The sequence below is a fragment of the Francisella persica ATCC VR-331 genome, assembly GCF_001653955.1.
Classification (GTDB): Bacteria; Pseudomonadota; Gammaproteobacteria; order Francisellales; family Francisellaceae; genus Francisella; species Francisella persica.
On record NZ_CP013022.1, the window covers coordinates 1,153,430 to 1,268,772 of the forward strand.

Sequence of the window (115,343 nt, forward strand, 5' to 3'; positions counted from 1 at the left end):
AGAGTCCATTCTTTGTCCCACCTAATTGGATATTTGCACCAGTATGGGCGATCTTATATATTATGATTTCCATATCTGGTTGGTTAATATTTCAACAAGGGCAATTCAAGGAAAAAGCTTTTATAGTCTATGTAATGCAGTTAGGACTTAATTTTTTATGGAGCTTTGTATTTTCTGCTGGCATAATATTGATTTAGCGCTATTAGAGATGTCAATATTATGGATATTTGTTGCCTGGAATATTATAGTATTTAGATAAATAGATAATCTAGCTGGATATTTACTCATACCTTATCTGTTATGGGTAAGCTTTGCTTGGATATTTAACTTTAGTTACGCTGTACTTAATTGATCAATCTTTATCAGCTACTACTAAATGTAAATAATGCAGATGTTTATCATACTGATTGACTATATCAATAATTACCTACTCATTTGAGTAGCCAATAATATCATAATATTAACTACCTTGACCTAATAAAACTTTTACCCTATTATAAGAATCGATATCTGCTTTTGTTTGATACTAAGCATAACACTATAAACAAAGTCATCGCCGGATTTGATACTTATAATCAACTGGACATAATTATCACCTTTAGTAACTTCGCGCATTTATAGCAGTTTTTTTGCATTTTATTAGTGACCTCTAGCACTGCTGGAGTTACTGTCTATTATTGAAAATCAATATCTTGTGTTTTTGAGAGTTTAGCAGCTATAGCTACTAAGTGTTTATCTGCTTTGAAATATAAACAACTGTAGAGTGTGTTTGGATACTTTTTGATTCTTAGGTAATCTAATCTTAGTGCCTTTGTCAATGAAATAGCTATCAAAAATAAGATAAACAGAAGCGGAAGGGCACTAATAATAGTTGCTGATTGCTATCAATAACTAATGCTTGGCAGAAATTTATCAAATCTTGACCATTCAATCGTAACAATTTACAGTCATCCATAACAATGTAAAACCTACTGGTATAAACAAAATACCTATTATTAAATAGGCGTATTGTCATATCTTTAGAAACTTTGGCTATAAATATTCCGACAAATGGTGATCAAGCTATACACCAGCACCAATAAAATAGTGTCCACTTTTTCAACCATTGTTGGTTGTTTTGATTATAGGCATATAGATTAAAAGTCTGATTAACAATAGTGCTTTAGATAATAGCCAATATTTTAGATATAATCATGTATTAGTCCAGCTTTAATATTAACAGAAATAAGATAAAAGCTAACAGCAAAATAGCTAGTAAAATATTTAAAATTACTTAAAGCTTTGATATCTCATTAAGGTCCTAAAGCTACAAATATAGTCGCAAGTGCGACAATTATTATGATATACAGAACTTGGATGTTTTGTGTATCAGCAAATACCGTTAAAAAACTTATACCAGAACTTACTTATATACGCACTAAAACCTGATGAGGTCCGCAAAACCCAAAATAGGGTACCCAATATCGCAAATATATCAATAGCATGACCAATTACACCATAGATTTTATCACTTAAAATTTGATAAAGTACCGAGCGTGGTAATAGTGATTCATGTCTATATGCAAAATATGCCAAAGATAAGCCAACTACAGCATATACAGACCAAGAGCTTCTATCCCTCAATGGAAGAAAGTTATATTCGTCACCTGTTTTACCATTTCTAAATTATCTCTTGAAAGATTAGGTGGAGTTAGAAAATAATTAGTGGCTTAGCAACACACCATAAAACATCAAACTAATTTTCATATCTGCAGAAATAGCATCGCAAACTATGGATATTTATATACTCTGGTAGTTCATGATCTTGACCGAGATTGATATCTCCAAAACAACTAAACATCAAAACCAAACATAAGTAAACAAAGATACTCATTGCCAAAATTATATACCCAACCAAACTTTTCTAGGATTAAACTTTAGATAACTTGAGTATTATTGGCAAAAGCCAATAGGCACTAAGATTCCCAATAATGATAATATACTTGCTAAAACAATAGCAGGATAAAATACCTATGCTGTATAGGCATCTTTTTCTCTTTACATAATATACTCTAGAAATTTTTTAGTAATATATCTACCTTAACATTTCTGACTAGTTATAGCAAAAATACACATTAAATCTATTTAAAAACACTCAGCTAAAAATCATACAATAACTAGCAAAATTGTTAGCTAATCAATTTAATTAAAAATATTAGCCAAAAAATCTATAAAGAAATAAAAAAACTTCATAGTTTTCAGGGACGAAAAAATCACAATATTATGTCGTTGAAGGACTTAGATGTGCTCAAGAAACACTCAAAAAACTAGTGCAACAACCTATCGCGATCTTAGTAACTGAGAAAGCTAATAGTCCAAGTTATGCCCTAGATAAAAAGTATACTGTTACCAAGAAAGATTTTGAAGTACTATATCAAACACAAAATCCACACCAAATTTCAAGAGCTTAGATTTAATGATGATTTTTCCTAGTACTCGATAGGCTCCAAGATTCTGGTAATATCGGTACAATTCTACGAACTGTTATAGCTGTAGGCTTTAAAGAAGTAACTTTAATTTAACCCTAAAGCAATCAGAGCTGGTATGGGGGCACAATTTAGCCTCAAATTTGGATATCTTGAAAATCTTGTTGAGCTAAAAAACATAGTAAAAATACAGCAGCGCAAGCTATGGCTGACTACGCCACATCAGGGTATATAATGTTATGCTAAGGAATTTAAACTTGCTAATAGCATTTTAGTTTTTGGTGAGGAAGCTAATGGTATCCAAGATTTTATGTAGTTAAAAAAACTATGATACCAACACTTAGTAATATAAAATTGCTAAATGTAGCTCAAGCTGCAACGGTCTATATATTTTAGTGTTTAAGACAAAAACTAATAAATTAGCTTTATTTTTAGTTATATTATTTTTTTGCAATAATTTTCAGCAAAAATAGGCTTTATAATTTTTTATTAAATTAAAGAACTAATATCATCAATCTCAAAACTGTTATATTTATCAAAAATTTCGACTAGCTCTGTAGGTATTTTGGTAGGTTTACCCTTTTGAGCATTTACCATAACCCATAGTGTATCTGCTTTGCATAATAATGCTTTGTCTGATTTTCTATAGATATGATATTTTCTAAATGTAGAAGTCTTAGTAATACTTTCTACCCATGTAACCGCTGCGATATCATCACCTAAGAAACCTTGTGATAGATACTCTATAGTATGCTTTCTAACAAACCATGTAAGTCCTTGAGACTTTGTCAGTTCAAAGATACCATTAGCCTTTACATGCGCGATAGCTACATTCTGCATCCATTGTAGATAGACAATATTATTTAGATGCTTGTTTAGATCTATATGCTCAGGCAATACTTGAGTAGACAGGACAAAGTATTTTAACTGCTGATTCATTTCTCACCTAAAAAATCAAGCAAGTTACTATAATCACCTATCTGTCGACCATCTATGAAAATTAATAGTGTATGTAAATTATATTTTGCTTTGAAGGCATCTGTCTCAGCACGAGTTTTTAGATGATTATCTTCAAAACTCCAGCATTTTTGTTCAAAAAGCGCCTCCGCCTTTAGACCATACGGACAAATTTTCTCTGGTTTAACCATGTGATATAAGACTATATTTTCAAATTGATTTGTCATTTTTTTATAAATCTAAATACTGTATATTTGATAATGTTAAGTATACCACCTAGAAATATGAACTCATATACAAAAAAAAATAAGCCATGTGTACAAGTATTTATAAATAAAAATTGATTATAAAATAGAGGTAAGATCTATAGATTTCTCTATTAATATTGCTTTTGAAAATGGTTGTGATTGTGTAGGAGTTGAGAATACTACAAATGTTATTATTGTATGCAGACTAGATTCCTACATAGCAACTTGGTACATCTATAGCTAGGATATATTTTGAGTTTTGATTTATAGTTTTAACAACTCTAAGACATCACCACTTAAATCTCTATCCAGACCAATATCAAATATGCCATCTATAACGACATCATAATTACTAATGTTAATTTCTTGTAGATGATTTTTTAGATTTGAGAATTTAGTATAGTAATTTTTATTACTTTGATTAGTTAAAATCCTATAAATATCAATGTTATAGCCTTTATTGTAGAGTTTGATAGCTGCAGCAATACCATTGTTTTCTATACCAAACTACCACTAAAATTTTATTTTGCCTACTAAATTTTGAAAATAAGCTTAACAATCTCATCAGAGGCATTTTTGATTAGATTTAAACCTTGGGAAATAGCATACTCTTCAATTTGGCGATTTTGTTTAAATGTCAGAAAGTCCATGATAATTCAACCTATACCACTAAATGTATCTCTATAATAAATAAACAATATTTACTCTCAACATAAATCAACTATAAACAACCATATTTATATAAGTTAAACTTATATATTATTATAAAACTAATGCAATAATAGTCACATAAACTTAAAAACTAAAAAATTCAAAAGGTTCTTTCTATATTTTTATTTTGCACTATTTATCGTAAAAATAGATACTACTTCAGCGATGATCACCTTTAGGCAATATTCAGCCAAAAAATTAAATTGTGAATGCTTGTTGCCAGCAATTAGACCAACTTGAATCCTAGCTGCAACTTTATTACAAATCTCAAGGTAAATCATCAGTTACTTTTAGTTATTTATTTAGTTTTAGTATCTTGGAATAAAATGGAATTAATTCTATCTCCAAACTCAACAAATTTTGAGCCTGTAAATGGTGTCGCTATAAATATATTTATCAATATTTTCAAACTGTAACTTATCCTGTACACTTACAAACCAATATACCACCAAACTATGCGATATAAATGTTCTTGGGGATATTTTGTACAGCTTGGCAAAGTTTATTGTAACTGCGACATCAATAGTTACAAAAGTAGTTGGTAAATCCACAACTATATATATTATTAATAATCCTGTTTTAAAAAACTTGCGCATATCTTTGCCATTTTTGATAGAATTATGCGCTAAAACTATAACTTTATCTTTGTTTTATATATATATTTTATAAATAAAACCATTATATCCTTTAAGATAATTATTCGTCTCTGTTAAAGTCTTACACTAGTTTTGACTTTGATGGCTGTTTAGCTTCAACTCCATTTTGAAACTAATCGAGTCTGTTAAAAGTATATAACCCATTTGGAGCAGTTAATGCCTGCTTGACAGCAACAATATTACCAGTACCACCAATCCAACTAGCTGATAATGCCGAGAAACCTTCCTAAGCATCTGTTGATATATATTCCAATAGTTTAGATACATTATCACAAATGCGATCATAATACTTATGCTTGCACCAAAAATGTAATAAAGTAGCTTGTGTGTATATAAGCCTAATCACCATGCATGCAGATATCATAGCGAATTAGCATCAAAAATAGCTATAATCGGTAATATTAAATTTTGTAGTTGTGATCTTGTCTGAATTATCTCGGTCGATTTAGTATCCCAAAAACCACAAGTTGATAACAATACAATTACAAAATAAATAATCGCAATAGTTGGAAAAATATTCAAATAATTTTGACTTAGATTTATTGAAATCAATACAATTACACTACATAGCAAAAGTATGATGAAATATAAGATAGCTAAGTAGTTAATCATAGTTATAATTCTTTGGTAGAAAAAGGCAGTTATTTGATTATAATTGTATATTAATTTTAGTCTTTTAGAAAATTATCAATATCTGGGATTAAATCTTCTGGAATAGTTTTAGGTGCATATCTTACGACAGTTTCACCATCTTTTGATATTAAAAACTTAGTGAAATTCCATTTGATCCTTTCTGTACCAAGCACGCCTTTTGCTCTTTCTTTGAGATACTCAAATAATGGCTCAGCATCTTTACCATTTACTTTAGTTTTTTTCATAATTGGAAATGTGACATTATAGTTAGTTTCACAAAAGTTTTTAATATCTTCATCACTACCAGGTTCTTGACCACCAAATGAATTACAAGGAAATGCAACAATCTCTAAATCTGGATATATTTTATGCAGATGTTGTAAACCACGATACTGCTTAGTAAAGCCACACTTACTTGCAACATTAACTATCAAAAGCACTTTATCTTTTGGTAGATGATATTCTGAACCATCATTCGCAGTTAACTTAAAATCATAAATAGACATGTTAATTTTACCTCTTATATACTTTTTATTAAAAACTTTGATATGTTGGTTGTAAATTTTTGCTATTTAGAATATCAAAAATCTCAGCAACTAACTTTAGAGAAACATTATACTGTATCGCAAACGATGTGCGTGGATTTGCTAGTGATTGATCTTTAATTAGATCATAATTTGGTAAATTTTGATTTTTCTCAAGCTTTAACATTTTATCTCTCAAGCCATGACGCTCAGCAATTAGTTGTATAATTTGCTCTGATCAGCATTCATAATTTTAGCCTTATGTAGCTCTATTGAAGATTTAGTGGCATTATTTTGTGCCATTGCAAATGCTGAACTATAAAAAGCAAGGCAAAGTGCCATTATAAGGTATTTTTTCATATATTCAGTTTTTAAGCTCTAGTTTAAATAATATAATGTTTTATAAAAATTTTTAAAACCCATAATAGTATAATAAATCTTACTATATTGTTTAAAACAAAAAAGCTACTTTACATATTCAAATTCGAAAATAATAACCAATATACCACTAGCTCTATCATCAAACCTAAGCTTTGGAAATTATTTAACTGGTTAATATTTTGTGCTTTTAGTATTAGTTTTAAACTCTTATCTAAATGCGCAAATATTTTTATTAGCTTTTATTTTGTGATTTTAGTTGCCTTAGCTATCAAGCTGTATCTAATGAATAAACTATCACCATTAAACTTTACAACTTATATTGTAGTTTTTCTACTAATTTTTATCTTATGTGAATATAATCTCTTAGAGATTGTCTTATTTAAAATCATTTTAAATAAGCAATATAAACTATCAGCATTTACTTACAACACCAGTGATTTTTATTGGTGCATTTATGCAATATTGTCTTTACTACAAAAATCCAAGTTGCTCCACAACTGTTCTTTAGTGAAGATTTTATTCAATAGGTTGCTAACTACATTGACAAAACACCACAAAAAGCTCTTATTATTATCTTGGTGGCTTATATTTTGTAATATTTGGCTATGTGTGTCCGTACCAGTAATTATTAATTTTATCTATGCGATGGCTAATAGGTGTAATAGCTGTAAGAATCACAGTTTATAATAAAATCATAGTACTTCAGCTCTAGCAAAAGATTTTAGTTTTGCTATTTTTTTGTTTGTTATTATCTTAAAATAAAAGCAGCTTTTGCAGCATTTAAATTCATAATAACTATATTTGCAAAAGAGAGATTATTTTTAGATAAGCTTTTATATTATTAATAATATAAAGCTCGCCACTATGAGCAGTAATTGGTATCGAAAAAATCTTATCTTTCACTGTATTTCTCTCCTTTTAAATTTTAAAATGACTATTGACACTTTGTTTGAGTTTGATAGCTGATTCAAGCTTGTAGCTGCTAATATGCTTTACTGAGCTCTGCTTGGCTTCTGACTAAACCAACATTATCCCACATTAGTTGGCGTGTCTGATTTAGTTGTTGTAAATAATCACTACTTGAGTTAAATAATTCTAGTCTAAGAATGTATTATCTCACTAATACCGCCCACAACTATAGTGTGTAGCTTGGAGATACTGGGATTCCATTAAGCTGGATTGATTATTAATTATCTCATAAATTAAATGGAAATTTTTGCTACCATTGATTGTATTTAGACGTGTAGCATTAAACTAGCCTGCATATGTCTAGCTAGCAACAATATTTCTAGGATATGATAAATCTTTTGGCTGATGAACTGACTTCATAATTCTGATACCTTTTCTAGTCTCTAGAACAGCACCACTGCCACTGATAGCTTTTGAGATCAAAAGAGATACTACATTTTGAGCAAAAAAATAAGTATGATAAAATTAAGTAAACTCTAGATTATCAAGCTGGTAACCAATATCATATGCCATAACGTCGCACTGCCACTATCAGCTGCAGCATTAGTCACATACTTTATATAATCCTGAGGCATCACCTGAAGCGAATATTACTTTCTTAAAATAATTATTTAGTAACTTGACATTTTACTATCATAGATATACAGACCAATACTTTTGTTATCTTTTTTTATTAGCTCTATAACATTATTTTCGGCATGAAGTTATCAAGGTTCTTATATGAGCTTGTAGTAACTGCTCTACCGGCATAGTCTTATCCTCGCTTGCGAATACACTCCTTCAAGATGGGAGCACTTGAGTAATACTCTCAAAGCTTTGAAGCTTACCACTAGCAATATATGTGTCATTAATATGATCCTCAACGCTATATCACTAAAAACTATGGCGGCAATGCCACCTTGAGCATATGCACTATAGCACAGTGATTAATTTTTGATCATAGATAATCGCCATATCTAAATATATTACTAACTTTATAACGGCATCTATCCAATGTTAAACCACCACCTACTATAGCTACATCATGCTTTTTTTATAATCATATCTACAACTGAATCTGCAGCGATAAATCTATTGCTTTTATATGTTTAGTAATTATCCCAACAGAAATAAAATCAACATCAGTTTTAGCAATAGCAATTATAGATTTACTGTCTATATCTCCAGAGACTTCTAATGCTACTTTGCCTCTAGCGACGCTCACGGCTGTATCAATATCTGCACTGCTAAAATTATCAAGCATTACAATATCTGCTCTAGCAGCTATCGCTTGATTTAATTCATCTAAGTTTGTAACTTCGACTTCAACAATTTTACTACTATCTGATTTTTTTGCCTTAGCAACAGCTTTGGCAATACCACCAGCTGAGCGAATATGATTTTCTTTGATTAAATAAGCATCAAATAAACCAATACGATGATTAAAACCACCACCACACCTAACCGCATATTTTTGTGCTAAGCGAAATCCTGGGATAGTCTTGCGTGTATCAAGTAGCTTTGTCTTATACTGAGAAATTAATTTGACTAGTTTATTTGTCGCTGTAGCAGTAGCAGAAAGCATTTGTACAAAATTTAACATCGTTCTTTCTGCTGTTAAGATGCTTCGAGCATTACCCTTAAGTTCAAAAATTTTTGCATTAGCTGGTACTCTTTGAGCATCGTTATATAACCAAGTTATCTGTATACTTTTATCAAGCTGATTAATTACTTCATTAGCAAAATCTTGACCACATAAGATCATGTCTTCTCTAGTTATACAAAATGCTACAGTATCAACATTTTCAGCTAGCTGTGCTGTTATATCTCCAGTTGCTACATCTTCTGCTAAAGCCTCTCTAACTAACCTTGTGATAACAATATCTGAAACTCTACTAATTTGATTAGTATTTAGCATCACATCAGACATACTATTTCCTAAAAATTTATCATTCTATTTAATGGGGTAAGCGCCTTTTGTCGCACCTCTTTATCAATAAATATCTCATTAGTCTGATTGATTAAGCATTCTTTTAAATTTTTAAGTTGATTTAGCTTCATCCATGGACATTTCGCACATGATTGACAAGTTGCGCCACGACCAGCAGTAGGTGCTGGAATAAACTCTTTATGTGGAGATAGCTGTTTCATTTTATAGAATACACCAGTATCTGTAGCAACAATAAATTTTGCATTGTTAAGCTTTTGGCTTGCTGCTATTAATTGAGATGTTGAACCAACTACGTCAGCTCTGTTGATAATCTCTGCCGGAGATTCAGGATGTACTAAAACTGCAGCATCTTGATGCTCAAGCATTAAATCATCTAGAGCTTGAACTTTAAACTCTTCATGCACAATACAACTACCATTATATAGTACCATATCTGCACCAGTTTGCTTAGCAATCCAATCACCAAAAAATCTATCTGGCCCCCAAAGAATTTTTTTACCTTGCTTATGCAAATAAGAACAAATATCCAAAGCATTTGAAGAAGTAACAGTCCAATCAGCTAAGGCTTTAATCTCTGCGGAAGTATTGACATATACAACAACTTCTCTATCAGGGTAAGCTGCTAGAAATCTTTCAAATTCACCATTATTACAACTTAAATCTAATGAGCATTCAGCTTCTAAAGTTGGCATTAGTACTTTTTTTTCAGGACTAAGAACCTTTGCAGAATCACCCATAAACCTAACACCTGCAACTACTAGAGTATCACGGTTACTTTCTAAACCAAACTTAGCCATAGCAAGTGAATCACCGACAAATCCATCAGTTTTCTCAGCTAGTTCTTGAATTTCTGCATCAACATAATAATGTACTACTAAACAAGCATTATTCTGTTCTAATAACTCTTGAATTTCCTGCATATATTTTTGTTTTTCAGTATCTTTTATTTTCAAACTAGGTAAATTTTGTCTAGCTTGTGATATTTTATCTTTTATAAGTTTTTGATTTAACATCCAAATGTTCTCCTTAGCTTTTAATTTTGGATATTTTCTTCGAAATATTTACATAATTGCTCTAATGACTTACTAAAATCATCATTAACCAACTGATAATCATATCTATCAGCATGAGAAACTTCTGATTGTGCTTGCTTCATACGATAATCTATAGTTTCTTTAGAATCTGTATTTCTTTTTTCTAGGCGTTTTTTTAACTCATCTAATGATGGTGGTAATATAAACATACTCTTAGCTCTATCACCATAAATAGCGCGTGTCTGTTGCGCACCTTGCCAGTCAATCTCAAGGATAATATTCTTACCAGCTACAAGCAATCTATCAATCTCAGCCTTTGATGTACCATAATAGTTTTTGAAAACTTTAGCATATTCGATAAAGCCATCTTGACTAAGCAGTTGTTCAAATTCAGCAATTGTCACAAAGTGATACTCTCTACCATTAACCTCGCCAGCACGAGGCTCTCTAGTAGTATGAGATATTGCTACAGCGAAGTTGTCTTTGCCTACTTCAGTTGCTAAAAAAGCTTTTAATAAAGAACTTTTACCAGCACCAGATGGTGCAGAAACTATAAAGATATAATTATTCATTTGTAAAATTATAATTAAATAGTTAATTCGATGAATTATACAACTTTAGAGTGGTAAATAAAATAATTTCCTAGAAATTAACTATTTGGAAAAAATTTAATAAGCTTATTGTACAGTAAGATTTAATTTTTTACCTGCAACCCAGACCTTTTTAAGGTGATTTATCACTTTTGGTGAAAGGTTAGATGGTAAATCAACTAATGTATAATCTTTTTGAATAGAGATATTACAGATATGCTTACTATCAATATTACCTTCATTAGCTATAGCTCCGACGATATTTCTAGGTTGAACATCATTATCACGACCAACATCTAACTTATAAGTAGTTAAGTCAATATTTAAAGTATGATACGGTTTTCTATCTGCTCTAGCAAAACTTCTAGCTCTATTACCTTGCTCATTTCTACGTTCAAATCTTTCACTTTTTCTACCATCTCTAGAATTTCTATTATCACGGGATGGCTTTTCTTCTTTAGCTTGAATCTCTTTTGGGAAGAAAGTTTTCTTACCTTGCGCTAATAGCGCAAGTACAGCCAAAAGCTCATTTGAATCAAGCTCTAACTGCTCACGAATCTCAGTAATAATTTCTTTATATTTATCTAAAGATTTATTTTTATCTAATGCTGAGATTATTCTAGCTTTAAAGTGTTCTACCCTACTTTGGGCTAAATCTTTGGCACTTGGCATAAATACTTCTTGGATTGGCGAGCCTGTAAATCTCTCAAGAGTACGCAAGAATCTCATTTCTTTGAGTGGCACTAAAGAAATTGATGTACCTTCACGCCCTGCTCTACCTGTACGCCCAATTCTATGTACATAAGTATCTGTATCATTAGGCATATCATAGTTAATCACATGGCTAATACGCTCAAGATCTATACCTCTAGCTACTACATCTGTAGCAACGAGGATATCTGATTTAGCACTTCTAAATTGATCAACAATATATTCACGCTGTGATTGTTGCATATCACCATTTATAGCGGCTACTTTGTAGCCAAGCACCTTTAAGTTATCCGCAACTTCGATAGTGCTATTTTTAGTTTTAACAAATATAATAACACCATCAGTTTCTTCTGTCTCAAGCAATCTATCTAAAGCATCTATCTTTCTAAAGCCTTTGATAACGATAAATTTTTGTGTCACTGTGTTGGCAGTTTTTGTCTTAGCCTTTACTTGTATCTTACAAGGATTTCTTAGGTACTCTTCAATAATGTTAGCAATATCAGTTGGGATTGTTGCTGAGAAAAGTAATCTTTGGCACTGATCAGAAATATGACTTAAGACAAATCTAACATCATTAATAAAGCCCATTCTAAGCATTTCATCAGCTTCATCTAAAACTAGTGCTCTTAGGTTATCAAGCTCTAGCGTACCTTTTTCAATATGATCCATGACACGCCCTGTAGTACCCACCACTACTTTTACCCCTCTTTTAAGTGCTCTAATTTGTGAACCATATTCTTGGCCACCATAGATACAAGCAACATCTAAATTTGGTACATTTTCTGCAAATGCTTCAAATTGCTCTGCAACTTGAATAGCTAACTCTCTAGTAGGAGCTAACACCAAAACTTGTGGCGATTTATCTTTAGATTTTAAATCAATTTTATTTATCAATGGTAATGCAAATGCTGCAGTTTTACCTGTACCCGTTTGTGCTTGTCCTAGCACATCTCTACCCGATAATATATATGGAATAGCATACTGTTGAATTGGTGTAGGATTTTCATATCCTAATTTAATAACAGTATCTACAATATCTTTACTCAGCCCAAGCTGATTAAAATCTTTTTTAGTCTCAGAATTCATTTTTGTCCGTAAAATTTTGTATGATAAACTTATTCAATTAATTTGAAAACTAGAGGAATTAAAATTATCCTCTAGATGTAATTTCTAATAGGTGGTAACCAAATTGAGTCTGTACTGGGCCATGAACTTTATGTAATTCATTGTTGAACACAACTCTATCAAACTCAGGAACCATTTTTCCTTGAGAGAAAGTCCCTAGATCACCGCCTCTAGCTCCAGATGGACACAGAGAATACTTTTTAGCTGCTTCTTCAAAAGTTATTTTACCTTCAGTTATATCTTTTTTGATTTGTTGACATTCAGATTCTGATTGTACTAGCAAATGTCTAGCTGAAGCTTTCATAACTATAGTTCCTTATTTTTTTAACTTAACTATTACGCTATTAATGTTACATTATTTAGTAGAAATATACAACTTTTTTAAAGAGTGGCTATTTGCCTAAATTACGCAATTTTTTACCTGAGATAAGGTTATCTTCTATTTTCTCTAAGCTAACACCTTTTGTTTCAGGAACAAAAAGATTTAAGAATATTATTGCAGTGATACAGAAAAGAGCATAACTAACAAATATCATAGGTTTACCCCAAATTCCTGCTCTCATTATCACATTTGAGTATGCTACAACTATCCATACGAATGTCCAGTTAACAATAGTTGTAATAGTCATACCAAATTCACGCACATTTTGTGGAAATATCTCAGAACATAAAATCCAAGCAACCGGCCCCCATGAGCATGCAAAACCAAAAATATATAATAGGCATGCAATCAATAATACATACTTAGGTAATTTTGAGCTTACACCAACTACGTCAATCGCATAGAAGCATATGGCTACAACTAAAAGAGCCATTGCCATGATTATAGCTCCAACAGTTAGGAGCTTTTTTCTACCCCATTTCTCAACCCAACGAATTGCTGGGAATGTAGATAAAAAGTTAACAAAAAATACTGCTAAACCAGCTAAGATAATATTTAAACCAGCTCCTTCTAAAAAGCTTGGTGCATAATATATCATCGCATTGATACCAACTAATTGTTGGAACATCTGAATTACTACACCGACTATAAGTATTTTCCAGAAAAAGCCCTTGCTTAATATTTGTTTAACAGAGTGTGATTTTTGATGATTTAATTGACTTATTTTTTGTATTTCTTTGTCAATTTGGTCTCGATTTCTTAATCTTTTAAATACTTCTCTAGCCTCACCTTCTCTATCTTTCATCATCAACCATCTTGGACTCTTAGGTAAAAAGAAACAACAAATAAACATCAATGCTGCAAAGATAGTAATAACACTAAACATCAAAGTCAATGATACTTTAGTATGACCAGCTAACTCAACTATGGCAACATTTACCAAACAAATTAAAAATATACCAAACGTAATCATTAACTGGAATAATGAAGACATTGATCCTCTTATTTCTTTTGGAGCTGTCTCTGCTAGATATAATGGTGTTGCAAATGAAGCTAAGCCAACTCCAAAGCCAAGAATAAACCTACATGCTGTAAGTATATTTAGTGGTGGTAAAAGTGAAGAAACTAATGCTCCAATAAGGAATGAGAACCCTGCTATTAATAGAGTATTTTTTCTACCAAAATAACGGGTGAAAAAACCACTACAAATTGTACCTAAAATACCGCCATAAGCTAAGATAGCGTTAAATTTACCTTCTGTAATACTCCCTGGAGCAATATTATAAATATGATCAAGTGTTTTACCTGCATTTGCAATAAATCCTTGATCTAGTCCAAATAGCAAACCACCTAATGCTGCTATTGTAGCAATTAAATATACTATTATTTTATATTCTTTTTGTGCTTCCATATTCTCCCACCATTTATTTATAGATTAGTTAATTAGCGACCGATTTTTGCTAAAGATTTGCCAGCGATGAGGTTGTTTCAATTTCCTCTAATGAAACATCCTTAGTTTCAGGAACAAAAAACTTAACAAATAATATACAAACTATACAAGGTATAGCAAAACCAAAGGTAAATAACAAACAAAATATCAAAGCAGTCCATTGTAATGTTTGTGATAAAACCATTAATTGGTCATAAACAAAGTATGTCTTAAAGATAAAGCTAACAACGATACATGAGGTTATCACTAAGCTTAATCCAAAGTACAAAATTGGCTTGCGCCAAAATTTATCGACATACTTAATCGCCAAAATGGTTGTCAGCATATTAATTAAACCAATCACTATTGTTGATGTCAAATGATTAGTATGAAGCAATCCCTATCGCAATACCTAAAATAAATCTTGTAATAAAAATTTGATATTTGGGTGCCAAAATTCCCACTTTTCTAAAAATAGGAAAAGTAGCTGCTGTAATTAAAAGTACTTTTATACATCCATACTGCTTTGATAAAAACCCACTAAATAACGCTATACAAGCAGCTCCAAGCAGCAATACACATGAGACATGACCACTTTGCTCAATACTTAAATCAAATGTTTCTGATATGAAATGCAGAGAGCCGTTAACATAACCAATATCCATACCAAAAAGTAACCAAGCAAGTGCTACTATTATAGCCACGCGAATGACTACAATTTTTTTTTTATTTTGCATACAAAAACTCCCACATTAATTTAGCTAATAGTTCCAGCATTCATGATATACTATACTCAAAATACAAAACAACTATTTTTGATTTTAAATGAATGTTTAAGCTATAATATTACAGTTCAAATTCTTGCATTGTCATGAGAATATTTTGAATAATGAGTGGTTTTTGGTATCATCTCATAGGCTTAATAGACCATGGCAAGGTCAGTCTAAAGAGACTTTAAAAATACTCTCCCAGAGTACGATAACAAGTGTTATATTTATCAGACTAATACTCCATCTAATGGAGAAATTAATCATGAATTTAAAGAAACTTTTTTATTTGAGAATGATTTTTCTGCTTTATCTAAAGAAAATAGACAAAAACCTTGAGATAAATGATGATTTATTTCAGCTATATCAATGTGTACAAGTTTTTGAGAATAAAGGCTTTATTATGAGTTGTTCCAACCATCATGGGTATCTTGGTTTGTGATTTCTTACCAACAGAAGCTCAAAAATAACATCAAATATAATTGGAATACTTTCAAAAACATAAATCAATTATACTGCTTGATTATGTAAATCGCTAGATTATTGAGGAAGATAGAATTCACAATTATGATTGGTTAATTGTTATACCGTTTTGGCAACATGTCCTTATGAGGCTTTTATTGCTTCTAAAATTTAAGTGCTTATATTAAGTATTGTTAGTAAAATAATATAAACTCTTTGATACTTCTTATTCCATACTCTATGGGCTGGTATGGCTCAATAAAACATAGTGCGACTATACTAGCAACTTCATGCATACTTCTATCCGCTCTCTACTCCAGTTCAGCAACAGTTAAGAAATTTATGGTTAGTTTTGATATGCTTGGAGAATGCAAAGAGATATTATTCCAGAATTAGAGCACCATTTAAAAGAGAGTTATAATTATGATGGACTATATCAAAGACAATTTAACCAATCGTTTTACTATACTTTATAACAAAACTCCTGAGGTATTTTTTCGCCAGGTCGAGTCAATATAATTGGTGAGCACACCACCGACTATAACAATTTTTTTGTAATGCCATTTGCTATCAATAAAGGTACTTTTATATCTATAGCAACTAGGGATAATAACATTATCAATGTATATAGTGAAAATCTTGATGATTATGCATCTTTTGATATAAATGAAATTATGCAAGGACTAGCTAATACTTGGCAAAACTATATAAAAAGGAACTATATCATCAAGCAAGATTTCTGTAGTTATATTAAAGGAGCAGATATTTATATTTTGAGTGATTTGTCTTTTGATATTGATCTTTCATAATATGCTTCACTAAATACTGCTCTAGCTTATGCTTATAATGAAATCTATCAACTAAACATCTCTAAGCTTGATCTTGCTAAGATTGCTCAAAAGTAGAGCATCAATACATTGGCAAAAAATGTGGGCTTATGGATCATATCTTGTTTGTTTTCACAGCAAAATGCTGCATGATTGATACATCCCTTTTGAGCTTGATAATCTATCAGTGCTAATTTGTGATACTAATATTAAGCATAATTTAGCATACTATACTTACAATAAGCGCCGCCAAATTTGTGAAAATATTGCTAATATTTCATAAGATAAAATCTCTGCATGAGCTGGATATACAAAAATTAGAGCATACAAAAAAGTCAACTTCTCTGAAGAAGATTATAATATTAAGTATACATCTATTTATAGAAAATCAAAGGGTTAAAGAAGCTACTAAAGTAATGGTAGTTAAAGATTGACAAAAGCAATAAGCTATATATCAGTTGCATAATTCACTAAAAAATTGATTATAAGGTCAGCTGTGATGTAGTTAAGTTATCTCAAAACTTTGATGGAGTTTATGGTACTAGAATGACTGGTGGTTTTGGTGGTTCGACAATACATCGTTTACCTACCAAGCTTCTAAAAGACTACACTAGCTACTTACAGAAAGAATATTTTGAAAAGTTAAATATAAAACAAGTATTTTATATTTCAAAAGCTTGTCAAGGTACTCATATAATTTAAAATATTTTTCTAACTTTTTTAGTAGATTATTTTTTTTTCTTGCTGTGTAAATGGTTTATATTAATATTCCCCGATACAAGAGCTGGCCAAGGTGGATCATTTTCGAAACGCAATACTACATGTAGGTGCATTTGTTTAACAACATTACCTATAGTAGCTATATTTAATTTATCGACATTGTATTCTTTAAATATAAATCTAGATAGTTTATTGATAATAGTATTTTTGTATTGGACATGATCATCAATCTGACACTACTCTGTTTTATCTGTAAAAGGTACAACTATAAACCAACGTACGATAAAGTTATTCATTACTAGAATTTTACAGTCTAGGTGTTTACCAAACTTCAAAAGTATCAGCTACTAAGCGAGGATCTAATTTAAACATTAAAAAATCTCCTTATTTTTTCTAAATCTTGCGGTGTATCAACACCTGCTGGGGTTGATTTAGATGATTGAGCTATTGCAATCTTATAGCCATTATATATAACTCTAAGTTGCTCTAATGATTCGTATTTCTCAATTGGTGAAACTGTAAGTTCAGCATAATGCTTTAGAAAAGCCACTCGATATGTATATATACCAATATGTCTAAAAAACTCTGAAGTATTAACTTGCTGATTCTCGGAAAAACCCCTCTCAAAAGGAATAGATGCTCTACTAAAATATAAAGCATAATTATTCTTATCAAAAACTACTTTAACATTGTTAGGATTATAAATATCTTCTACATCAGTGATTTTTTCACACAATGTCGAGACTACTGCTTCTGGTTTATCTATCAATAACTGTGCTGCCTGCTCGATATTCTCAAAAGGTATCAAAGGCTCGTCACCTTGGACATTTACAACAATATCTTCATCAGCAAAACCTAATTTACTAACGGCTTCTACTATTCTATCTGTACCTGTCTCATGATTAGCTCTTGTCAAAACTACTTTTGCACCAAAGCTCTCAGCTACATCTTTTATTTCTTGTGAATCTGTAGCTATTATTATACTATCAAATTTTGATTTGGCTACTTGTTCATAAACTCTCTGGATCATTGGCTTACCAGCAATATTAGCTAGCGTCTTATTTGGTAGACGAGTTGATTTAAGCCTTGCTGGAATTACAATATGGATATTAGCCATATTTTTTCACCTCTTCAAGAGTTAGCTTTTTGGCTTCTTCAACTAACATTACTGGAATATTCTCGCGAATTGGATAAGCTAATTTATCCGCTTTACATACTAAAACTTGATTCTCTTTATCATAATGTAAATTTGATTTGCAAATTGGACAAACCAAAACATTTAAAACTGAATGATCCACTATATCACCTCTATTATAAATTCATATTTATCTGCTACTTGCTCTGCTTTGACAAGTATATAATCATTTACCTTACACCATTGGTGGTGTCATGCATAGTACCATGATCAATACAAACTACTTTTAATTGCTTCCATGGCTGCATAGCTCTCAGAGCATTCTATGTTTTGATAACAGGTATCCGACAAAAAAAAAGCCTTTCTAAGTTTATCTGCTGTATTTAGTGTATATAGCACTTCTCTAAAATCTCATCAGCTGGCATAGGCTTGACAGTAACTTCTTTTCTTGTACTATCTTAGATAGATAAAAATATCATAGTTACATTATCAGCATTTTTGCTTTGTGTAAATATACCTAAGACTTGTGCTGTGTATTGCTCATCATTTTTGTCAAAATCACCATCTATCAAGGTTAAAGTACCTATATGTGATAAGTAATAGACATTGATAAATTTTTGTAACCATTTAAATAAATTATTTTTACTATCTCATGGCCAATTATAAGTTTATACGCAGGCTTATAATATATATTATTAATAAACATAATATCATCAAACTCATGCTCTTTTAAATTACGTGCTTGCCATAAAAATACTATTTATTAGTAAGGAAACAACAATCCACAGCAGGAGAAGCATAATCTTTTATTATTAGCTTAGATCTATCAACTCAGCCTTCTCTTTCTGGTTTTATTTCTGGTATGTTTTTATGCACTTAAAAGTCTAAGAAGTAAATCATCAATACCATATTGTTTTGGATTATAGGCAAATAAACTCACCAGTAATTATAAAATCAAAACCGTTTTCACTAGACTATTCTTTAGCTTTTCCATAAAAACCTTACATATAAATATAGATTCATATTTGTGCCATAGCTGTTTAGGATTTGTTAGCAACCTTTATATTCTTTGATTACATTGATAATATGGAATTTATGCCTAATTGCTCAGAAACCCCAAAGATCACTATTAAGCTTTTGTTTTTCTTTATTATGCTTTCTTATTACATTTATATGCCCTTCCACAGAAACCATTAAAAAAATTACTTCCTCAATATGAATGCCCAAGCATCATTTTTGTTGCTAACATTGAATCAAGACCACCAGAAATAAGTGATACTGCTTTAATTTGTCTTTTTTCCACTGCACTATTTTGCATAAAATATAAATATCTGTAACTATTTTAACATAACCAATAGTTTATAACTATACTTTTGTTAAAACTATAGGTTTTAAACATTAACTCTTTTGTTGATATGTCAAAGCAGTGCAGTAACTAATGATTGAGCCGAGCATTGCTCCAGCAATTAGATCACTAGTAAAGTGAAAATATTGCAATAGTTGTGTAATTAGCAATAAAAATACTAATAAAGCCCAAAGCAACCTATATTTAGGAAATAAAATCCACATACTAACGCTAAATGAAAATAATAAATGTAGCATGACCAGAAGGAAAAGAAGAATAATCACCATTAAACTTAAACCAGTTAAAGCTATAAAGAATTTATCTCTAACTAATGAAGGATTATGATTCCTAAATGTTTCTGGCCAATACATACCAAAAATACCTTTTAATATTTCTTTGATAAATTGACCTATAAATACAGCATTCGTACTAACAAAAACTTTTGCGTCAAAAGTAGATACCTTTTTGTATAAAAGTTCAATAAAATAATATATGTAAAATACAAGAAAATGACATGTTAAAGAAGAAAATATATCATCAGAAAAAAATCTGAAGAATGTGTATTGCCTTAAATTATGCTCGTACAAAAACCATATTATGTGTCTATCAACAAAGAAGTAGCAAAAGAATATTTAGAATAATAAAATAATAAATAATAAGCTTTTTTAGTTATTTTTAGACTTTATATTTTTTGAAATACTAAAATTATACAGTATTAATTAGCTATAATTTATTTTTTAATGGAAACATTCCCAAATTTCTTGGGCTAACTTTTTACTAATTCCTTTAACTTTGGCAATCTCATCAACAGATGCTCTGGATAACTCTTGCCAACCACCGAAATACATCATTAAAGCTTTACGGCGTTTTGGTCCAACTCCTTCAATTTCCTCTATAATTGATGACTGTCTATTTGAGCTTACTTTTTTACGCTGACCTTTGATAGCATGATCATGGGCAGAGTCTCTAATTTGGCGTAACAATAGAAATCCTGGATGATGCTCATCTAATGTATATTCAGTATCATCAAAACCTTTATAGATTTTTTCTTTACCACTTATACGCTCTACACCCTTACCTAAACTGACAAGCTGAACTTTATCTTTTATTCCAAATTCTCTAAAAACTGCTTCTGCTTGATGAATTTGACCTTTACCACCATCAATTATCATTACATCTGGTAGATTATTTGCCTCTAATCCAGAACTAACACGACGAAATACTGACTGATGAGTCGCTGCATAATCATCACCAGCTTTGATATCTTTGATATTATATCTACGATGAGATTTACGATCTTCACCTTCATCTGTATATACTACACATGATGCTACTGTTGCTTCACCTTGAAAATGAGAAATATCAAAACATTCAATACGCTTAATATCTTTTTCTAGTTTAAAAAATTCTTTTAAAGATTCCAAACGTTTTTTATATTGTGATTTTAAATTTGTATAGGTATTTAGCTTTTGTCGGGCATTTACCTCGGCTAACTTCAGCCACTTGAGATTATTAGCTGCTGGGACGACTATCCAATTTATGGTTTGACCATTTTTTTGCGAAATACTATTCATAATATCTGTAATATCAGCAAAATCTACTTTTGATAGAATTATATTCTTAGGCCAAATATTATGGATTTCATTACCTAAATAAAAATGTGATAAAAAAGCATGCATTATTGAGGTTTTATCTTGACCTTTTGCATCTATACTCCAGTGTCTATCTGCAACGACATCGCCATTTTGAATCTGTAATAAAGCTATACTTGCATAGTTATCATGCATATATATACCAATTACATCAAAAGTTTTATCTGCTTGAATATCAACTATTTGTTGCTGTTGTAATTTACGCAATACCACTAATTGATCACGATAAACTTTAGCTTTCTCGTACTCCAGGTTTTCAGAAGCTTGATACATCTTTTCAGAGATTTCTTCTAAAACAGTGCTAAACTTACCAGCTAAAAACTTTTTTAGTATCACTAACTGTTCATCATATTGCTGTTGAGAAACCAAACCTACACATGGTGCTAAGCAGCGTTTGATTTGGTATTGTAAACATGGTCTAACCCTAGACTTATAATATGAATTTTTGCACTGACGTACTGGAAAGATTTTTTGGATAATATTTAGTGTATTTTTAACTGATGATATCGAAACATAAGGTCCAAAACATTGTCCTTTTTTATATGCAGATTTACCACGAGAAAAAAATACACGAGGAAACTTATCACGAGAAATCACTAAATATGGATAGCTTTTATCATCCTTAAAAAGGATATTATACTTAGGGCGATGTTGTTTGATTAGACTATTTTCTAACAAATATGATTCATAGTCGCTAGGGGTAATAGTTATCTCAATTCGAGCTACCTGCTCTACCATCATTAGAGTTTTACTATCTTTAGCGCCTTTAGAGAAATAACTATTGACGCGATTTTTAAGATTTTTTGCTTTACCAACGTAGATTATCTCGCCATGCTTATCAATCATCCGATAAACACCAGAATGCGTAGTTAAGTTAGCTAAAAAGCTTTTTAAATCAAAATCTTTAGAATTATATAAAATCATATAATTTTATTAAACACTAAGTTTATGAAAAATGTTAACATATATAAACTTTTATACTAACTTATAAGTTTAAATTTCTCTAAGTATTTTACCTAAACTATGATAATTAATACAAATAAGCAATTAAATGCTTTGTTTAGTACAGATATCAACTGAAAATGAAATATTCATAATAGATGCACTTAAAGAGCTAGACTTTAGTAATTTAAAGGACATTTTTATGGATAAGGATATCCAAAAAAATAATCCACTCGGCAACTAATGATATTTTTATTTCAAAAAGTTCTTTAACTGTGAAGTAAATAATATTTTTGATGCACAACTTGCAGCTGCCTTTCTTGGTTTTCAAACACAATTGTCTCTAAAAACTCTTCTAAGAGAAATTTTAGATATTGAAATGGAAAAAGAATATCAGTTTTCAAATTGGAACAATAGACCACTAACGCCAAAGCAAATTGACTATGCCTATGCTATCAAAGATGTTGAATAATTTCATACAATTAAAAGAGTATTTGCAGCAACAACTAGCTAAAAGTCAATATCAAGATTTTTTTGAGCAAGAATTAATTGAAGTACAAAAAGCACAGTTTAACTCTATTGAAGGTATCCATACCAAAATAGGTAATATTCAAAAAATTGTTGAAAAACCTTTTAAAAAAACTCTATTTTAATAGCACAATGGCGTGAAATGATCGCTCAAGAAAAAAAATATTCCTGTAAGGTTTATTTTAGTAATAAAATATTTATATACTATAGCTCATATAAACCATAAATCTCTTAGCTCTTTTGACCACGATGAGCTAAAAAGATTAAAACATTGGATTTTTAAAGGTGTTATTACAGCACTTAGCTCAACTAAAAACTTAGATCAAGTAACCCTAGAACAAAATAGTGGTGTTAAATTATCTACAAAATTAAATGATAAGATAGTTGATTTTTGATTGATACACATACTAAACAACTTAAGTTTGATTCTACGTATAATTGCCTCAAAAAAAGATATTCGCTCGCTATCATATAATCTAAGTATTGATACTAACTACAAAAATAACAAACTCCTTACTGGTTGGAGATACGAAATAGTTAGCAAAAAATTAAAAGAGTATATGCTTGATAGCACAAAATAAAATATTAAAACTACAATTTTAGATCTACGAAACTTATAACTAGAAATTCTAAACTATATTTCTTAATAACTTTGGTATGATTTGCTGCTTTACTACCTCTAGCTGTAAACATCTATGCGCCAGAGATTTCCTTAATATTTGGTGATTTTGATTTCATTAATAGTATAGTTCTGACAATTTTTGTAATCTACTCTATTATCTTCTCTTTTAGTAAGCTGTTCTGGAAGCTATATCTGATAAATATGGTCGCAAGAAAGTTATAATTATTGGGAGTATTATTTACATTATAAGTACTGTGCTGTGCTCTTATAGCTATAACTTTAAGATCCTTGTGATTATGCATCTACTTCAAGGTTTATTTGACTCTATATATGCTGTAATTGCTTTTTCAATTGTGCGTGATTGCTACAAAGGAGCTAAACTTACCAGCTTACTTGCATCTATTATCATACATTACTAATTGCTCCTATTGTAGTAGCACCAATAATTGATTACTATCTTAACTGAGATAATTTACACGTGGCAAAAGTACATTTCATTTTCTCATTATTTATGGTGTGGTTATGCTTATCTGTGCGTGCTTAATTGAAGAAACTCTAGAATACAAAGATAGAAAATCAAATCTACTAAAACTAATCCCTATAACTACTTCCAACATCTTACTAATCATAGTTTTATGTTAGCAACTGTTGCTAATGGTACTATTTTTGCAACATTATGGTTTTGTGTTAATTCATCAAGAGCTGATTGATGGGTTGATTCAAGCTCAACATCTGGAGCAACACCTATTTTGATATGCTTCTAACCATTGCAGAGTACACAAACACCATTTATCTCCAGGTTTAAGATCAGGAAAATTAAAAAAGGATTCGGTGTTGTGTCATTATTGCACATACGACATGATAATTATGATCATGATTATCTGTACGGTAAAGCCATCACTATAAAAGCCAGTCTTTGGCTCTAAACAATACGATTTTAACACCACTGCTCCTAAAACATTTTTTTGCTCTGACATATTTCATAAATAAATGATTCTAAATATAACAATAAAAGTAAGATAGTTATGAAATAAATATTTTTAGATTAAAGTTTAGAGATATCAGCAGCTCCAATAAACATCTTACGCAAATTTGTAAGTAATGCAATTCTATTTTCTCTTATCTTGATATCTTCATCAATTACCATTACATTTTCAAAAAACTCACTAATTACTTTATCAAGACAAGTTAATAACTCTAAAGCATAAACATATTCTCGATTATTCAGATACTTCTCAAGATCAGGAACAACTTCTTCGATACTATAAGCAAGTGCTAACTCATATTCATTACCTACTGCTTTAGCAAGTTCAATATCATAATAGTAAGCTTTATATGTAGCATTCTTACTAAGAATATTAGTTACACGCTTATTTGAAGCTATTAGACTCTGAGCTTTATCTGAATTATAGAACTTAGTTACAGCTTGCACCCTCGCAGCAAAATCCTTAATTGAACCATATTTAGTATTATTAATAGCTTCAAAAATATCTACAGAAATACCCTCATCTTTATAGAGATTTTTTAGTCTATCTATACAGAAAGATATTACCTCTGTTTTTACATCAGCTTTAAATTCTAAATTATCAACTTTTTTATAACTTTCTAGAGTTATATCAATAACCTTTTCTAGAGATATATCAACACTTGTATCTCTTAATATACGCAAGATACCTATTGCTGATCTTCTTAGCGCAAATGGATCTTTGTTACCTGTTGGTTTTTGACCAATTCCAAATATACTAACTAAGGTATCTAATTTCTCAGCTAAAGCGACACATGCAGCAACATCAGTTTTTGGTAACTCTGCTCCAGAATACTTTGGCCAATATTGTTGCTCTATTGCCTCTGCTACTGTATCTGTTTCACCATGAGCTTTTGCATAGTATTTACCGATAATTCCTTGTAAATCTGTAAATTCAAACACCATATTTGAAATTAGGTCAGCCTTTGCTAAAAGCCCAGCTCTATATGCTTTTTGTGAATCAAAATTACTTAGCTTTGCTAACTTTTGTGCTGTATTAGCTATTCTTTGAGCTTTTTGATACATATTGCCAAGTTTACTTTGGAAAGTTACATGCTTAAGTTTAGGTAGTAGCTGTTCTAAAGGTGTCTTCAAATCAGTATCATAGAAAAATGCAGCATCTGCTAGCCTAGAATTCATTACCTTTTGATTACCTGATGTTACCAGTTCCGGTTTTTTACTTTGGATATTTGAAATTGTAATAAAATTAGAGACTAAATCACCATGTTTATCTAAAAGAGCAAAACATTTTTGATGCTCTTCCATAGAAGATATTAAAGCTTCTTGTGGAACTCTTAAGAAATTTTTATTAAAACTGCATAGCATTGCATTTGGATACTCAACTATAGCACAAACTTCTTCGACTAAATCATCATCTAAAACTACCTGATAATTATTTTCTTTGGCAATATCTTTAGCTTGCTTAATCAGCATTTGCTTACGCTGATCCCAATCTACAAGCACCATGACATCAGCTAGTAGTTTGACATAATCACTAATATTATTAATTACTATAGCTTGTGGATGATGGAATCTATGTCCATAAGTAATATTAGCAGCTTTATGCCCTAAAATTTCGATATCAACAATATCATTACCATATAGTGCTAAGACCCAATGCACTGGTCTTACAAACTCAACAACAGAATTTCCCCAACGCATCATCTTTGGAATTGGTAATTGTTTAAGTGCTTTGATGATAATTTCTTGTAATAGAGAAACTGTTAATTGACCAGATTGCGTAGTTTTATAGAAAAGCCTATCACCTTTTGGAGTTTCAATTCTATCTAATTGATCAAGATTAACTCCACAAGAATTTGCAAAGCCTAAACCTACTTGAGTAGGTTTACCATCATTATAGGCAATACTTACTAATGGTCCTTGCTTTTCAATTACCATATCTTCTTGAGACTCTACTAAATCTTTGACTATAAAAGACAGTCTTCTTGGTGAAGCAAACCATTTAGTATCACCAAAACTAACTTTTGCCTCTTTTAGCTGACTTTCTACATTGACTAATAAAGACTGAGCTAAATTTCTTAGTGCTTTTGGTGGTAGTTCTTCTGTACCCAACTCAAATAAAAAATCTTTTGTAACTTTGCTCATTTTAAAACCTTATAGATAAATGTTTATTTTCTTGTTAATACTCTCTCAACATTAAGCTGAGTTTATTCCAAAATCTCACAATAAATATAGATTATATTGAGATCCTGTACTTCAGCTATATTCACTTAATAAGTAAGTTCAGGATGACGAAAAGTATTATTCTTATAAATATTGGGCTATATTATAACTTAATAACCTAAAGAATTTAATTATACATCGATGTTTATTGATATGCATTATCACTTAGATTTTGATATTTTTAATAAAATTCGTCAAAACTACTACAAAACTGTAACGAGCTAAGTATTAACTATTTTATAAATCCTGCTATACTAAAACAACAAATTTACAATACTAGCTTAGAATTTATATATAAAAAATGTATATATCTAACTTACTCTTACAAAATTTTAGAAATATACTTTTTAAAAGTTTTGAATTTAAAAATAGTATAAATTTTATAGTTGGTAAAAATGGCTCAGGTAAAACATCAATCCTTGAATCGATATACTTTTTATCACATAGTCGCTCATTTCGTAGCTCACAGTTAAATAGAATAATAAATCATAATTGTGATGAGTTTATACTCTACACAAAAGCTTATAACCTAGATGAAATAACCATATCTTTATCACGCAAAAGAAATAGTAATAATATTTCGAAACTAAATTCAGAGATACAAAAAAATCATACTGAAATAACGCGTAATCTTCCTATACAATTAATAAACCCTGAAAGTTTTAATATTATCAACTCTAGAGCACAACAAAGATGTAAAGTACTCGACTGGGGAGCTTTTTATCTTGATAAAACCTTCTTAAAAATATGGCAACAAAGCAAATTTCTCGTAAAACAAAGAAACTCCGCTTTAAAACAGAACTATCCATATAACTATATACTCAGTATAGATAAAAAACTCTGTGAATTTTCTGAAATACTTGACTATAAAAGACAAACATATTTTGCTAAACTCAAGCCTAAAGTCTATGAAATTCTAGCTGAGTTTAATTCCGAGCTAAAGCTAGATATAGAATATTTTAGAGGCTGGAATTTACATAAAGATCTATCTCAAGTGCTAGAAGAATCTTTTAATTATGACAATAAATATAAAGTCACTAATCATGGTCCACATAAAGCTGATATAGTTCTAACTGTAGATCATAAACCTATCCAAGATATTTTCTCGCGTGGACAACAAAAATTACTTATTTGTGCACTAAAATTAGCACAAGGAGAAATTCATAACTCTAAAAATGATAATAAATGTATTTATCTGATAGATGATATAACTTCTGAACTTGATAATACTCATACACAAACATTATTTAACTATCTTAAAAAACTTAACTCCCAAGTTTTTATAACAACTACAGAAAAAAATAAAATTGATGAATTTATTGATTCAGATAGCTATATATTAGAAATATAAATCTTTTAATAAATTAAAAACCATGAAAAAACAAATGCTTACAATTTTCGTGACCTTCAATATTCTAGTATTTGTAAATAAAGTTTGTTATGGCAATACTTATCAAATAAATGTCACAAATGCAAATATATGATACAAAACCAAAACTAAATGATGTATAAAACATGATATTAAAAATTTCAATAAAATATCGTAATAGTCTTTGTTTCTAATATTAGTCCAATTTATAAAGGCGGTACTTATCAATATATCAAATATGGTAATCGTATAACCTCTCCTGATAAATGGTTTTTAAAATAAAAATAAAAGATTCTATAATACTTATAGCTACTGTATACAACTTACTCCAAAAACCTGCAATATCCTTACTCCTTACCACGCGAATAACTATCACACATTGCAGAATCTTGACCAACCTAAGCGATAAATAATTTTTTATTAACAAAATCTTGAGAATTGATACAACTTCGGTATTAGTTTGATTTTCTAACCTTTTTGAACCATTTCTTTGAATATAAATATAAATCAATATCAGTTTCATTTATTATATCATATTCATTACCATCACTAAAATGGTTCTTTAAGTTACTCTTTGATTAATCTCATCTAAAAGCCAACAGTAAGTTACCATTATCACCTGTTAAACATCCCTTGCTTCCATCTGGAAGAACTGATCCCGTTGCGGGCCTTGGACCTGAACATAAAATACCATAATACATTTCCAGTTGTCGTAATTTCTATCATAGGATGATTAGATGTAGTAGATGGTAATAAAGAAGATACAGCTGTTGAAGCATCTTGTTCATATAGAAATACATGGAATCATATTGATAGGAATATTTCATGCTGTTTTATTTATTTCAAGTGTTACAGGCATTTTAAAAAGTAAGTACTTAGAAAAACACTCATATTAAAACTGATACTTTTAAAGTATTCACTAAATTTATACTCCTAAATTAAAACACTTAATCAGTCAGCCTTAAAATTATACTGATGTTATGGATCCATAACATCAGGTACCAAATTTGTTTCAACATAAACTTTGACAGTTACATTCTGTGCATCAACTCCTCTCTTTATAATACTTGTATAATGTTGTCTTTATTCTATTTCTACACATCCAATAAGCTCAGAACCTGCATCAGTAAATTTATAATGAGTAATTATCATTAATATAACTTCGAGCTGTAATATCTGCTCTAGAAAGTTTTGCGATAACTTAATAATTTGAATACATCAGTATAGCTATAACAGAAATTATAGCAATTACAGCTATCACCACCATTAACTCTACTAATGAAAATCCACTATCATTCACAAAATTAGTCATATAAAATAAGAAATTTATTTAGACTATTAACTTTAGTTATAAGTACATAGTAAAAATTAATAGATGCAGTTTTAAATAGTAAGCAAAATGGCAATTAGATCTCTATTGTTTGATTTAATCTGATAGAATATACTTTGGTTAGTTTATTAATACATCATTTCAATTATGCTAAAAAAAAAATCATAATTCTATATAATATAGCTATTATACTAACAAGTTGTGCTGACTCTTATGAAAAAAATTTATGGAATAAATATCATGGAAAAATATCAACAAGATCTAATCTACACTCAAAGCTAGTTAAAGTACATAATCGTGACAGTTTAGCTTTTACATATTCACCTTATAGGGCAGATTTTCGTAATAAACTATAAAATTAATTATTAGACTTGTGATTAACTGCAGCATTAGTGACGTAAACACCCAAAAATACTACACCACCAAATAGCAAAGATAAGGTTGAAATAGTTTCACCATAAAAAAGAAAACCAATAAGAATAACTAAAAATGGTAGAGTATTTTGGAATACTGCTGTCTTATATACGCCAATTTCTTCAAGAGCCCCTAAGTACCATACATATGCTACTACAGTTGCAAAAGCCGCTATATAAAGCATACTTCCCCAGAATTTAAAATCGGTATGTGCTAATTGCGAAAAATCTGCTTTAAATAAACTTACAATAGCAAACATTATCATACCAACTATAGCACCATAAGTATTTATCGTAATCATGTGTACACCTTCTCTAACACAACATTTACCTAAGATTGCATAAGATGCAAAACATACTACAGCTAAGACACTTAATACTTCACCTAAGTTAATCTGAACACCATTTAAGCGTTCTGCTACACCATTAGAGAATAAAACGACGCCAATAGTACCAATCAATGCGACAAATATACCTATTTTACCCTGTTGATTTACTTTCATCTTAAAAATATAGCTAGAAAAAATCGTTATCAGACAAGGGGTAAAAGCATAGATAATAGCAACAATATTGCCAGAGATTAGTTTCTCAGCCCATAGGAATGTTACGTTATATAAAAAAACACCAAAAAAACCTACAGCAATAACATATGTCCACTGTTTTAGATTTAACCGTGGAAAAAATGTCTTTGTAAAATAGTAGTGTACTACAATAAAAATCAACGACGCAAAGGCATAGCGAACCAAACCAACTAGGTATATATCGACATAACTAAGTGGTAAAGGAGCTATATGGTATAAGCTTGCCCAAAACACCAAAGCTAAAACTATCTTAGCGTAGCCTTTTAATAATGAGTAATTCATGATTTATAGTTACTTGTTTTTTTATCAGATACTCTACTATATCTGAATTTAATAGTGTATAGATATCGCCAAAATTTTCGAAATCTTTTGCAGCTATTTTTCTTAAGATTCGATGCATGATTTTACACTGAACGAGTTTTTGGTAATTTTGAAGTAAATTGGATAACTTCTTGAGTCTTAATTTAACCTATTTCTTGTCTTATGTATTTAACCAAAGATTTTCTAACTTCATCTAGCCAAAGAAAGGTTTAGAAGTCGAGCCAGGCTTAATTTTATGTGCACCAGGTATAGTAGTTCTCAGTTTGCTACCATTTATCTACAAGTGGAGCTTGATTGTTACCAGCTTTTTCAACAACAAACTAATTCCAAGCTTATGGTTTTATTGGTTCGTTAACTGAGCCTAATACCATTAGAGAATTTCTACGAGTATTAGCTAAAAATTTATCACCAACCTTTAGCAAAAATCAAAGTTGATGCAGTATATAAGGTGCTTACATTATGTTGATCAACTTCCTGTAATAATCTTAAAGCATCTGGATACGTAGGTACACCCTCAATATTACTGATGTTGAGCCATTTGCAAAAGGCCCATAGACAACATATGTGTGTTCTGTAACCAATATTTACAGTACACCAGTAGACATCATAATCTTTATAATTAAAAATAAGTTTATAGTCATACTTGCATAAACTAAATATCCAGCTGAAGAATGAACTAAACCTTTAGGAACACCTGTAGAGCCAGATGTATAGAGCATAAATAAAGGTGTCTCACTAGGAAACGCTTGTGGCAGATGCTCATTTGAAACTTTTTTAGCTCTTGTGTTATAGCAAATATCTTTAATATCATTCCAGCTAAGCTAATGTTATCTGTGCCAGTATTATGCACAGCTAAGGCCTTTCTAATAAAATTAATTCATCAACAACTTTATCAATAGCTGCTGTCATATAGATATTATTTTGCTTGATTTGATAGCATAACCAACTTGTTATAACAAAATCACTCTTAGCATTGATAATATGTTGTTTTAGCGACTCTGATGAAAATCCACCAAAACTACAAAATGAATTACACAATACATGCACATGCTAGCATATATATGACTCTAGCACTAGAGGCATATAGATACAACATCACCTTTTTTGACTCCATTAGCCTTAAGTATGTTAGTCATTTAACAAACACGATGATATAAGACTCTCGGTAGGTTATTTTCTTAGATTTTTTCGGATTGTCAGCTTGCCATAATATAAAAGCTACTTGGTTTGCTTTATCTGGTAAGTGCCTGTCAACACAGTTATAGCATAATTCTCATCTTCAAACCGCTTGATATCAACCAGAGTAAAACTATTATAGGCTTTAGTAAAAGGTTTATGCCAATGTATATGTAGACTGTTCGCTTGTTGAGCCCCTCCAGAACTGCTCTAGGTTTTCTAGAGATTATTTATAGAGTTTTGCATATAGCTTGAAATTAATATGTGCTTGATTAATAAAACCTGAGGTACTTGAAACTTTGAGTACGACATACGCTTTGTCTTTAAATTTTATACTAAATCTGATATATAGAGTATTTAGCTCAAATTGTTTTAAATAATAGATTGTTAATATTTAACAACAATTATTAATATTTAATAAGTACTATCTATTTTGTAGATATTCTTTGAATTTATGACCTAATTCTTTATGCTGTAAGGCTATCTCATAATTAGCAATTAGAAAACCTAATTTACTACCACAATCATAACGTGTGCCTTTAAATTCATAAGATAAAATTTTCTCATCCTGATCTAATAATTTAGCGATTGCATCAGTTAGTTGAATTTCACCACCTGCACCCTCTGAGGTTGATTCTAAACACCTAAAAATCTTATTTGGTAATAAATATCTGCCTACAACCGCATTTGTTGATGGTGCTTTTTTTGGAACTGGCTTCTCAACAATTGCTTTTATAAGGTTATTATTATCTTTTGCAACTATACCATACGAATTTGTTTCTTCCTTCTTGACTTGTTGGGTTGCAACACAGCCTCTAATGTCAGTGCCCTCAACAGCTTTAATCATTTGACTTAACGTACCAGTACTACATTCATAATTATAAATTAAATCATCAGGCAGTATAACGGCAAAATCTTCAATTCCAACTAGCGGTTTTGCACATAAAACTGCATGGCCTAACCCTAAAGCTTCTGGCTGACGCACAAAGAAAAAACTTACATCTTTGGGAATTATATTTTTCACTAAGTCTAATAATTCATACTTTTGCTTTTTTTCCAAAGAATATTCTAACTCAAAGTTTCTATCAAAATGATCTTCTAGGGACTTTTTATTTGAGCTAGTAACAAATATTATCTCTTTACAACCTGCTTCTATAGCCTCTTCAACAGCATATTGGATTAGAGGTTTATCAACTACTGTTAGCATTTCTTTAGGACATGATTTGGTCGCTGGCAAGAACCTAGTTCCCCATCCAGCTACAGGAAAAATTGCTTTTCTTATTTTCATTTTAGCTCCTTTTAGATTAGCTATTAGCTAGATTACAGTATAGTGAGACACAAATATTATAACCGTTGTATGAAAGTTTACTCAATGCTTCTGAAAGCCTTTTTAAATCATTAGATCTTTTTACATATAGATCTACCAAAATCTCATCATCAAAATAATATACCGACATTTTTTTATCTAAAATAACATTTTCATCGATATTATTTTCAACAAAAAACTCTTTTATTTTAGTTAATATTTCAATATGAGATGGCTCAAAATTCTCTTGCTTAATAACTCCACTTTCATGGTTTGTAACATCGACATGTACCGTTATGTCTTTTATGTTATCAATATTATGGTAAATATTACTTTTAACTACCTCTGCGATATAATGTCCCTCAGAGGCCGTACTGAACTTATCTACTAAAATATGTACATCTAGTACAATTTTTCCTGCCATTTTTCTAGTACGAAGATAATGAAAGTCTTCAACACCTTGAGTTTTTGTTATTATTACTTTGATATCTTGACGTGTTTGGTCATCAACCCCTTCATCTATAAGTTCGGCAACAGCAGAGTATCCCCATTTTATCCCCATTTTGACAATCATACAGCACACAATAAACGCTGCTATAGTATCCATCCAAGCAAAACCTAAAAAAGCTCCAACTAAACCGACTAATACAACTACCGAAGACCACATATCAGAGCGACTATGCCAAGCATTAGCTCTTAACATATCAGAGTCAATCTTATTTGCAGCTCTCATTGTATATTGGTATATAAATTCATTACCCAAAATCGAGAAAATAGCCGCATAAACAGTAAATTTATCTGGTATAACATACTCACCGTTAAGTAAGCTTCCTAGAGAATGATAAATGATCATAAAACCAATAGTTATCAGCAGACCTGATAATACTAGTGTTGCTAAAGTTTCTAGGCGCTCATGCCCATATGGATGATTATGATCTTTGCCTTTATTTGCATACTTAGCCGCAAATAAAACCATGAAATCACTTAAAAGATCAGAAAATGAATGTATACCATCGGCAAATAAAGCTGGTGAACGTCCTATTACACCTATTAAAGTTTTAGATATAGTTAGCAAAGCATTGATTAACATGCCAATAAGAGTAACTTTTTTGGTAATTTGATATCTGTTATCTGACATTTTCAACCTCGTATCAAGTTATCGATTAATTTTTAATAAGATGATAATGCTTAGAGTAACTAAAGTCTATTGGTAATAGTAAATATATAACTAATCTTAATCTCTAGACATTACTAAGTTAAATATTAGGATATGAGCAACTATTAAGAATATGATAGCACCTAACCACCATACTATATGATTATCTAAACCATGAGCTGTAACATAATATGCTACAAATATAGATATTATAAACTAGCCGTTACTAAGTCATGATTACAACTTTTACGCTTAAAGCCATCAGCTATATGTTTCATATAATTAATAATACTAAAATTATAATCAACAAACCAAAACCTAAATCAATAAAACTCAAGGCATCAAAAATCGCAAATGTTAGCCACACCATAAGTATATTTATCCAAAAGATTTTAAAATCAGTTAATTTTTCCTGTCCTTCTGGTAGTGCATAACTACACGATTCATAATTTTTTTAAACCACTAAACATAGTACTCCTCTGGCTGATGGAATAAATACAAAGGAATATTAATCAATCTCCAAAAATGTGGATCACACACAGAAAAATTCGTAAATAATAAATATTGAAAATACTACCCCTGGCCATGGTGCTATTTTTACCCAATTTTGATTTCTTGCAAAATAATCTATCATCATATATCATCCCTAAGATACCTTCATATTGTAGGTATACTATCCTTGATCAAAGATACTAAAAAATCTTTAAATATCTTTGATTTTTTAACAAAATTTACTTTGCAAAGCTTATAAATATTTGTATAATGTACTTCGTCAGCTTGGAGAAATGGCTGAGTGGTCGAAAGCGGCGGTCTTGAAAACCGTTGACTGTAATAGGTCCGGGGGTTCGAATCCCTCTTTCTCCGCCATCTTGAAAGCCCTTAGAAATAAAGGTTTTTTTGTGTCCGATGGTTTTTTTTATATTTTTAAAACCTAATATTTTCTGAGATACTACAGAAATATTTTTTTTGATTATCTATTTCTCTTAAAATTCTCCGCTTGCTCAAATATATATTTGAAAACCTAATCTTTTGTAATTGGTGGATAATTATGCTTTGCTAAAAGCATTATCAGGACAACCTTAAGTTCTACCTTGATATCTTCTCTAATATTACATAATCAGTGTATTTTGATTTATCATCAACCACTTTTAAAACGTCTTTAGCTAAGGCTATAAGATTATCTTGTGGATAATCAAACTCATATCTAATTGCTATATACTTTAAAAATATCATAAAAGCTTTCTCTTCAAAGTTGATACCTACCATTTTCTTTATTTAAAGCATGATATAAATCAACAATCTCATCTGTGAAGTCGTTTAAAACATCACTAACCAATACATTTTGCTCTTTTCTCTCATTGTATTTTTCCACAAGATAATTAATTTTTAGAAAAATCTAAAGCTTTGACTTTATTTACTTTCTTATTCTTAAAGTCTTCTAAAGCCTTTGCTAGTAACTGTTGTAGAAGCTTAATTGTTAGTATTTGGAAATTTTACTTTATCAATCTTATTAGATAATTTTTATCAAAAATATGAATCTTTGATTCATCATTACTATCAAGTTTAAATATTTCTTCAACTTTTTCATTTTTGATTGCATTTTCTATCATATTGGCTACCCTTCTATTCATCTGAGCGGTATCTTGAGCCTTTCCTTTAGTTGGCTTAACGACAATAGAGCGGATAACTAAATAGAAATGGATAAGATCTTTCTCATGATCATTAAAAGCATCTGCAACAACAAATATCATAATCTGCTTTTAACTTCTTAACGATATACATAAATCTAATTTCTAATTTTTTGTGGATATATTCACTAGCAAAATTTAAGCAATTTAATTGTTCAATTGGTGAACTAGCAAAGTATCTACTATTATCAAACTTATGAAACAACTTAGCTAATAAATCTAGCTGATCTTTAACAATAACTATAGGATACCTACATATCCTCAAAGTTTTGGCTATCAACACTAGAAAAACTATTTAATAGCTTTTTTCATTGCTGTTTTCATACCGATATAGTTAACTATAAGCTATTTATTTTTACCTATATATTTTTTATTTACTCGAGAAATAGTTTAGATAAGTTATGCTGTTGGATTGGCTTATCAATATAAGATGGTATCTGAGAGAGGTACATCAAAATCTGTAAGCCACATATCAACTACTATAGCTATTTTGAAATTAGGTTTTTCATTTTTAAACTAGCGTATCTAGATTTTTGTACTCTTTTAAGCCAAGTAAATCATATAACCCTTTTTTATCATCTTGATTACTAGTCATATATCTATTTCTTTTCTTTGTCTATAAGCTCGGTGGTATCTTCACAAGCTTTTTTGATATTACACTCTGATCATAAGGCTATGATTTCTTTGAATAAGGTATAAGCTATCTATCTACTATTAGAGACAAACATCGCTTTGCTTTTTAGAGTTGCCCCCTGAAACTCTACGCTCATAATACTCGAAAAATCTTTAGCAATCGCAATATTACAAAGTATGACACTCATGTTTGTCATAGCTTTCTTACTTTCTTCTATCTGGTGCTCATTTGCTCCAGCTTCGGCACATTCTTGATAATATTTTTAAATCTCTTGAAGTTTTGAACTATCCATTTACCGTATAAGATACTATTGTTATAGCTGGCTATATATGCGATATGAATTTGAGATTTGTAGTTTGTTGTCATTTTTTTTGTATTCACTATTACTAACAACTTGAAGGACAGCCAATTACAAAACATAGAAAATCTTGGTGGAACTTACCAGGCAAAACATTGATTTTCTATGGTATTGGCAAACTGTTTTGGTGTATTACTTAACAAAAGGTGTTAGTCAAAAAATACAAATGGAGATCTTATTTTAGTCATTACATTAGCTAAAGTAATAAAGTAATTATCTTGGTATTTATAGATGCAAACCAAGATGTTTTTAGAAGTTAGAAATACTGATTTTAGCAGTAGCTATGCTAGTGCTAGGCTAGATATATTTTGTGGTTTGTTAGAGTATGAAAGTGACTATTTCTAGTGATTGATATATATGGATAGCTTTTGGAAGGTTATTGTAAAGTGTTGATAGTAAAAATGATAAATTACTGTAAGATGTTTTTACTCTTTGAAGTTTAGCTGACTAAATAGTTTTTCCTGCTAGTAACAGCAAAATCATACCTATCATTTTATCTTTATCTGCTGGTTGAGATTCTGCTATTAAAATTGTTAAAGTAGCTAATGCTTCTGGGGTTATTCTATGACTGTAGTTAAATTTCTTTAATAACCAAATAAAAGTAAAAGCACCTGTGCGTTTATTACCATCATTAAATAGATGGTTTTTAACAGTGAAATATAATAAATGTGCTGCTTTTTCTTCAATACTTTGATAAAGCTCTTGTCCAAACACATTCTGGAACACATTTTTTATAATACTTTCTAAGCTACCCTTTGACTTTTCTTGAGCAAAAAGAGTTGTTGCCTCATTTTTGTTCATAAGATTTTCTTTTAGTTTTTGTATATCTTTATAAAGTTGTTGTACTGATATTTCTATATCAGTAGATGTATTAGTTTTTGGAAACTTCTGCTCATCATAACTTTGTAAAGAAAACCAAGTGTATGAAAATGTTTTTATTAATTCTAATATATCATCATTATTAATCTGTTTTTGTGCCGAAGCTTGTAGTTTAGATATAATATCAACCAAAAGATTTGGATCATTTTCAATTCTTAACTGATTAATTGTATAGCATTGTGTTATATGCTGTTTTAAGATTTGTGTTGCCCACTTTCTAAACTTTATTGCCTTTACTGAGTTGGTCTTATAGCCAATAGCTAATATTACATCTAAAGAATAAAAAACTACTGGCTTATTAGAATTTGCAATATGCATTTTTTGCATATTGCTTTTTTCATCAACTTCACCTTCCTTAAATATATTCCTAATATGCCTAGAGATCACAGACTGATCTTTGCCATATAAAGAAACAATATCTTTTTGACTAGCCCAAATAGTTTCACTATTAAAGTCAGCTTTTAATTCTAAAGCACCATTTTCAAGCTGGTATATTACTAAATCTTTCTCTTTATTCATTACTTAAAGCTTCAAAATCTAGGATTATATTTTCAATACTATATCAATGTTTATATAGATACAAACTCAAACCATTGGCTAAACATCATCTGTTAGATTGAATTGTCTCTTTTGTCCATTAGTTGAAATAGTAACTGACTTTATAAATTCAATAGCTTTTAAAACTATTTGAGTTTTAGTTTGATCTGGCATTACATATCTAACTTTGTTAATTTGATTGGCTTTTATCATTTTCAGATATTGAACTATTACCTGCTGATAGTGATATTTACTCTTTATCGTTCGCCAACCTTCTATAGCTATTTTTTGATAATCTCGTGTAATGATAATCTGTATTAAGTCATTTTATTATTAAAGCTTAGCTTTTTCAGATAAAATAACAGATTTCTCTATATTTGGATTATTTTATCATTAATAACATCCTTATAAACTTATAAGAAAGTTGCATATATTTATAAACTATGCCACCCAAAGACTTTTCTACATCTTGTATGCCATCAACTATAGATCCTGTTCCTCTAGTTACAAATGTTGTACTTAAACCTATTATTAACTTCTGTTACAATAAGATTAGAATAACCATCTTGACCTAAATATTCATATTTTATTTGTTGACCATTTTTACCAACTATTGTATGCGTCGTACTAATTTATATTTTGATAATGTAGACTAATAATATTCTCTATTATTAACCTAAAGCTTCATGTAGTTGGTTGACATTTCCATTAGAATTAAACTCTATAATAATCTCTATATTTAGTTTATCTCCATTAAAGAATATTTAAGATAATGATTTACCTCAACTTGATATATATATCATAAAACTTTTCTATATAATCTAACTCACTTATATTGCTGCATCTTTAGTTGTTAATTTACTCATAATATCTCCCCTTTATTTATTTTATGATAATGTTTTTTACTGGTTGATAATATTCTGTTTTTTATCGGAATTATGATATTTATTTTTGAGTTTGTTATAGAGGTGTAGTTATTAATATACTAAAGTTAGTAAACATAATATCATTATTGTAATACTTTTGTATTACTACCACGGAATAATGTAACAGAAGTGTTAACTCTTCCATGTTTTCTATTAGTTCATTAAAATTATTAACTTTTCCATATGTATATAAACTTATAACTTTGAATTTCATGTGTTTCTATTAAATTATATAAATAATTATTTATATAAGTTTTAGCTATATTTTTAGCTGATTTAGGTACATTAAAATACTTACCCCTTATACTATTTACTTTACTAACCATTCTTTGGCACTTAGTTTCCAATACACATTAGAATTAATAAATACCTTCACATTTAGATAAAATACAAGTTCTTCTCTTTATCTGTACATCTCAAAGATCCTCCCATTGAAACATTATTTTTATCATAAAATTTATTAAGAGTGTTATTTTGAATATAATTCAGTTATTTTAAGTACGTAGTATCATTATCCACAATCATCAGATTTTATAATTTCAAATTTCTTATTTGAAAGTAAGCTTTCTCCAATTACCATTACCTTTATAGTAAGTACCGCCAGGTTTAAACATATCTCCATATTTTTCATTTATATATTAAATTGCTAGAGTTTCTGCCTGATTGCTTTTCTGGTGTGTTTTAACTACATCAACAAAAAAGTAGCCTTTCTACATCTAGATAATATAACTAACAAGAGAATTATTTATTTTTTCAATTTTATTATAAGACTCTATTTTCAGTATTTATTAACTAAGAAACTTCACGACTCTAGAATGCAGAATCTTCATCTCTTTTGAAATAAGTTTTGAGAAATTGATAAAGCCATGTATCAAGAGCTATCAAAATGATAGTGCTGTATCTCAACATCATGCCTAATAAGTCTTTCAGTAAATAGTAATCCTTCATCTCTCAAAGGATCATAACCAGCTGTCATAACTAAAGTTCGTGGCATATTATCTAATTCTTTGATGTAAAAAGGAGAAACCTCAGGAGAGCATTTATAAATATTTTCAGGAACATATAGCTCAGAGTACCACATAGTTTTTGCTTTAGTTAATATATAACCACTAGCAAAATCTTCTAGTGATTTTGTAGGCATATGAGATAGATCTACTGATGGATATAGGATAATATTATTAGCGATTTTTACACTACTTTTTTTCAGTAAATTATATGTTGCTAAGACTGTCAGATTAGCTCCTGCACTATCACCCATCATCGTAAATTTATTTTTAGAAACTCCAAATTTCTTTGAATGTTGGAAAATATGCTCAGTAACATACTCGACATCATTTAGACCTGCTGGAAACTTATGCTCAGTAGCTAGGCGATAATCAACAGAGAAAACAACCCTATTCGTAGTTAGCGCAAGTTTGCGACAAAAAGCATCAAATGAGTCTAAAGTTCCAGAAACAAAACCTCCACCATGAGAGAATATTATTACTTTTAATTTCTCATTAACTTTAGGGTTATATACTCTAACTGGGATATTATGACCATCATAATGAAGTATTTCTATATCCTTCACTAATTGCATATCAACTTTAGGATAACTATATATATCAAGTGATGCTGCAGCTTTTCGTGTTGCATCTAAATCTTTTCTATTTCCTTCACGATCAAATTTACCAATAAAGGTCAATAAATCTTGCAATTTTGCTGGTATAGCTTTGATACCGCCATATAAGTCTGGTACTTTCTTTAGAACTTCTGCTTCAAGCGCTTTTTCATGTTTAGAATTATCTCTAGCAATAACTTTTAGCCATGCTTTTTTGTTGGGGGATAATGATTCCTACTGGCATTGATAGATATCTAGCAATACCAAGCTCATGACAATCATTTTCAGCGTAAAATGGTAAGTTATTTACTAGCCATTTAACTAATTTCTCTGCTTTTAGATTATTTGTTTCTCTAATTTCCAAGACATTGTATAAATTCCTAACATCATGTGACCAAGGCACATAATCAACTATAAAATTACAGCTAATATAATTCAACCCTGCTTCTCTTGCTAAAGCGAATTCTGGAAATGCTGTCATACCTATAACTCCACCACCCATACTCTGAAAGCATTTAGCATCAATTATAGTAGGAAACTGTGGACCTTCGATACAGACATAACTTTGTTTAAAATGAATATCAAAATCAAATTCTTGCTTCTTTGTTCTAATCTCTTCGGCAATACTTTCTGTTATAGGTCTTGAAAGCGAAACATAATTTAGCAGTCCTTGCTCACAAAATGTAAACTCTCTTAGAGACTTAGTTCTATCTATAAATTGATATGGAATAACCATATCGCCAGGTTTTAACTCTTCTCTTAAGCTTCTAACTGAAGATAAAGCTATGATAGAGGTAGTACCATATTTCTTCAGAGCATATATGTTTGCTTTGTAGTTTATTTGATGTGGTAATATATTCTGACCTAAACTAGTTCTATTTAGAAATAATGCTTCTTTGTCTTCAACTTTTATTTTAAATAAACCATTAGAACATAAACCAAAGGGTGTTTCTCGTGATAATTCTTCTATAATCTCAAAGTCATCAAAAGATTCAAAACCAATACTACCTACTATTGCCCACATATTTTTATATACCTAAAAAGTTGTTGCTAAAATTTTCTTGTCTTTACAAAAATCACCAATATTTACTACACTAACACCATTAGGAGTTCCAGTCATTAGTAAGTCATTTTCACAGATTGAGATTTCACTTTGTTGCAAAAAAATCTATAATTTATTGTGGCTTATTAATCATTAAATCATAGGAATTAAGGTATTACTATGTGTTTTGAAGTTCAAAAACGCAATATCTTCACTATTTATTGCAATGAACTTACTTATCACAGTACTACTATCAAAAGCTTTTGCTAATTCCCGTGGTAGCCATTTTGCTTTGAGTGTTAACTGTAAATTTCTATCAGTCAGATCTAAACCCAAACCTACAGCTTTTATATTTGAATTATTATCAAAAGCAAAAACTATTTCACACTCATAGTGAGCTTCTATTGTTGATGATAATTTTATAGTTTTAGTTATACTTGAATTAGGTTTTATTAAAATAACAGAATTATCAGGAACTTCATTATTAAGCTCATGAATATGCTTAACGTAATTTCTACCACCACAAACTACTTTTGACTTTGTTAAATCAATTTGCATTTTTTGCTTTCCTTGACGAATATATACTAAAATTTATAATTAAATTTTCTATAATTTAAAATCTTCACCTAGGTACACTTTTCTAACCGTTTTATCAGCTAGAACTTCTTCTGGAGTACCTGCTGCGAGCATATTACCAGCATTTACAATATAAGCTCTTTCACAGATATCTAGAGTTTCACGTACATTATGATCTGTAATTAAAACCCCAATACCTCTATCTTTAAGATGGTGTACAACCTCTTTAATCTCTATTACTGACACAGGGTCAACCCCTGCAAATGGCTCATCAAGTAAGATAAACTTAGGATCCATTGCCAATGCTCTAGCAATCTCCACTCTTCTACGTTCACCACCTGATAAGTTCATACCTAAACTTTTACGGATATTTTGAATACTAAACTCATCTAAAAGCTCATTAAGTTTTTCTTCAATTTGGACCTTATTTAGGTCTTTACGAGTTTCCAAAATTGCAATAATATTGTCTTCGACACTTAACTTTCTAAAAACAGAAGCTTCCTGAGGTAAATAGCCCAAGCCTCTTCTAGCTCTTAGGTGAATCGGCATTTTTGTTACATCTTCTTGACCCATCCGAACTTTACCACGTGTAGCTGCAATTAAGCCTACAATCATATAGAATGATGTTGTCTTTCCAGCTCCATTTGGACCCAAAAGACCAACTATTTCACCAGTTGAAACTTTCATAGAGACATTATTTACAACCCAGCGTGAACCGTATTTTTTGCCTAACCTCTTAGCTTCTAATGTATATTTTTCCATTTTACCTACATTTTTATCATTTAAATATTAGAGTTATAAGTATTTAAACCTATAACACTTCCTCTTTGAGAATCTTTTTGATAATCACTAATAGGTGTAAGACCTGTATTAACTCTAGTTTGATTCTGAACTCCATCTAAGATTATCGTTGATCTTCTATTTTCACTCCCTGGGATTGATATTAAATCATGAGCGATATCAAAAATAACTTTCTCGCCTTTATATACATTATCATTTTGAAAAGCTATAGCTTTTTTATAAAGCTCTAAATGCTTATCATAAACATCATAAACAATTTTTATAGAACTTCCTTGAATGGGCCCTCTAGTTACTGTTTTCAGGTTAGTATAATTAGGGTTCGAATTGGTCGGAAATGTATAAAATTGTGATTTCTCATCACCTTCTGAAAGCATTATAAAAGTCTTGACCTTTCTATCTTTGTCTAACTTTATAATCAGCTTTTGTCCGGATATAAAATTACATTCTCTTTCCTGAGAACATAATAACTTTGCTTGCTCTAACCACTTTTGTTGTAATTGTTTAAATGGCAAACTATTATCTCTTATAAAATAATTTATGCTTTTTTTAAAGCTACTAGGCTGATGGCACAAAATATGCTTATTATGAATTTGCATTACGAAAACATTACCTAAATAAGTTAGTATGCCTTGGTTATCATCATAAACAGCATTATCTGCACAAATAGTTACTGGACCATACTCTTTCAAATTATTATCATCAGAGTTATTCTCTTTTTCTTCATCAGTTACATTATCATCCTGTAATGAAGAATTATATATAGGAGAGCTATAGTCAACTTTATTTCCTTCAACATTTGAAAAAGCATTTGAAACAAATAAAAGTGAAATTACAATCAATAATCTAGCTCGTTGCATAATAACTTCTCACATTTTGATTCAATCTTATAATTTTAGTTTCAGAGTTGCCCAATACACCTGTTCCCGTAGTGTTATTGCTAGTTTTAGGATCATATATTTTAGTAAATCTACTGCTATAAAAATCTTTAGAGCCAGAGTTATAATACATTTCTGAAGTTTTTATGTAAATTTTATCTGTAGATGAACCACTTTGCGAAGTTCTTTTATTCTTGCCAGAAGATTTTTTCGTAAACATAATAGCATTTACACCATTATATAAATGAGTTAAGCTTTGACCTGTAAACCGCCGTATGTAACCATGTTTTGATTGAACTTGCCACTCAAGCTCTCCAGAGATTTTATCGTAGCTCTTTTCAGTAATATCTGTCATGTACAAATCTTGATTAAGATAGCGTTGTAATTCTTTTGCAAAAAAGCTCATTGCAAGGTTGCCATTTTCATCATACTTGTTGTAATTAAAATCAAACGCTCTTAATTCAATACGATTTTTTTGCGGTAGATTTTTGAGTGGCTTACCACCATCAAGAGCATTATAGCTTATATACAACATTGATAGGATAATTACTATTATAGAGATTACATTAGCAGACAAGGAATATTTTGTAAAAAACTTCATTGTTTATTTATTTCACTCCACCACTTTGGATATAATCGCTAACAACCTTGTCATACAGATGTAGCTGTTTCATAATATATTCACAAAACTCTCTTACTGCTCCAGCGCCACCATTAGCTTGGCAAATATAATCTGCATAGTCTTTGACAACAGTTATAGCATCTGCTGGGGTTGCTGAAATAGCTACTTTATTAATCAAAACCAAATCTGGTAGATCATCACCCATATATGCTATATTATCATCATTTAGATTATATTTTGACTTGAGGAATTCATAAGCTTTTAATTTATTTTTTTGTCCTTGCAAAATATCTTCAGGATCTAATCCTAAGCTTTTAAACCTATCAGCGACTATTTTTGATTCTTTACCTGTGATAATAGCAACCTTAATTCCTAGCTTCTGCACAAGGACAATTCCTAAACCATCTTTAACATCAAAATTCTTAAGCTCATCATTATTATTAGTTATTATTATTTTGCCATCTGTTAATACGCCATCTACATCGAGTATCAACAATTTAATATTTCTTGAATGATTTATTTTCATTACTAAGTTTAAAAAGAATTATTAACTTCAATAAAAAATTTTATCACAAATGATAAAAAGACTAAAATTTATATTAAAAACAAAAAGACAAACTATTTATAGTTTTTTACAGACTTTTCTATTTCTTTTCTTGCAAAGACTGCATTATCCCAGCCTTCTACTTTAACCCATTTATCTGAATCTAAGTCTTTGTAATGTGTAAAGAAATGTTCAATTTTTTGCTTTAAAGATATCGGTAAATCATCAACATCGTTAATGTGATCATATTCTTTAGTTAACTTAGAGCTTGGTACAGCGATAACTTTAGCATCAACACCACCATCATCTTCCATTTTAAACACACCAACCGCTCTACAGTTTATTACACAACCAGCTGCTAAAGGATATGGTGCTAAAACCAACACATCAATAGGATCTCCATCATCATAAAGAGTATTTGGTACAAAACCATAATTACAAGGATATCTCATAGTAGATGACATAAATCTATCAACAACAATCATGTTGCTATCTTTATCAAACTCATATTTTATAGGGTCACTATCTTGAGGTATCTCTATTACAACATTAAAATCATTAGGAATATCTTTTCCACAAGGTATATTTTTTAGCATCGTAATTTCTCCTATATCTTTACTAAGTATATAACATCTAATATTTTAACAAAGAGTCTATCACAAAAACCTTTGTATTTATAACACATAAATATTAAAATACCTAAAGTTGTGAGTATAAAATCTTATATACTTTGATATAATTGATAAAGAGGGAAAGTATGAAGTTAACAAAAATAGCTTTATTGACAGCTAGCTTAACAGCAAGTGCGGTTTTTGCCGCACCTAATATATCTGCTGGTTCTGATCCTTATTTTAATGGTGGTAATGGACTAGCACATAAAGATATTATTGTAAGACCTGCAAATATTGAACTTGATGCTCCAGCATGGGTAGCAATGAATTATCGCACTGGTGATATCGTTAGTGAAAAAAATATGGATCTTAGAATAGCTCCTGCAAGCTTAACTAAAATCATGACTTCTTATATAGTTGCTAGTGAAATAAAAGCTGGCAATCTAAGCTGGGATACAATGGTCCCAATTAGTGAAAGTGCTGCTTCTACAGGTGGCTCAAAGATGTATGTTAAAGCTGGCGCTAGAGTCTCTGTAAAAAATCTCGTAACTGGTATGGATGTGGTTTCTGGTAATGATGCTACTATTGCTCTTGCAGAGTATATCGGTGGTACTACAGTAGCATTTACTGACTTGATGAATCAAACAGCAAAAACTATTGGTATGAATAACACGCATTTTGCTAATCCAGATGGACTTCCAGGTGGCGAGCAATATACTACTGCTTACGATATGGCATTACTTGCAAGATCATATATATACAATTTCCCAGAAGCATATAAAGTGTATTATGATAAAGGTCTAGTTTGGAATGCCACAAAACAAGATTCAGTAAGTATCTCCGATCGTAAACAATGTTTACCTAAATTTGATCGTTCTAGCGGAAATGTTATAGAAAGCTATACATCTAAAGATCTTGATGACCAGGCTAAAGATAAATGTAGTAAGCTTTTCCCTAAAGGCGATAATTTCGTATTACAAAACAATAGAAATAGATTGCTATTTACATTTGATGGTGCTGATGGTATGAAGACGGGCCATACTGATGCTGCTGGGTATTGTCTAGTTTCATCTGCTAAACAAGATGGTGAAAGATTTATTTCTGTAGTTCTCGGCACTACTAGTTCTGCTAAGAGAGATTCAGAGTCAGCTAAATTACTAAGATATGCGCTAAGCAAATATGAAAATGTACTTTTATACAAAGCAAATTCACCAGTTACAATTAGTGCTGATAGCATTACAAATGCAAAAGCTGGGCAAAAGATAACTATAGCTTCAGTTCAAAACATTTATAAAACCGTGCCTAAAACTTATGTGCCTTACCTAAAACAAGGTATAGAATTTAACCCAGGTTTGAAAGCTCCTATTAAAATAGGTCAAGCTGTAGGTAATTTAGTGGTTATACTAGGTGATACTAAAGAGAAAATTGCTAGCGTTCCTGTAGTAGCTATGAATGATATTTCACAAAAGGGTTGGTGGTAATAACAATAAAATTTATAGTTAAGGATTTATAAATGTCTGAAAATAATAACCAGAATCAATCAGAAACTTTTTTTGAGTTCCCTTGCCAGTTTCCAATAAAAATAATGGCAAATCCTCACAAAGAGACTGTTGAATTTATTCTAAGTGTTTTTGAGAAGTATGTACTAAATCATAACAAGATAGATTTTAATACTAAAGAAAGTAAAACTGGTAAATATATTTCCATAACTGCGATTTTTACTGCAGATAGTAAAGAACAGCTAGATAATATTTACAAAGAGATTTCTACACATCCAGAAGTTCATATGATTTTATAATATTTTTTGTTATGAATAATATTTATCAGAAAGATTTAGGTTTGCAACAATACTCCAGAGTATTTGAAGATATGCTAGAGTTCACTTCTACACGAACCACTGAAACTAAAGATGAGATATGGTTAGTTGAACATCCTGCTGTTTTTACTCAAGGTAAACATGGTAAGCCAGAACATATTTTAAATTCACATAATATCCCAATAATTGCAACAGATCGTGGTGGTCAGGTTACTTATCATGGTCCAGGTCAAGCAGTGATATATTTTCTTCTTGATATCAAGAAAAATAAACTTGGTGCTAAAAAATTAGTAACTGTCGTTGAACAAGCTTGTATCAGTATGCTTGATAAATATTATAACCTAAAAGCTCATATTATTGATGGTGCGCATGGTATATACATCAATAATCAAAAAATTGCTTCTCTAGGTTTAAGAATCAAACAAGGTAAAAGCTATCATGGTATTGCTATAAATACTAATATGGACCTTACACCATTTAACTACATCAATCCATGTGGTTATAGTGGTCTAAAAATGTGTCAGATAGCTGACTTTTGTCAAGAGGTTGATGTAAAGAAAGTGCAAAAACAATACACAGCTGAGTTTCTTAAATTAATATAATCACAAATCTAGTTATTTATTTGCATAGATCACAATAACGCATTATAAATTTAAATTATTTTATTAATGTACTCTTCCCCATATGAATCAACCTAACTTACCCATTATAGCTTTTTGCAATATATTTTTCCTGTTGCTTAGCTACTGTTACTAAACCTTATAGAGGATTTATTTTAAAATTATCGATGAGTTAGGTCATCTAAAGCTGCTATCTTACTTTTTTCGATTTGACTACTCATCCAACTTTTAGCTCATTGGTAACTATTTTTCCAGTAGTTAAAAAACTATTTAAAATATTAGTTACAAGTTCTTTAAGATGAATATTTATTTTTTTGTTTTTAATGAATTATAAGCATGATCATATAGCTCTTTTGGAAGTGCTAAAAGAATGTTTTCACCTCATTCGATTAAATTAATAGAAATATCATCTATTGAAAAGTTATGATAAGTTTTTAAAATATGCATGTAAAAGGTCTAATAGGGCTTCCATGATTTCAACACCAGTTGCTTATGCTCACAATAATAAAGCTTAAATGATATTTTTTCTCTTCATAAGTTGAGCTACTTCTGCTAACTCAAATTGAGTAAGAATATGTAATTTAATCTTCTGAGCATCGTAGACATTTTTTAGAGAAAAAGTATACTTTAGCCAATCATCATTACCCAAATAATTATACTGTATTCCAGTTGCGAGAATTTAAATCGTATGAATATAAATTATTTGCTGCAGTCTTAATTAGTAGCTGGCTAGGTAAAATACTTACAACTTCTTTGCATCTTAAATGCAATATTTTTCTGGGCAAATACTATTATTATTTTTATATCTCCTATCCACTACACTTACCGATTACACATCATATAACAAGATCTAAAGCTATAGATAAATAAGAAGAATATTTAAAATAGAAAAATTTTTAAAAATTACAGATATAGAACTCTATAAGAATGTTTTCAAAAATGCTGATCTAGAAGGATGCTTAAGTTTTCTAAGAGCCTTAGCCTCAATTTGTCTAATACGCTCTCTAGTAACATTAAACTGCTTACCTACCTCTTCTAAAGTATGATCTGTATTCATACCAATACCAAAACGCATCATCAGAACTTTAGCTTCTCTTTCAGTTAGGCCAGTTTCAATAAGCTCTTTTATTGCTTCTCGTAAGTTTTCTAAATTAGCTGCTTCTATAGGAGAATAGTTATTTTTATCCTCGATAAAATCACCTACAGTAGAATCTTCATCATCACCGATTGGACTTTCCATTGAAATTGGTGTATGTGAAATATTGAGAATCTTTTTAAGCTTCTCTTTAGTCATATTAGGAGTATATTCAATAATCTCCTCTTCTGTAGCTTCACGCCCCTTTTCTTGTAGAATCTGGCGTTTAATTCTATTTACCTTGTTGATTGTCTCAATCATATGTACTGGTACGCGAATAGTTCTAGCTTGATCTGCAATCGAACGAGTAATTGCCTGACGTATCCACCAAGTAGCATATGTCGAAAACTTAAACCCTTTGCGATAATCAAACTTATCTACAGCTTTCATTAAACCAATATTTCCCTCTTGGATAATATCTAAGAAATGCAAGCCTCTATTAGTATACTTTTTAGCTTCAGAAACAACTAATCTTAAGTTTGCTTCTATCATTTCTTTTTTAGCTTGAGTAATCTTAGCTTCACTTCTTGAAATCTCAAGATTTACCTGCTTAAGCTCTTCAATATCCATCATCATTAAAGTTTGGAATTGATTAATTTGCTTAGTGAGGTTATTTATTTCTCTGATAGTGTTTTCAGTAAATTTATACTTTTTAGTTAATGGCTCTAGCCATTCTATAGAACCAACTTTATAAACCTTAATAAACTCTTGGCGTGGTGTTTTTGATCTTTCAACACATAGTCTTAAAATTTTTCTTTCGAACTCTTTAACTCTAGCATAAGGAAGCCTAATATAGTCAACTAGCTTTTGTAAATGTGATGTTGATAACCTTAAATTATCAAATTCCTTAACTATTTTACTATAAAGTTTTTTATTAGGCTTGTATTGATATTCTTCAAACATTTTCTCTAAGTTTGTAAAGAATTCATAAGCTCTTTGAGTATCAATTTTTTCCTCATGATCATCTTCAGCAACTTTTTCTTCAGTTATATGTTCATCACTAAAGCCAACCATAATCTCGTTAAAGCGAATATATCTAGCCACAGGCTCATCTTCAATATCTTGAGAACTCATATAATCCATAGCTTTTTCTTCTAGCTCACGGAAACGTTCAATATAAGTTTTAATTACTATCGGATAACTTAAAATTGTACTAAAAACTTCTGTAGTACCTTCTTCGATCCTAATAGCAATATCTGTCTCACCTTTTTTATCTAAAAGATCAACAATACCCATTTCACGCATATACATGCGAATAGGATCTGAAGTCTTACCTTTTAGATCATCAAGATTAGCTTCGCTAACTTTTCTTTCATCATCTTCTTCTAGCTGGGGAGTTCTATCATAGACATCAATACCCGCATCAATAAGGATAGCTTCAATTTCTTCATATATTTTAGGATCTTCTGAAACATCACCTGGCAGAGCATCTAAAATATCGGCTCTAGTTAAATATCCTCTTTCCTTACCATCAATTATTAAGTCTTTTAAATCAGAGAGTAAATCTTCTTTTGTCATCTAGTACTCCAATAGAATTTTATTTTATATTATTGTTACCTAATTTTGATACTAAATACTTGCGCTCCATTTCCTGAACATCTGTCATAAAAGGTAATGAGCCTAAGTATTTTAATCTTTTTTTTACACTAGAGTTTTCTACTCTTTTTAGCATATCGAGAATTTGTAATTGATACTTATCTTCAGCATATTTTTTTTGAGTATTTTGTATACCGTAACTTAACAACTCAAAAAAATAATCTCTATAGTCAGGATAGTCCTCTGTCAATAGCTGTATAAGTATAACAGCTTCAATTTGATTAGATGAGTCTTCTTTTAAAATTTTTAAGCTTTTTGCTAAGATATCAAGATTTTTTGAAGTAGCAAATATTTCAAAATCATTTGTATGTTGTAAAAGGCGAAAATCTGCAAGATTGACAAATAATTCTGCAAGAACAATCTCTTCAAGCAAGAGATTCTTCGCTAGTATCTTTTGCTGAATATTTTGCTGCTCAGTTACATTGAATAAAGTTTGTTTACGCATCTTAAGCAAATTCTTAAGTTGCTCAACTTTTATACCAATCTTATCAGCTATAGTAGTAGTAATACTTTCTGAATAAATATTATCTGATACATCTAATAAAAAACTTTTTAAATTCTCCAAAACTTCTGCTTTTGATTCTGCTTTAGTTAAATCCTTGCCTTGAACAAGTGTGTCAATTATAAACTCCGCTACAGCCAGAGAATTATCCAAAGCGGCATAAAAACCTTCTAGACCATATTGCTTAATATAATCATCTGGATCATTACCATTTGGTAGAGTTAGAATCTTTAATTTTTTATTACCATCCAATATTGGTAATAGAATTTTTATAGTTCTAAGCGCTGCCTTTTGCCCTGCCTCATCACCATCGAAACACAAAATTACTGAATTAGTTTCACGAAATAAAATCTTGGCATGATTTGGTGAAAATGCTGTACCTAATGTAGCTACAGCAGCATAAAAACCATACTGTGCTAAACCAACCACATCCATATAACCTTCAACTACTACAAGGCTCTGATTTATCAAATCTGGATATTGTTTTTTTCTTTCACGGTATTCATAGAGTCCATATAAAATATTATTTTTTTGAAAAACTAAAGCTTCCGGAGAGTTTATATATTTAACTGCTTGAGAATTATCTATTACTCTACCACCATAAGCAATTACATTGCCTTGAATATTGCGAATAGGAAACATAATACGACCACGAAAACGATCATATAAATTTCCCTTATCATTTTTTATTGCAAGTCCAGTATCAACTAATATCTCTTCTGGAATATTTACTGATTTAGCTAGTTCAGTAATATTATTCCAGCTCTCAGATGAATACCCTACACCAAAGAATTTAGCTAGATCACTATCTATACCTCTTTTTTTAAGATAGTTTATAGCTTTATCTTTAGTTACAGAGTTACCCAAATTCCAACGGTAATACTTTTGTACAACCGCTAAAAAGCTAATACATTTGTTATAAAACTGTTCTTTTTGGATATCTTCTTTAGAATAATTTTCATATTCAACTGGTTTACCAACAATTTCAGCAAGATTTTTTACAGCCTCAATAAACTCAAGGTTATTAATCTTTTTAATAAAAGTTAGCGCATCTCCAGATACATGACAGCCAAAGCAGTAATAAAATTTTTTTTCTGGATTAACAAAAAATGATGGTGTTTTTTCATTGTGAAAAGGACAACAGCCCTTGTAGTTTTTGCCTGTTTTTTTCAAGTTGACATATCTTGAAACAACATCAACTATATCAGCTGTAGCTACAAGCTCTTTTATAAAAGTATTTGAGACTTTTTTCGCCATACTTGATTAAAGCTTTGACCTTAAGCTAGGTTAGATTTCACAATAACACTTACTTTGCTCATATCTGTCCTCCCAGCAAGTTCTTTTTTTACACTTGCCATGATTTTACCCATTTCTTTAATCGATGTGGCACCAACAGATTCTATAGCCTTCTGAACTATCGCAACAACCTCTTCATCACTTAGTTGCTTTGGCATGTATTGAGTTAGTATTTCAATTTCTCTTTTCTCACCTTCAGCAAGCTCAGCTCTATCTGCCTTGATATATTGAGCATACGAATCTTGTCTTTGCTTGATCATTTTTGTAATTACAGTTATTACAACTTCATCAGTGATCTCTACTTTATTATCAATCTGCCTTTGCTTAATGGCAGATATAGCCATACGGATTGTTGTTAATCTATTTTTATCTTTATTTTTAATAGACTCTTTCATATCAAGAGTCAACTGATTAAAAATTTGTGACATTTTAAAAAAGAATTCCTAGTGAAAGGGAGAGTTAAAACTCTCAACGGTGAATTAAATTTAGCTACCTTTTAACCATTATATTGCTCTTATAACCTCTTTTAACAGCGGCAGCTTTTTTTCTTTTGCGTGCCCAAGTTGGCTTTTCAAAGTATTCTCTACGACGTAGTTCAGATACTATCCCAGCCTTTTCACAAGATCTTTTAAACCTTCTAAGAGCGACATCAAAAGCTTCTCTTTCTTTAACTCTAACGCTTGGCAACCATCTCACCTCACTTAAATGCCAGTTCATTACGTTTAACAAAAGGATTAATTGTCCCTATCAATTTATTGTGATGGTCGTAGTTATATCATATATAATATCCAAATGCAAGCCCACTCATTTAGTTTGACTTAATCTATAAACAACTACCATCTTAAGATTAGATAATATATTATAACTCGCTGTATTTATAAGAGATAAAATGCTATTATCTCAACTTAAGATTCTTTAGAAATTTATATGGTTTAAAGTTTTGATAAAAAAAACTAATCTTTTTACAACGTTATCTATATTAGTTATAAGTATAACTAATACTCAAGCATCTACACATAGTGAAATTCAATATCTTGTAAAAAAATATAACCTTTCTGATGCAAAGATTGCTATAGCAACTCAAATGACTATGAACGGTAATAAATTATATTCATATGCCCAAAATAGAGTAATGAAACCAGCAAGTAATAATAAAGTTTTTACAATAGTTGCCGCACTTTTTGCAATACCTAATGATTTTAGATTTATAACATCAATAATGTATCCTTCAGATAGAGTAAAAGATCATACTTTATATGGAGATATGTATATAAAATTTACTGGTAATCCAGCCCTAACTGGTAATCAGTTAGCTGCACTGATTAAAAAAATAAAAACTGAAAAAGGCATATATAAAATAACTGGTGATGTTTATCTTGTTGGAGTTTTTTCTGGGCCATACATCCCAGATGGTTGGTCAAAAGAAGATCGTACATTCTGCTATGGTGCTCCAGCATCAAGCTTCACATTTAACAGAAATTGTACAGTCATCAAACTAGTTAAAAATGCTAACGGTTTACCAACACGAGTTGTTAAATTAAGTAATGCTAGTAATATAACTATAAAAAATACTGCAAAATATACTAGTGCCTCAAGTGCAACTACAATAGCTATGAATGATGACAATGTTTTATATATTGGCGGATACTTATCAAGAGCTGCTGAGAAAATGTTTAGACTAGCAATTAGAAATCCAGCACTTAAAACACTAGATACTATAAATGACTTTTTAAATTCTAACGATATTAAACATGGTAATGTTATCATAGCTGGTACTATTCCTACTGGTTATACTGAACAAATTACGACAAGATCTGTAACTATTGGACACTTTATCGATCAAACGCTCAAATACTCTGATAATTTATATGCAGAGACTATTTTAAATACTATAGGATTAAAAGAAAAAGGTATTGGCTCAACTAAAGCAGGCACACAAGCTGTTCAAAGTATACTTTATTCAAAACTAGGCTTAGATACATCAGTATTGACAATACATGATGGCTCAGGATTGTCTCATTTAGATAGAGTAACTCCTGAGTTTATGGTCAACTTTTTGACCAAAGCTTATAATAGTCAGATTGGCAAAGAATTCTACAATTACTTACCAGCATCTGGTATGAGTGGTACAATCTCATATAGAATGGGTGGTAAACTTCTTGGACGAGTGCATGCTAAAACTGGTACCCTATCTGGAGTTTCAACATTATCAGGGTATGTATTAACAGCTAAAAACCACCATATCAGTTTTTCGATCATGCTTAATGATCTTAAACCATCTGATCGTTATAATGCACGAAGATTTCAAGATAAAGTAGTTGATACCTTTTATAGGAATTTATAAATGAAAGTAATAATTAAACTTATAACTTTAATTATCGTAATAATAACTCTTGGATCTTGTGCTATAGAGACTCCAAGAAATATAAATAATGCCTGTAGCATAATTCATCAATTTCCTGATTGGTATTATGATATGCTTAACTCGTATGATCGCTGGGGAATTCCTATAAATGTACAAATGGCTTTCATCCGTCAAGAATCATCATTTAGAGCCGATGCTAAGCCAGCAATGCAATATTATTTTGGTTTTATACCAAAAGGTAGGGCTTCAAGTGCTTATGGATATGCTCAAGCCTTAGATGGCGTTTGGGAGCATTATAAAAAAGAGACAAAACAATCTTTTGTCTCAAGGTCAAATTTTGCAGCTGCAACAGACTTTATTGGCTGGTACTTGAATAATGTTCACAATAAAACAGGTATCCGCAAGACAGACACTTATAATCTATATCTAGTATACCACGAAGGTATAGGTGGTTATAAGCGTGGTACACATAGAAATAATTCATTCTTAAAAAATTATGCTCGCAAAACTGCCGAATTAGCTCAAAAATACTCAATCCAATTACAGAACTGTGAAGTTCCACGTAAACCGCTACTATCGTATATATTCTAAATGTTAAAGGTAAAAAATGAAATCTAGTGTATTTAAAATAATAACTAACATTCGTTGGTCAGATACTGATAAAAATGACTACATAAATAATAGTAAATATTTTGATTACTTTGAAGATAAGGACAACTTGGGCATATAAAATACATGGCTAATGACATGAGCTAAAGAAAACTCAATTCAATTAGTCATTACAGAAAAAACTTGCAAATATATTCCACCTCTTAAACATCCAAATAAAATACAAGTAACACAATATATTGCTAAAATAGTTGCTGCTAGTATAGAATTTAAATAAAAATCCACATATTATGCAGTGATCAAGTTATTACTAAAGCAAAAGCAAAACTAGCCTGCTATAATACTAAGACGGGTAGATGACAAAAAATTCCGGCACAATTAAAACAATTAATTTTAGAAAATGACTGATACTTATAAACAAAATTTAAAGAAACTTGAAAGACAGATTTTAAGAAAAACTATTCAAGCAATCAATAAATATAACATGATTGAAGATGGCGATAAAATTATGATATGTTTGTCTGGGGCATAGATTCTTATTGCCTACTTGAAATGTTGTTATTACTCCAAAAAAAAGCACCAATAAGATTTTATATCATCGCAGTAAATCTCGATCAGAAACAGCCAGGCTTTCCTGAGGAAGTATTACCTAACTATCTAAAAAATAAAGGTATAGAATTTCATATCATTGAACGCGATACTTATAGCGTAGTTAAACGTGTAATTCCTGAAGGAAAAACTACTTGTGGTTTATGCTCGCGTATGCGTCGTGGCATATTATATGATTTTGCCAAAGAAAATAATGTAACTAAAATAGCATTAGGACACTATCGTGATGACATTATCGAGACATTCTTTTTGAATCTTTTTTATAATGGTTCAATTAAAACTATGCCAGCTAAACTACTTAGTGATGATAAACGAAATATCGTAATACGCCCTCTTGCTTTTGCAAGCGAAAAAGAAACCTTAGAATATTCCCAATTAAAGGAGTTTCCAGTAATTACTTGTAACCTATGTGGATCACAAGATAATTTGCAAAGAGTGTTTATAAAAAATATGCTTAATAGGTGGGAAAAAAACAATCCTGAAAGAAAAAAACGTAATATTCAAGGCTCTATCAAATATTTCTCCATCACAGATGTTAGATAGAGAGCTTTTTGATTTTTTAAATATCTCAAAAGATGATATACAAAGGTAAATTAAGTAGAAAAGATGAAGTTAAATAAAATAGTAGCAGTTGCATCATGCTCGTTATTAGGATTAGCTCTAAGCTTATGTTCAACAAACAAAGATGCTACGATTATACAACAGCAAAATGCTAATCATGATTTAGCTACAACTATCCAAGCTAAGCAAGGCGTTTCCAAAAACAAATCAGTATTGCAAGATAATTCAACAATAAAAATTGGAGCTAATGCAAGCTATGTAGTAGGCTATCAAGTAGGTGCCGGTATAATAGCTAAACAAGATTTCGGCTTATATGATAAGCAAATAATAGCTGGTTTTGTAGATGCTATTAATGGTAGTAAGCCAAAAATTTCTGAGAGTCAAATCCGCGGCAATATGAAAACTCTTAAAGATATAATAATTAAAAAGCAATCAGATACAGCTAATTTTAACAAAACAAAATCACAAGAATTTATGGCACAAATTGCTAAAATGGATAGTGCTATAAAAGTTGATGATGGCATCTACTATCAAATAATTAAGCAATGTGATGGCAAAAAACCTAATGCTAATAGTCAAGTTACAATAGCTTACAAAGGAACTATGCCAGTTATAGCTTACGAAGATGATAAATCAAAACTAAATGAGGTCAAAGAAGCTAAACTAATTGGTCCTACATTTGACTCAAGTGATAGCGCAACATTCCAGCTTATAAACCTAATCGAATGTTGGAAAGACGCCATTCCTAAAATACCTAATGGTTCAACAATAATCTTATATTGTTCTCCAGACAAGGCATATGGAACTAAAGCGCCTTCTGTTATAGGACCTAACCAAGCGCTTTCTTTTGAAATTACACTTAAAAGTTTTCAATAAAAATTTTTTTATTTAAAAACTAAAAATTAATTATTTCTTTTTACCGCTAGATCACATAATAAAATCATTGCTTGCTTGTATTTTGAATCTGGTAAAAAATCTATTTGCTGTTTAGCTAAATCAGCATACTGACAAGCTACGTTATATGAATAATCTACAGCCCCACTATCTTTAACCATAGTAATGATTTCATCAATATTATATCCACCCTTTTCAATTGCTTTTTTGAGAATTTGTTGCTGTTGTTTAGTAACATTAGCTAGTGTATAAATCGTTGGCAATGTCATTTTACCTTCATCAAGATCATCACCAATATTTTTACCTAAGCTCTCTACATCAGAAACATAATCTAAAACATCATCTGCAATCTGAAAAGCATTACCTAAATAAATACCATAGTTTTTAATATTATCTTGATATTTAGCATAACTTTGTTTATCTAGACTGATTACACCTGCTAATTCACAAGCAGCCTCAAATAATTTTGCTGTTTTGCAATATATTACTTTAATATAGTCTTCTTCGCTAAGTTCCGTATTGCGTGCATTTAGTAGTTGTAACACCTCTCCTTCAGCGATTTTATTAGTTGCATCAGCCAATATTTTCATAATTTGCATATTATCTAAACTTACCATCATCTGAAAAGCCCTAGAATAAAGAAAATCTCCAGTCAAAATACTTGCAGCATTCCCAAAAACATCATTTGCTGTTTGTTTACCGCGACGCAATTGTGAATCATCAACAACATCATCATGAAGAAGTGTCGCTGTATGGATAAACTCAATAATTGCTGCACATGCTAAATGTTTATTTCCGTTATAGTTTAAGGTTCTAGCAAACAACATTACCAACAGAGGCCTTAATCTCTTGCCACCACTATTTATTATATAGTGGCTAATCTGATTAATGAGCATCACATCTGAGCAAAGAGAATCAATTATAAATTGATTATTATTTTGTATATCCTCTTTGATAAGAGTCTGAATATCTTTTAGCTGTTGCATTATTATTTTATTGATAGTATTTAACTAATTAGGTTTAAGAATAAAGTAGCACAATATATTTATTTATCAATACATATTAGTAAATAATCTAACTATCTTCATCACGAAATATTTTAAAATGCTTTTAATGTCTGTTCATCTTGAGTAGTAAGTTTTGTATCTGTTGTATCAACGCCTTCTTCATTAAAACCTTAAACTCTTGGTAGTTAGCTTTATGTAGTGTATTTTTTTAAATCTTACTTTATACTGTGCTGCGATAATCATTCCCTACTTCATATGAGTCTTTATCTGCAATTTTGCTAATATCAGGCTTATGTTCTAAAATAGTATCATCAAAACCTAAAATGAAATCTTTTTTGACTTACTCTATGGTCCATAGCAGTAAAGCTTTTATGATAAGCTTTACCTAGTGCCTGACAAATAGTATATGAACTATATTGTTAACTGTTGTAGCAAAAGCCTGGCATGAAAAAATCAATACTCCTAAAAGCAAGATAAATTTATTAATATTTTTCATTGTTTATAATAATCAAAGATAATAGCAATAATGCTAACACAAATAGCTCAGTAGTTTATAGCTAGTTTATATGCTTTTGTGATATTACTTTTATAATCATTCCTTTGTAATAGAAATATTGAATTATTTGTGTCAATATTAAAATAGATAAACAACTAGAGACAATCACAGATACCAATGGCCAACCTAAAAATATAGCACTATTGATATCACAGATAATACTAATAAGTGAAAGCACTAAATAAAAAATACTGAAACCTTCTGCTTGTTTCTGACAGTAATTTTTATAAATTTGTGGTAACCAGTAAAGGTTATAAATAACTCCACTTATTGAGCCATACCACAACAAAATCTGACTACTTAAGCTAATAAAATAAATCATAAAAATTACTAAAGACAAATATAAAAATATAAAAAATGTATGTATTAATATATATTTTTCTCTCCAATCATTTAGAATTTGAAGTTGCTGAATAGTTAAAAAACTCAGTAAAATTACATCAACTAAAATATACTGCCACTGCATATTAAAACCAATAGCATAAATTAAATCTAAAGAGTTAGCAACAATCATCAAAGAATGAGTCCATAAACTAATCTCAAATGTCTTATGTTTAAATTGATTATGAATAGTTTGTGGTAAAAAATGTATAAAATAAATTATTAAAGATATATTTAATGTTATGTAACCAAAATTTTCCATTATTGATTCTCCTATTATTTTAGTCAAATAATAAGAGTTTGTGTGATGTCCCTTTTTAAAAAGACAACCAAACAAACTCCCTACGCTAATATTACTTAGATCAGGTACAAAGGGTCACTTCTCAGCCATTTTTAGATAAAAATAGCACCCCTGTTGTCTTCAAGGTATAACTATAACATAACTTATATTTAATTCGCTATAAAAATAGCGTACTGAATTTATTATAGAGGCACAAGTAAATATTACTTATACTACTTTTATAGTGGTTTATTAGTCATATCTGTATATTTTTAGCTGATAAATTAGTGCATCACTTGAACTACCATCAGTTTTTTTATAATAATTTTTACGCAATGATATTTTGCTAAATTTAAGCTTGTGATAGAGTTTGATGGCACTATAATTATTAACATCTACTTCTAAAAATATTTCTTTGATTTGTAGTTGAGTGAGATAATAAATTGAGTTTTCTAAAAGCTTAAAACCTAAACCTTTATTATGCTTAGACACGTCAACACAAATATATAAAAGCTCAGCTGTCTCGAATATTTTACTAAAAATAGCTACAGCTAAAAGTTGTTGACTTTCAAATAACCCTAAAGTTAAATCTTTGTTCAAAGATTCTAAAATTTGCTTATCTGACCAATTGCAATCCTTATCAGAAAGCCTTATTAATTCAATAACTCTAGCAAAGAAATTATTATCTAGAAATGAAATCTGCATACTCATATAGCTTTGACAATATATATTTCTTGTTTTGAATGCTTAATAACTCAGTGTTATCACTAAGTAAATCTTTTTCACTGAGATTAATACCTTCAAGCTTCTCAAAAAAACTAATATCACTTGATTTATAGATACTAAGTTTTGAATTGAAAAATAGACTATTAGTGAGATTTTTTAGAAAAGCTAAATTTAATTTAGCAGACAAAAGAATATTTATAATTTTAGGACTTGTAACTTCATTTGAATATAAAAGTTCTAAATGATTTGGATTAACTGTAATAATTTCATCTTGTTGTTGAGTGTCATTAGTAACTTGATTTTGTTGCATAGCTTTATATTGTGACTTTAATTCCCAAACGTCTATGCCAAAAACTTCTTCTATCTGACTTACAAAGCTCATTATTTTTTCTCTAACCTTTCAACTAATTTTTTAGGGAAATTATACTCTTTTAACTTAACAGATTTTCTAAGTTGATTAACTTCTGAAGGATTTAGTTCTAGTGTTTTTCCACGTGAAACAAATTTAGGAAGAACTATATCACCAAATCTAATTCTCGTTAGTCGACTAACTGTAACACCTACCGCTTCAAACATTCTTCTTACTTCTCGATTACGTCCTTCTGAAAGTGTTATATAATACCAAAGATTAGCACCATAGCCACCTGAAAATTTTATACTATTAAACTTAGACATACCATCCTCTAGCTGTATACCCTCTTTAAGTTTATTAATAGTTTCATTAGGTAATTGTTTTCCAAATACACGTACGGCATACTCTCTCTCGATTTGATAAGAAGGATGTATCAATCTATTTGCCAAATCACCATCTGTAGTAAAAAGTAGTAAACCTGTAGTATTGATATCTAAGCGCCCTACCATTATCCAGCGCGACTTTGCTAATTTTGGTAATGAATCAAAGACAGTCTTTCGATCTTTTTCATCTTTACTAGTACAAACTTCACCTTCTCTTTTATGATAAATTACTACTCGTGGTCTAGTCATTGGCTGACCATATGAGTGTAGAGCCTTACCATCAAAACTAATCTTGTCACCTTCACTAGCTTTATCTCCTAGAGTGGCAACTTTACCATTTACCCTAACTCTACCTTGCTCAATATACTCTTCTATTTTTCTTCGTGATCCAATACCATACTTTGCTAAAAGCTTTTGTAATCTTTCAGTATTTTTGTCATTAGTTTTTTTTGCTCTACGCATTTTTATCTATATCATATTGATCTGCTGCTGAGAAGAATTTTTGAATATTTTCATCATTATAGTTGTTAGAAGATAAAATCAGTCTCACTTCTGCAGCTTCATTTTTATTATGTGCATATTCAGCTAGTTTTAATCTCAAATCTAAAATATGCTTATTATTAAAGAACGCTGAGTCATCTTTCATACTATAGATAACTTTGTAGCAATTTGTATAATCTTTTCTTTCAAAATACATTTCTGCCAATCTTAACTTAGCAGCTCTGTAATTTTGTCTAAATCTATTCGCTTTCTCCATATACACAAGTGCTTGGTCTTTTTTACCCTGCTTATACATACATTGAGAATACAAAAATAGCGTTTGAGCCATATCATCATTATTAGGAGCATATAAAGACTCATCAAAGAGTTTTTGTGCTTCATCATATTCTGATTCTTGACTACATAGATATTGCGCATAAAAGTTCATTGCTTCAAAATCCTTAGGATGGTTATACAAAGCATTTTTATAATATTTCTTAGCAATCGAATTTGCCCCTATACTTTGATAATAATACCCTGCGGCATAATCGACAATAGCAAGATTATAGTTATGTTGCTTTGATAAATCTTGTGCTTTTATAAGCTTACTTTTTGCCCTATCTAAATATCCTTCAGTTGAGTACACAATAGCTAATTCTGCATTTAAAATAGTGGCCTTTTTATAGTCAGCCTTCCTAATTGTAAATTCATCTGGCGAAATGAATTCTGCACTATTTGTATTAATGTTTTTATTTGTATTATTTTGCTGCTGCAAATGACTTTTGATAGAATTGCGAGTAGATTTTTTTGGAGTCATACATGATGACAAAATAGCCGATAGCAGTGCAATACTTATAATTTTTTTAAAACTAACTTGCATTAGTATCTCCAAGCTTCTTTAGGTATCTTTGCTTTCTATTAGTTTTATCAATTACATCACCAGCTAATTGTCCACAAGCAGCATCAATATCATCACCACGAGTTTTTCTCACAGTAGTGACAAAACCATTGTGCTGCAAAAACTCTTTAAACCTATTAATACGGTTATTACTTGGCTTTTTATAAGGTGTGCCGTGGTATGGATTAAATGGGATAAGATTAATTTTAGCAGGAATTTCGTATGTTTTTAATAATGTAACTAACTCCTTAGCATCAGATAAATTATCATTAACTTCTTCCATTAGAGTATATTCAAATGTGATATGTTTGTGTGGACCTTTCTGTGCGTATAGTTTACATGCTTCAAGAAGTTCATCAATATTATATTTTTTATTGATAGGTACAATTTCATTACGCAGCATATCATTTGGTGCGTGTAAAGACACTGCTAAGGATACTCCTGACTGCTCTAACAAATCATATATTCTCGGAACTACACCAGATGTACTTAAAGTTACTTTGCGTCTAGATAATCCATAAGCTAAGTCATCCATCATAATATCCATAGCAAGTACAACATTGTCAAAGTTCATCAATGGTTCACCCATACCCATCATGACAATATTTGTCACTGTAAAATCATGCTCACCATTAGTTTTTGATAATGTTCTAGCTGCTATCCATAATTGTGCGATAACTTCCGCAGCTGATAAGTTTCTATTAAATCCTTGTTTACCAGTAGAACAAAAACTACAATTCAAAGTACAGCCAACCTGTGAAGATACACATAATGTCCCACGCCCTTCTTCTGGAATAAACACTGTCTCAACGGCACTACCGCCAACATCGATTAACCATTTATGTGTACCATCTTTTGATACTTTACTAAATACTACTTTAGAAATAGTTATCTCAGCTTTTTCCTTAAGTTTATGGCGTAAATTTTTACCAAGGTCTGTCATAGCATCAAAATCAATAATACCCTTTTTATGAATCCACTTAAAAACTTGACGGGCATGAAACCTTTTCTCTCCTATAGAAATGAAAAAATCTTCTATAGCCTTTTGATTTAATCCAAGTAAATTAACTTTATCTTGTTGCATGAAATTTCTCTTTTAATTCTTATATAGCAAATACTATTCGTTATACCCTATGTCACTAGGTAAAATATGATCATTTTCATTGGTTAAATTAGCAAAGCTAGCAAACCTGCCATCAAAACGCACGTGCACAGTTCCTATAGGACCATTACGCTGCTTGCTAATTATTATTTCGCCTATATTTTTATTATCTTCTTTATCTTTATTATAAACTTCATCACGATAAATAAACATTATCAAGTCTGCATCTTGTTCAATCGCTCCAGATTCTCTTAAATCTGACATCATTGGTCGTTTATCTTTACGATCATCAACAGCTCTATTTAACTGTGATAACGCTATAACTGGTATATCTAATTCTTTAGCCAAAGCTTTAAGTGATCTAGATATCTCTGATACCTCTAGTGTTCGATTAGTCTCGTAACCTGGGATCTTCATAAGCTGCAGGTAATCTATCAAGATCATTGCTAAACCTCCATGCTCATTATATAATCTTCGCGCTCTAGAACGTATCTCTGCTGGAGTTAAACTTGATGTGTCATCGATGTATAGTGGCATTTCACTTAAAGCTTTCATTGCACTAGTGATTTTGACCCAATGAGCATCATTTAATCTATTACATTCTCTAAGTAGATTCATCTCTACACGAGCCTGGGAAGCTAACATCCTTGTTACGATATCTTCTGATGGCATCTCAAGACTAAAAACTAATACTGGCTTATCAGCAACTTTTGCAACATTTTGAGCTATATTGATACCTAAAACAGTCTTACCCATAGATGGTCTAGCAGCTATGATACACATATTTGCTCTTTGTAATCCTGATGTCATTTTATCAAGATCTATAAAGCCTGTTGATATACCAATCAAACCAATACCAGAATCAACTATAGCACTCATTCTATCTACAAGCTTTGGAATTACAGATTTTATTGATTCAGGACCTTTGGTAAGTGTTTCTCGCTCTTTAGCTACATCAAGTATTCTACTTTCAGCATAATCAATAACTTCATCAGGATTTTTTGAATCTGCTGAATATATCTTTTGGACAATATCATTTATGCTATTTTGTAAACTTCTAAGCTTAGCCTTATCTTTTACGATATTAGCGTACGTTTTAATATTTGATATTGAAGGTGTATTAGCAGCTAAGTCTATGATGTAAGTCTCGCCACCAGCTTCTTCTAAAAGACCATCTGTGGCGAGATATTCACTTAAGATTAGCACATCAAACGGAGTGTTTGCTTGGTTAAGCATAACAATCTGTTTATAGATAGTTTTATGTCTTTTATCAAAAAAATCATCAATCAAAAGAAAACCTTCTACCAACTCTATATTTTGATTGTGTAGCAATATATTCCCTAAGATAGCTTTTTCTGCTTCTAGAGAATAAGTTGTTTCAGTAGCTTTAAACTGATAATCCATAGACATCAAAACCCTTGCTTAAAATACAAAAAAACCATGCCTAACACATGGTTTTTGTTTATTAGAATACAGTGTTAGTTTGTATATTATAAAACTAAGCTTCAGCAGCTACAACATTTACTTTGATATCTGCATCTACATCTGTGTATACATGAACTGTAAGTTCGAATTTACCAAGAGTTTTAATAACGCCTTCAGGCATACGCACTTGGCTTCTCTCAATTTTCTTACCAGATTCATTAGAAACTGCTTCAGCAACTTCAGCTGTACCTACAGAACCAAATAGTTTACCACCCTCACCTGCTTGAGCAGCTATAGTGTAAACTTTATCCTTAATCGCAACAGCAATAGCAACAGCCGCTTCAAATCTAGCCTTTTCAGCTTTTTCTAATTCAGCTTTTTGCGCTTCAAAAGCTTTGATATTTGCTTGAGTTGCTTGAACAGCTTTACCAAATGGGATAAGGAAGTTTCTTGCATAACCTGGTTTTACATTTACGATATCACCTAATACCCCAAGGCTTTCAACTTTTTCTTTTAAAATAACTTGCATTGTAATCAATCTCCGTATTAGTTAAAGTGACGATCACAGTATGGTAGTAACGCCAAGAATCTTGCTCTTTTGATAGCTATTGATAGCTGTCTTTGATACTTAGCTGATGTACCAGTTACACGGCTTGGTACAATTTTACCAGTTTCAGTAATATAAGCTTTTAACTTATTAACATCTTTATAATCTATTTCTTTTACGCCTTCTACAGTGAAACGGCAAACTTTACGACGACTCATTTTATAAAATTCCTCTATTAAATTACTTCTTTCTCATTTGACTCCATCATTACAGAGGGCTCTGTTACAGCTTCTTTTTTAGCGATAACTAAACGACGTAAAATAGCATCGTTGTATCTTAAAGATTCTTGAAGCTTCTCTAGAGACTCAGTTGGACACTCAATATTAAATAGTACATAGTGTGCCTTATGAAGTTTTTCGATAGGGTAAGCTAATTGATGACGTCCCCAGTCTTCAAATCTGTGAATTTTGCCACCTTTTTCTTCGATTATGCTGTGGTATTTACTAAGCATTGAATCTAACTGATCTGATTGATCAGGGTGAATCATTAAAACTATTTCATAATGTTTCATTTTTATAAACTCCTTCCGGTTTATCATTTGATTGTTTTTTACTGATAAGCTATACATTTTTTATATAGCAAAGAGTTAAAAAAAGATTATACTATCATAGGTTAATAATAACAACTATTTATTGACTAATTTAATTAAACAACTCAATCTTTTGGTATTAATTTTGTGCTATTAATTGCTAATTATCTATCATAAAATTTTAGTGATGTTTCGCCATTATTATTAAATTAGAATATTGCTAGAACTATAATCATGAACTTTTTTGTTAGATATATTTGCTAGTGTTTAAAGGCTTTTGTAACTTTTGTTTAGCAATATGACGATTACTGTAATATTAATTAGGAACTAATTGTGTCTTTATCAGATTTAATTTTGACATCGTATTTGAGATTCGTGTAGTGTACTTGTGTGTTAGATATATCAAATATATTGAGCTAGCAATATATTATCGTAAATACTTCAATAAGTAATATGATTACAAGAACTGAAAAGGCTTTATTTTTTTACAAGCAATTTTATTTACCTACTGTTAAAATAGTATTTATTAATTTCAACTTCTATATTGTCTAAAAATAGAATTTAAAATGAAGGTTATAATAATCTTATGCAAGAAAAAGTTTCAAAATTTGAAGATTTTCTAACACAACTTCAACAAAATATTACCACAGCTCTAGAGAAGTATGAAACAAATGCTGCAAAATTTATTTCTGATCAATGGCAAAAACCAGATACTCCAGAACAAAAACTTAAAGGCTATGGTAACTCTATGATCATAGAGAATGGAGAAATATTTGAAAAAGGTGTAGTAGCTTTCTCTAGAGTTTATGGTAATGAGCTGCCGCCATCAGCTACAGCAAAAAGACAAGAATTAGTAGGCAAATCTTTTATAGCTACAGGTGTCTCATTAGTTATTCACCCTAGTAATCCTTTTGTGCCAACATCTCATGCTAATTTTAGAATTTTTATTGCTGGTGTTGATAGTGATAATCCGATATGGTGGTTTGGTGGAGGTTTTGATTTAACTCCTTACTATCCTTTTGAGGAGGATACGATTCACTGGCACCAAACAGCAAAAAATGTTTGTGATAAGCATGATAAAAACTATTATCCTAGATTCAAAAAATGGTGCGATGAATATTTTTATCTCAAACATCGTGATGAGTGTCGTGGAGTTGGTGGTTTATTTTTTGATGATTTAAATGATAAATCTTTTCATGAATGCTTTAATTTTGTAACAGATTGTGCAAATTCTTATCTAGATGCTTATATTCCGATAGTAGAACAAAGAAAAAACATTCAATATTCACAAAAGCATAAAGATTTTCAACTCTATCGTCGTGGTAGATATGTTGAGTTTAACCTAGTGTTTGATAGAGGTACGATATTTGGCTTACAAAGTGGTGGACGAACTGAGTCGATACTCTCATCAATGCCTCCAATTGCAACTTGGAGATACAATTGGTACCCTGAACCAGGCTCTGAAGAAGAAAAAGTCTACCAATATATAAAACCCCGCGATTGGCTTAAATAGTAAACATTACAACTTTACAACTATAACACTATTTTTTGCAAAAAAATCATATCAAGTCAAACAGTCGTTAGCTGATGCAAATATCTTATTTGCTAAGGATATTATTAAACATGGTGCTAGTTTCATCGTCACAATATGCCCATAACCTAGAATACCCTCCACTGTTGAATGTAGATAACATTCCAGCTGGGTAGTTAAACTCAATATGGCTTTGAGATGGAAAGATATAATGGTGAGTATTTTAACAAAGAAAATACTTATAAGTTTTTGGGTAGTGAGTATTGAGTATCATCGCGAATATTTGTATTGTTGCTGATGGTACTAATAGAAAAGTTTTTATAATGTTCCTTTATATAAAAAAACTTAGATATTATTGAGATTATAGCTAAAGCTAAAGTCCAATGTTAACTATGCACAAGAAGCTCAAAAATATTTACTCTGTATCTGCTTAGCTTGGATGAATGGCGAAAATATGGTATTTATCTGAAGTTTTAGCTAAAAAGTTATATACTCTAAAGGTGATTATAATACAGTTTTGACATAACAACAAGCATATAAATGCATACAGCCTATCGCTAAGTTTGCAACACAACTGATTACACTAAAAGATTATTTATAAAATTCAATTAACTCTAATGATGTTGTAGTAATTAGTCAAATAATTTTTGATATAAAAAAAATTATCTCAAATCCAAGCAACAAAAAATATCCTAAATAATATTCTATTTGCTGGACATGATACTAATATTAGGTTCAATATTGCTTACCTACTTAGCAAAGCTAATAAAATAAAATAATGTTAATAACAAACTCTACGGGTACGGGGCTGATTTATCTTTTAAAGTCTATAAAATTTGTAATGATTACTATATTAGAGTCTTTTATAGAAATCATATAATTCAGATAACGGTGTTGTTCTTTTTTAAATATTCATTTAGTAAATTTGAAAAATATATACTCAACTTCTTAAAACAAAAATATAGAAATTGCTACTCTTTTTTTTCAACTTTACTAACATTTTACTTATATCAAACTTAATTAAGTCTGATAAAATATATTTGAATTTATATTAGGGATTATTTTTAGCCATGAAAATCAATTTTTGTGCAGGTCCTGCTGTTGTACCCACATCGATAATACAGCAACTACAACAAATGATGACAAACTATAAGGATACAGAAGTATCGTTATTATCAATTTCTCATCGTGATAAAGTTTTTGATGAAGTCCATACTTCAATTCAGAAAAAATTAAGAAGTTTACTTAATATTCCTGATGATTATGCTGTACTGTTAATGCAAGCTGGTGCTACTGCACAATTTGCTGCGATTCCAATGAATTTGGCTAATAAATATAACATCGCATTGTATGTATGTAGTGGTCAATGGTCAGAAAAATCTGCTCAAGAAGCAGATAAATTCATCAATATTGATGCCATTAAATACTATGATAATATCTCACAAAAATTTCAAGCAAATAAATATGACTATATATACTACACAGATAATGAAACAGTTGATGGATTCCAGGTTAATAAATTAGCTAAATCATGCAATACGGAATTAGTTTGTGATATGTCATCAAGTTTTTTATCAAAACCTATTAATGTTTCAGATTATGGGCTTATTTATGCTGGAGCACAGAAAAATGCTGGAATTCCAGGTTTGACTATAGTGATAGTTAAAAATTCTTTAATCAAAGAAAAGTATAATATTCCAGTAGTCTTTGACTACCTTGCGATGAAAAAATCAAATTCTGTTTATAATACTCCATCTGTAATTTCATGGGTAACATTTGAGTTAACTCTAAATTATTTAATTGAAAAATTTACTAACCTAAAGAATGTTGAGGAATTTAGCAATCAAAAAGCTAGTCTACTTTACTCAACTATTGATAATTCAAAAATTTATAAAAATGATATCAAACATAAATATCGTTCAAATATTAATGTAATATTTCATTTACCTACACAAAAGCTGACAAATAAGTTTCTCAGCAATGCTAACAAGTCTGGTTTCTACGGTCTTAAAGGGCATCGAAGTGTAGGTGGTTGTAGAGCAAGTCTATATAATGCAGTAAGCATAGAGGATGTTGAAAAACTTGTACAATTTATGCAGGAATTTGAGAATGAACAATTCTAAGATTATTACAATTGATGGACCAAGCGGCGTTGGCAAAGGTACTTTAGCAAAGGCTCTAGCAAAATATTACGATTTTAAGCTACTAGATAGTGGTGCTATTTATAGACTAGCTGCTCTATACTGTTTCAAAAATAATACTGATCTTGAAAATGAAGATAATGTCTGTAAGACTTTAAGTAATTTAAACATCAGTTTCAAAATTGAAGATATTTTAGTTAAGGTATTTCTATCTAATCAAGATGTAACTAAAGAGATACGTACTGAACAAACAGGAATGCTTGCTTCAAAAGTTGCTGCTTACCCTGCTGTTAGAGCTATACTTTTAGACAAGCAAAGAGAGTTTGCTACTGAACAAGGTTTGGTTGCTGATGGTAGAGATATGGGAACAGTGATTTTTCCACAAGCCCAATATAAATTCTTTCTTGATGCTAGTACGGAGATTACAGCTAAACGCAGATACGACGAACTAAAATCTAAAGGTCAAAACCCTGACTTTGAAAAAATTTTAGCAGATATTAAACAAAGAGATTTTCAAGATCGTAACCGTAAAGTAGCACCACTAAGGCCTGCAAATGATGCTATAATAGTAGATACTTCAGAGCTTTCTACAAAAGAAGTACTTGATACCGTTATTAAGCACATAAAGATTTAAATTATTTTATTTAAACTAGGATTTTAAAGTTTAAAGCCTACTTATTGTAACTTAATCATTAGTTATACCTACTACAGACTGAAGATAAGTATTTGCTACTTTTTTGCCCTTAACAGCGCTTTAAACCAAGTAAAAAATGACGCATATTTATACAAGAACTTCCTCAATAATAGTTGACTTACAACATTAATGCGAAACTTGCTACTATACTCTAAAGAAGCTGCCTTTTACAAAACCTTCCAAACCAGCACTAGCTGTAGCGGTTGTACTACCATAGCTATTGGTTCAACATTTAATATTCCTGAAGTAAGTGTAAAAGAGCCACCATAATTAATTATATTTTAAACTAATTTGCACTAAATTAATTTGTCCTAAAAAATTATTTTTAAAGTTTAAATTCCAATCTTGTTGCTATATTGCTGTGATATCTTTAAAAGCCACCTTCCCAATAGTTGATACCTCTTTATAGGCTGTGAATCTTAGATATCTACAGCAATATCAGTTTTCTCACCATAAGGGTCATCATCTGCATTATCACGCTTACCTGACTCGATGAACATTTTCTCAATTTCACCATTATTTACGATCATTGTATAGCTCCAAGATCTTTTGCTGAAACCGATATTTAATTTATCAACAAGCATACCTAAAGCTTGGGTAAATTCGCCATTACCATCTGGTATTGGTTTATATTTTGAATTTCCTGAACATGAATCCACTTATTCATAACGAAACTATCATTTTATCATTTACAGATAAAACGTAAATCTCATCTATACCTAGCTCTTTATAAATCTAGCTGTATTGTTTTCAAAACCTGGTAATTGATAAGTTGAGCAAGTTGGTGTGAATGCTCCTGGTAGTAAAATTATAAAAATATCAGCGGATATTACATCTTGCCACCTAAATGAATTTGAACAACTAATATTCATAATCTTTTACTCTAGTCTTAAAAGTTATATTAGGTACTTTTTTAGTCATGTCTAACTCCTTGTTAAGCTACACTGTTATTGTATTACTCTTGAACATAATTTAAAATACACACTATTTATATAGTAGCTATAAGCATTACTTATGAACACCCGTACTCTTGAATATATAATTTCTGTGTATGAAACTAAAAGCTTTATTACAGCGTCAGAAAAATGTTTTGTCAGCCAACCTGCACTAAGTATGCAAATAAAGAAATTTGAAGAATATATTGGTATTCAAATCTTTGAGCGTGGTACAAAACAAGTCTTGATAACTAAATCAGGAATGAAAATTGTAAACCAAGCATATAAAATTCTTGATGAAGTAAATAATCTTAAGAAAATTGCTGAACCTCTTTTAGAGAATGGTAAAATCAGTATTTCAATTGGTGCATTTCCAACTCTATGTCCATACTTAATGCCTAAAATTCTCCCTGCTATCAAGCGAGATTTTCCTAATCTAAGTATTGCTATAGTTGAAGAAAAAACAGACATTCTCGTTAAAATGCTTGATCAAGGTAAAATAGATTTTGCCTTACTAACAACACCTACCGAAAACTACCAATTCAAAAGAAAAAAAGTCTTTGATGATAAATTTTATGTAGCTGTAGCTAAGACTAATCCATTAGCAAAAAATAAGCAAATATGTGTAAAAGAGATAGTTCAGCACAACCTTATGCTTCTTGATGAAGGCCATTGCCTTAGAGATCAAACTCTTAAGCTCTGCGCATTACAAGAGTTTAATAATAATGATTTTAAAGGCAGTAGCCTAGAGACCCTAAGACAAATGGTATCTATCGATGAAGGTATAACTCTAGTCCCTAAGATTGCTTGTACTAAGGCTGAAAACGTTAAATATATTAATATTGACAGTAGAGATTTCTTTAGGGAAATAGATTTAGTTATGCGTAAAAGCTCAATATATGCAGATCTATTTAACAAGATAGCTAAAATAATTTCAAATAATTATTAGTATATAATTAACTCTTTTTAGTTTCTATAAAAGTCATTATCATGGAATGCATAATAACCCCATGTACTATTTGATTGTTCTATAGTATTTACAATATTATCTTTTCATTAACTTTTATACTTTTATCTATTTAAAATAGTTCTGTATTAGTATCCTTTGGGTAAAATAAATAGCTATCACAGAAATATTGATAAAGTTATTATTAATACTAATTTTGTTTTTTGCTTCACTATAACTACCTTTATAAATTATAAAAACAACATGAATATACCTATAGCTATTATCATGACATTCTCTATTAAAGATAAAAATCCTAAAGGAATATTGCTATTACCACCTACGCACGCACATTTAAGCTCACGCCTTTGTATATAAACAGCATAAAAAACAGAAACAGCACCTATTAAGCCTATAAATATAGCTATTGCTGCAGCGAGAATCATAAAAATTGATGCGATAATGGCTATACCGACAAAAGCTTCTGCAAATGGATAAATATATGCATATCTTAAGTAACGCATTGCTAAGAGATCATAAGTTATAAACTGATTAACAAAACTATCTAAGTTTTGAAGCTTCAATGTCGCTAGAAATGCAATACTTAGCCCCATAAATAATTTTATAGTTAATAAATCAAATATATTGCCTAGAATAAAATAACTAAATGATAGAGCTAATACAAAAGTCATCACCAAAACTGCTATTACAGGTTTATATGATTTTGCTTGTTTATCTTTTACTAAACCAAAAAAATTAACTAAATCATTATAGCCGCCAATCCTATTACCACTTATAAATATTTGTGGAGTAGTTTTGACGTTGTATTTATTTTTAAACTCCTCTACCTGTTGTCTATCCTTAAGATGAATATCTTCTATGATATAGCCTTTGTGTCTTAGTAAATCCTTAGCTTTGATACCAAAAGGACAAACGTGTTTATCTGTCACCATTCTATAAATTACTGCTTGTTGTTTACTCATCTACTATTATCCTTTCATTAATATTCTTTTAGAAGTTTCATTAATTCTGACATTCTTTGCTATAAAGATACTTGAGAATCCTGTTCACAATATTTTTCTAGACAAGATTGCAATATACATCTCTAATATAGTCAACTCAATCAATTTCAAAACACCCCTGGCAGCTTAACACAATAACACTATCAATCATTCTTTTGATTGCTTCGACTTGACCAGCTAACGTAAATGTTTCTTATGACAAGGATTTGACATTTATAAACCTCTTTAAAATATACTCAATGTAGGATAATAATAACAAAGAGATTTATTAAAAAATAGCGATTTATTTAGTATTTATACTTTCAAATATTTTATATTGTAGATTTAACTTTCCTATCAATACTCATAAAATTACTCCCCTAGATTAAATTTAATTCCTTGTGTTAATAATAAGTCTTTACCATAGTTGATAGTACTAATTTGGAGGCGCATATATACTTTCCTGGCATCTGAATTAGCTTCTCCCCTCCTCCAATATACTTCTCACCACCGAAAGCACTACCAATCACTGCCTAACTAGATAAAACTTTTCATCATTTTGAAAATTGTCTGTAAATATAGAATTTAATAAGCCATATCTTACACTATTATTAAACTTGATAGCTTCATCAATATTTTAAAAAGACATTATGTATATTGGACAAAAGTTTTCTTCACCAACGATTGCATATTAGCATTAGTGATATGTGCTTCTAAACCTAAATATAGTTCTTTTAATACACATGTCCCCCCTGTATTAATCAGCTTGTATCAATAATCCAGATTTATTTTAATATTGATAAAATCTATTGTTATAAAAATCTTTTAGACATATAGAAATTTATAAAACCTTTAGGCTGATTTAGCATGAAGCAAAAGGTCAGTACTTACACACAAGCTAGTTGCTATTGTTAGTATAAGTACAATATCTTGATTAATACGTGGAATAACTCTCTCCATAATTTTAACCATTGTCTCTAAATCTTCACCAAACTTCATATCTTGCATCAAAAATTTCTTTTTTTCATAATGTTCTGGATAGAGAATGCTTTTATAGTTTATATTTTTACCATTACTAGTATAAGTCTCGATCATTGAATCAATACTACCAGAGGTATTAAAAGCTTCATAAGTAAGACCACTTATTTTAATTTCTTCAATATTTGCTAGTGGTGCTAAAGTTCTTTTCTATTAACGATACCTTTAACATGGTTTAGCATATTCATTGATGAGACCTTCTGTAAACTAAGTTAATACATACTAAAGCATATTTGATACATTTAATGGTAAAACACCTAGTACTATATAAATTGAATTATTAGATATAATACTAATAAATCAAGGATCTAAACCACATTGCGGCACGAAAAAGTTATTTTTAGAATTCTCTGCCATACCTTTAATATAATTAGTTGCCTCAATATCTTAAGTTAGATCAAAATAATTAAGCTCAAGCATACCAGCTAATTTAGCAATATTTAAAATGATAAACATGAAACAATCGTTTTAACAGCATTTTGCTTTACATAGTTTTGTAATTTTGTAGAATTTGTTGCATATAATTCTACATATTTAAAATTATCAATATTTTTTTCAATACTGGCTTATCATCTGGAATATATATGTCAATCAAATGAACTTTATAATCACCGCTTAAGCAACTTACAAGTGAACCACCTCTGGCCAGTACCCAAAATTATAATATTCTTCATAAATACCTCTTTTTCGTCACCTATAGATTTATTTTATATCACTTGGTTTGTCAAGAGTAAATATAATTCTGTATTGATTTACTATTTAGATAATTATTACTAATACTAATTCACTATAAAAAGTGATACAAAAAAATAATCCAATAATTCTAACTCGTTTTTAAGGTATCAATCAAATCAGTACTTATAATGATTAAATTCAAGATGATAATTTTATGGTGTGGTTGACTATAATTAATAGACTAATAGTGGTGTAAAAGTAGTATTTAGATATAATTAAAAAATAAAATAATAGACTTTCTTAAACTTACCAATATCAACGATCCATAAAAGAGTATTTTTACCTTGCTGAATATCAATTTTTTGACGAATATTATTGACTTGAATCATATAATTACCACTATCAAGTAGTTGCTCAAACAAATCAATACTATTTGGTAGTAGTAGCCAACTTCTTAAATCAGCTTTTTTAGGATCAGTTTTTGATAAATCAAACTTTAAGATACTACCTAATAAACCTCCTAAAGCAAAATTCTTTTCATAATCGTATTTCAATACCTCGATAACAACATTTTGAGTTATAATTTTGGGGTATGCTTCTACCAAAGATTTCATTGCAAACAAAGTTGTATCTAACAAAGTTTCAGTATATGTATCGGTTATATTGGTATCACCTACTGAGATTATAACTCGCTTTGGATCAAACAAATTATAATCTGTGTTATATATTGGCAAATACATTTTCCTGACACCTATATTACCAAGATCTAGACTTGCTTGAGCAGATTTACGTGTATATACAAGTCCTTGCTCATAAAGTATTACTACTCTTCCCAAACCAATTGCAAATGGTGATGTCTGGCTTATTATCGCTGATCTAAACTCATTAGCAGTTTGATCAAGATACCTATTGCCAACCGTATATTGTTGTGCATTTTCAATATCTACCAAAGATTTTTGGTAATCTTTTGAAAATGAAGAATTAAGTAATGCTTTGAGGTAGTAACTCATTGGATTCCCATATGCATTGGGAATTCTTTTTGAAAACTCAAGCATGTGTGTCAATACTTTAAAATTTTCTAAACCTAGATTATCGCTCGTTATCTCATTTCTATCTAAGTATTTTTCTCCAAGCTGCTTCATCACTTCAGCAAGCGTTTCTTGCTCATCACGCCATATTTTAGCCTTATCAATGTTATCAAGTGCTTGTATTGCTTCTTTAATATTATTTGTTTTGAGATAGTTTAAAGCCTGATAAGTATACAAAAAAGTAATTGCATAGTCTGGAACATTATATGCATTCTTAATATCATAATAGTTATATGTATTTCTATTTAGAAGCATTTTTTTTGCTTGATCTAAAGATTGCTGCTGATTTTTAGGTAGAGACTCTATAGCCTTGTTATAGGCTGTTATTGATGTTTGGTAGTCACTGTTTAACTGTAACAACCTTCCAGATTCTAATTGATTAAGACTTTTAAGCTGTTTGACATTGCTGATACTATTATTTTTTTTTATTGCCTCAGTTAAGTCTCCTTTAATTAGTTCCTTACACACAGGGCTAAATAGCCAAGGATAGCTACCAGAAGCAAACTTCAGCTTTGTGATATCTTTTTTTACTATACTACAAGAATTTAGTAGTATTAAAAATATAATTATAAATAAAAAATTACTAACTTTTTTCATTGTGATAACACCAGTGCCATGGTTCATATACAAACCCATAGTCATTATTACGTGGGAAACTCAACTTAAAGCCATATTTATATGCATTTTTAGTTAACCATTCAAAAGCATAAGTTTTTTCAAAGCTCTCTGTCAAAACCTCTTTTTCATCTCCAGTTGTTAAATCAATAGCTCTACCAGTATGATGTTCACTTTCTCCTGGCAAAGCATTTACTTTCATAATTTGTTCTAAAGTCTGTCCACTAGCAAGTTTTCTATCTATAATTTTCTGCTGATACTCATAGCTTCTAAAGCCTGAAACTATAAATAGACTAACACCGTCATTAGCTGCTGCTTGTTTCAGAGCTAACCACGCTTTATAAGTATTTTTCTCTAAAAGTAAATCTCGACCAAAAAAATCTTTACCTGCTGAAACAAGATCACGCTGTTTGGCCTCTGGGAAAATTATTTTTCTTACCATTGAGCATCCTCTTCTAGTTCCCTTGTTATAGGCTGTTATTGATGTTTGGTAGTCACTGTTTAACTGTAACAACCTTCCAGATTCTAATTGATTAAGACTTTTAAGCTGTTTGACATTGCTGATACTATTATTTTTTTTTATTGCCTCAGTTAAGTCTCCTTTAATTAGTTCCTTACACACAGGGCTAAATAGCCAAGGATAGCTACCAGAAGCAAACTTCAGCTTTGTGATATCTTTTTTTACTATACTACAAGAATTTAGTAGTATTAAAAATATAATTATAAATAAAAAATTACTAACTTTTTTCATTGTGATAACACCAGTGCCATGGTTCATATACAAACCCATAGTCATTATTACGTGGGAAACTCAACTTAAAGCCATATTTATATGCATTTTTAGTTAACCATTCAAAAGCATAAGTTTTTTCAAAGCTCTCTGTCAAAACCTCTTTTTCATCTCCAGTTGTTAAATCAATAGCTCTACCAGTATGATGTTCACTTTCTCCTGGCAAAGCATTTACTTTCATAATTTGTTCTAAAGTCTGTCCACTAGCAAGTTTTCTATCTATAATTTTCTGCTGATACTCATAGCTTCTAAAGCCTGAAACTATAAATAGACTAACACCGTCATTAGCTGCTGCTTGTTTCAGAGCTAACCACGCTTTATAAGTATTTTTCTCTAAAAGTAAATCTCGACCAAAAAAATCTTTACCTGCTGAAACAAGATCACGCTGTTTGGCCTCTGGGAAAATTATTTTTCTTACCATTGAGCATCCTCTTCTAGTTTTAGTAAGTTGCTAAGATAACTATGATGTGTAGTAATATCGCTAATACTGTCATCAGCTTTGCGTAAGTTTAGTTTATTAACATCAATATCAATACTATTTTTACTTACTGTTTTGACTGTTTGAAGGCTTAGGTTAGTCTGCCCACCTGTCATAGCTAGGTAAACATCAGCTAAAAGCCCACTATCTAGTAATGCACCATGAAAAGTACGATTATCATTTCTAATTTGATATCTCTTACATAATGCATCAAGATTATTTTTCTGGAGAGGATGTTTTTTTCTAGCTAACTCAAGGCTATCGATAATTTTAGTAACATTTTGCTCTAGTGTTCCATGCTTATTATTTTTTAAAAGGCTAAGTTCCCAATTAATAAATGGTACATCAAAAGCCGCATTATGAACTATCACTTCAGCATCTTTTAGAAAATTAATCATTTCATCAACTTTATCTTCAAAAAGAGGCTTATCTGCAAGAAATTCATTTGTAAGGCCATGAATAGCTAAAGCTCCAGATTCAACTTTATAATTTGGATTACAGTAGAAATGTAGTGTATTTCCTGTGATCCTTCTATTAATAACTTCAACTGCACCAAACTCAATAATCCTATTACCAATCTTATAATCAAAACCAGTTGTCTCAGTATCTATGAAAACTTGTCGTAACATTTTAAAAATACTTTATAAATATACTAGAATTTAATTATAGCAACAGATTACTATAAATTATAATGTATATATTCTAGAATAGATAGTTTTGTCTTTCTATAAAATTTTGTACTAAGTAAGATTATGTTAGTGTAATCAAATCCTAACCAAGAACCACAAAAGACGTTAAATCTAAAACCAGCACCATATATAACATGAATAGTTTTTGATGTTTTAAAGAATTTAAGAATAATCAACATATGGGATAACCATTATGTTAAAAACTGCAGTAGTATAACTTGTTTGTACAGACCATACCATGATGCTACATTAGTCCATGAACCTAAAAAAACATCAGCAAGTTAATTTTAGCATAGGTATAATAGAACCAAAAGATGGTACGCTAGCAATATTTTTGGGTTATAACAGCTTCAAAGTTTATATCTGAAACTACCAAGCCATAATTAACATCAAATGTGCCAACATTACAGCCATTTTTAGTTTGAAATCCAGAAACATTTGATAAACTAAGCCAAAAAATGGTAATTGCTAACTATCTCCATTTGATAAATATTTTGTTTGAATAAGTTGTTTTTGCGTATTTATATCAGAAATTTATTCTACTGTATAGCTATTATAAGTAAGCAAGAGCAAACTTATCAAAGTTATAAAAATATTTCTCATCTTATACAGCTTAAAATACCTAGATTTTTTAAAAAAGGCTAAAAACAAATTAATATAATGAATAAATTTTATTATAGATCTGTAAGGTGATCAGATAGATACTCAGCAACACCTTGAGGAGAAGCTTTCATGCCTTGATTACCTTTCTTCCAACCTGCTGGACAAACTTCTCCATGCTCTTCGTGGAATTGTAAAGCTTCTACCATTCTGATAACTTCATCCATATTTCTACCTAATGGTAGATCATTAACTACTTGATGACGTACCACACCAGACTTATCGATTAAGAAAGTACCTCTAAATGCCATGCCACCAGCAGATTGCACATCATACGCTTTAACGATTTCTTGGTTAATATCAGCAACCATAGTATATTTAACTGGACCAATACCTCCATCATTTATTGGCGTATTTCTCCAAGCATTATGAGTAAAATGTGAGTCAATTGATATAGAAATAACTTCTACACCAAGCTCTTTAAGCTTAGCTGTTCTTTTATCTAAAGCGATAAGCTCAGATGGGCATACAAATGTGAAATCTAATGGATAGAATACCACAACAGCATACTTACCTTGAATAGCTTTTGCAAAATCATAACTATCAACAATCTCGCCATTACCTAAAACAGCTGGGGCATTAAATACCGGTGCTTTTTTACCTACTAATACCATAATTCATCCTCCATTTAATTAAAGTTTTATGGTCAATTTATCTAAATTAGCGCTTGTAATTTTGCTTACTAATTGCACTTATGTCAACTTTATTTATTGTATATAATATCTCTAATAATATTTAATTTCAAAAAAAATAATATGCTTTTACCTGTTCATAAAAATACTAAACTACTAATTTTTGATTGTGATGGTACTATTGCAAATAATATGGATATCCATATAAATGCATGGCTTAATGTTTTAAAAAATACAAAAGTCGAATTTGAGTTAGTAGACTTTGAGAAATATAATGGTCTGCCTAGCGAATATATCCTAAAAGAAGTTTTTAACTTAGATGATAATCAAACACCTAAAATAGCGGATAAAATTAAAAAAACAACCTATGAACTACTAAATCAAACAAAGCCTATCGAACCTATAGTTGATTTAATTAAGCACTATCATAACAAAATGCCTATGCTGGTGTTATCTGGCAGTAAAAAATTAAATGTATATAAATCTCTTGATGTGCTGGGGCTTAGAGATTTTTTTGATGAGATTATTACTACTGATGATAATCATCCAAGTAAAAATACTCCAGCGGCATTTACTATGCTTGCAGATAAATATAACCTAAGACCTCGAGAATGCCATGTGTTTGAAGATGGTATTCCAGGGCTTATCAGCGCTTTACAAGCTGGTATGACAGTTACAGATGTTAGAAATATTGAATTAGATTAAAAGATTTATAAAAAAATAATTGTTAAAATTAATAACTTAAAATTTTTAAAGCTAGTCTTAACTATGAAAAAAACTACATTTTTAAGCTTAATTCTGTTTTGTTGTTTGGGTCATGGCAATGTTGTATACTCCATTACTTGGAAAACAGCAGATGTAGTAAGAGACTTCAAAACAAAATACTTTTGTAATAAAAACCTCTCTAAACAAGACTGTGATAAAAATATTAACAATATTCAACAATACGGTATTGATATTAATTCGTTAGGAAATACTGATATCAAAAATATTAAACTTGATAAGATAATATATCAAACAACAAATACTTTTGCTGCAACAGGTAAGATTACCTCAAAAGTATCTGGATTACTAATGTTGCCTGAAACTGATTCACCTAAAGGTGTCGTCTTATACTATCACCACACTATATTTGATAATGCCGGTGTACCATCAAACTTTAGTAAGGATAATCAAACAAGCCTTATTTTTGATGTTACTTATGCTGCGATATATGCAGCAAATGGCTATATTGTTGTTGCACCAGATTATATTGGTCAAGGCGATGACTACAAAAATTATCATCCATATGTTTTATACCCTAAACAGACCGTAAATACAGCGGTAGATTTACTAAATGATGTTAGTAATGAAATCCGTAAAAAATATAATCTAGATGCTAGTGCTACACTTAATCTCTTCTCAGTAGGCTATTCAGAAGGTGGTGGATACTCAATATGGAGCGCTAAGTGCTTAGGGTGGCAAGGTAATTGCCAAGGTGTCAATAAATTAGATAAGCTATACAAATATAGAGCTGCTGCAGGTTTAAGTGGTGCATATGATATTAGTCATACAACTCTAGGTTTTATGATTGATAATAATGATTCACAAAAATATGCTCTACATAATAAGCTTGCTACATCAATGCTAAAACCAGGCTTAATGGTTAATACATTGATAAGCTATCTACATTATAGCAATATATCAAAAACCATTTCTATCAATGACTTTGATAAAGGTTTCTTTGAAATGCAATGCTCTATTTTCCCACAAGAAAAATGTAATATCGCTGGCAAGCATTATACTTTAGACTCACTATTCCTACAAAAACACATCCTAAATAAAGATTTTGCTGGTGCGATATTTAATAGTGCTTTATACAAAAAATATCCTCATCAACAATCAGCTTCTCATTATGCTATACCAACTGGTAATAACTCAATGTATGACCTATTTAATGATAAAATTTTCTCTAATCCAGAACTTATAAAAACTATGAAAGCTGCAGATATAGTTGATTTTGGTGAGAAAACTAGAACGCCTTTATACTTATTTGCTCTTAAGGAAGATTCTATAGTTACCCGACTTAATTATGATAAATTCATGAAAAACGCTAATGCAATCGTTAATGGTTTTGTTTTAGATAATAATAAAATTCTAACTAATACTATAGATTGGCTACCTATTAAACTAGATATAAATGAGGTTGATCACGTCACAGTTGAGACCTATGCTAATCTTTTTGCCTATAATTATATAAATGATATGAACAATGTGTATTCATAAATTATGATAAATGCTATCACACAAAGAATAGTAATCTTAGTCAATGTCTAGAAAAACTTGATAACGCAAATACCTTTATTACCGGATGTGGCTGTGGCAGTTCTTTTGTAGTCGAAGCACTTGATAAAACTGGTATTGGTAAATTTACAATCGTTGATATGGATATTGTTAACCCATCTAATATTAATCTTCAGCTCGTTGCATTACACAGTATCATAGGCATAGCTATCGATGCTATAGACATACTAAACGTAAAAGTAAATTTAATCAAAACTGCTCATTAAATTAGTTATCAAAACGATATCTAGTATGGAAGCAGGTGGCAAAACTGATCCAACTCAAATAAATCCATATATCTATAAACCGATGTTTGTGCCTTAGTGCGAGCTATGCTGACACGCCTAAAAAATAAAAAGTTTAAAAGCATCAAAGCAGTATTCTCAAAACAAAAAGGTATTTTTTCCCTTCATAACAATAGATCTACAACTTAACTAGCTGGACAGATCTAGAGCAACAAATGGTACACTTAGTTATATGCCTTCTTTATTTGATTTGACTATAGTATGGATTGTAATTAAAGAAATAATTGGTGATGATTTTAATTATTTAAAAAGACATAAAGAAATAGATTTATATACTTACCCTTTATAGTATTAATAATTATTAATTTATATTAGTTGACAAAGCTTAGCTTTAGATGCTGTAAGCCTATTTTGCTTATTATTAACTAAGCTGCTCCGGCACAACAAACATAGATAACTAATACTGGGCATATGAAATACTTAAACATCATCCTAACTGGAGAAAATCACTCAAATAAGCACAAGCAAAATACAATCTTGAGCCAGCCTTTGTTATGGCTTTGATTTATCAAGAGTCACGTTTTAATGCAAATGCAAAAAATAAATATTCATCAGCTATGGATATGCTCAGACAATCGATAACACTTGAAAACATTTTCAACAACAAGTCAAAATAAATGCTAAGCGCAATAATTTCGATGATAGTGTTGAATTTATTGGTTGGTATATGGTACCTCTCAAAAAGTTTAAGTATTAAAATTACAGATTACAAAAATTTATAATATGGCATATATGCTTGGAGCAACTGGATTCAAACATTACAAGGCAGGTACTTTTAAAAAACTAAGCTAAAGTAGCTCAAGATAAAAAATCGCTCTAAAGGTTAAAGTTTATACAAATTTATACGCATCTCAGCTACGAAAGTGTCAACTCTAAAAAGTTAAACTAAAATCTATATGCAAGAGTAGTCATTACTTTTGATTGTAATTTCATAATAGCTTTTACAGCTTTAGGTAATTTCTTACCACCTGCTTTTTCTGCCTCAACGGCATGTTCTGCCTCATCAATATACATCTGTTTGAGAATTTCTCGTGAGCGGTTATCATTTAAAGGCAAACTTTTTAAATGCGAGTCAATGTGCTTCATTACTTGCTTTTCAGTCTCAACTACAAAACCATAGCTTAAGCTATCACTAATAGATCCAGCAACGGCACCAATACCAAACGACGCCCAATACCAAAACGGATTAAGTAAACTAGGTCTAGCTCCTAGTTCTTCAAGTCTCTCTCCACACCATGCCAAATGATCATACTCTTCATCGGCAGCATGATATAGATGTTCTTTTGTTTGTACTGATTTCGCCACACTAGCTTGGCCTCTATATAAACCTTGAGCACAAATTTCACCAGTATAATCAACTCTCATCAATCCAGCTGAATGTTTCTTTTCGACTTCAGATAACTTAACATCTGAAGTATTACTACTAGGAGATTTTCTATTCGGATTTAGTGGTGCCTTTGTAAATCTAGCATAACTGTCAAACTCTTCAATAAGCATGTCTAAAAGTGATAACTTTCTCATAATTTTTAATTCCTAATTAGTAAAAACCACACAATGCATTAGCTGCAACAAGCGCGAATAGTATATTAAATATTAGAAAATATCCAACCAACTGAATAATATTACTGGATGAAAATACCGCATACACAATTGATTTATTTCTACCTAATAAGTATACCTATATATGGTGTAACTAATCTTAAAAAATATATTCTAGCAATATTTAATTTATGTCTAGAAAAGTAATAAATAGCAAACACAAATGCTAAAAATATAAACACTAACGGGTTATATATTTCAGCTAAATTATAAAAAAATCATGATAACACTAACTGCTATACCTTGTAAACCTGTAAAAAAAAGTTCTTTTTTGATGGATGCTGACAAAAACAAGAAAAAAGTAGTAAAAAGAACTATGAGATTTTTGTGTGCAATATCAGTTTCTGTTAGACCAAACACAAATATAACCAGTCCGATAATACCTATAGACTTATCAAAATTATTTATGATTTTCTTGAGCATCAATAATAGGTTAGTAAGTTCATTTAAATACAATTAAAATTATAAACCATAAAGCTTACAAAACATTTTAATTGAATAATGACTAAACTATTAGTTATAATGATTAGCATATACTTTGGTTCAGTTTTTAGCACAATAAAGGAGATTTTAATGGTTAGAAAAAAAATAGCACTTGTTGGTGCTGGTAACATTGGTGGTACACTGGCTCACTTAGCACTTATCAAGCAATTAGGTGATGTAGTTCTTTTTGATATTGCTCAAGGTATACCTCAAGGTAAAGCACTTGACTTATTACAGACTTGCCCTATCGAGGGAGTTGATTTTAAAGTTAGAGGTACAAATGATTACAAAGACCTAGAAAATTCTGATATCGTGATCGTAACAGCTGGTGTTCCAAGAAAGCCGGGGATGTCTCGTGATGATCTACTAGGCATTAATATAAAAGTTATGCAAGCAGTCGGTGAAGGTATTAAATACAACTGCCCTAATGCTTTTGTCATATGTATCACTAACCCGCTAGATATTATGGTAAATATGTTGCAAAAATTTTCAGGAGTACCAGATAATAAAATAGTTGGTATGGCTGGTGTATTAGATTCTGCCAGATTCAGAATATTCTTAGCTGATGAGCTAAATGTATCTGTACAACAAGTACAAGCATATGTGATGGGTGGTCATGGTGATACTATGGTTCCTCTAACTAAAATGTCGAATGTTGCTGGTGTATCACTAGAGCAGTTAGTTAAAGAAGGCAAACTTAAACAAGAGCGCTTAGATGCCATAGTATCTAGAACTAGAAGTGGTGGTGGCGAAATTGTTGCTTTACTTAAAACAGGTTCAGCATACTATGCTCCAGCTGCTGCAAGTATTCAAATGGCAGAGAGCTTCTTAAAAGATAAAAAGATGATTCTACCATGTGCTGCTAAAGTAAAAGCTGGTATGTATGGCCTTGATGAGGATTTATTTGTTGGTGTTCCAACTAAAATTTCTGCAAATGGTGTCAGACCTATAGAAGTAAAGATTTCTGATAAAGAAAGAGAACAATTACAAATATCTATAAATGCTGTAAAAGACCTTAACAAAGCAGCTGCTGAAATTTTATCAAAATAATTTTAGAAGATAGTTAGATAGCAAGCATTGTGCTGCCTACATTTCATAACTGATTCCTCAAAGTCAAGCATAATATTTGACTTTTCAGTATTCTAAAATTTGAAAAAATTGATAAAATTTCACTAATAATTAACAATTATACTTATTTAGTATAGTATTTAATTAATTTAGTATAAAGCATTTAAAATAGGTTTTTTTATGTCTAATCAAAGTTATCTTGGCATTAATATTGATTTATCTAGAGATCACGAGCTTTCAGAGCAAGCTCAGCAACTACTGACAAATTATTATTGCTTACAAAATGAACCCTCTCCACAATATGCTTTTGCAAGAGCATCTGTTGCTTACTCTTTTGGGGATATGAATCTAGCTCAGCGTGTTTATGATGCTGCAGCTAAAGGTTGGTTTATGTTCGCTTCACCTGTACTTTCTAATGCCCCACTTCCAGGTGCAAAAGTCAAATCCTTACCTATTAGTTGTTTTTTATCTTATGTACCAGACTCACTAGAAGGGCTAATTGAGCATTCATCTGAACTTAGATGGTTATCTGTAAAAGGTGGTGGAGTCGGTGGACATTGGTCTAGCGTACGCGCGGTATCTGATAAAGCTCCTGGACCTATCCCATTTATGCATACAGTAGATGCAGATATGGTTGCCTATAGACAAGGTAAAACTCGTAAAGGTTCATATGCTGCATACATGGATGTATCACACCCAGATATAATCGAGTTTTTAGGTATTCGCGTACCTACAGGTGATGTCAATAGAAAATGTCTAAACCTACATCATGCTGTGAATCTTACTGATGACTTTATGCAAGCAGTCTCAAATGATCAAGATTGGAAGCTTATTGATCCAGATGACAAAACAGTAAGAGATGTTATCAAAGCTCGTAGAATTTGGGAAACTATATTAGAAACACGTTATCGTACAGGTGAACCATACCTAAACTTTATTGACACAGCTAACAGAGCTTTACCAAAAGCTCAAAAAAATCTTGGTTTGACAATCAAAGGCTCAAATCTATGTAATGAGATTCACCTAGTTACAGATGAAAAACGTACAGCTGTATGCTGCTTATCTTCTGTAAATTTAGAAAAATATGATGAATGGAAAGATACTTCTATTATCAAAGATCTAATTAGATTTTTAGATAATGTATTACAGTTTTTTATAGATCATGCTGGTGATGAAATTGCCAAAGCTAGATATAGTGCTTCACGTGAAAGAAGTCTAGGTCTAGGGGCTATGGGTTTTCATTCTTATTTACAGCTTCATCGTGTGCCTTTTGAATCTCAAAGAGCAAAAGAAATTAATGAAGAGATATTCAAACATATAAAAGAGCAAGCTCTAGAAGAAACTCTTATACTTGGTGCAGAAAAAGGCGAAGCACCAGATATGGCTGGTACTGGACGTAGAAATGCTCATTTACTTGCTATAGCTCCTAATGCCAATAGTTCACTTATTTTGAATACATCTCCAAGTATTGAACCTTGGAAAGCAAATGCCTTTACCTCTAGAACACGAGTTGGCTCACACCTAACTAAAAATAAATATCTAGAACAAGAGCTAGAAAAAATTGGTAAAAATACTGAGGAAGTTTGGTCAGGTATTATTACTAATGGCGGCTCAGTTCAACAACTAGATTTTTTTTGTAAAGAGTTAAAAGAAGTCTTCAAAACTGCCATTGAAATGGATCAAGTTTGGTTGGTCTACCTAGGTGGTGAGCGCCAAAAACATCTATGCCAAGGACAATCATTAAATGTATTTTTCCCAGCTGGAGCTTCACGTGAATATCTTCACAAAGTACACTTTAATGCTTGGAAATATGGTTGTAAAGGTTTATATTACCTAAGAACAGAAACTTCAAATAGAGCTGAAAATATTTCTAAAAAAGTTGAGAAAAAAAGACTTGTTGAGTTCTCAGAGCTTAAGCAGTCAGAAAATGAGTGTATCGCTTGTGAAGGATAAAGTATGAAAGTAAAAATATATACTAGAAATGGTTGTCCCTTTTGTGTTTGGGTAAAGCAATGGTTCGAAGAAAATGATATAACTTTTGACGAAACAGTAATTGATGATTATGCTCAACGCGCTAGATTTTATGATCAAATGAACCAAAGTGACAAAGTTACTTTCCCACCCATTTGAACTGTGTCACAAATATCCATCGATAATAAATATATAGGTGTCTTTATAGAGCTTAAGTCTAATGCGGATAAAATTTTAAGTAAAAATTAGGTTAATATGGTTGAAGTAAAAATATATACAAAAACAAATTGTCCTTTTTGCGACCTTGCAAAAAGTTGGTTTGGTGCTAATGATATCTCTTTTAAGCAGATATCACTTGACGATGATGTCAAAAGAGCTGAGTTCTATGCTGAAGTAAATAAGAATATTCTTCTCGTAGAAGAACACATCAAAACAGTGCCACAGATATTTGTTGGAGATGTACATATCGGTGGTTATGATAATCTTATGGCTAGAGCTGGTGAGGTAATTGCTCGTGTTAAAGGTTCATCATTAACTACTTTTTCAAAAACATATAAACCTTTCAACTATCCATGGGCTGTTGATCTTACTGTAAAGCATGAAAAAGCTCACTGGATAGAAGATGAAATTGACCTTTCCGAAGATGTCACAGATTGGAAAAATGGTAAAATAACTAAAGTTGAGAAAGAATATATTACTAATATTTTAAGACTTTTTACCCAGTCTGATGTTGCAGTTGGGCAGAACTATTATGATCAGTTTATTCCTTTATTTAAAAACAATGAGATAAGAAATATGCTTGGATCTTTTGCTGCTCGTGAAGGGATTCATCAAAGAGCCTATGCATTACTTAATGATACTTTAGGTCTACCTGATTCTGAGTATCACGCATTCTTAGAATACAAAACAATGACAGACAAAATTGATTTCATGATGGACGCAGACCCTACTACGCGTCATGGTTTAGGACTATGTCTTGCTAAGACTGTATTCAATGAAGGTGTAGCTTTATTTGCGTCTTTTGCAATGCTACTTAACTTCCAACGCTTTGGGAAGATGAAGGGTATGGGTAAAGTAGTCGAATGGTCAATTCGTGATGAGTCAATGCACGTCGAAGGTAATGCAGCATTATTTAGAATTTACTGTCAAGAAAATCCTTACATAGTTGACAATGAATTCAAAAAAGAAATTTATCTAATGGCTAGCAAAGCTGTGGAACTTGAAGATAAATTTATTGACCTAGCTTATGAGCTTGGGACTATCGAAGGTCTTAAAGCTGATGAAGTCAAGCAATATATTCGTCATATCACTGATAGACGCTTAAATCAGCTTGGCTTGAAAGAAATTTATAATATTGAAAAAAACCCGCTAACATGGTTAGAGTGGATACTAAATGGTGCAGATCACACTAACTTCTTTGAAAACCGTGTCACCGAGTATGAAGTTGCTGGCTTAACAGGTAATTGGGATGAAGCTTATAACGCCTAAACTTAGTTAATAGTTTCTAATTCTTCTAGTGCTACAAACTACTCTAGTTCAACTTCTTCAATCACCTTTATACGTTGTTAGATTAACTTGTAGTTGTTTTACCTGTACCATTTTACAAACTAGGCCTATTTTTTTGATTAGGAAATTAATATTATCAAAAAACTCTTTTATCCCAATTTGGTTTGATACATTTAAAATGAAAATTATATTTTTATAATTTAAATATTTATTAGATATTAATTAATATAAAATGGATTGTTTTACTGTATTATCTCTAAATAAAATTTAATCAAAAAAAGACGTTAGAAATATTCACTATCTTATATGATGATTTTGAAACTTTAGATTTATTTAGTAAGTTTTAATGATGTTTTTTAAAAATTAACTACTACTCAACTGATAGTGGTATAGTCACTAGTACTCAAGTAGTTAGAGATAAATACTAAATATTTATCGCAACTAAGTGCAAAATAGGATATTCTATACCTATAGGTATCGTTACTAAATTATTAATATCTGAACTTACTAAACTCGCAAATAAGGTTTGTATATGACCATCTCTAATGTGATATGGTAAATTGCTGGAATATATATGAGTTTAGGCTTCATTGCAAACTTACTAGGCTATCAAGTAGCTAAGCAAAAAAGTATCGCAATAGAATATTCATGACTAAGAAGATCCAAGTTATTTATGAGTTTGCAGATTTTTATATCTAAATCTATTATTTATTAGCGAATAGTTTTAAAACAATTTCAAACTCTGGTTGCTTGATATTCCAAAATATAATATCAGCCCCAAGATAATCCTTATCAAAATCATATAATTGTTCTGGAGTAAATTTCTTTAATGTTTTGGGGTTTGTATATGTATAATCAGACTCCTGTACAGCAATTGCAATAGTATTTAAGCTAGACTTATATTTATTGAAAAATCGATAACTATTCTTCATCTGCGATTTTCTATAGGGTACAGTATTTGGATTACCTAAACCTATATTATTTTTGCGTGCAGCAGTAAATATTTTCTGCATGTAACCATGATCATTATTCCATTCGCATGTTAAAAAATTAACGTATTGAATAACTTTACTTTTTTTAAATTGTTGTTTTAAAAAAAGCATATTATCTATAATTGTATTAACATAAATATTACAAAATTTATGATTAAAGAATTTTTGATTAATATCTATAGCAGTCTCTGGTAAGTTAACTCCTGCTATTTTACCATCAAACTCTTTTGCCAATTGCTCTATGAGTTTATGAAATCTATCTTTCACATTTGGGTTCCATTGTTTTGTTACCCAACCTACCCTTATTGGATAACCTTCTCTAGCAAAATACTTTTGCTCTACAATACCTCCGTCATACTTATTTGACTGTAGGTATTTTGGTACAGGAATATTGTTCGTATCAAAAGATCTATCTTGTAGCTGAATAAATAACTTTTTATCATAGCCTTTTAAAACTTGATAATCACCTTCAATAGCTGAAAAATCATACTTATTTTCATCTGGCTCTAATTTTTTCCAAGAGTAAATTATCTGGACTCCTTTAACCTCTGGATTATTTAGTTCTTCAATATGATCCTTTGCGGCATCCCATCCTAGGAATAAATATAACTGTGGATTTTTAGCGAAGCATAAATCAAAAAATATAGTGCTAAATATAAATAAAATTATTTTGTGTATATACATGAGTTTAATTAAATACTAAAATTTATTAAAGTATAATATATTTTAGTAAATCTTAGCTAATATATACTACAGCAACGGACCTGTACTATGAGCAAAATAAGCAAGATAATATCATATAGATATGACTTACTAAAAACGAAAAAGTAGAAAATCCAACATTAAAGATAAAACTTTTTAAGTGGGTACAAATCCCAAACGGGGTGTGATCTCTAGAATATGGTGTGCACTCTACTATATATACAGCTATAGCTATGCAGAAATGTCCTAATCTTATATTTCTAAATACTGATTTTGCATAATACAAAGCCAATGCTTATATCTTTTCTCAGGACCTACCAAAATGTAGTATTAAGACCTCCATCTTTGGCTAAAGAGTGAGTCGCTCATCATTGATTAGTCTCAGCTAAAATTATTATATCCTTATATCAATTTGATTTACCACTAGCATTTGCTCCTATGATTATATTAAAACTTTTCAAATGAATCACTAAAATCTAATAATGATCGATAATGATTTATAGCTAATACTTTAAGCATGTAGAATAATTTTAATTTAAATTTTATCATGATGATATTTACTCTTATATTTATTTGAACTAATAGAAAAAGGTTCCACTAAAGATACTATAGCAGCTCAACATTTTTATATTGATAAGATTTAGAGAATTTAATACGTTCTATTTGATACTTTGTAGAGTTTTTATCATTGAATTCTTTAACATAATTTTTGATTTCTTTGGATTTTAAAAATTTTTACCTCCATTAACTTTTATATCTAAATTAAATTACTATTCTCTGAGAACAAGCTAATACAAATCCAAACAATCAACAAAAAACTATATAAACAATACTTTTTTAAAACATCTTAGTCTCCCTAAAATTATGGCTGACTATAAGACCAGAATAATCTATTAGCGTCATCTCCTGGGCTAAACTCTACTTCTCTATTGTCTATATACTCACCATACCTTGAGTTGATAAACTCTCTATCAGGTGGAACATAAGCAGCTCCTTGAGCTCGTTCTTCTTCAACCTCAGGTCCATAATACATATTATATGGGTTTGCTAGATGCATATAAGCATAGCCAGTAACTACACTCAACAATCCTACTGCTACCAAAATTATTTTTTTCATATTGTATCTCCTTAGAAGACCTATTATTCTAACTTCATTATAGATGTTTATAGACTTATATGAAAAAATTTAACTTTAGCAAACAGATTATTTGTTAAAATTACTCTTAGATTAAGATTAAAATTAGTAAAATCATGCAACAATATAACAGTAAATATAACAAACAAGCTATCCTATTGCTCAATCTTGGAACTCCAGACAATTATGATGCTAAATCAATTAAAAGATACTTGAAAGAATTTCTATCTGACCGTAGAGTGATAGAAGCTAATCCAATACTATGGAAATTAATCTTAAACTTGTTTATCCTACCAGTACGATCTAAAAAAAATGTCCATCCTTATGAAGCAGTCTGGGATAAACAACACAACAAATCTCCATTATTATTCTATATTGAAAATCTTGCAAAAAAATTAGATGCTAGATTAGATAGTTATATAGTTGATTGTGCAATGCGCTATGGTAATCCAAGTATTGAAACTAAGATCAAAAGTCTTCATGAGAAAGGTGCTACAGAAATAATAATATTTCCGATGTATCCTCAATACTCTGCAACTACTACGGCTACAGTTTACGATGAAGTTTATAGAGTTATAACTAAATTACGCTGGCAACCAACTATTAAGGGTATAAATCCTTATTACGATAATAATCATTATATATCAACGATTAGCCAACAAGTTGACATCCATATTAATAACTTGAAATATACGCCTGATACTGTTGTTTTTTCTTTTCATGGCTTGCCACAACAATATTTTGACAAGGGTGACCCTTATTACTGCCATTGTCATAAAACTTATCGCTTAATTAAAGAGTCTCTTCAAAATAAATACCATAATATTGATTTTACATTATCTTTTCAATCGCGTTTTGGTCATAAAAAGTGGCTAAAGCCATATACAACATTTAAACTTGCAGAACTAGCAAAACAAAATAAAAAGGTTGTTGTCATAGCTCCAGGGTTTAGTGTTGATTGCTTAGAAACTTTGGAGGAATTAGCAATTACAGAAAAACATAACTTTATTGAAAAAGGTGGCAAAGAATTTAGTCTAATACCATGTTTAAACGAATCTGATATACATGTAGAAATGTTATATAACATATTAAAAGAGGAAATATGTCTAAAAAAATAGCAATACACTGGTTTCGCCAATACGCGTAGCTAATAATCCCGCTCTTACTCATGCTAGCTAAGCTGATGAAACTATCAAATAATATTTATCCTAGGTGAAAGTTAAGCAATTGGTAATGCTAGTAAACTTTTGATACATCACTCTTTAGCTAATCTAAATAAATCTTTGGCTGACAAACTAAAATTTTACAAAGGAAATCCTTTATAAATTATAAAAAAAAAACTTGTCCAGGAAAATAATATCACTGATTTATATTGGAATAAATATTATGACAAATATAGCATAGATTGAGATACTAAAATTAAAAAGTTTCTTCAAGAGCAAAAATATAAATCTCATTAGTTTTAATGGCAATTTGCTTATAGAATCATGGTAGTGCAAAAAAAGATGATAATCATTATAAAATCTATACACCATTTTACAAAGAACTTATTAAAATTAGCAAATATCAACCAAATCTTAAAAAAACTGTTTTAAATAAACTAGTAATTAGCTAACTCTGATACTTTAGATTCACTCAAACTACTAGAGCCAAAACTGACTTGGCAAAACATCATAAAGGAGTGGCAAGTTGGTGAACAAGCCACGGCAAAGCTACTTGAACTTTTAAACTACTAAGATTAAAGATTATAAACGGCTTGTAATTATATGAGTACAGACGCAACATCGACTCTATCACCATATTTATATTTTGGTTAAATAATTTCCAAATCAAATCTTCAATGCCGTACAAAATTTATAGTATATCGGTAAAAAATGGTTGTTTGATGCTGAATTTGTAAGTAATAATGCTAACTGGCAATGGGTAGCTGGCTATGGCTTAGATGCAGCATCATACTTTAGGATTTTTACCCAATGTTACAAACTAAAAATTTGAAGCTTATGAAATATATCCGCAAATATGTACCAGAATTAAAGCTTTTGCTTAATAAACTAATTACTAAACCTTAGGAAGTAAGCGAGTTAGTTCTAAAAGAAACTAATATAACTCTTGGCTAAACCAATAGTAGATTTCACGTGATGAAGAAAGAATTATCATAAATCTAGCAAATTTCTAATTATGTTACATTATATACTAATCAAAGCTTAATTTAGAACTCTAGTTTAGAAATTGTGAAGAATTATTTTATTATCTATTTTTTGTTTGTAGAGCCACCTTTTTTACCCATTTCAGAAAATGACTCAGGATCATGCTATTTTCTAGTTTAAGCTTTTAGCTCTATTTGAATTATTTTTCTCATTGTAAGCTATAATCAACTTTCCTTATTTCTTGTTTATTGATTTCCTTAACATAAATATAAATTAAGAAATGATTGATATTTTCAAAATCAACTTTAACATAAAGAATCATTTTTTATAGTTTCTACAACAAGGCATTATTAATACTTACTAAGTAGCAAGAAGTAAGTTTTTACCAGATATTTTAACTAGAAATTTCATTAACATATGTTTAAAAGTTAACTTTTAGATTTTTACAATATTAAAATCTATTTATTGAGTATAATTAGCTTTTATAAATAATTAATAATCAAATTTTAAAATAAATAAAATAATATTTTCTAGGATATAAGTATTTTTAAATTAATTTATTCTTTACAAGATATATTATTAATTATAAATTTAAAATAATTAAAATATGATGTAGAAAAGTTTATGATGTTGTTTATAACTGTAATTCAAAGTGAATGTAAAAGTTTGAAACACAAAGCTTTGAATGAGTAAAGAAAGGAGGAGACTTATGAAAAAATAAGTCAAAAGTATTGAAACTATTCTACCAACAAGTAGTAAAAACGTCTAGGTGTAGTATTAGTCATTAGTTTATTTTCTGCAGGTTACTCTGATGAAAATAATAATTTAACCACCTAGGTCAAATAAAAAGTGAGTGACGCTGGTGATGATGTAGCTACTAAAATTAGAAAGCATATTTAAAACTAAAGATGTAATGACGCCAAGACCCTGCAGATAAAAATCATCAAATGCAAATGACGGTCCTATAGCAGTAATATAATTTAGTATCATCAGCAAATATGGTAATACATGATAATGTTTTTAATTATGAGAGCGAATATAGGAGAAATAAAAGAGACTTTACATGCTGATTAAGTTACATGTAAAATTATTTTCTAGGTTTTTTTAGGAATGGGAGATAGTTTTCAACATTACTACAACAAGCACACAGTTTTAAATTTTAAAAGTAGAAAATATAAAAAAGTCAAAAAAAAATATTCAAAGAAAGTCAACCTCTAGTTTAACTTTAGAGATGATAAATAAAGCCTATTCATATTTATGAAAGTTATGCCAGCTAATAAGCTTAAAATAAAGTAGTCATTGTAACAGGTGAGTGGTATAGAGGTAAAGTAATATCGCTTCGCATTTTGCTAAAAACCATAAAAGAAAAAAACAAGATGCTAATAATTTAAAAGAACTTCAAAAATTAACTAAAAATTCCAGTGATATTTTGGCAGTGGAAGTTGAACTTAAAATGATGATCAATTTGAAAAATTTGTTAATAAAGTATACAACTTTAGGGGCGTAGGCATAATCGTAAGTAATGCTGCTACTATAACGCTCATATTATCTCCTTAGCGAAATCTAATATTATTTTAGCTATTTCTGACTTTGATTTAGTTTTATATTGTTTATTTTGGTGTTTAGATAATATTGTCACAGAAGAGTCATCTTTACCAAAAACATTCGTTTCATTTGCCACAATCATGTTTAGATTCTTCTTGATAAGCTTAGCTTGGGCATATTCGATTATATTTTCTGATTCAGCAGCAAAACCTATCGCAAAAATTTGTGGATAATGCTGCTTACAATTAATCAAAATATCAGGGTTTTTTATAAACTCTAAAGTTAAACTATCATCTGTTTTTTTAATTTTATTAGTAAATTTATTTTTGATTTTATAATCAACAACTGCAGCACAACCAATGAAGATATCACTATCTTTTGCTAGCTCTAGCATTGCTTGATTCATCTCATCAGCACTTAGAGTTTTAACTATTTTTAGCTGACTATGATTTATATCAAAATTAATTGTGGTTTTGGCCTTAAGCATAGTCACATTTGCACCTCTAGCAAGCAGTTGTTTTACTAAAGCAAATCCCATCTTACCCGAGCTATAGTTTGATAAATATCTAACACCATCAATATCTTCAACAGTTGCTCCTACTGTTATGAGAACTTTTTTATCTTTAAAATCTTGAGAAGTATCTAATAACTTAAATAACTCTTCAGGCTCATGCAGTCTACCACCACCACTATCGCCACAAGCTTGAAGACCTTCATCTGGTAATATCAAATTAAACCCTAAAGCTTGAAGTTTTTTGACATTATCTTGAGTTAGTTTATTTTGCCACATATTTACATTCATAGCTGGAGCAAGATACACCTTAGAATTATCCTTATTAGCAAGGATAACTTGACTAAGTAAATCATTAGCTAAGCCATAAGCTAATTTAGATAGAGTGTTTGCTGATGCGGGAATTATAAATATCTTGTCTGCCCAGCGTGGTAAATTTATATGTGCCATACTTTGCTGATAACAAAACATATCTAGTTTTTTATCTATATAAACATCACAACCTAAAGCTACTAAAAGCTCAGGTTTAATAAATTGTTGAGCTCCCTTAGTAACAATAGCCTTACATTGAGTACCGCTTTTTATAAAAAGACGGATTAGATTTACTGTTTTAAAAGCTGATACACTTCCAGTAATTCCAAACAAAATTCTATTTGCCATAAAATATTATTCTCTATTTACTAAAATCTTTTTTCTTTTATAAAAGAAAATAATTAATAAAACTATAATTGCTACAGCAATAGCAAGGATATTAACTCTTTGTCTAAAGAGCCCTTCACTAGCAAGCCAAGATGTAAAAATAATTCCAAAGAAAATACTACTTGTCCTACCTAAAGCAAATATCATGTTACAAGCTAATGAACGAACTTCTGTTGGAAACTCAGTAGCAGCATATTGCGCCCACATAATATTATAACCACCACCCATCAAACCGATAAATATCCCATATATGAAGATAAAATTACTCGATATATATCTATAAGCAAAAATACTTATTAAAAATATAATAATATTTATAATAAAAAATAAATTTGGTGACTTGAAATACTGGTTATAAATACCACTAATAATACAACTAATAATATTTCCTGCAAAGAAACCAAATAAAAATATCTTCACTAATTTAGCAAAATCGATATCAGTAGCAATAAACTTAACTAAAGCAAACATTACAGTAATAACAAAGAAATAAGGTAGTGTAATTAGAAAATTTAATATCAATGGCTTACTGTAATTTTTAAAAAGAAAAACCACACTTCCAGCATTTTTAAATCTATCTGATGTATACAACTCAATAAAATATGGCGATTCCTCAAGAATTCTTCTAAAAGCATATATACCCAAGCCAGCAAATCCACCAAAAATAAACATCACCTTATAAGAAAATATACCCCAAAGTGTCGCAGCCACCCCACCTAAAACACCTAAAATATATAAGAGACTCATACCCCAAGAAGCTATTTTTGGTGGAAAAAATTCGACAATTAAAACACTTGAAACCGCAAATTCACTCGCTAAAGCAAGATATGCTAAAAATCTTAACAACACAAATATATAAATATTATATACAAATATACATAATATTGTCATTACTGAATAAAGTAATATACTGTATTTGATAACTGTAATACGACCAAATTTATCTGCTAAAATACCGAAAAGAATTGCCCCAACTAGTATACCTATCATCTGAATATTATTTATTAGATAATATATTTGTTGGATTTTAGTAGAATCAAATATTTTAAACTGTTGTTTCAATAGATCAACATAAGAAACACTAAATACTGTTAGATCATAAAAATCTATAAAATACCCAAAACAGAGAATAACTAAAATCCACTTTGTATCTTTCATTGTTTGAAAAACTTGATAATAATAGAATTATATTATAGATAGATAAAACCTCAAAAACTATAGCTAATAAGCATCAATCAACAATAATATTTTTCTTGTTTGCTGGAAATCTACAAAATGCTATATAACCTTATCTATAGCAAACCCAAAATATTGCTACAACAAGTTAATCAGCAATATAGTTTGTTATTGAGTAATTAAACATACAAATAATTATAAAGGTAACATAAGCATAAGAAGTTTTTTTGATATTTATTCTTCTATACTCAATACTATCCTAGATAGTCATTAACACTATTAGTATAATACTCATATTAATCTGAGTTTCTACTTGCACAGTATTAGTAATAAAGTTAAAACTACAAATAAAACTAACCCAAATACTCTATCGTGTAGCTAATGCACCTATACTAACAGTCGCAACCATATATAGCCTATAATAGAAATGTTATAACTACTAACATTAATCATGACCAGTTGTCTGAGAAAAATAAAAATATTACCGATAAGATAAAATTAGCAAGTAAATATCTGCACTATATATCAACACTTGGAGTAATTTTGTAAAATATCTTGACATCTGTCATTTTTATGCCATCGCATATAGCATTTTTGAAGAAGCACCTTAAGTATACACGGTTACTGATGGACTGATCACACTATCAATGATAAGTATAAGTAAAAAAATATAGCCAAACTAATAAGGTTAATAATTGTAATAAAAATGAAAAAATCTAAGCTAGCCTAGCTACACTTTACTCACTACTAAATATTCATGTGGAACAGCTAGCATAAATGTATATTGTAAACCAAGATATAAAGCCAATACTAAAACTAAGGTAATATAATTGCTAATGGTACATTTCTACCAGTATTTTCAACTTCACTTTCATATGCCACAACAGTTTGAAAACCATTAAATGTATCAAACCACCAGCAACTATAGCAGTCAATACTGATGAGAAACCAAACTAACTATTATTTGGAATATCAGCTGAAACATACTCATATGATCATGGCTATGCATAAGTGCATATGTTATAAATATCAAAACAATAATAACTGGCACAGCCATTATTAAAAGTAGTGATAGTAGAAATATTATAAAGGTAATACTAATAGAGAAAATGCTCTACCTGATGAGTTAAGACACCATTTTTGCATCAACTAGTTCATAGATTTAACACCATAAAATATTTTGGGTGTTGCTAAAGCTTCAGATGAGATCACTACAACAATACCAAACCAATTTGCAAAAGAAAGTGGAATCGCAAATATACTATTATGAGATATATCACTAGATCTAGTAGTAGCTCCTCTAACCAGAGACATAGGTACTACTTTACCTAAACCAAGTGAAATCATTAAAACTACCATGGTAGGAAAATCCATACCCAAAATGCCCAATTGCTAGCATTTTAAAACCGTCAACTACGTACCAAAGAGCCAGCCTGAGACAACCACTAAGGCATCACTAATAAGAACAGTACTAAACAGTTACATCTTTTTAGCAAGATACATTACTCATTTTTTTCCTTATATTATTTTTAAAAATTAGATGAAAGCAGAGATATTTTGCAATATTATTTATTCTTCTAGACTCATTAAAGAAGCATTACCACCAGAGGCAGTTGTGTCAACACTTACAGTTTTTTCAACGACAAATCTGCGTAAATATAATGGTGAAGCTGTTTCCATAGATAAGCTTGTACACTTACCATCTTTAGCAACACTCTCAGCAACAAAAGGTATAATAGCACCTTTGCGCAATGCTAAAGCTTGGTGAACTTGTTTAACCGCAGAGATACTACCAGAAAAAGCAACTAGTACAACTTTACTGTTAAATAACAATGCTGATGTTATCTCCTCATCATCTGATAAGACTAGATGAATCACCTTAGGGTTAATCCCTGCTTTTAGCATTAATTTAACAATATTATAAGCAGTTAAATTACCAGTATATGCTGGCTTAGCTACTACAGTATTACCTGCCAATAAAGCAGCAGTTGTCTGACCAACAAATCTAATTAGTAAATCAGAACTTGAACACATACTTACTACAACACCACGACCTTTTAAGCTTAACTCATTAATCTCACCTGTAGGTCCAGGTAAAAGTTGTGGGTGAATAAACTCTTTTTTAGCTTGAAGACAGTAATATGCCACCTGATGAATAGTTTTATCTATTTGAGTATGTGCATCTTCTACCGAAACATTCGACTCTACGACAAGACATGAAGCTATCAGGTAACGCTCTTTCTTTAATAGTTCCAAAAACTTCTCAATAATAGTAGTTCTTTGTTCAGCATTAACATTACTCCATAACTCTGCCTCTTTACTAGCAATTTCTATAGTAGTATCTACTGTATTTACAGAGGCTATATATTTCTTACCAATCGTTTTACCATTAGCTGCTTTAAGATTAGTATATTTATCTTTTTTAGCTTTTTCACCAGCAACAATGTTTGTAATAATATATTTAGATTTAATAAGCTTGCTAGTCTGCTTTTCATCTTCAGCTATTTTTTCAGGATTATAAATCTCTTCAACAGCCCCAATTCCTAAACATTTTTCATTAGCTAAACGATGCATATAATAAGGACCACCAGCTTTAGGGCCTGTTCCAGATTTACCTTGACCACCAAATGGCTGAACACCAACTACAGCCCCAACAATATTTCTATTTACATAAACATTACCAGCTTTGATGTTGTTTTTGACATAATTCATTACTTCATTAATTCTACTATGCACACCAGCTGTTAGACCATATCCTGTAGCATTAATATCTTTGATAAGTTTATTTAGTTGATTAGCCTTAAAACGCAAAATATGTAAAATTGGACCAAATTGCTCTCTACCTAAGTCAGATATTTTATTTATCTCAAAAGCAGTAGGCATCACGAATGTACCCTTTTGTGTATCTTGATTAGGCTGAACTTGATATATAAGCTTAAACTGGCTTTTTTTCTCTTCAATATAGGCATTTAGATTATATGCAGCCTCTTTATCAATTACAGGACCAACATCAGTATCAATATACTTAGAATCGCCTATTTTAAGCTCTTTCATTGCACCAACTATCATCTTGATATAATTATCAGCAATATCTTCCTGAAGACATAAAATACGCAATGCCGAGCAGCGTTGTCCCGCACTATCAAAAGCTGAGCGTATTACATCCGCTGTAACCTGCTCAGGAAGTGATGATGAATCAACAATCATAGTATTTTGTCCACCTGTCTCGGCAATAAATGGCACTATTTCACTAGATTTATTTGCTAAAGTCTGGTTTATAATAGCTGCAACTTCTATAGAGCCTGTAAAAATCACACCCTTACATACTGGATCCTTCACTAGAGCACTACCAACTGTTATACCATCACCAGGTGTAAATTGTAAAACATTCTTAGGTAAACCAGCTTTAAATAAAAGCTTAACTGCTTTGTAAGCAATTATTGGAGTCTGTTCAGCTGGTTTAGCAACTACTGTATTACCAGCTGCTAAACCAGCAGTAATCTGCCCCAAGAATATTGCTAATGGAAAGTTCCAAGGGCTAATACACACCATAGCTCCACGACCGGTAAACTCTATCTGCTTAAGGTGATCAGATAAAGCTGGTAATTCAATAGGACCATTAAATTCTTTTCTAGCTTGTGCTGCATAATAGCGACAAAAATCTACAGCCTCTCTAACCTCATCTATAGCATTAGTTAAAGTCTTACCAGCCTCAATCATTGCTATAGCAATAAATTTATTGGTATTTTCTTCTAAAAGATCCGCAAATTTCTCTAAAATATCAGCTCTTTTTGCCGCTGGTGTATTACTCCAATCCTCAAAAGCACTTTGAGCATTTTTTAGTGCTCTTTTAGCAATCTTAGCATCAGCATTAATTACGCTACCAATGACTTCATTAGTATTTGGATTTATAACATTTTCAGCTATTGTTTTATCAAGCTCAATGCTAGAAACTATAGGTTTTGCTTTATATGTATTTTTAAGCGTATATTTTTCTATTTGTTTGTACATATCAGCCAAAATAGCAAAATCATTAGTATTATGACCTTTTGAATTTAACCTTGGTGCAACTATATCTTTTGGGTAAGTTATATTAGGATGCTGACCACAGCCATGATCAATAGCTTTTTTGACAGGATCTTCTATTAACTCTTCAATCGGTAAATTCTCATCTACAATTCTATTAACAAAAGAACTATTAGCTCCATTTTCTAGTAATCTTCTTACTAAATATGCTAAAAGATGCCTATGTCCACCAACTGGAGCGTATATTCTACATGGAATATCTTCATAGCCTTCTTTACCGACGATATTGTCATATAGAGGATCACCCATACCATGTAAACACTGAAACTCAAAATCTCTATTGCCATTAGCTAACTCAAACACTACAGCTACAGTTTGAGCATTATGAGTTGCAAACTGAGGATAAATATATTGTTGATTCTCAAAAAGCTGTTTAACACAAGCTTGATATGACACATCTGTATGATATTTACGCGTAAATACTGGATAACCTGCCAAACCTTGCTCTTGAGCATGCTTAATCTCAGTATCCCAGTATGCACCCTTAACTAGGCGAATCATAAATCTTCTATTAGTTTTTTTAGCAAGTTTTGCTAGATAGTCTAATACATAAAGAGCTCTTTTTTGATATGCCTGAACAACGATACCAATTCCATTAAATCCTTCTAACAATGGTTCATGAGCTAGTCTTTCTACTAGTTCTAATGATATTTGTAATCTTTCTGTTTCCTCGGCATCTATATTCATACCAACATTATACTCTTTTGCTAATTGTGTAAGCTTAAGTAGTTTTGGATATAACTCTGTATGAATTCTTTGGTGCTTTGCAACCTCATAGCGTGGATGTAAAGCAGATAATTTTATAGAAATTCCTGGATTTTTTTTGATTTCTGTATCTGTTGTATACTTAGCTAACTCATGTATTGCATAAAGATACTGACTATAATAGTATTCAGCATCATCCATTGTCATTGCAGCTTCACCAAGCATATCATAAGAGTAACTATAGCCTCTAACCACTTTAGCTTGTGATACCTTGAGAGCTTCCTCGATAGTTTCACCAAGTACATATTGCTTACCAACGATTTTTATCGCTTGCTTCATCACTTGACGAATCACAGGCTCACTAGTTTTCTTAAGAAAGTTTTGAAAAACTTTTCTATAAGAGCGATGTTGATCTTTGAGAATTTTACCAGTTAGCATTAAGCTCCATGTTGCGGCATTAACAAATAAGTGTTTTTCCATACCAAAATGACTTTTCCATACAGCACTTGTAAGTTTGTCTTTGATAAGTAGATCAATAGTATATTTATCAGGTACTCTTAAAAGTGCCTCAGCTAAACACATCAGTACTATTCCTTCTTCTGAAGATAAATCATACTCGATCATAAAAGCATCAATACCAGATTTTTTGAGCCTACACTTTCTGACTTTTTCTACTAAGCCATAAGCTCTTTCTCTAACTTGTGCTTTTTGAACACTTGACATATGAGCTTTTTCAACAAGCTTTGCCATCGCTTCTTTTTCATCAATAAGCCAATATTTAGATATATTCATTATTTCTTTAGAAATAGGATATTCTCCTGAGTGATTTAATAAGTCATTCATACAACACCTTTTTTATCTACTTCAATTTATTTTGATTAAATTTTTTCTTTTCTTTAATAATTTTGTCTATGAGCTGTTGATATTTTTGTGGTGGAGTAACTCCTTTAAAAAGCCAATTAAACATATTAATATCTTCACTATTTAAAAACTCAGCAAAAAGTTTTTTACTAGAAAGATCCTCGTTCATATAACAATTATTTAAATATGGCTCTAAAATTATATCAAGCTCTAGCATACCCCTACGTGCAGAGTACTTGATTTTATCAATAGAACTAAACATAATATTACCGTTCTTTGTTAACATATTAATAACTACACAAATATAGGAATTACATTAGTTTATACTATACACTTAATACAACCAATATACTTATATAAATATTTGAAAAAATACTCTTTTAATTAGCTAAACAATCTGGTACCATTTGCATTAGAATTTATAGGTTTATTCATAACACTATTGCTTATCCAAAATAATTTTTTCAAACAAATTAAATATTATAAGGATTAAAAATCTAATGGCTATTAGTCAAAATGTTATAAAAATACTTCAAGATATTGATGAGCTAGATTTATTCAGCAACATCTCAGATGAATGGTCAACGCTTCTTAATGAGTCTGATGATGACATCAAAATAAAAAAATTATATTCTGCTTTAGTTAAAGAAAGCATTCGTCGCGAAACCGCTGAAAGATTAGCTAAAGATGCTAAGTCATATTGTGACCTTGTCCAAGAGCAAGCTAAACAACGAATATCTGATCTAAAAGAAAGTTTAGAAAGCCAAATCACTTTTCTAAATCAACAAATAAAAGATCTAAAAGTTGAATCTGCAAAGAATCTAGACTACTATAGAAATGAACTAAAAAAAGCTACTTGCAAATTAATTGATAATAAAAGCTAAATCAACAATATTATTAGCCTAAAAAAATAATATTTGCTTTCTGCAATATTTAAACCTTAGTTCAAAAATTTTATACAACTTAGATTATTGTAAATCCTATAAATCCAAAGTCTAAAGCAACTCACAGCTAATATAAATCTAATCTACAGACCAAAATCAATATTGCTAAAAGATTTTGAATTAGTTAAATTTCAGCTCTAGAAAGTTTTCTAAATCACTTTTAGACTTTGTTATTAATTTTAATTTTCCTATATCACTAATCAAAATAAACTTTAATTGATTGTTACTATTTTTTTTATCTATCAGCATTGCATTTAGATATTCAGATTTATAAATATCATTAGGAAACTCTATAGATATATTAAAACTACAAATAAAGTCTTTAAACGCTTCAGCTTGTTGTGAAGTTATCATCGATAAAAAGTGAGAAAAATCAATAGCTTGAGTCATACCGATACCCACAGCTTCACCATGCTTTAGACCAAGGTAATTTTGACACTTCTCTATAGCATGACCAAATGTATGGCCAAAGTTTAGAATAGCTCTAGCTCCTGTTATCTCTTTTTCATCCGCAGCAATAACTTGAGCCTTAACCTGACAGCTTCTTTTTACCATCTCTATCAAAGTAGCATTATCTTTTGCCAATATTTTGTCTCTATTTGAGTCAAGCCAAAGATAAAATTTTTTTGACATAAAAGCATATTTGACAACCTCAGCCATACCAGCAATGTATTCGCGTTGTGGCAAAGTTTTATAAAACTCTACAGAGGTATAAACAAGTTTAGGTTGATAAAAAGCACCTATCATATTTTTACCAAGCTGATGATTTATAGCAGTCTTACCACCTACTGATGAGTCAACTTGTGAAAGCAATGTTGTCGGTATTTGGACAAAATCGACACCGCGCTGATATATAGCAGCAGCAAAGCCTGTAATATCACCTATTATTCCACCACCCAAAGCAATTAAGACAGTTGAGTTACGCGTAAACTGGTTCTCTAATAAAGTTGACAGTATTTTATCTAAACTTTGTTGTGATTTATATTGCTCACCATCACCTAAAATACAAGTTTTAACATTTAGATTACCTGATAAAGCCACCAAAAGTCTAGTCAAATATAAACTTTCTACTGTAGTATTTGTAACAACCAAAACTTGTTTGTTAACAACATATTTAAGAATATGCGAAAAATCTAGCGATGATTCAATAATAATATAATAACTAGCACTAAAAGTAGGGTTTACTAATAACTTATTGATCACAGAATAGTTTCTTCTACTAAGAATGTCGATATTTTATTGACAATATTTTTAACTGTTGCACCATTAGTTTCTACAACCACATCAGCGATACTTCTGTACAGTGGTTCTCTCTCTATCATAAGTTTCTCAAGAACTGGTCTTTTATCATCAACTCTTAACAGTGGTCTTTTCGTATCTTTAGAAGTTCTCTCAAGTTGTTGCTCAATAGTCGCCTCAAGGTATACAACCTTACCTCGTGATGACAATAATGACCTAGTATCTGGATCAAGTATAGCACCACCACCTGTAGCTAAAACTATATTTTGCTTTTCAACTAAAATCTCAGCAATAACTTCTCTTTCACGCTTTCTAAAACCTTCTTCGCCCTCTAAATCAAAGATCCAATTAATATCAACACCACATTTTTTTTCAATAACATTATCAGAATCGATAAATTCTAATTTTAACTGTTTTGCTAACTGCTTACCAATAGTAGATTTTCCAGCACCCACTGGACCAATTAAGAAAATATTTTTTGTTCTTATCATTTTTGACTCAAAATTGTAAGTTAATTATACACTGTGATAGTTTGTTACTAATCACCCCTCGTACATAAAAATTATAGGCTATACGATACCTAAATATTAATACTTTTGCAACTATTATCTGCTATCATTTTTGAACACGTGACTGAATGATTTTTGGAGTTATAAAAATTAAAAGTTCCGAATCTTGATCCTGGATTCTTATATAGCTAAATAAATAACCTAAATAAGGAATATCTCCTAACAGTGGAATTTTATTACGCTCTTCTTTTTGAACTTTTTGATATATACCACCTATTACCACTGTATCTCCATCTTTTGTCATAACTTTTGTAGTTATCTCTCTCTTTTTGATAATCGGTGGTAAATCACCACCATCAGGAGTTTTACCAGGAGAAGCACCTACTGAGTTTTTAGTAACAAGGATATCCATAATAATTTTACCATCTGGAGCAATTTGCGGAGTTACTTGTAGTTCTAAAACTGCCTCTTGAAAAGCAATTGCAGCAGCACCAGAAGCTGTTGCTTGGTTATATGGAACATCAGAACCATCTTTAATAAAAGCTACTTGATTATTTGCAACCACTAAGTGTGGTGATGCCACCTCATTTGCTAGAGATTCACTTTCAAGAGCTTTAATTTCCATACTCAACTTAACTCCACCAGCTAAAGTGTATGCAAGCTCCGCAGTAGTACCAATAAATGGGCCCGGCGTTGATCCCGGTGTTGGTGTAGCACCACTATTAAAAGTATCCAAACCTACATTAACTCTTCCAGCTGGATCACTAACTCCATAGTTAAAACCTAGCTCAAGCTTACTTGTTCTAAGTATCTCGACGATTCTAGCTTCTATCAAAACCTGATCATTTGGTATATCAATTTCATTGACAACCTCTCTTATACGCGGTAGCTTTTCTTCGGTATCTATTACTATTAAAGTATTTGTCCGTGCATCAGAGGTAATATTGCCTCGAGGTGACATAATACCACCATTTTGTTTTGCCATCGAAGTGATAACTGTTTGTGCAGCTTGAGCAGTAGTATAATTTAGCGGTATAAATTCAGTCACTAAAGTAGCATTATTCTCTAATGAGCGTTTTGTTTGTAACTCTAACTGCTCTTGAGCAGCGATTTCAGCTGCAGTGGCTACATACAATATACTACTCATTTTTTTCGTAGCTAAGCCTTTACTAACTAAAACAATATTCATTACCTCATTCCAAGGCACATTTTTTAGGTCAATAGAAATATTACCGCGCACACTACTACTAACTACGAGATTTAAACCTGCAAATTCAGATAATACTTGTAACACCGTCTGTACTGGGGCATCCTTGAAAGATATTGAAATTGTCTCATTAACATTAAATCCCTCAATACAACTATTGCGTCTATCAATCTTAAACTTAAATACATTACCCTCTTTAAAATCACTTAGAGAAATTCTATCAAGAGAATGAATTACAAAGACTACATTACCTCCATCCTTGAAAATCTTGATAGAGTCAACTATCGTATTAAAAACTTTAGTATCAATATTACTAATCCACTTATCAGATATAGTGGTATTATCAAAAGTTATTGTTAGTGTATAACCATCTTGTGATAGCTTAGTTTTATAGCCTAAGAAATTATTTATGTTCTCCTCAAAAGCAACTTCAAATACAGCGCCACCATTTAAACTACGATGAAACTCAAGATCTTTAATATGTTTATCAATAGTTTTATCTTTATTTTCTTCTCTTCCAACAATTTTTGCTTCAGGCTGTTCCGAACCATGCGACTGATTATATATTTGAGCTTTTTTAATATCAGCTAGTGAGAGATCATAACCTAGAAAACCACCTAAAATTGTTAGAACAGCTAATAAATTCTTTCTTGCAAAAAACATCACTTTACCTTACTAATGTATAACCGTTTGAATCTTTTCCCAGATTCTTTTTTGGTTATTTTTCTTCCACTCATCTACAACAATACCTTCTTTTGTAACTTCTTCAATTTGACCATAATTTTGACCAACTAGCTCACCTTTTTTTAGGTACATTGGCTTATTTTCCATCGAGCTTTCAACAATACCCCATTTTTGTTTATTCTGATAAACAACTCCCTTAAACTTAAAAGAATCTAATGGATAGTGCTGTAAATTAGTAGCTTTAGCATCCATAATCTTTTGTAATTCAGGAGGTACTACAATTGGTTTTAACTTAACAATATTTTTATTTTGTTGAGATCTAATAATTGGCACTTTCTTTTCAAATGGTAGATAGTGATCCATATTAAAAACATTCCTAATTTTTGATAGTCTTTCAAAAGTTAATGTATCACCCTTATACTCAGGAATATCAAGCTTTTCTGTGCTTTTAATACTTTTCATATTCTTCTGAATTAGCTGGTTTATCTCATTTATTCTCGACTCGTAGCTAGCAAAGCCTAAATTATAACCACCAATCAAAACTATAAGAAGTATTTTTTTTAATCTTTGATATTTTATCATCTAAACTAAGCTCCCACTCCCTGACGCGAATAGGTCTGTAAGTTCAGTTCTGTAACTAATTTATCATCAGACTCTTTTTTAATGTTTATATTTGTAATTACAGCAATATCCTTTATATCAATTAAAGCAACGAATAGCTTAATTAATTGCGAGAAGTTACCAGATAGCTTTGCCTTGAAATCTAACGCATATAAGTCTAAGTATTTATTTTTCTCAACTCCATCTGGCGATAAGTCTATAATCGTTATGCCAGAATTACTAATAACTTCATTAAGTGCAGATAAAAAGATTGGTACCGAATGACGCTCAGGAATACTAAATTTTTCTTCAGTATTGTACTGCTCTAACGTTTTTACTTGCTCTTTTAATGCTGCTAAATCTTTTTCTTTTTTTACAAGCATTGGAATCTGTGTCTCCATTGACTGAATGTGATTTTGTCTTTGATTAGCTTTTGAAAGAACTGGACTTACCAACAAACCATAAAAAACAAACACAAATAATACAAATACCACAATCATTACTGGTACTCTAATTTTTAGGGGTGCATTTATAACTTTATTTATATGCTTACTAGATAAAAATCTTTGTATTTTATCTATCATTTAACACTCTCCCCTTAAATACATTACCTTCTCCAAACTTAAATTCTAAAGCAAAACTTCTTTGACCGTTCTTCTCAGATCCCAAGCTTTTAAGCTCAACTTTTTTAACTCTAAACTCTATCTCTAAATTTTTCATAAATATCGAAAGGAGTTTTAAATCTTTGACTTCTCCAGTGAGAATTATCTTATCAGAACTAGATACATAGTTAACATTAGTGATATAAAGTTGATCTGTAATCGCGCGTGAAATTTTTTCTATACCTAGTAAGATATAGTACTGACTAGCTTTAATATTTGCCAAGTCTGTTGAGATGTCTAGTAGCTTATCTCTTTGTATTTTAACTGCAGAGTATTCTGCTACTTGACTATTTAGTTTAGTGATTTGTGATTGTATATAGCTCTCAACTTTCATATCCTCTTCACTAGACCAAGAGAATATTATCGATAGGATAAACATTGATATAAAAGCAACTAAAGCCATAAAGCCTAGATCTATACCAAGGTATGTTAGTTGTTTTTTCCTCCATCTACCGCGTATAAAATTAAGATCTTTCATACTATAATGCCTCCCTCATAGCTATTGCTATAGGCAAAACATAGCGGTAAGGTTTTTCTATATTGCCATATTTCTCAATATCAACATTTATAAATGGATCAAGTATTTTGCAACTTTTTTGTGATAATTCTTTTATCGATGTAAAAATACTCTCAAAATCCTGTCTGATACCATAAATATAAACATTATTATCTTGAACCTGATCAAAATTATTAAAATCATTGGTGCTAAAATCTAATGACATAAAATCCATAAATCTTAGCAACAATTGTATAACTTCATCAACATAACTAACTTTAGTAGTATTTGTATCAAATATTTTGACAGACTCGTAGTTTTTTAATTCTCCCTGCGGAGTGAAACTATGTAAAGATATTTTATCCGAATATAATCCTAAAAATATACTATCGCTAGAATACTGAGAAATCTCTGATAAAAAAAGTTCTGAAACAAAACTACTAATAGCTAATTTATCAAGTGTACATACTGATAATGCCCTTTTAGCTTTATTCGCTATAGCATATAATTGCTTAACTCTGTCACTATCAGATATATAGTATATACTTAAAGTTCCTTTCTCTTCTAGCTCCTCATAGAAATCATAAGCTATATCAGTATAATTTTTTGGAAAACGCTTTTTTAGGAAATTTTCTCTAATATAAAAATGTATACCCTCTTTTTCGATTACTTCAAGAGTCCTTTTATCATAGACAATTTGTTCTTTCGCAACTTCTATTTCATTATAACTTGTAAACCCTAGCTTTACAAAACTCCCTAGTTTATTTTCTTTGATGATATCAGCAACTAAACCACCAATATACTCAGTTGTTAATTCACCCTCAAAATATGCTTCAGCTGGAAAAACATAACTATCACAACAGATTAATGAATATTTCTCACCCATTTTATCAAGCTTGACAACAGCAAGAGAATGTTTATCATACTCAATACCTAAAACTGTTTTTTGTGCTTGTTTGCGTTTTTTCTCAAGTAACAACGATATCATAAAACTTTTCTTATTATATTATAACTCAAAATTAGATACTCTATTTCTAGATATATAATGCTATTTATTTTATAATTAAATCCACATTAAGTAAACTGTAGTTTTAAAACGTTAGGGCTATTATAATGCGTATAATACTTTTAGGTGCCCCTGGAGCTGGTAAGGGGACTCAAGCAAAGATAATTGCAGAAAAACACAATATAGCTCACATCTCTACTGGAGACATAATAAGAGAGACTATAAAATCAGATAGCGATCTAGGTCAAGAATTTAAAAAAATTCTTAATACTGGAGAGTTAGTGTCAGACGAGTTTATTATAAAAATTGTTAAAGATAGAATTTCAAAAGGTGATTGTAACAATGGTTTTTTATTAGATGGCGTCCCTAGAACTATCACTCAAGCACAAGAATTAGACAAATTAGGCGTTAATATTGATTATATAGTTGAGATTGACGTTGCTAATAGTCTACTTATTGAGAGAATTACTGGCAGAAGAGTTCATCCAGAATCTGGTAGAACTTATCATACCAAGTTTAATCCACCTAAAGTGGCTGATAAAGATGACTTAACTGGTGAACCACTAATAACTCGTACAGATGACAATGAGGATACAGTTAAACAAAGACTATCGGTATATCATAATCAAACTGCTAAGTTAATCGATTTTTACAGAAATTTCTCATCAACTAATAGTAAAATACCAAAATATATTAAAATAAATGGCGATCAAGCTGTCGAGAAAGTATCTCAAGATATTTTTGATCAGCTTCAATAACTATTCTAAACATTCTAATAAATTCTAATAATAAACTCTATTAAAATGATATATACTCCAAGTGACCATAGTAAGACAGCCCAACTGCAGCTATGATTCAAACTAACTCATATCTCACAATCTTTGATTTGTGGTTTTAATGAAGCTAAACTATTAGTACTTAACTCAGTTATTGTAAAACCTTTATCACCAACAAAGCCACAACATAGAATACTTAATACTAAATCATCACAACATTTATGTAATGCTTGTAATGTATTTATTGTCAATATTTGTTTACTGATAGAGTAGTCTATGAATTTTACTAAACTTCTTAGTTAACTTTAAATTTCTAAGCTATCGATAATTAAATTATTTATGCTAGTGATACTGAGATTTTTTGCCCAAATTAGCACAAGAACTTATTATCAGTAACGATATAAATATAGTTATCATAATCGGTACTTTGTTGTAGTAACTTTTGATAATTGTACTGTTGGCTATAGAATGGTACATTTGACCACAACATTGGCTATTTAAATTAGTTAGATAATTAACTTCAAAATCAAGTTCAAGCATTAACTTAACTAGTATATTTAGGATACTTTCTTTTGCCTGCAAAGATTTTATTTGGGCACGTAGGCATTAATAGCACTTTTTCCTTAGTAGCTATATTTGAATTAATAAAGCTAGAATTCTATACTTTTGGCATAGCTTCTAAATAAACTGGCTTAAATTTGAACTTACTATGCAACATTTGGGCCATATTGTGTAGATTCCGCTTACCGATAATATTTACACTTAAATTTCCTAGCTAGACTTTTCGTTTGGTAATATTTATTACTTTACTATGTTGACTAGTAGTCTATCTTGAGTAACTTTTTTACTAATGATGAAAGCTCAAGTATCAATATCTACTGGACAACAAATCTTATATAAACTAGTGGTAGCGCATTGTCATGGTGTAAGATTAAGGTTTCTTGATGGACACATCGGCTCACAGAAGCCACACTCCATACATTTATCTATTTGCTCATCAACACTATTCAGTTCTTTGATGTTTTTGGTACGTAACTTTGTATCATTAGTAAGCTTAACATCTGGATTTAGGATATTTTGTTTATCAAAGATATTTTTAATTTGCTATATAAATATCTCAGTATTTCTCACCCCACTCGACTATTGCAAATGGCGAAATATTATGTCCATTATCATTCTACTCTGCTTTGAGAGAACCATTATATTTTTTACTACGAGTGCAGCAAGAGCTTACGCATATAATTAATCATACTCAATAAGCTGGTTTTGATCATTAAAATTAGGAGTCATGACAAAATGAATTTTACCAGCTAAAACAGACCCCAAAATGGCAGTATTTGTATAGTTGTATTTAACAAAAAGCTTTTTGATATCACTAATAAGACTAGGCAAATCTAGGATATTGACAATGATATCTTCAATTAGTACACTGCTAACATTAGGCCTTCAAGCTGCAATAGTTAGTAGCACGCCATTACGCGTTTTCTATAGAGTTTGCATTTGCTTCTCATCTATTCTAAATCCAACTTGATAAAGTATACAGTATCGATACATTGATTTACAGCATTTAACTGTGCTTCTAAAATTTGTTGACTATCATTAGCTAGTTAAACCATTATTACTCTATATTAGTATTCTCAAGCTTAATCAAAAAAAAGGTTGTAGCTCAGCTACATCAGATACTGATTTTAGTGATAAATAATCAAGTAATTCAACAGATGAAGGCGCGAATGTCTGTAATTTTATCGTTAGATTTATCAATTTAGCTAAATTGCCATAAATAATATAACATTTAAGGCTTTATACTTATAATCTAAGTATTTAGCGTAACATTACTAAATAAATACAAGTGATAACTTCAGAACCTATAATCAATCTTTCAACAATCTTGATAGGATCAGTAAAATCTAAGAAAGCATTTAAGCTGTAGCTACTAGTATTTTAAAATGTAAACTTCTTTTTGATAAAATCAGCAACGCTATTATCATCAGAAGTATCAATAATACTATCATCAGCAAAAATCACTCGTATTGAGTCTAATGTTACACAGTAGTTTTTTTTGCGGTACCACAACATCCTACTTGAATTATTAGCAATAATACCACATATTTTAGCACTATTAATCTTGTATATTTCTTGCCTATGCACCAATTAATAATTGCTTCAAGATTTACTATTACCATTACCAATAATTTGATGATCTAATCATGCAGCTGCTGCTAATACTACTAAGATTTGATCAATCACAGCTTGACCGGAAAGACTAGTTCCTGCTGTTCGAAAAGTTAGTTTAATATCAATATTGATTAGCTAACTTAATATAATCTCTATGACTTCAGCTTCATTTTTAACAATCGATACGAGTTTAGGAACCATAATATATAAACTAGCATCTATTTATTTGCATATCTTAATAGTTGATTTTCAATGATTTGTGGCTGTGCTAAAAAATTTGTTATTTTAGCTT

Annotated in this window: 92 protein-coding genes, 1 tRNA gene, 33 pseudogenes and 1 riboswitch (1 of these 127 cut by a window edge); of the genes and pseudogenes, 36 read left to right on the forward strand and 90 right to left on the reverse strand. The window is 30.4% G+C overall.

Translation table 11 applies throughout. The features are described from left to right. A pseudogene (locus FSC845_RS05085) lies at nt 1-352 on the forward strand (TspO/MBR family protein); it begins 124 nt to the left of the window's first position. 1,016 nt (nt 353-1,368) lie between these two features. On the opposite strand, the gene FSC845_RS08925 reads toward FSC845_RS05085, so the two are convergent. Together FSC845_RS08925 and FSC845_RS10110 are read right to left on the reverse strand one after the other, a co-directional pair. Continuing rightward, nucleotides 1,369-1,623 (reverse strand): BCCT family transporter, encoded by a 255-nt coding sequence (locus FSC845_RS08925; protein ID WP_227806659.1) that lies wholly within the window; start codon nt 1,621-1,623, stop codon nt 1,369-1,371. Nucleotides 1,624-1,735: 112 nt separating this feature from the next. Then, nucleotides 1,736-1,873 (reverse strand): BCCT family transporter, encoded by a 138-nt coding sequence (locus tag FSC845_RS10110; protein ID WP_227806660.1) that lies wholly within the window; start codon nt 1,871-1,873, stop codon nt 1,736-1,738. A gap of 311 nt (nt 1,874-2,184) precedes the next feature. On the opposite strand from FSC845_RS10110, the pseudogene FSC845_RS05095 reads away from it, so the two are divergent. Further along, nucleotides 2,185-2,861, forward strand: a pseudogene (locus FSC845_RS05095) (TrmH family RNA methyltransferase). Nucleotides 2,862-2,954: 93 nt separating this feature from the next. On the opposite strand, the gene FSC845_RS05100 reads toward FSC845_RS05095, so the two are convergent. From FSC845_RS05100 to FSC845_RS05120, 6 genes and pseudogenes are all read right to left on the reverse strand, one after another. Next, nucleotides 2,955-3,404 carry an acyl-CoA thioesterase gene (locus FSC845_RS05100; protein WP_064460990.1) on the reverse strand — a complete coding sequence of 150 codons (450 nt, stop codon included), beginning with the start codon at nt 3,402-3,404 and terminating at the stop codon, nt 2,955-2,957. Beyond that, nucleotides 3,401-3,649 (reverse strand): hypothetical protein, encoded by a 249-nt coding sequence (locus FSC845_RS05105; protein WP_064460991.1) that lies wholly within the window; start codon nt 3,647-3,649, stop codon nt 3,401-3,403. The genes FSC845_RS05100 and FSC845_RS05105 overlap by 4 nt, the downstream gene beginning before the upstream one ends. Nucleotides 3,650-3,893: 244 nt before the next feature. Further along, nucleotides 3,894-4,320, reverse strand: a pseudogene (locus FSC845_RS07370) (NAD(P)H-hydrate epimerase); the annotation flags it as partial. 192 nt (nt 4,321-4,512) lie between these two features. Beyond that, nucleotides 4,513-4,977 (reverse strand): annotated as a pseudogene (locus FSC845_RS09735) (hypothetical protein); the annotation flags it as partial. A gap of 728 nt (nt 4,978-5,705) precedes the next feature. After that, entirely contained in the window at nt 5,706-6,176 is a 471-nt protein-coding gene (locus tag FSC845_RS05115) for a glutathione peroxidase (protein WP_064460993.1), read from the reverse strand. A 28-nt stretch (nt 6,177-6,204) separates the two neighbouring features. After that, a pseudogene (locus FSC845_RS05120) lies at nt 6,205-6,554 on the reverse strand (chorismate mutase). A gap of 84 nt (nt 6,555-6,638) precedes the next feature. On the opposite strand from FSC845_RS05120, the pseudogene FSC845_RS07385 reads away from it, so the two are divergent. Continuing rightward, nucleotides 6,639-7,102 (forward strand): annotated as a pseudogene (locus tag FSC845_RS07385) (hypothetical protein). 458 nt (nt 7,103-7,560) lie between these two features. Here the strand turns inward: FSC845_RS07385 and FSC845_RS10115 are convergent. The 8 genes and pseudogenes from FSC845_RS10115 to FSC845_RS05155 all read right to left on the reverse strand — a co-directional run. Next, nucleotides 7,561-8,559, reverse strand: a pseudogene (locus tag FSC845_RS10115) (FAD-binding protein); the annotation flags it as partial. A 30-nt stretch (nt 8,560-8,589) separates the two neighbouring features. Next, nucleotides 8,590-9,453: a carboxylating nicotinate-nucleotide diphosphorylase gene (nadC, locus tag FSC845_RS05125; protein ID WP_064460994.1), complete on the reverse strand. Its 864-nt coding sequence runs from the start codon at nt 9,451-9,453 to the stop codon at nt 8,590-8,592. Between the two features lie 8 nt (nt 9,454-9,461). Further along, a complete protein-coding gene (nadA, locus tag FSC845_RS05130) occupies nt 9,462-10,487 on the reverse strand; it encodes a quinolinate synthase NadA (protein WP_064460995.1) in 1,026 nt (341 codons plus the stop codon). Between the two features lie 20 nt (nt 10,488-10,507). Next, nucleotides 10,508-11,080: a guanylate kinase gene (gmk, locus tag FSC845_RS05135; protein ID WP_064460996.1), complete on the reverse strand. Its 573-nt coding sequence runs from the start codon at nt 11,078-11,080 to the stop codon at nt 10,508-10,510. 105 nt (nt 11,081-11,185) lie between these two features. After that, nucleotides 11,186-12,895: a DEAD/DEAH box helicase gene (locus tag FSC845_RS05140; RefSeq protein WP_064460997.1), complete on the reverse strand. Its 1,710-nt coding sequence runs from the start codon at nt 12,893-12,895 to the stop codon at nt 11,186-11,188. A gap of 64 nt (nt 12,896-12,959) precedes the next feature. Then, nucleotides 12,960-13,238, reverse strand: coding sequence for a peptidylprolyl isomerase (locus tag FSC845_RS05145; protein WP_064460998.1), 279 nt, complete (start codon nt 13,236-13,238; stop codon nt 12,960-12,962). An 88-nt stretch (nt 13,239-13,326) separates the two neighbouring features. After that, nucleotides 13,327-14,727 carry a sugar porter family MFS transporter gene (locus tag FSC845_RS05150; RefSeq protein WP_064460999.1) on the reverse strand — a complete coding sequence of 467 codons (1,401 nt, stop codon included), beginning with the start codon at nt 14,725-14,727 and terminating at the stop codon, nt 13,327-13,329. 32 nt (nt 14,728-14,759) lie between these two features. Continuing rightward, nucleotides 14,760-15,482: pseudogene (locus FSC845_RS05155) on the reverse strand (MFS transporter). Between the two features lie 103 nt (nt 15,483-15,585). Between FSC845_RS05155 and galT the strand changes: the two are divergent. Continuing rightward, nucleotides 15,586-16,450: pseudogene (gene galT / locus FSC845_RS07395) on the forward strand (galactose-1-phosphate uridylyltransferase). Continuing rightward, nucleotides 16,398-17,503 (forward strand): annotated as a pseudogene (locus tag FSC845_RS05160) (galactokinase). The pseudogenes galT and FSC845_RS05160 overlap by 53 nt, the downstream one beginning before the upstream one ends. Here the strand turns inward: FSC845_RS05160 and FSC845_RS07400 are convergent. From FSC845_RS07400 to uvrC, 5 genes and pseudogenes are all read right to left on the reverse strand, one after another. After that, a pseudogene (locus FSC845_RS07400) lies at nt 17,502-17,893 on the reverse strand (HIT domain-containing protein); the annotation flags it as partial. The pseudogenes FSC845_RS05160 and FSC845_RS07400 overlap by 2 nt on opposite strands. Next, entirely contained in the window at nt 17,886-18,638 is a 753-nt protein-coding gene (gene kdsB, locus FSC845_RS05165; RefSeq protein ID WP_064461000.1) for a 3-deoxy-manno-octulosonate cytidylyltransferase, read from the reverse strand. The gene kdsB and the pseudogene FSC845_RS07400, both read right to left, overlap by 8 nt. Further along, nucleotides 18,631-18,819 (reverse strand): Trm112 family protein, encoded by a 189-nt coding sequence (locus FSC845_RS05170; RefSeq protein ID WP_064461001.1) that lies wholly within the window; start codon nt 18,817-18,819, stop codon nt 18,631-18,633. The genes kdsB and FSC845_RS05170 overlap by 8 nt, the downstream gene beginning before the upstream one ends. 295 nt (nt 18,820-19,114) lie before the next feature. Continuing rightward, nucleotides 19,115-19,228, reverse strand: coding sequence for a hypothetical protein (locus tag FSC845_RS08930; RefSeq protein ID WP_227806662.1), 114 nt, complete (start codon nt 19,226-19,228; stop codon nt 19,115-19,117). Nucleotides 19,229-20,738: 1,510 nt separating this feature from the next. Continuing rightward, on the reverse strand, nt 20,739-22,577 hold the full coding sequence (gene uvrC, locus FSC845_RS05185; RefSeq protein ID WP_064461002.1) for an excinuclease ABC subunit UvrC: 1,839 nt from the start codon (nt 22,575-22,577) through the stop codon (nt 20,739-20,741). Between the two features lie 130 nt (nt 22,578-22,707). On the opposite strand from uvrC, the pseudogene FSC845_RS05190 reads away from it, so the two are divergent. Together FSC845_RS05190 and FSC845_RS09740 are read left to right on the forward strand one after the other, a co-directional pair. Continuing rightward, nucleotides 22,708-23,704 (forward strand): annotated as a pseudogene (locus tag FSC845_RS05190) (ribonuclease D); the annotation flags it as partial. Between the two features lie 35 nt (nt 23,705-23,739). Then, nucleotides 23,740-24,443: pseudogene (locus tag FSC845_RS09740) on the forward strand (MFS transporter); the annotation flags it as partial. Here FSC845_RS09740 and FSC845_RS07875 read toward each other — a convergent pair. Both FSC845_RS07875 and glyS read right to left on the reverse strand, forming a co-directional pair. Beyond that, nucleotides 24,371-24,722 (reverse strand): annotated as a pseudogene (locus FSC845_RS07875) (DUF2237 domain-containing protein). The pseudogenes FSC845_RS09740 and FSC845_RS07875 overlap by 73 nt on opposite strands. A 68-nt stretch (nt 24,723-24,790) precedes the next feature. Continuing rightward, nucleotides 24,791-26,875 carry a glycine--tRNA ligase subunit beta gene (gene glyS, locus FSC845_RS05195; protein WP_064461003.1) on the reverse strand — a complete coding sequence of 695 codons (2,085 nt, stop codon included), beginning with the start codon at nt 26,873-26,875 and terminating at the stop codon, nt 24,791-24,793. 219 nt (nt 26,876-27,094) lie between these two features. Between glyS and FSC845_RS08940 the strand changes: the two are divergent. Together FSC845_RS08940 and recF are read left to right on the forward strand one after the other, a co-directional pair. Beyond that, a pseudogene (locus FSC845_RS08940) lies at nt 27,095-27,204 on the forward strand (TatD family hydrolase); the annotation flags it as partial. A 50-nt stretch (nt 27,205-27,254) separates the two neighbouring features. Continuing rightward, on the forward strand, nt 27,255-28,304 hold the full coding sequence (gene recF, locus FSC845_RS05200; protein ID WP_064461004.1) for a DNA replication/repair protein RecF: 1,050 nt from the start codon (nt 27,255-27,257) through the stop codon (nt 28,302-28,304). Between the two features lie 1,222 nt (nt 28,305-29,526). On the opposite strand, the pseudogene FSC845_RS07885 reads toward recF, so the two are convergent. Then, nucleotides 29,527-29,634: pseudogene (locus FSC845_RS07885) on the reverse strand (prepilin-type N-terminal cleavage/methylation domain-containing protein); the annotation flags it as partial. A gap of 149 nt (nt 29,635-29,783) precedes the next feature. Here FSC845_RS07885 and FSC845_RS08945 point away from each other — a divergent pair. After that, the gene (locus FSC845_RS08945) at nt 29,784-30,008 is read left to right on the forward strand and encodes a hypothetical protein (RefSeq protein WP_064461742.1); all 225 of its coding nucleotides are present in this window, start codon (nt 29,784-29,786) and stop codon (nt 30,006-30,008) included. 2 nt (nt 30,009-30,010) lie between these two features. Here FSC845_RS08945 and FSC845_RS05210 read toward each other — a convergent pair whose 3' ends face one another. From FSC845_RS05210 to FSC845_RS09750, 6 genes and pseudogenes are all read right to left on the reverse strand, one after another. Then, nucleotides 30,011-30,928: a DMT family transporter gene (locus FSC845_RS05210; protein ID WP_064461005.1), complete on the reverse strand. Its 918-nt coding sequence runs from the start codon at nt 30,926-30,928 to the stop codon at nt 30,011-30,013. A gap of 623 nt (nt 30,929-31,551) precedes the next feature. Next, the gene (locus tag FSC845_RS10120; RefSeq protein WP_407637681.1) at nt 31,552-31,773 is read right to left on the reverse strand and encodes an AMP-binding protein; all 222 of its coding nucleotides are present in this window, start codon (nt 31,771-31,773) and stop codon (nt 31,552-31,554) included. 46 nt (nt 31,774-31,819) lie between these two features. Beyond that, nucleotides 31,820-32,005, reverse strand: coding sequence for a hypothetical protein (locus FSC845_RS08955; RefSeq protein WP_227806664.1), 186 nt, complete (start codon nt 32,003-32,005; stop codon nt 31,820-31,822). Nucleotides 32,006-32,567: 562 nt separating this feature from the next. Beyond that, entirely contained in the window at nt 32,568-33,431 is an 864-nt protein-coding gene (gene galU, locus FSC845_RS05220; RefSeq protein ID WP_064461006.1) for a UTP--glucose-1-phosphate uridylyltransferase GalU, read from the reverse strand. A 16-nt stretch (nt 33,432-33,447) separates the two neighbouring features. Beyond that, nucleotides 33,448-34,587 carry a cation diffusion facilitator family transporter gene (locus tag FSC845_RS05225; RefSeq protein WP_064461007.1) on the reverse strand — a complete coding sequence of 380 codons (1,140 nt, stop codon included), beginning with the start codon at nt 34,585-34,587 and terminating at the stop codon, nt 33,448-33,450. Nucleotides 34,588-34,683: 96 nt separating this feature from the next. Then, a pseudogene (locus tag FSC845_RS09750) lies at nt 34,684-35,242 on the reverse strand (HXXEE domain-containing protein). A gap of 142 nt (nt 35,243-35,384) precedes the next feature. Here FSC845_RS09750 and FSC845_RS05230 point away from each other — a divergent pair. Beyond that, a tRNA-Ser gene (locus tag FSC845_RS05230) sits at nt 35,385-35,472 on the forward strand. A gap of 219 nt (nt 35,473-35,691) precedes the next feature. Here FSC845_RS05230 and FSC845_RS08960 read toward each other — a convergent pair. From FSC845_RS08960 to ppa, 12 genes and pseudogenes are all read right to left on the reverse strand, one after another. After that, nucleotides 35,692-35,838 (reverse strand): hypothetical protein, encoded by a 147-nt coding sequence (locus FSC845_RS08960; RefSeq protein WP_236940285.1) that lies wholly within the window; start codon nt 35,836-35,838, stop codon nt 35,692-35,694. A gap of 13 nt (nt 35,839-35,851) precedes the next feature. Then, complete coding sequence (locus FSC845_RS09405; protein WP_257719645.1) at nt 35,852-35,977, reverse strand: hypothetical protein; 126 nt, start codon at nt 35,975-35,977, stop codon at nt 35,852-35,854. 121 nt (nt 35,978-36,098) lie between these two features. Then, on the reverse strand, nt 36,099-36,356 hold the full coding sequence (locus FSC845_RS09320; protein ID WP_250635902.1) for a type I restriction enzyme endonuclease domain-containing protein: 258 nt from the start codon (nt 36,354-36,356) through the stop codon (nt 36,099-36,101). Then, nucleotides 36,328-36,576 carry a type I restriction enzyme endonuclease domain-containing protein gene (locus tag FSC845_RS09325; protein WP_250635903.1) on the reverse strand — a complete coding sequence of 83 codons (249 nt, stop codon included), beginning with the start codon at nt 36,574-36,576 and terminating at the stop codon, nt 36,328-36,330. The genes FSC845_RS09320 and FSC845_RS09325 overlap by 29 nt, the downstream gene beginning before the upstream one ends. Before the next feature lie 1,156 nt (nt 36,577-37,732). After that, the gene (gene rhuM, locus FSC845_RS05240; protein ID WP_064461008.1) at nt 37,733-38,683 is read right to left on the reverse strand and encodes a virulence protein RhuM/Fic/DOC family protein; all 951 of its coding nucleotides are present in this window, start codon (nt 38,681-38,683) and stop codon (nt 37,733-37,735) included. 1,732 nt (nt 38,684-40,415) lie between these two features. After that, nucleotides 40,416-42,251: pseudogene (locus FSC845_RS05250) on the reverse strand (alpha/beta hydrolase fold domain-containing protein). Between the two features lie 12 nt (nt 42,252-42,263). Next, nucleotides 42,264-42,827, reverse strand: a pseudogene (locus FSC845_RS05255) (fumarylacetoacetate hydrolase family protein). A gap of 48 nt (nt 42,828-42,875) precedes the next feature. Further along, nucleotides 42,876-43,607, reverse strand: a complete 732-nt coding sequence (lptB, locus tag FSC845_RS05260; protein ID WP_064461009.1) for an LPS export ABC transporter ATP-binding protein — start codon at nt 43,605-43,607, stop codon at nt 42,876-42,878. 20 nt (nt 43,608-43,627) lie between these two features. After that, entirely contained in the window at nt 43,628-44,503 is an 876-nt protein-coding gene (locus FSC845_RS05265) for an LptA/OstA family protein (protein WP_064461010.1), read from the reverse strand. Next, on the reverse strand, nt 44,490-45,122 hold the full coding sequence (gene lptC / locus FSC845_RS05270) for an LPS export ABC transporter periplasmic protein LptC (protein ID WP_064461011.1): 633 nt from the start codon (nt 45,120-45,122) through the stop codon (nt 44,490-44,492). The genes FSC845_RS05265 and lptC overlap by 14 nt, the downstream gene beginning before the upstream one ends. A 7-nt stretch (nt 45,123-45,129) precedes the next feature. Beyond that, nucleotides 45,130-45,669, reverse strand: coding sequence for a KdsC family phosphatase (locus tag FSC845_RS05275; protein WP_064461012.1), 540 nt, complete (start codon nt 45,667-45,669; stop codon nt 45,130-45,132). A 92-nt stretch (nt 45,670-45,761) separates the two neighbouring features. Further along, nucleotides 45,762-46,283: an inorganic diphosphatase gene (ppa, locus tag FSC845_RS05280; RefSeq protein ID WP_064461013.1), complete on the reverse strand. Its 522-nt coding sequence runs from the start codon at nt 46,281-46,283 to the stop codon at nt 45,762-45,764. Nucleotides 46,284-46,444: 161 nt separating this feature from the next. On the opposite strand from ppa, the gene FSC845_RS05285 reads away from it, so the two are divergent. The 3 genes from FSC845_RS05285 to lipB are packed head-to-tail and all read left to right on the forward strand — an operon-like array spanning nt 46,445 to nt 48,716. Beyond that, on the forward strand, nt 46,445-47,779 hold the full coding sequence (locus FSC845_RS05285) for a D-alanyl-D-alanine carboxypeptidase family protein (protein WP_064461014.1): 1,335 nt from the start codon (nt 46,445-46,447) through the stop codon (nt 47,777-47,779). A gap of 32 nt (nt 47,780-47,811) precedes the next feature. Next, a complete protein-coding gene (locus tag FSC845_RS05290; protein ID WP_064461015.1) occupies nt 47,812-48,096 on the forward strand; it encodes an HP0495 family protein in 285 nt (94 codons plus the stop codon). Between the two features lie 11 nt (nt 48,097-48,107). After that, nucleotides 48,108-48,716 (forward strand): lipoyl(octanoyl) transferase LipB, encoded by a 609-nt coding sequence (gene lipB, locus FSC845_RS05295; protein ID WP_064461016.1) that lies wholly within the window; start codon nt 48,108-48,110, stop codon nt 48,714-48,716. A 160-nt stretch (nt 48,717-48,876) separates the two neighbouring features. Here the strand turns inward: lipB and FSC845_RS08970 are convergent. From FSC845_RS08970 to rpsU, 5 genes and pseudogenes are all read right to left on the reverse strand, one after another. Next, nucleotides 48,877-49,523: pseudogene (locus FSC845_RS08970) on the reverse strand (NAD(P)/FAD-dependent oxidoreductase); the annotation flags it as partial. A gap of 130 nt (nt 49,524-49,653) precedes the next feature. Next, on the reverse strand, nt 49,654-51,387 hold the full coding sequence (gene rpoD, locus FSC845_RS05300) for an RNA polymerase sigma factor RpoD (RefSeq protein ID WP_064461017.1): 1,734 nt from the start codon (nt 51,385-51,387) through the stop codon (nt 49,654-49,656). A gap of 19 nt (nt 51,388-51,406) precedes the next feature. Continuing rightward, entirely contained in the window at nt 51,407-53,224 is a 1,818-nt protein-coding gene (gene dnaG, locus FSC845_RS05305; protein WP_064461018.1) for a DNA primase, read from the reverse strand. A gap of 20 nt (nt 53,225-53,244) precedes the next feature. Further along, complete coding sequence (locus FSC845_RS05310) at nt 53,245-53,691, reverse strand: GatB/YqeY domain-containing protein (RefSeq protein WP_064461019.1); 447 nt, start codon at nt 53,689-53,691, stop codon at nt 53,245-53,247. 61 nt (nt 53,692-53,752) lie between these two features. Continuing rightward, nucleotides 53,753-53,950 (reverse strand): 30S ribosomal protein S21, encoded by a 198-nt coding sequence (gene rpsU / locus FSC845_RS05315; protein WP_064461744.1) that lies wholly within the window; start codon nt 53,948-53,950, stop codon nt 53,753-53,755. Nucleotides 53,951-54,203: 253 nt separating this feature from the next. Between rpsU and dacB the strand changes: the two genes are divergently transcribed. From dacB to FSC845_RS05335, 5 genes and pseudogenes are all read left to right on the forward strand, one after another. Next, nucleotides 54,204-55,607: a D-alanyl-D-alanine carboxypeptidase/D-alanyl-D-alanine endopeptidase gene (gene dacB, locus FSC845_RS05320; RefSeq protein WP_064461020.1), complete on the forward strand. Its 1,404-nt coding sequence runs from the start codon at nt 54,204-54,206 to the stop codon at nt 55,605-55,607. Next, nucleotides 55,608-56,219, forward strand: a complete 612-nt coding sequence (locus FSC845_RS05325) for a transglycosylase SLT domain-containing protein (protein ID WP_064461021.1) — start codon at nt 55,608-55,610, stop codon at nt 56,217-56,219. A 16-nt stretch (nt 56,220-56,235) separates the two neighbouring features. After that, nucleotides 56,236-56,597: pseudogene (locus FSC845_RS10125) on the forward strand (acyl-CoA thioesterase). Nucleotides 56,598-56,637: 40 nt separating this feature from the next. Continuing rightward, a pseudogene (gene ttcA, locus FSC845_RS05330) lies at nt 56,638-57,438 on the forward strand (tRNA 2-thiocytidine(32) synthetase TtcA). Nucleotides 57,439-57,452: 14 nt separating this feature from the next. Further along, entirely contained in the window at nt 57,453-58,283 is an 831-nt protein-coding gene (locus FSC845_RS05335; RefSeq protein WP_064461022.1) for an FKBP-type peptidyl-prolyl cis-trans isomerase N-terminal domain-containing protein, read from the forward strand. A gap of 26 nt (nt 58,284-58,309) precedes the next feature. Here the strand turns inward: FSC845_RS05335 and FSC845_RS05340 are convergent, their stop codons facing one another. The 12 genes and pseudogenes from FSC845_RS05340 to rpsF all read right to left on the reverse strand — a co-directional run bounded on the left by FSC845_RS05340 (nt 58,310) and on the right by rpsF (nt 67,009). After that, nucleotides 58,310-59,287 carry a polyprenyl synthetase family protein gene (locus FSC845_RS05340; RefSeq protein ID WP_064461023.1) on the reverse strand — a complete coding sequence of 326 codons (978 nt, stop codon included), beginning with the start codon at nt 59,285-59,287 and terminating at the stop codon, nt 58,310-58,312. 88 nt (nt 59,288-59,375) lie between these two features. Beyond that, nucleotides 59,376-59,804 (reverse strand): annotated as a pseudogene (locus tag FSC845_RS08975) (hypothetical protein). Between the two features lie 61 nt (nt 59,805-59,865). Beyond that, the gene (locus FSC845_RS05345) at nt 59,866-60,507 is read right to left on the reverse strand and encodes a PQ-loop repeat-containing protein (protein WP_064461024.1); all 642 of its coding nucleotides are present in this window, start codon (nt 60,505-60,507) and stop codon (nt 59,866-59,868) included. A 59-nt stretch (nt 60,508-60,566) separates the two neighbouring features. Then, nucleotides 60,567-60,669, reverse strand: a riboswitch (TPP riboswitch). Nucleotides 60,670-60,777: 108 nt separating this feature from the next. Continuing rightward, nucleotides 60,778-61,230: a GNAT family N-acetyltransferase gene (locus FSC845_RS05350; protein WP_064461025.1), complete on the reverse strand. Its 453-nt coding sequence runs from the start codon at nt 61,228-61,230 to the stop codon at nt 60,778-60,780. Then, complete coding sequence (locus FSC845_RS05355) at nt 61,208-61,633, reverse strand: hypothetical protein (protein WP_064461026.1); 426 nt, start codon at nt 61,631-61,633, stop codon at nt 61,208-61,210. Before FSC845_RS05355 ends, FSC845_RS05350 begins: the two co-directional genes overlap by 23 nt. Further along, nucleotides 61,633-62,448: a 23S rRNA pseudouridine(2605) synthase RluB gene (gene rluB, locus FSC845_RS05360; protein ID WP_064461027.1), complete on the reverse strand. Its 816-nt coding sequence runs from the start codon at nt 62,446-62,448 to the stop codon at nt 61,633-61,635. The genes FSC845_RS05355 and rluB overlap by 1 nt, the downstream gene beginning before the upstream one ends. After that, on the reverse strand, nt 62,441-63,346 hold the full coding sequence (locus tag FSC845_RS05365; RefSeq protein WP_064461028.1) for a hypothetical protein: 906 nt from the start codon (nt 63,344-63,346) through the stop codon (nt 62,441-62,443). Before FSC845_RS05365 ends, rluB begins: the two co-directional genes overlap by 8 nt. Continuing rightward, nucleotides 63,336-64,448: a 23S rRNA (adenine(2503)-C(2))-methyltransferase RlmN gene (rlmN, locus tag FSC845_RS05370; protein WP_064461029.1), complete on the reverse strand. Its 1,113-nt coding sequence runs from the start codon at nt 64,446-64,448 to the stop codon at nt 63,336-63,338. The genes FSC845_RS05365 and rlmN overlap by 11 nt, the downstream gene beginning before the upstream one ends. 33 nt (nt 64,449-64,481) lie before the next feature. Then, the gene (gene dnaB, locus FSC845_RS05375) at nt 64,482-65,876 is read right to left on the reverse strand and encodes a replicative DNA helicase (RefSeq protein ID WP_064461030.1); all 1,395 of its coding nucleotides are present in this window, start codon (nt 65,874-65,876) and stop codon (nt 64,482-64,484) included. 88 nt (nt 65,877-65,964) lie between these two features. Next, nucleotides 65,965-66,420, reverse strand: coding sequence for a 50S ribosomal protein L9 (gene rplI, locus FSC845_RS05380; RefSeq protein ID WP_064461031.1), 456 nt, complete (start codon nt 66,418-66,420; stop codon nt 65,965-65,967). A 17-nt stretch (nt 66,421-66,437) separates the two neighbouring features. Continuing rightward, nucleotides 66,438-66,656 (reverse strand): 30S ribosomal protein S18, encoded by a 219-nt coding sequence (gene rpsR / locus FSC845_RS05385; RefSeq protein WP_064461032.1) that lies wholly within the window; start codon nt 66,654-66,656, stop codon nt 66,438-66,440. A 17-nt stretch (nt 66,657-66,673) separates the two neighbouring features. Beyond that, nucleotides 66,674-67,009, reverse strand: a complete 336-nt coding sequence (rpsF, locus tag FSC845_RS05390; RefSeq protein WP_064461033.1) for a 30S ribosomal protein S6 — start codon at nt 67,007-67,009, stop codon at nt 66,674-66,676. A 604-nt stretch (nt 67,010-67,613) separates the two neighbouring features. On the opposite strand from rpsF, the gene hemF reads away from it, so the two are divergent. The 3 genes from hemF to cmk all read left to right on the forward strand — a co-directional run bounded on the left by hemF (nt 67,614) and on the right by cmk (nt 71,333). After that, the gene (hemF, locus tag FSC845_RS05395; RefSeq protein WP_064461034.1) at nt 67,614-68,540 is read left to right on the forward strand and encodes an oxygen-dependent coproporphyrinogen oxidase; all 927 of its coding nucleotides are present in this window, start codon (nt 67,614-67,616) and stop codon (nt 68,538-68,540) included. Between the two features lie 1,088 nt (nt 68,541-69,628). Beyond that, entirely contained in the window at nt 69,629-70,681 is a 1,053-nt protein-coding gene (serC, locus tag FSC845_RS05400) for a 3-phosphoserine/phosphohydroxythreonine transaminase (protein ID WP_064461035.1), read from the forward strand. Continuing rightward, nucleotides 70,668-71,333 (forward strand): (d)CMP kinase, encoded by a 666-nt coding sequence (gene cmk / locus FSC845_RS05405; protein WP_064461036.1) that lies wholly within the window; start codon nt 70,668-70,670, stop codon nt 71,331-71,333. The genes serC and cmk overlap by 14 nt, the downstream gene beginning before the upstream one ends. A gap of 51 nt (nt 71,334-71,384) precedes the next feature. Here cmk and FSC845_RS09755 read toward each other — a convergent pair. Both FSC845_RS09755 and FSC845_RS05410 read right to left on the reverse strand, forming a co-directional pair. Then, a pseudogene (locus FSC845_RS09755) lies at nt 71,385-71,792 on the reverse strand (SDR family oxidoreductase); the annotation flags it as partial. Nucleotides 71,793-71,812: 20 nt separating this feature from the next. Next, nucleotides 71,813-72,314, reverse strand: a pseudogene (locus FSC845_RS05410) (redoxin family protein). A 93-nt stretch (nt 72,315-72,407) separates the two neighbouring features. Here FSC845_RS05410 and oxyR point away from each other — a divergent pair. Beyond that, nucleotides 72,408-73,277, forward strand: a complete 870-nt coding sequence (gene oxyR, locus FSC845_RS05415) for an oxidative stress transcriptional regulator OxyR (RefSeq protein ID WP_064461037.1) — start codon at nt 72,408-72,410, stop codon at nt 73,275-73,277. Nucleotides 73,278-73,525: 248 nt separating this feature from the next. On the opposite strand, the gene FSC845_RS05420 is transcribed toward oxyR, so the two are convergent. The 8 genes and pseudogenes from FSC845_RS05420 to FSC845_RS05450 all read right to left on the reverse strand — a co-directional run bounded on the left by FSC845_RS05420 (nt 73,526) and on the right by FSC845_RS05450 (nt 80,922). Next, nucleotides 73,526-74,257 carry a MauE/DoxX family redox-associated membrane protein gene (locus FSC845_RS05420; protein ID WP_064461038.1) on the reverse strand — a complete coding sequence of 244 codons (732 nt, stop codon included), beginning with the start codon at nt 74,255-74,257 and terminating at the stop codon, nt 73,526-73,528. Between the two features lie 390 nt (nt 74,258-74,647). Beyond that, nucleotides 74,648-74,960, reverse strand: a pseudogene (locus FSC845_RS08980) (aldehyde dehydrogenase family protein); the annotation flags it as partial. A 167-nt stretch (nt 74,961-75,127) separates the two neighbouring features. Beyond that, nucleotides 75,128-75,370, reverse strand: coding sequence for a hypothetical protein (locus tag FSC845_RS08985; RefSeq protein ID WP_227806666.1), 243 nt, complete (start codon nt 75,368-75,370; stop codon nt 75,128-75,130). A gap of 893 nt (nt 75,371-76,263) precedes the next feature. Further along, nucleotides 76,264-77,673, reverse strand: a complete 1,410-nt coding sequence (locus FSC845_RS05430; RefSeq protein ID WP_064461039.1) for a hypothetical protein — start codon at nt 77,671-77,673, stop codon at nt 76,264-76,266. Then, entirely contained in the window at nt 77,660-78,133 is a 474-nt protein-coding gene (locus tag FSC845_RS05435; protein WP_064461040.1) for a M15 family metallopeptidase, read from the reverse strand. The genes FSC845_RS05430 and FSC845_RS05435 overlap by 14 nt, the downstream gene beginning before the upstream one ends. Before the next feature lie 295 nt (nt 78,134-78,428). Then, nucleotides 78,429-78,902: a M15 family metallopeptidase gene (locus tag FSC845_RS05440; protein WP_064461040.1), complete on the reverse strand. Its 474-nt coding sequence runs from the start codon at nt 78,900-78,902 to the stop codon at nt 78,429-78,431. Next, nucleotides 78,896-79,588 (reverse strand): DNA polymerase III subunit epsilon, encoded by a 693-nt coding sequence (gene dnaQ, locus FSC845_RS05445; protein ID WP_064461041.1) that lies wholly within the window; start codon nt 79,586-79,588, stop codon nt 78,896-78,898. The genes FSC845_RS05440 and dnaQ overlap by 7 nt, the downstream gene beginning before the upstream one ends. A 734-nt stretch (nt 79,589-80,322) precedes the next feature. Then, nucleotides 80,323-80,922, reverse strand: a complete 600-nt coding sequence (locus tag FSC845_RS05450) for a peroxiredoxin (RefSeq protein ID WP_064461042.1) — start codon at nt 80,920-80,922, stop codon at nt 80,323-80,325. Between the two features lie 141 nt (nt 80,923-81,063). On the opposite strand from FSC845_RS05450, the gene FSC845_RS05455 reads away from it, so the two are divergent. The 4 genes and pseudogenes from FSC845_RS05455 to FSC845_RS07475 form a co-directional block, all read left to right on the forward strand. Next, nucleotides 81,064-81,645, forward strand: a complete 582-nt coding sequence (locus tag FSC845_RS05455; protein ID WP_064461043.1) for an HAD family hydrolase — start codon at nt 81,064-81,066, stop codon at nt 81,643-81,645. Between the two features lie 63 nt (nt 81,646-81,708). Next, nucleotides 81,709-83,205 (forward strand): alpha/beta hydrolase family protein, encoded by a 1,497-nt coding sequence (locus tag FSC845_RS05460; RefSeq protein ID WP_064461044.1) that lies wholly within the window; start codon nt 81,709-81,711, stop codon nt 83,203-83,205. A 3-nt stretch (nt 83,206-83,208) separates the two neighbouring features. After that, nucleotides 83,209-83,856: pseudogene (locus tag FSC845_RS10130) on the forward strand (ThiF family adenylyltransferase). A gap of 51 nt (nt 83,857-83,907) precedes the next feature. Continuing rightward, nucleotides 83,908-84,443: pseudogene (locus tag FSC845_RS07475) on the forward strand (transglycosylase SLT domain-containing protein); the annotation flags it as partial. Between the two features lie 9 nt (nt 84,444-84,452). Here FSC845_RS07475 and coq7 read toward each other — a convergent pair. Beyond that, the gene (coq7, locus tag FSC845_RS05470; protein WP_064461045.1) at nt 84,453-85,088 is read right to left on the reverse strand and encodes a 2-polyprenyl-3-methyl-6-methoxy-1,4-benzoquinone monooxygenase; all 636 of its coding nucleotides are present in this window, start codon (nt 85,086-85,088) and stop codon (nt 84,453-84,455) included. 16 nt (nt 85,089-85,104) lie between these two features. Beyond that, nucleotides 85,105-85,589: pseudogene (locus FSC845_RS08995) on the reverse strand (MFS transporter). A 150-nt stretch (nt 85,590-85,739) separates the two neighbouring features. Between FSC845_RS08995 and mdh the strand changes: the two are divergent. The 4 genes and pseudogenes from mdh (at nt 85,740) to FSC845_RS05495 (ending at nt 90,176) form a co-directional block, all read left to right on the forward strand. Further along, nucleotides 85,740-86,699 carry a malate dehydrogenase gene (gene mdh / locus FSC845_RS05480; RefSeq protein ID WP_064461046.1) on the forward strand — a complete coding sequence of 320 codons (960 nt, stop codon included), beginning with the start codon at nt 85,740-85,742 and terminating at the stop codon, nt 86,697-86,699. Nucleotides 86,700-86,897: 198 nt separating this feature from the next. Further along, on the forward strand, nt 86,898-88,670 hold the full coding sequence (locus tag FSC845_RS05485; RefSeq protein WP_064461047.1) for a ribonucleoside-diphosphate reductase subunit alpha: 1,773 nt from the start codon (nt 86,898-86,900) through the stop codon (nt 88,668-88,670). A 3-nt stretch (nt 88,671-88,673) separates the two neighbouring features. Continuing rightward, nucleotides 88,674-88,937 (forward strand): annotated as a pseudogene (locus FSC845_RS05490) (glutaredoxin domain-containing protein). A 6-nt stretch (nt 88,938-88,943) separates the two neighbouring features. Further along, complete coding sequence (locus tag FSC845_RS05495; RefSeq protein WP_064461048.1) at nt 88,944-90,176, forward strand: ribonucleotide-diphosphate reductase subunit beta; 1,233 nt, start codon at nt 88,944-88,946, stop codon at nt 90,174-90,176. Nucleotides 90,177-90,898: 722 nt separating this feature from the next. On the opposite strand, the gene FSC845_RS09000 is transcribed toward FSC845_RS05495, so the two are convergent. Continuing rightward, nucleotides 90,899-91,870 (reverse strand): hypothetical protein, encoded by a 972-nt coding sequence (locus FSC845_RS09000; RefSeq protein ID WP_064461049.1) that lies wholly within the window; start codon nt 91,868-91,870, stop codon nt 90,899-90,901. A 181-nt stretch (nt 91,871-92,051) separates the two neighbouring features. Here FSC845_RS09000 and FSC845_RS10135 point away from each other — a divergent pair. Next, a pseudogene (locus FSC845_RS10135) lies at nt 92,052-92,166 on the forward strand (DNA polymerase IV); the annotation flags it as partial. A gap of 257 nt (nt 92,167-92,423) precedes the next feature. Here the strand turns inward: FSC845_RS10135 and FSC845_RS09760 are convergent. Further along, nucleotides 92,424-92,695 (reverse strand): annotated as a pseudogene (locus tag FSC845_RS09760) (hypothetical protein). Nucleotides 92,696-92,750: 55 nt separating this feature from the next. Then, nucleotides 92,751-93,005: a hypothetical protein gene (locus FSC845_RS05505; RefSeq protein ID WP_064461050.1), complete on the reverse strand. Its 255-nt coding sequence runs from the start codon at nt 93,003-93,005 to the stop codon at nt 92,751-92,753. 134 nt (nt 93,006-93,139) lie between these two features. Between FSC845_RS05505 and hemH the strand changes: the two genes are divergently transcribed. Both hemH and FSC845_RS09010 read left to right on the forward strand, forming a co-directional pair. Next, nucleotides 93,140-94,141 (forward strand): ferrochelatase, encoded by a 1,002-nt coding sequence (gene hemH / locus FSC845_RS05510; RefSeq protein ID WP_064461051.1) that lies wholly within the window; start codon nt 93,140-93,142, stop codon nt 94,139-94,141. 760 nt (nt 94,142-94,901) lie between these two features. Then, nucleotides 94,902-95,018 carry an FAD-binding domain-containing protein gene (locus tag FSC845_RS09010; protein WP_227806667.1) on the forward strand — a complete coding sequence of 39 codons (117 nt, stop codon included), beginning with the start codon at nt 94,902-94,904 and terminating at the stop codon, nt 95,016-95,018. Between the two features lie 1,692 nt (nt 95,019-96,710). Here FSC845_RS09010 and coaBC read toward each other — a convergent pair. The 5 genes and pseudogenes from coaBC to FSC845_RS05535 form a co-directional block, all read right to left on the reverse strand. Next, a complete protein-coding gene (gene coaBC / locus FSC845_RS05515; RefSeq protein ID WP_064461052.1) occupies nt 96,711-97,886 on the reverse strand; it encodes a bifunctional phosphopantothenoylcysteine decarboxylase/phosphopantothenate--cysteine ligase CoaBC in 1,176 nt (391 codons plus the stop codon). A gap of 6 nt (nt 97,887-97,892) precedes the next feature. Beyond that, nucleotides 97,893-99,083 (reverse strand): MFS transporter, encoded by a 1,191-nt coding sequence (locus FSC845_RS05520; protein WP_064461053.1) that lies wholly within the window; start codon nt 99,081-99,083, stop codon nt 97,893-97,895. 73 nt (nt 99,084-99,156) lie between these two features. Continuing rightward, nucleotides 99,157-100,514: pseudogene (locus tag FSC845_RS10140) on the reverse strand (APC family permease). Between the two features lie 156 nt (nt 100,515-100,670). Then, complete coding sequence (gene putA / locus FSC845_RS05530) at nt 100,671-104,735, reverse strand: bifunctional proline dehydrogenase/L-glutamate gamma-semialdehyde dehydrogenase PutA (protein ID WP_064461054.1); 4,065 nt, start codon at nt 104,733-104,735, stop codon at nt 100,671-100,673. A 16-nt stretch (nt 104,736-104,751) separates the two neighbouring features. Then, the gene (locus FSC845_RS05535; protein WP_064461055.1) at nt 104,752-105,039 is read right to left on the reverse strand and encodes an FAD assembly factor SdhE; all 288 of its coding nucleotides are present in this window, start codon (nt 105,037-105,039) and stop codon (nt 104,752-104,754) included. Between the two features lie 214 nt (nt 105,040-105,253). Between FSC845_RS05535 and FSC845_RS05540 the strand changes: the two genes are divergently transcribed. After that, nucleotides 105,254-105,637: a hypothetical protein gene (locus FSC845_RS05540; RefSeq protein ID WP_064461056.1), complete on the forward strand. Its 384-nt coding sequence runs from the start codon at nt 105,254-105,256 to the stop codon at nt 105,635-105,637. 180 nt (nt 105,638-105,817) lie between these two features. Here FSC845_RS05540 and aroB read toward each other — a convergent pair whose 3' ends face one another. The 7 genes from aroB to FSC845_RS05575 form a co-directional block, all read right to left on the reverse strand. Further along, nucleotides 105,818-106,900, reverse strand: a complete 1,083-nt coding sequence (aroB, locus tag FSC845_RS05545) for a 3-dehydroquinate synthase (RefSeq protein ID WP_064461057.1) — start codon at nt 106,898-106,900, stop codon at nt 105,818-105,820. Beyond that, nucleotides 106,897-107,427 (reverse strand): shikimate kinase AroK, encoded by a 531-nt coding sequence (gene aroK / locus FSC845_RS05550; RefSeq protein WP_064461058.1) that lies wholly within the window; start codon nt 107,425-107,427, stop codon nt 106,897-106,899. The genes aroB and aroK overlap by 4 nt, the downstream gene beginning before the upstream one ends. A gap of 124 nt (nt 107,428-107,551) precedes the next feature. Further along, nucleotides 107,552-109,315: a type IV pilus secretin PilQ family protein gene (locus tag FSC845_RS05555; RefSeq protein WP_064461059.1), complete on the reverse strand. Its 1,764-nt coding sequence runs from the start codon at nt 109,313-109,315 to the stop codon at nt 107,552-107,554. Nucleotides 109,316-109,327: 12 nt separating this feature from the next. Beyond that, a complete protein-coding gene (locus FSC845_RS05560) occupies nt 109,328-109,918 on the reverse strand; it encodes a pilus assembly protein PilP (protein ID WP_064461060.1) in 591 nt (196 codons plus the stop codon). A gap of 5 nt (nt 109,919-109,923) precedes the next feature. Beyond that, nucleotides 109,924-110,520, reverse strand: coding sequence for a type 4a pilus biogenesis protein PilO (gene pilO, locus FSC845_RS05565; protein ID WP_064461061.1), 597 nt, complete (start codon nt 110,518-110,520; stop codon nt 109,924-109,926). Further along, nucleotides 110,510-111,076 carry a PilN domain-containing protein gene (locus FSC845_RS05570; RefSeq protein WP_064461062.1) on the reverse strand — a complete coding sequence of 189 codons (567 nt, stop codon included), beginning with the start codon at nt 111,074-111,076 and terminating at the stop codon, nt 110,510-110,512. Before FSC845_RS05570 ends, pilO begins: the two co-directional genes overlap by 11 nt. Before the next feature lies 1 nt (nt 111,077). After that, nucleotides 111,078-112,082, reverse strand: coding sequence for a hypothetical protein (locus tag FSC845_RS05575; RefSeq protein ID WP_064461063.1), 1,005 nt, complete (start codon nt 112,080-112,082; stop codon nt 111,078-111,080). A 125-nt stretch (nt 112,083-112,207) separates the two neighbouring features. On the opposite strand from FSC845_RS05575, the gene adk reads away from it, so the two are divergent. Continuing rightward, a complete protein-coding gene (adk, locus tag FSC845_RS05580) occupies nt 112,208-112,858 on the forward strand; it encodes an adenylate kinase (protein ID WP_064461064.1) in 651 nt (216 codons plus the stop codon). Nucleotides 112,859-112,965: 107 nt separating this feature from the next. Here the strand turns inward: adk and FSC845_RS09020 are convergent, their stop codons facing one another. The 4 genes from FSC845_RS09020 to FSC845_RS09030 all read right to left on the reverse strand — a co-directional run bounded on the left by FSC845_RS09020 (nt 112,966) and on the right by FSC845_RS09030 (nt 115,027). Beyond that, nucleotides 112,966-113,127 (reverse strand): hypothetical protein, encoded by a 162-nt coding sequence (locus FSC845_RS09020; RefSeq protein ID WP_227806669.1) that lies wholly within the window; start codon nt 113,125-113,127, stop codon nt 112,966-112,968. A gap of 667 nt (nt 113,128-113,794) precedes the next feature. Beyond that, nucleotides 113,795-113,977, reverse strand: a complete 183-nt coding sequence (locus FSC845_RS09765; protein ID WP_322786753.1) for a 4Fe-4S dicluster domain-containing protein — start codon at nt 113,975-113,977, stop codon at nt 113,795-113,797. Between the two features lie 141 nt (nt 113,978-114,118). Further along, nucleotides 114,119-114,268 (reverse strand): hypothetical protein, encoded by a 150-nt coding sequence (locus FSC845_RS10145; RefSeq protein WP_407637678.1) that lies wholly within the window; start codon nt 114,266-114,268, stop codon nt 114,119-114,121. 549 nt (nt 114,269-114,817) lie between these two features. After that, a complete protein-coding gene (locus FSC845_RS09030; protein ID WP_227806670.1) occupies nt 114,818-115,027 on the reverse strand; it encodes a hypothetical protein in 210 nt (69 codons plus the stop codon). Nucleotides 115,028-115,343: the final 316 nt, after the last annotated feature.

Excerpts from the sequence above, each read along its gene's own strand:
- FSC845_RS10110 (WP_227806660.1), bottom strand. The coding sequence starts at position 1,873 with ATGAGTATCTTTGTTTACTTATGTTTGGTTTTGATGTTTAGTTGTTTT.
- FSC845_RS05100 (WP_064460990.1), bottom strand. The coding sequence starts at position 3,404 with ATGAATCAGCAGTTAAAATACTTTGTCCTGTCTACTCAAGTATTGCCT.
- FSC845_RS05105 (WP_064460991.1), bottom strand. The coding sequence starts at position 3,649 with ATGACAAATCAATTTGAAAATATAGTCTTATATCACATGGTTAAACCA.
- FSC845_RS05115 (WP_064460993.1), bottom strand. The coding sequence starts at position 6,176 with ATGTCTATTTATGATTTTAAGTTAACTGCGAATGATGGTTCAGAATAT.
- nadC (WP_064460994.1), bottom strand. The coding sequence starts at position 9,453 with ATGTCTGATGTGATGCTAAATACTAATCAAATTAGTAGAGTTTCAGAT.
- nadA (WP_064460995.1), bottom strand. The coding sequence starts at position 10,487 with ATGTTAAATCAAAAACTTATAAAAGATAAAATATCACAAGCTAGACAA.
- gmk (WP_064460996.1), bottom strand. The coding sequence starts at position 11,080 with ATGAATAATTATATCTTTATAGTTTCTGCACCATCTGGTGCTGGTAAA.
- FSC845_RS05140 (WP_064460997.1), bottom strand. The coding sequence starts at position 12,895 with ATGAATTCTGAGACTAAAAAAGATTTTAATCAGCTTGGGCTGAGTAAA.
- FSC845_RS05145 (WP_064460998.1), bottom strand. The coding sequence starts at position 13,238 with ATGAAAGCTTCAGCTAGACATTTGCTAGTACAATCAGAATCTGAATGT.
- FSC845_RS05150 (WP_064460999.1), bottom strand. The coding sequence starts at position 14,727 with ATGGAAGCACAAAAAGAATATAAAATAATAGTATATTTAATTGCTACA.
- kdsB (WP_064461000.1), bottom strand. The coding sequence starts at position 18,638 with ATGGCTAATATCCATATTGTAATTCCAGCAAGGCTTAAATCAACTCGT.
- uvrC (WP_064461002.1), bottom strand. The coding sequence starts at position 22,577 with ATGATTTTATATAATTCTAAAGATTTTGATTTAAAAAGCTTTTTAGCT.
- glyS (WP_064461003.1), bottom strand. The coding sequence starts at position 26,875 with ATGAGCAAAGTTACAAAAGATTTTTTATTTGAGTTGGGTACAGAAGAA.
- recF (WP_064461004.1), top strand. The coding sequence starts at position 27,255 with ATGTATATATCTAACTTACTCTTACAAAATTTTAGAAATATACTTTTT.
- FSC845_RS05210 (WP_064461005.1), bottom strand. The coding sequence starts at position 30,928 with ATGAATTACTCATTATTAAAAGGCTACGCTAAGATAGTTTTAGCTTTG.
- galU (WP_064461006.1), bottom strand. The coding sequence starts at position 33,431 with ATGAAAATAAGAAAAGCAATTTTTCCTGTAGCTGGATGGGGAACTAGG.
- FSC845_RS05225 (WP_064461007.1), bottom strand. The coding sequence starts at position 34,587 with ATGTCAGATAACAGATATCAAATTACCAAAAAAGTTACTCTTATTGGC.
- FSC845_RS08960 (WP_236940285.1), bottom strand. The coding sequence starts at position 35,838 with ATGATATTTTTAAAGTATATAGCAATTAGATATGAGTTTGATTATCCA.
- FSC845_RS09320 (WP_250635902.1), bottom strand. The coding sequence starts at position 36,356 with ATGATATTTGTTGTTGCAGATGCTTTTAATGATCATGAGAAAGATCTT.
- rhuM (WP_064461008.1), bottom strand. The coding sequence starts at position 38,683 with ATGAATAAAGAGAAAGATTTAGTAATATACCAGCTTGAAAATGGTGCT.
- lptB (WP_064461009.1), bottom strand. The coding sequence starts at position 43,607 with ATGGAAAAATATACATTAGAAGCTAAGAGGTTAGGCAAAAAATACGGT.
- FSC845_RS05265 (WP_064461010.1), bottom strand. The coding sequence starts at position 44,503 with ATGCAACGAGCTAGATTATTGATTGTAATTTCACTTTTATTTGTTTCA.
- lptC (WP_064461011.1), bottom strand. The coding sequence starts at position 45,122 with ATGAAGTTTTTTACAAAATATTCCTTGTCTGCTAATGTAATCTCTATA.
- FSC845_RS05275 (WP_064461012.1), bottom strand. The coding sequence starts at position 45,669 with ATGAAAATAAATCATTCAAGAAATATTAAATTGTTGATACTCGATGTA.
- ppa (WP_064461013.1), bottom strand. The coding sequence starts at position 46,283 with ATGCTAAAAAATATACCTTGTGGAAAAGATATTCCTAATGATTTTAAT.
- FSC845_RS05285 (WP_064461014.1), top strand. The coding sequence starts at position 46,445 with ATGAAGTTAACAAAAATAGCTTTATTGACAGCTAGCTTAACAGCAAGT.
- FSC845_RS05290 (WP_064461015.1), top strand. The coding sequence starts at position 47,812 with ATGTCTGAAAATAATAACCAGAATCAATCAGAAACTTTTTTTGAGTTC.
- lipB (WP_064461016.1), top strand. The coding sequence starts at position 48,108 with ATGAATAATATTTATCAGAAAGATTTAGGTTTGCAACAATACTCCAGA.
- rpoD (WP_064461017.1), bottom strand. The coding sequence starts at position 51,387 with ATGACAAAAGAAGATTTACTCTCTGATTTAAAAGACTTAATAATTGAT.
- dnaG (WP_064461018.1), bottom strand. The coding sequence starts at position 53,224 with ATGGCGAAAAAAGTCTCAAATACTTTTATAAAAGAGCTTGTAGCTACA.
- FSC845_RS05310 (WP_064461019.1), bottom strand. The coding sequence starts at position 53,691 with ATGTCACAAATTTTTAATCAGTTGACTCTTGATATGAAAGAGTCTATT.
- FSC845_RS05325 (WP_064461021.1), top strand. The coding sequence starts at position 55,608 with ATGAAAGTAATAATTAAACTTATAACTTTAATTATCGTAATAATAACT.
- FSC845_RS05335 (WP_064461022.1), top strand. The coding sequence starts at position 57,453 with ATGAAGTTAAATAAAATAGTAGCAGTTGCATCATGCTCGTTATTAGGA.
- FSC845_RS05340 (WP_064461023.1), bottom strand. The coding sequence starts at position 59,287 with ATGCAACAGCTAAAAGATATTCAGACTCTTATCAAAGAGGATATACAA.
- FSC845_RS05345 (WP_064461024.1), bottom strand. The coding sequence starts at position 60,507 with ATGGAAAATTTTGGTTACATAACATTAAATATATCTTTAATAATTTAT.
- FSC845_RS05350 (WP_064461025.1), bottom strand. The coding sequence starts at position 61,230 with ATGCAGATTTCATTTCTAGATAATAATTTCTTTGCTAGAGTTATTGAA.
- FSC845_RS05355 (WP_064461026.1), bottom strand. The coding sequence starts at position 61,633 with ATGAGCTTTGTAAGTCAGATAGAAGAAGTTTTTGGCATAGACGTTTGG.
- rluB (WP_064461027.1), bottom strand. The coding sequence starts at position 62,448 with ATGCGTAGAGCAAAAAAAACTAATGACAAAAATACTGAAAGATTACAA.
- FSC845_RS05365 (WP_064461028.1), bottom strand. The coding sequence starts at position 63,346 with ATGCAAGTTAGTTTTAAAAAAATTATAAGTATTGCACTGCTATCGGCT.
- rlmN (WP_064461029.1), bottom strand. The coding sequence starts at position 64,448 with ATGCAACAAGATAAAGTTAATTTACTTGGATTAAATCAAAAGGCTATA.
- dnaB (WP_064461030.1), bottom strand. The coding sequence starts at position 65,876 with ATGTCTATGGATTATCAGTTTAAAGCTACTGAAACAACTTATTCTCTA.
- rplI (WP_064461031.1), bottom strand. The coding sequence starts at position 66,420 with ATGCAAGTTATTTTAAAAGAAAAAGTTGAAAGCCTTGGGGTATTAGGT.
- rpsR (WP_064461032.1), bottom strand. The coding sequence starts at position 66,656 with ATGAGTCGTCGTAAAGTTTGCCGTTTCACTGTAGAAGGCGTAAAAGAA.
- rpsF (WP_064461033.1), bottom strand. The coding sequence starts at position 67,009 with ATGAAACATTATGAAATAGTTTTAATGATTCACCCTGATCAATCAGAT.
- hemF (WP_064461034.1), top strand. The coding sequence starts at position 67,614 with ATGCAAGAAAAAGTTTCAAAATTTGAAGATTTTCTAACACAACTTCAA.
- serC (WP_064461035.1), top strand. The coding sequence starts at position 69,629 with ATGAAAATCAATTTTTGTGCAGGTCCTGCTGTTGTACCCACATCGATA.
- cmk (WP_064461036.1), top strand. The coding sequence starts at position 70,668 with ATGAACAATTCTAAGATTATTACAATTGATGGACCAAGCGGCGTTGGC.
- oxyR (WP_064461037.1), top strand. The coding sequence starts at position 72,408 with ATGAACACCCGTACTCTTGAATATATAATTTCTGTGTATGAAACTAAA.
- FSC845_RS05420 (WP_064461038.1), bottom strand. The coding sequence starts at position 74,257 with ATGAGTAAACAACAAGCAGTAATTTATAGAATGGTGACAGATAAACAC.
- FSC845_RS08985 (WP_227806666.1), bottom strand. The coding sequence starts at position 75,370 with ATGATCGAGACTTATACTAGTAATGGTAAAAATATAAACTATAAAAGC.
- FSC845_RS05430 (WP_064461039.1), bottom strand. The coding sequence starts at position 77,673 with ATGAAAAAAGTTAGTAATTTTTTATTTATAATTATATTTTTAATACTA.
- FSC845_RS05435 (WP_064461040.1), bottom strand. The coding sequence starts at position 78,133 with ATGGTAAGAAAAATAATTTTCCCAGAGGCCAAACAGCGTGATCTTGTT.
- FSC845_RS05440 (WP_064461040.1), bottom strand. The coding sequence starts at position 78,902 with ATGGTAAGAAAAATAATTTTCCCAGAGGCCAAACAGCGTGATCTTGTT.
- dnaQ (WP_064461041.1), bottom strand. The coding sequence starts at position 79,588 with ATGTTACGACAAGTTTTCATAGATACTGAGACAACTGGTTTTGATTAT.
- FSC845_RS05450 (WP_064461042.1), bottom strand. The coding sequence starts at position 80,922 with ATGGTATTAGTAGGTAAAAAAGCACCGGTATTTAATGCCCCAGCTGTT.
- FSC845_RS05455 (WP_064461043.1), top strand. The coding sequence starts at position 81,064 with ATGCTTTTACCTGTTCATAAAAATACTAAACTACTAATTTTTGATTGT.
- FSC845_RS05460 (WP_064461044.1), top strand. The coding sequence starts at position 81,709 with ATGAAAAAAACTACATTTTTAAGCTTAATTCTGTTTTGTTGTTTGGGT.
- coq7 (WP_064461045.1), bottom strand. The coding sequence starts at position 85,088 with ATGAGAAAGTTATCACTTTTAGACATGCTTATTGAAGAGTTTGACAGT.
- mdh (WP_064461046.1), top strand. The coding sequence starts at position 85,740 with ATGGTTAGAAAAAAAATAGCACTTGTTGGTGCTGGTAACATTGGTGGT.
- FSC845_RS05485 (WP_064461047.1), top strand. The coding sequence starts at position 86,898 with ATGTCTAATCAAAGTTATCTTGGCATTAATATTGATTTATCTAGAGAT.
- FSC845_RS05495 (WP_064461048.1), top strand. The coding sequence starts at position 88,944 with ATGGTTGAAGTAAAAATATATACAAAAACAAATTGTCCTTTTTGCGAC.
- FSC845_RS09000 (WP_064461049.1), bottom strand. The coding sequence starts at position 91,870 with ATGTATATACACAAAATAATTTTATTTATATTTAGCACTATATTTTTT.
- FSC845_RS05505 (WP_064461050.1), bottom strand. The coding sequence starts at position 93,005 with ATGAAAAAAATAATTTTGGTAGCAGTAGGATTGTTGAGTGTAGTTACT.
- hemH (WP_064461051.1), top strand. The coding sequence starts at position 93,140 with ATGCAACAATATAACAGTAAATATAACAAACAAGCTATCCTATTGCTC.
- coaBC (WP_064461052.1), bottom strand. The coding sequence starts at position 97,886 with ATGGCAAATAGAATTTTGTTTGGAATTACTGGAAGTGTATCAGCTTTT.
- FSC845_RS05520 (WP_064461053.1), bottom strand. The coding sequence starts at position 99,083 with ATGAAAGATACAAAGTGGATTTTAGTTATTCTCTGTTTTGGGTATTTT.
- putA (WP_064461054.1), bottom strand. The coding sequence starts at position 104,735 with ATGAATGACTTATTAAATCACTCAGGAGAATATCCTATTTCTAAAGAA.
- FSC845_RS05535 (WP_064461055.1), bottom strand. The coding sequence starts at position 105,039 with ATGTTAACAAAGAACGGTAATATTATGTTTAGTTCTATTGATAAAATC.
- FSC845_RS05540 (WP_064461056.1), top strand. The coding sequence starts at position 105,254 with ATGGCTATTAGTCAAAATGTTATAAAAATACTTCAAGATATTGATGAG.
- aroK (WP_064461058.1), bottom strand. The coding sequence starts at position 107,427 with ATGATAAGAACAAAAAATATTTTCTTAATTGGTCCAGTGGGTGCTGGA.
- FSC845_RS05555 (WP_064461059.1), bottom strand. The coding sequence starts at position 109,315 with ATGTTTTTTGCAAGAAAGAATTTATTAGCTGTTCTAACAATTTTAGGT.
- FSC845_RS05560 (WP_064461060.1), bottom strand. The coding sequence starts at position 109,918 with ATGATAAAATATCAAAGATTAAAAAAAATACTTCTTATAGTTTTGATT.
- pilO (WP_064461061.1), bottom strand. The coding sequence starts at position 110,520 with ATGATAGATAAAATACAAAGATTTTTATCTAGTAAGCATATAAATAAA.
- FSC845_RS05570 (WP_064461062.1), bottom strand. The coding sequence starts at position 111,076 with ATGAAAGATCTTAATTTTATACGCGGTAGATGGAGGAAAAAACAACTA.
- FSC845_RS05575 (WP_064461063.1), bottom strand. The coding sequence starts at position 112,082 with ATGATATCGTTGTTACTTGAGAAAAAACGCAAACAAGCACAAAAAACA.
- adk (WP_064461064.1), top strand. The coding sequence starts at position 112,208 with ATGCGTATAATACTTTTAGGTGCCCCTGGAGCTGGTAAGGGGACTCAA.